The sequence below is a fragment of the Pseudomonas sp. 2835 genome, from assembly GCF_050435905.1.
GTDB lineage: Bacteria > Pseudomonadota > Gammaproteobacteria > Pseudomonadales > Pseudomonadaceae > Aquipseudomonas.
Genome location: NZ_JBNDLE010000009.1, coordinates 110120 through 221911 on the forward strand (window position 1 = coordinate 110120; position 111792 = coordinate 221911).

Consider the following 111792-nt stretch of genomic DNA (forward strand, 5'->3'; position numbering starts at 1 on the left):
CCAGGGCTTTTTCGATGTCTTCGGCAGTCGAGCGGGGGAATTCGGCGATCAGTTGGCCGTTCACCGGCGAGGTGTTTTCGAAGTACTGGCCTTTGACTGGGGCAACGAACTCGCCACCGATGTAGTTCCCGTAACGGCTCTTGAAGGAAACCTTGGCGCCTTCGGTACCGGGATGTGCATAACGCATGATGTTTCTCCTGGCTATTGTGCTTGTTGGGGAGGATGTAAAGCATAGAGCAAGGGTTGGGCCAGTGTGGCCAGGCCCAGGTAAATCAAGGGCTTGGCGGTTTTTTGCGCAGGTGCAGGACGGGCGCTGTAGCGGCGCCGGTACAGCCTGGGTGACACTTTGTACCGTTGCTGACACAAAGCGTGACCCAGTGGTCAAGCCAGCATTGCATTGCGCCGACGGGTGGAGGATGCTGGGCTTATCTCGTCTGCGGAGAACAATAAAAAGTGCAGAGCAATCACCTCAGCCGGCATGCCCGGCAAGTCCTCACCGTGACCCAGGGCAAGGCCCTGGCACAGGGCCCCGGCAGCGATCCGTCGATTGCCCGCTCGTGGCTGCGTTGCCTTGAGGACTATCACCTTGATCCGGCCCAGAGCATGGCGCCGACCGTGCTCGAGCACGGCCGCGTGCTGGAAAGCCGCGAGCGCTTGCAGCAAGTACTGCAGATCGCCGGCAACGAGATGAACAGCCTGCACCAGCAGCTGTCCGGCGCCGGCCATGCGGTACTGCTCACCGACGCCCGCGGGGTAATCCTCAATTGCGTCACTGCGCCTACCGAGCGGCGCATCTTCGAGCGCGCCGGGCTGTGGCTGGGTGCCGACTGGAGCGAGGCGCGCGAAGGCACCAACGGCATCGGCACCTGCCTGGTCGAGCGCCAGGCGGTAACCATTCACCAGGATGAACACTTTCGCGGCCGCCATACCGGCCTGACCTGCTCGGCCAGCCCGGTGTTCGACCCGCACGGCGAGTTGCTGGCGGTGCTCGATGTGTCGTCGGCTCGCGCTGACGTCTCGCGGCAAAGCCAGTTCCACACCATGGCGCTGGTCAACCTCTCGGCGAAGATGATCGAGAGCAGCTACTTTTTGCGCTATTTCGATAACCAGTTTCTCCTGCGCTTCCATCTGCAGGCCGAATCGGTGGGGATGTTCAGTGAAGGGCTGCTGGCCTTTGATGGCGATGGGCGAATCTGCGCGGTCAACCAGAGCGCCTTGAACCTGCTGGGCACCATCCGTGGCGGCGTGCTCGGCAAGGCTGTGGATATGTTCTTCGATTGTGCCCAGGACGAGCTGTTCAGCCGCGCCACTGCCCAGGCCAACACCAGTTGGCCGTTACGCACCCGCGATGGCCGGGTATTGTTTGCCAGTTTGCGTGGGCAGGTGCGTTCGGCGCTGCCTGCAGCGGCGCCGTTTATTGCTCCGGCCAAAACTGCGCAGCCCGGTGGCATCTGCCTGGTCGATCCGGCCCTGCAGAACGATTTTCGCCGTGCCGTGCGGGTGTTCGAACGCGATGTGCCGTTGCTGCTGCGTGGCGAGACCGGTTGCGGCAAAGAAGCCTTCGCCAAGGCTGTGCACCAGGCCAGCCAACGCAGCAGCAAGGCGTTTGTCGCGCTTAACTGTGCGTCGATCCCCGAGAGCCTGATCGAGAGCGAACTGTTCGGCTATCGCGGCGGCAGCTTTACCGGGGCGCGCAAGGAGGGCATGCGCGGCAAGTTGCAGCAAGCCGATGGCGGCACGTTGCTGCTGGACGAAATCGGCGATATGCCCCTGGCCCTGCAGACCCGTTTGCTCCGGGTGCTGGAAGACCGCATGGTGGTACCCATCGGCGGCGAACCGCAGGCAGTCAACGTACGCATCATCAGCGCCAGCCACCGCAATCTGCTGGAACGGGTCGAGGATGGCAGCTTCCGGGAAGACCTTTATTACCGCCTCAACGGCCTGGAAATCGATCTGCCGGCCTTGCGCGAGCGCAGCGACAAATCGCAGTTGCTCGACTTTATCCTGGCCCAAGAGGCTGGTGAGCAGAGCGTAAGCCTGGACCCTGCCGCGCGCCGGGCGCTGCTCGACTTCGCCTGGCCGGGCAACGTGCGTCAGTTGCGCAACGTCCTGCGCACCTTGGTGGCGCTGAGCGAAGACGGTCGCATCGAGTTTGCCGAGTTGCCGGCGGTAGTGCGCCAGTCGCCGGCACTTATCAAAAGCCCTTCACCTGTGGATAACCCCGCGCCGCCGCTGGACAGCGCCGAGCGCAACGCCTTGCTGGCAGTGCTGGAGCAGCAACGCTGGCACATGACCCATGTCGCCGTGCAACTGGGGGTCAGCCGTAATACCTTGTATCGAAAACTTCGCAAACACGGCATCGCCCGGGACGCCTGAGCGAAACACAGGATGCGATTTGTCGCGCCCTAGGCTACCCTGCCTCGACGTTTTGCGAGGTCGATCATGCACATTCATATTCTCGGTATTTGCGGCACTTTCATGGGTTCGCTGGCCGTGCTGGCCAAAGAGCTGGGCCATCGGGTCACCGGTTCCGATGCCAACGTTTACCCACCGATGAGCACCCAGCTTGAGGCCCAGGGCATCGAACTGACCCAGGGCTATGACGCCGCCCAGCTGGACCCGGCGCCCGACCTGGTGGTGATCGGCAACGCCCTGTCGCGGGGCAACCCGGCAGTGGAGTACGTACTGAACAAGGGCCTGCCCTACGTGTCGGGCCCGCAGTGGCTGGCCGACCATGTGCTGCAGGGTCGCTGGGTGCTGGCGGTTGCCGGCACCCATGGCAAAACCACCACCAGCAGCATGCTCGCCTGGGTGCTGGAGCACGCCGGCATGAGCCCGGGCTTCCTGATCGGCGGCGTGCCGCAGAATTTCTCGGTCTCGGCGCGCCTGGGCGGCACGCCGTTCTTCGTGGTCGAGGCCGATGAATACGACAGCGCCTTTTTCGACAAGCGCTCGAAGTTCGTGCACTACCGCCCGCGCACCGCGATCCTCAACAACCTTGAGTTCGATCATGCGGATATCTTCCCGGACCTGGCCGCCATCGAGCGGCAGTTCCATCACTTGGTGCGGACCATTCCAAGCGAAGGCCTGGTGATTCACCCGACCACCGAGCCGGCCCTTGAGCGGGTCATCAAGATGGGCTGCTGGACGCCGGTGCAGACCACCGGTGAAGGCGGGCAGTGGCAGGTCAAGCTGCTCAGCGCTGACGGTTCGCGCTTTGAGGTCAGTTTCGAAGGTGAAACCCAGGGCGTGGTCGAGTGGGAGCTGACCGGTCAGCACAACGTCGCCAATGCCTTGGCCACCCTGGCGGCGGCGCGTCATGTCGGCGTGGTGCCAGCCATGGGCATCGCGGCACTGAGTGCGTTCAAGAGCGTCAAGCGCCGCATGGAAAAGGTTGCCGAAGTACAGGGCGTGACCATCTATGACGACTTCGCTCACCACCCGACCGCTATCGCCACCACCCTCGACGGCCTGCGCAAGCGCATTGGCGATGCACCGCTGATTGCCGTGATCGAGCCGCGTTCCAACTCGATGAAGCTTGGCGCCCACCGTGATGGCCTGCCTGAGAGCGTCAACGATGCCGACCAGGTGATCTGGTACGCGCCGCCGAACCTGGGCTGGGACCTTGCCGCCACCGCCGCCGAATGCAAGGTGCCGGCAGTGGTGGCCGACAGCCTTGAAGCGATCATCGAACGGGTCAAGAGCCAGGCCAAGCCCGGCACCCAGGTGGTGATCATGAGCAATGGCGGCTTCGGCGGCCTGCACGGCAAGCTCGCCGAGGCGCTGAAATGAACGGGCCGGAACGCATCACCCTGGCTATGACCGGGGCTTCGGGGGCGCAGTATGGGCTGCGCCTGCTCGATTGCCTGGTGCGCGAAGACCGCGAGGTGCATTTTCTGATCTCAAAGGCCGCGCAACTGGTGATGGCTACCGAGACTGATGTGTTGCTGCCGGCCAAACCGCAAGCCATGCAAGCCTTCCTCACCGAGTACACCGGCGCCGCGGCCGGGCAGATTCGCGTGTATGGCAAGGAAGACTGGATGTCGCCGGTGGCCTCGGGCTCCGGCGCACCCGCGGCGATGGTGGTGGTGCCGTGCTCGACCGGCACCTTGTCGGCGATTGCCACCGGCGCCTGCAACAACCTCATCGAGCGGGCTGCCGACGTCACCTTGAAGGAGCGTCGGCAGTTGATCCTGGTGCCACGTGAAGCGCCGTTCTCGACCATTCACCTGGAGAACATGCTCAAGCTGTCGAACATGGGCGCGGTGATCCTGCCGGCGGCGCCGGGTTTTTATCATCAGCCGCAGACCATCGACGACCTGATCGACTTCGTTGTCGCGCGCATTCTCAACCTGCTGAACATTCCTCAGGACATGCTGCCGCGTTGGGGCGAGCATCATCTGGGCGCGGATGAATGAGGCGCCTGCTGGGCGTGATGCTGCTGTGCTTGCTGGCTAGCGGTTGCGCCAGCGTGCGCACCCTGGATGCGGCCAAGCCTGGAGCGCCGGTGGTGTATGCCGGTACGCGCCTGGATTTGTATGCCATGCAAGGTGGTTGTTGCGCTGTGGACCGCTTTGGCGCCGAGGCGCCGAAGTATCCCGGGCTGGATCTGCCGGGCAGTGCCTTGCTCGATACCTTGTTGCTACCGCTGTCCGTGCTGACCGCGCTGGGGGTTGGGTTTCAGGCGACTGGCGGGTTGTAGCGGCTGGCTTGATCGCCGGCAACGCCGGCTCCACAGGGAGAATGTAGCTCCTTGTGGGAGCTGGCTTTGCCCGCGATGGGCTGCAAAGCAGCCCCAGGTTCTATTTGCCCAACCTGCGCAACTCATCAGACTCGACAATCCGGATCCCGTCCTGCTCTTCCAGCGCCAAACGCCACAGCGCCCGTGCCAGCTGGCAGGCCTCGATGCCGCGATACTTACCCGGAATCAGCTTCGACAGCGGCCCTGCCAGCCGTTCCGACAGTCGCGGCTCAATGCGGTCACCCAGCAGCAGCGAAGGCCGGGCAATAGTCAGCTGCGGCCAGTCCTGGGCCTTCAATGCGGCCTCCATTTCGCCTTTGACCCGGTTATAGAAGATCGGCGACCTGCGGTCGGCGCCCAGGGCGCTGACTACCAGCAGATGCCGCGCGCCCATCTCCCGGGCGCGTTTGCCGAAGGCGACGACCATGTCCAGGTCGACCGCGCGAAAGGCCGGCTCGGATCCGGCTTGCTTGATGGTGGTGCCCAGGCAGCAGAAGGCGATGTCGACACGGCCTGCCAGTTGTGGGAGGAACACCGCCGGGTCTCCCACCGGGTTTTCCAGGTGCGGGTGCTCGGCCAGTGGACGTCGGGTTGGGGCCAGTACGCGGCTGACAGTGGGCTCGTTGAGCAGCCGATCAAGTAAGTGTTCACCGGTAAGACCGGTGGCTCCGGCAAGCAGGATGTGCTGAGGCGTCAAGTACATGATGTCTCTCCCTTGATACAGTCAGCTTAGTGGTTGCCAGCATTTTTTGCATGCTCGGCCTGTTGCTTGCCCTCATTACTTTGCAGGGCTTTGCGCGCTTGTTGCTGGCGCAGGCGCTGCCAGTGATCGAGTACGCCCTTCGGCGCCCAGATCTGCGGTTCGGAGGCATCGAAGCCTTCTATCGCCTCGCGCTCAGAGACGCTGGCGCTGGCCCGGTCGAAGGCCTGCTGCAGGTCGTCGGTCTGGTTCAGGGCCTGGGCGAACAGGGCATCGCCAAAATAGGTGAAGTCGGCCTCTTCGGAGCAGCCGAACGAAACCCGGTCGGCGCGCGAGGCGGTGATGATCAGGGTCCGGTTGTCCTTGAGCGGGTCGATGTAACCCCCTGAATAACAGGCCGAGATGACAATGATCTTGTCGCGGTCTTTGAGTGGCGCCAGGGTCGTGGCCAGGGCATCTGCGGGCAGGTCGGCCAGTTGCAGGCGCGGCTGGTCGAGCACCAGTTCGTGCTCCTGGCTGCCGTGGCTGGTCAGGTAGATGAACACCAGATCCTCCGGGCCACTGCGTTCGGCCAGGGTGCGCACAGCGCGGGCGAGGTTCTCGCGGGTGGCCATGGGCCGGTCGGTGAGATGGTCGCGGTGGTTGACCAGGCTGATCTGGCCGACGGCGCCAAAGCGGCTCTTGAGCATGTTGTTGACGTAATCGGCTTCGCGCAGGAATACGCTCTGCTTGCCATCGCCACCCAGGGCCAGGCTGTAGAGTTCGATGTCCGCGGTTGAGGCCGGCACCTTGGCCAGCGCTTTTTCAAGCAGGCTGCCCTGGTTGAGCAGCGCCAGTTCCAGCGGGTCGGGCAACAATTTGCCGTGCTCGTCGCGTACGCGCTGGCCGTTGAGCCACAGGCCGCTTTCAATACGTCCGTCAACCAGGGTCAGACGGCCGTTGCCCTGGTAGGTGTCATTCTCGAAGCCACCGACGTAGACGCTGCCGTCGGGCAACTGCAGGCGACCGTTGCCGGAGAAGCGCCAGTCGCGAAAGTTGCCTTTGTAGTGGCTGCCGTCACTGCCGATCAGCTCGCCCTTACCGCTGAGCGAGCCGTCCTTGAACTGGCCGATCCATACGTCGCCGTCAGCGTTCTCGTAGCGGCCACGGCCTTCCAGGCGGTTATCGTGGAAGGCGCCGATGTACTGGTCGCCCTCGGCACTGTTGAACGTGCCGCTGCCTTCGAGTTGGCCGTTGACGAAATGGCCGCTGAACTGGTTGCCGCTGGCATCGCTGCGGATGCCTTCGCCATTGGGTTTGCCCCGGGCGAACAGGCCCTGGTACTGGCTGCCGTCCGCCAGTTCGAGATGGCCAGCGCCGCTGTACTGGTCGTCCTTGAACTGGCCGCGGTAGAGCAGGCCGGGCTCCTTGAGGGTGCCTTCACCGTCGCGGCGACCCAGTTTGAAGCCGCCGGTGTAACTGCTGCCTGGCGTTTTCAAGGTGCCCAGGCCGTGGAACAGGCCTTGCTGGAACTGACCGCGGTAGACTTCGCCATTGCTGCCGTGCCATTCGCCCTGGCCGTGCCACTGGCCATTGAAGAAGTTGCCCTGATACCAACTGCCGTTGGGGTAGTCGATTCGCCCGGCACCTTGCAGCAGACCATCGACCACTTCGCCACGGTAGCGACCGCCATCGGGCAGGCGCGCATCGGGGGGCGACAACGGTTCGCCGTCACCGCAAGCGGCCAGCAGCAGGGTCAGGGCAAGAGGAACGAGTGGGCGCATGGCGGGGTCCGGACAAGTGAGGCCCCGAGTATGCCGTAGAAAGCGGGGGGTGAAACAGTCGCCAGGACGGTTTCACCCAATGCCTGGCTCAGACGAAGCAGAGCGACAGTGGTTCGGCGATGTAGGCAGGTTTTTCCTGGCCTTCGATTTCCAGGGTGGCGGTGACCTTGAGCAGCCACTGCCCGGGCTTCTTCTCGGTTACCTCGGCCAGATCGACTTTAAGCCGCACCTTGCTGTCGACCTTTACCGGCTGGATGAAACGCACGCTGTCCAGGCCATAGTTGACGGCCATTTTCAGGCCTTCAGGCACAACCAGAATGCCCTCCATCAACTTGGGTATCAGCGACAGGGTGAGAAAACCGTGAGCAATGGTGCTGCCAAATGGCGTTTTTGCCGCCTTGGTAGGGTCGACATGGATGAACTGAAAGTCGCCGGTGGCTTCGGCAAACAGGTTGATGCGCTCTTGATCGATGGTCAGCCATTCGGAACGTCCAAGTTCCTTTCCAACGTACTGCGAAAGCTCTGCAACAGGTACATAGGGCATTGTGACTCTCCAGATTGTCTTTGGTTTTCTTATGACTTCGGCAGATTCGAAAGTCTAAGATCAGCACGCCTGCAGGAAGTGGTCAAGTCGGCGAAGATCGGCTTATAGCCCGGTCGTTAGCGTGCTTATAATGGCCGCCAGGCCTCAAGGAGATGCTTATGCTGTTGCGTGGTTTGACCTGGCTGGTGCTGTTCCAGTTGCTCGGAACGGCGATCAATCACCTGGTGGTACCGATCCTGCCCGGGCCGATCATCGGCCTGCTGTTGCTGCTGGTGTACCTGATGCTGCGTGGCGAGGTGGGCGCGCCCCTGAGCGAGGCGGCCAACAGCCTGCTGCGCTACCTGCCGCTGCTGCTGGTGCCGCCGGCGGTGGGGGTGATGGTCTACGCCGCGGATATCGCCGCCGACTTCTGGGCCATTGTCGGCGCCCTGGTGCTCTCGGCGCTGCTTACCCTGGTGTTCGTCGGCGTGCTGATGCACAAGCTGATGGCCCGCCAGGGCAGCCATGAGGAGCAGCCATGAGCCTGGACTGGAGCGGCGCCGTCAACGCCGTCATTCACCATCCGCTGTTCGGTATCGGTATCACCCTGGGGGCTTATCAGCTGGTGCTGGCTGCCTATGAGAAAACCCGCTGGATCTTCTTGCAGCCGGTGCTGGTGTCGATGCTGGTCGTTATTGGCGTACTGCTGACCTGTGGCCTGACTTACAGCGAGTACCGCAAAAGTACCGAAATCATGAACATCCTCCTGGGGCCAGCGACCGTGGCCCTGGCGGTGCCGCTTTACCTCAACCTGCGGCGCATCCGCCAGCTGTTCTGGCCGACCTTTACTACGCTGGTAATCGGAGGGGTGTTCGCCACTGGCGCCTGCCTGTTGCTGGGCTGGTGGTTTGGCGCCGAGCACATGATCCTGATGACCATGGCGCCCAAATCGGTGACCTCGCCGATTGCCATGCTGGTGGCCGAGCAAATTGGTGGCGTGGCTGCGCTGGCGGCGGTGTTCGTGCTGATCACCGGGGTGATCGGTGCGATTTTCGGTCCGGCGCTATTGTCGCGTTGTGGTGTGCACAGCCCCGAGGCGCGCGGCATGGCCCTGGGTATTACCGCCCACGCAGTGGGCACGTCGGTGGCCTTGCAGGAAAGTGAAGAATGCGGGGCCTTCGCGGCCCTGGCGATGAGCCTGATGGGGGTTGCCACAGCGGTATTCCTGCCACTGGCGGTTAGCCTGGTTGCTTGAGGAGTTGCAATGACGTTACCCCTGTTTCCGCTCAATACCGTGCTGTTTCCGGGCTGCTTTCTCGATCTGCAGATCTTCGAGGCGCGCTACCTGGACATGATCGGCCGCAGCATGAAGCAGGGCGGCGGATTTGGCGTGGTGTGCATCCTTGAAGGCGAGCAGGTTGGCGCCGCGCCCAGCGGCTTCTCGCAGGTTGGCTGCGAGGCGCTGATTCGTGACTTTCAGCAGCAGGACAACGGCCTGTTGGGGATACGTGTCGAGGGCACCCGGCGTTTTCGCGTCGGGCCGTTCGAGGTGCAGAAGGACCAGCTGCTGGTCGCGGATGTGTCGTGGCTGCCGGAGCTTGCCGACGAGCCCCTTGAAGATGACCATCACGACTTGCTGGCGCTGCTGCAGGCCCTGGGCGAGCACCCGATGGTCGAAGCCCTGGGCATGCCGGTCACGGTGGACGGCCAGGATTCGCTGGCCAACCAGCTCGCCTACCTGCTGCCTTTTGTCGAGGAAGACAAGCTCGACCTGCTGGCCATCGATTCACCGCACAAGCGCCTGGAGGCTATCCAGGCGCTGCTTGATCGGCTGCAGGGCGAGCTGTTCGCCTGAGGTCTCAGTACTGGTAGCGCAGCAAGGCGTGCGGTAGCGAGTGGAGGGCGAAGAATGCCAGCAGGGCGACGCAGGCCGGCAGGATCAGCCACCACACCCGCAACGGCAGGGCGGTAAGCGGTTGCCGGTACTGGGTCAGGGTCAGGCTGGTGGCGCACACGCAGCAGGCGAGCAGGGCGCCGGCGAGGATGTCGGTTGGCCAGTGCGCGCCCAGGTACACCCGTGACAGCGCGATCGACAGCGCCGGGATGCAGCCCAGCATGATCCAGGTCAGGCGCATGCGCGGTGGCTGCCCGCGCCCGGCCAGCACCGCCAGCACCAGAAAGAACGCAAACGACGCCGAGCTGTGGCCGCTGGGCATGCTGTAGGTGGTCAGCGGGTCGGTGAGCACCTCCGGGCGCGCCCGGGCAAACAGCCACTTGAGGCTGCCATTGGCCAGGGCCGTGCCGATCAGGGTGCTGCCGGCGAAAATCGCCGGGCGCCACTGGCGGGCCAGCAGCAACAGGCCGGTGAGCAGGCCGCCGAGGAAGAACTGGGTTCGGAAATCGCCGAGGCGGGTGATCAGCACCACGGTGCCGTCGATGGCGCGGCTACGGTTCTCCTGGATCAGGGTCATCAGGCCTTGGTCGAACTGGGTCAGGTATGGCCAGCCGAGAAACAGCCCGGTCAGGGCCAGCAGGCTCATTCCGGCAATCAGCCGGGTGCCGCGGCGCATGCTGCGCAGGCTGCTGTTGATGCTCAGGCCGACCAGCACCGCCAGACCGCCGACCACCACCCCCGCCTGTGGCCAGAAGCCTTCCGGCAGCGGCAGGCGCATGGCCGCGCCGGTTGCCCAGCCCGGCAGCAGGTAGGCCACTGCCCAACCGGCCCCGGCCAGCAGGCTGACGGCGATAAAGCGCGGCAGCGGCATGTCGAACATGCCGGCGACCATCGGCAGCATCGGCCGCAACGGGCCGATGAAGCGCCCGACCAACAGGCTGGCGATACCGTAGCGCTGGAAGTAGGTCTCGGCGCTGCCGATCCATTCCGGATGGTGGCGCAACAGCGGCAAGCGCCGGATGTTCTGGTGAAAGCGCCGGCCCAGGGTGTAGGAGATCGCATCACCGAGCAAACCACCGGCAAAGCCCAGCAACAGGGTTTCGCCCAGGCTCAACGCACCGCTGCCGGCCAGTACCGCGACGGCGAACAACAGGACGGTGCCGGGGACGATAATCCCGGCAATCGCCAGGCATTCCACGCAGGCCACCAGAAAAATCGCTAATCCCAACCACTGCGGGTTGGCGCTGAGCCAGGTGGTCAGGCTGTCGAGCCATGGGCCCATCGTGTCAGTTTCCTTGTGTCAGTAAAAAGTAGTCCCGGCCTTCGACTTGGCCCCGGCGCAGCGGGTTCCGTGTGCAATGGCGAGCAAAGTCGGCGTCGACGAAACGGTAGGGCAGATGTTCATCGCGGCCGTGGGGAATCCCCAAACGGGTGGTCTGGATAATTTGTTTCACTTTGATACCGCAGTCCTCGACAAACAGCTGTTCGGTATCGAAGCGTTTGCCGTCCCAATGTGGCACTTTCAGGCCCAGGGCCTTGCACAGCAGGGTCTGGCCGGCGCACAGGCGCTCGGGCGGGCGTGGCTGGCCGCTGGCGTCGGGGTTGTTCAATTGCATTTGCGCCAGGCTATTGGTGTCCGACAGGGCGTCGACGAAGGGATAGGCCGATTTGATCAGCACCGCATTACCCGGCCCGTGGGCGCTGAAGTTCAGCGAGTCGCCGCCGCGGGCGTAATACATGTAGATATGCCCGCCGTCGAGGAACAGCGCCCGGCGTTTTTCGGTGTAACCGAGCGAGGCGTGGCTGCCTTTGTCGGTGAGGTAGTAGGCTTCGGTCTCGATGATCCGGGCCGCCAACCAGTAAGGACCGTGGCGGTGGCGGATGACCTTGCCCAGCAGTGCCCTGGCCAATTCGCCAGCGTCGCGGTCGAAGAAACTGTCGGGCAGGGCCTTGGGCGGGCAGGGGGCGGAGTCTGGCATGCGGGCAGGTTCGCGGGTGAACAGGTGGGCGATAATAGCAATTTCTGCCTTAACCAACCCTGAATGGCCATTTTGAAGGGTGGGGCCGGCACTCTTTTCGACCATCCGCCTGTCACCGCTGGGCGTGGGACCACACGACAGTTATAATCATCCGATTTTCCCCTTCGCCAAGACCACTGAGCCCATGACTGAGTCCGTTCTTGACTACATGACCCGCCTGGGTCGCGCTGCCCGCGCGGCGTCACGCGTGATCGGCCGTGCCAGCACCGCGCAGAAGAACCGCGCCCTGCAAGCCGCCGCCAACGCCCTGGACGCTGCCCGTGCCGAGCTGACCGCCGCCAACGAGCTGGACCTCGCCGCTGGCCGCGCCAATGGCCTGGAACCGGCCATGCTCGAGCGCCTGGCGCTGACCCCGGCGCGCATCGACGGCATGATCGTCGGTCTGCGCCAGGTGGCCAGCCTGCCGGACCCGGTCGGCGCGATTCGCGACATGAGCTACCGGCCATCGGGTATCCAGGTCGGCAAGATGCGCGTCCCGCTGGGGGTGATCGGCATCATCTACGAGTCGCGTCCGAACGTGACCATCGACGCTGCCAGCCTGTGCCTGAAGTCGGGCAACGCCACCATCCTGCGCGGCGGCTCCGAAGCCATCCACTCCAACCGTGCCATTGCCGCCTGCATCCAGCGCGGCCTGGCCGAGGCCGGCTTGCCGGCGGCGGTGGTGCAAGTGGTCGAAACCACCGATCGCGAAGCGGTCGGTGCGCTGATCAGCATGCCGGAGTTCGTCGACGTCATCGTGCCGCGTGGCGGCAAGGGCCTGATCGAGCGTATCAGTCGCGACGCGCGGGTGCCGGTGATCAAGCACCTCGATGGCATCTGCCACGTCTATGTGGCCGAGCACGCCGAGCTGGACAAGGCCCGGCGCATCGCCTTCAACGCCAAGACCTACCGCTACGGCATTTGCGGGGCGATGGAAACACTGCTGGTCGATCAGTCGGTCGCGGCCGAGTTCTTGCCGGAAATGGCTCGCCAATTTCGGGAAAAAGGCGTCGAACTGCGCGGTTGTGAGCGCACTCTCGAAATTATCGAGGCGCTGCCGGCGACCGAAGCGGACTGGAACACCGAATACCTCGCGGCGATTCTGTCGATTCGCGTAGTAGACGGCCTGGACCAGGCCATCGAACACATCAATCGCTATGGCTCGCACCATACCGATTCCATCGTTACTGAACACCAGGCGCAGGCTCGCCAGTTCATGGCCGAGGTCGATTCGTCCTCGGTCATGATCAACACCCCGACCTGCTTTGCCGACGGTTTCGAGTACGGCCTGGGCGCTGAGATCGGGATTTCCACCGACAAGCTGCATGCCCGCGGCCCGGTCGGCCTGGAAGGCCTGACCTGCGAAAAATACGTGGTGATCGGCGACGGTCAGCTGCGCGGACAGGAGTCGCTCTGACTTGGCCGAGCGCAAACCGCTCGCCCCAGTCTCGACGATGTCGCCCGCCCGGCGCATCGGCGTGCTTGGCGGGACTTTCGACCCGGTGCATATCGGCCACCTGCGCAGTGCGCTGGAGGTAGCCGAAGTGCTGGCGCTGGACGAGCTGCGGCTGATGCCCAATGCCCGTCCGCCGCACCGCGACACGCCGCAGGTATCGGCTCAGGACCGGCTGGCGATGGTCCAGTGCGCGGTTCAGGGCGTGCCGACGCTGTCGGTCGATGCCCGCGAACTGGCCCGTGACAAGCCGTCGTACACCATCGAAACGCTGGAACTGATGCGTGCTGAAATGGCCGCCTCGCAGCAGCTGTTTCTGCTGCTGGGCTGGGACGCGTTTTGCGGCCTGCCCAGTTGGCACCGTTGGGAAGAATTGCTGCAACACTGTCACATCCTGGTGCTGCAACGCCCGGATGCCGACGTCGAGCCGCCGGATGCCTTGCGCAACCTGCTGGCCGCACGTTCGGTCAGTGATCCGCAGGCCCTGGAAGGGCCTGCCGGGAATATTGCATTCGTCTGGCAGACGCCGCTTGCGGTGTCAGCCACGCAGATCCGACAGCTGCTGGCCAGCGGCAAGTCGGTGCGGTTTCTGGTGCCGGACGCAGTACTGGCCTACATCGATGCGCACAACCTTTACCGTGCGCCGAACTGAGGGTGCTGAGAAGCGCCTCATACTATTGAGTTGAATGAGTTTTATATGACCAAGCAAAAACACAACGTCAGCGCCGAAGAGCTGGTCGAACTGACCAAGTCCGCCCTGGAAGACGTCAAGGCCCAGGACATCCAGGTCATCGACGTAAAAGAAAAGCACAGCCTGACCGATTACATGATCATCGCCACCGGTACCTCCAACCGCCAGATCAGCGCGATGCTGGAAAAGGTCCGTGAGCAGGTCAAGGCCAAGGGCGTGCAGCCGCTGGGCGAAGAAGGCAAGGGCGACAGCGACTGGGTCCTGCTCGACCTGAACGACGTCATCGTCCACATGATGACTGCCGCTGCCCGTCAGTTCTACGACCTCGAGCGCCTGTGGATGGGTGCCGAACAGAGCCGCGCCGCCGATGGCAAGCACCACAGCCCGGAAAACACCCACGACTTTTCAGACAAGCTGAAAGATCGAGAATAAGGAAGGCTCGTGCGTCTGCGTCTGATCGCGGTCGGCTCGCGCATGCCCAAGTGGGTCGAGGACGGTTGGCATGAATATGCCAAGCGCCTGCCCTCGGAGCTGTCGCTGGAGCTGGTGGAAATACCGCTCAATACCCGGGGCAAGAATGCCGACGTCGCCCGCCTGATTCGTCAGGAGGGGGAGGCCATGCTCGCCAAGGTCCAGCCAGGGGAACGGATTGTCACCCTGGAGGTCCATGGCAAGCCCTGGAGTACCGAGCAGCTGGCGGTCGAACTGGACCGCTGGCGCCTGGATTCGCGTACCGTCAACTTCATGGTCGGCGGCCCCGAAGGGCTGGCGCCTGAAGTCTGTGCGCGGGCCGAGCAGCGCTGGTCGCTGTCGCCGCTGACACTGCCCCACCCGTTGGTAAGGATACTGATCGGCGAACAGCTGTACCGCGCCTGGACCGTATTGTCCGGGCACCCCTACCATAAATAAGCCTTAAGCCTTTTCAATGTCGCAGCCGATTCGCCTCAAGGATCACGAGAAAGACGCCCGTCTGGTGCGTAGCCGCGTCGTGGTCGGTGCAGTGGCGATCGTCCTGCTGATCTGCGTGTTGATCGCCCGCCTGTATTACCTGCAGGTGATCCAGTACGACTATCATTCGACCCTGTCGGAAAACAACCGGGTGCATGTGCAGCCGATTCCGCCGACCCGCGGGCTGATTTTCGACCGCAACGGGGTGATCGTCGCCGATAACCGGCCAAGCTTCAGCCTGACCATGACCCGCGAGCGCTCCGGCGACTGGCAGCAGGTGCTCGACGTGATCGTCGAGGTGCTCGAGCTGACCCCGGATGACCGCACCCTGTTTGAGAAGCGCATGCGCCAGGGCCGCCGGCCGTTCGAGCCGGTGCCGATCCTCTTCGAGCTGACCGAAGAGCAGATCGCCCGGGTCGCGGTGAACCAGTTCCGCCTGCCCGGCGTCGAGGTGGTCGCCCAGCTGGTGCGCCATTACCCGCAGGGGGCACACTTTGCTCACTCGGTCGGTTATGTCGGGCGGATCAACGAGAAAGAGCTCAAGACCCTCGACCCGGTCAACTACAGCGGCACCCACCATATCGGCAAGACCGGCATCGAGCGTTTCTACGAGCCGGAGCTGCACGGCCAGGTGGGATACGAAGAGGTCGAGACCAACGCCCGTGGCCGGGTATTGCGGGTGCTCAAGCGCACCGATCCGATCCCCGGCAAGGACATCGTCCTGAGCCTCGACATCAAGCTGCAGGAAGCTGCCGAGGCCGCGCTGGGCGGGCGTCGCGGTGCTATCGTCGCGCTCGATCCGAACACCGGTGAGGTGCTGGCAATGGTCAGTCAGCCGAGCTTCGATCCCAACCCGTTCGTCACCGGCATCAGCTTCAAGGCCTATGCCGAGCTGCGCGATTCGATCGACCGGCCGTTGTTCAACCGCGTGCTGCGCGGCCTGTACCCGCCGGGTTCGACCATCAAGCCGGCAGTGGCCATCGCTGGCCTCGACAGTGGTGTGGTCACGGCCAGCAGCCGGGTGTTCGACCCGGGCTTTTACCAACTGCCCAACTATGACCACAAGTACCGCAACTGGAACCGCAGCGGTGACGGCTGGGTCGACCTGGACCTGGCGATCATGCGCTCCAACGACACCTACTTTTACGACCTGGCGCACAAGATGGGCATCGATCGCCTGTCCAGCTACATGAACAAGTTCGGCCTCGGGCAGAAAGTCTCCCTCGACATGTTCGAGGAGTCCGCCGGCCTCATGCCGACCCGCGAATGGAAGCGCGCCACCCGCCGCCAGGCCTGGTTCCCGGGCGAAACGCTGATCCTTGGTATCGGCCAGGGCTACATGCAGACCACGCCGCTGCAAATGGCCCAGGCCATTGCCCTGATCGCCAGCAAGGGCAAGTGGAACCGTCCGCACCTGGCCAAAACCATCGAAGGCCAGCCGCCGGTGGACGAGAACCCGATGGAAGACATCGTGTTGCGCGACAAGTCCGACTGGGCCAGGGTCACCCATGGCATGGAGCAGGTGATGCACAATGCCCGCGGTACTGCTCGCGCTGCCGCCGCCGGTGCCCAGTACCGTATCGCCGGCAAGAGTGGTACCGCCCAGGTGGTGGCAATCAAGCAGGGCGAGAAGTACGACCGCAACAAGGTTCAGGAGCGCCACCGTGACCACGCCCTGTTCGTTGGCTTCGCCCCGGCAGAGAACCCGAAGATCGTGGTCTCGGTGATGATCGAAAACGGCGAGGCCGGTGGCCGCGTCGCGGCGCCGGTGATGCGTCAGGTGATGGACGCCTGGTTGCTCGACGAGCATGGCCGGCTCAAATCCGAGTTCGCTCCCGCCACCGTTGTTCAGGAATCGGCCCAGTGAAGAACAATTTCGATCGCATGCTTTCCAGCGAGGACGTGATGCGTCGTCGCGCCAGCTTCCTGCAGCGTATCCATGTCGACGGCCCGTTGCTGATCCTGCTGCTGACCCTGGCTGCTGGCAGCCTGTTCGTGCTGTATTCGGCCAGCGGCAAGAACTGGGACCTGCTGCTCAAGCAGGCCAGCTCGTTCGGCATCGGCCTGGTGTCGATGTTCGTGATTGCCCAGCTCGAACCGCGTTTCATGGCCCGCTGGGTGCCGCTGGCCTACGTGGTCGGGGTGATCCTGCTGGTGGTGGTCGACGTCATGGGCCACAACGCCATGGGCGCCACGCGCTGGATCAACATACCCGGGGTGATCCGCTTCCAGCCCTCGGAATTCATGAAGATCATCATGCCAGCAACCATCGCCTGGTACCTGGCCAAGCGCTCGTTGCCGCCGCACCTGAAGCATGTGGTGATCAGCCTGATCCTTATTGGCCTGCCGTTCATCCTCATCGTCCGGCAGCCAGACCTGGGCACCGCCTTGCTGATTCTCGCTTCCGGCGCCTTCGTGCTGTTCATGGGCGGCCTGCGCTGGCGCTGGATCCTCAGCGTGGTGGCAGCAGCGGTACCGGTGGCGGTGGCGATGTGGTTCTTCGTCATGCACGACTACCAGAAGCAGCGGGTACTGACCTTTCTCGACCCGGAAAGCGACCCTCTGGGCACCGGCTGGAACATCATCCAGTCGAAAGCGGCGATCGGCTCGGGCGGGGTGTTCGGCAAGGGTTGGTTGTTGGGCACCCAGTCGCACCTGGACTTTCTCCCGGAAAGCCACACCGACTTCATTATCGCCGTGCTCGGCGAGGAGTTCGGCCTGGTCGGTATCTGCGCGCTGCTGCTGATCTACCTGCTGCTGATTGGCCGCGGCCTGGTGATTACCGCCCAGGCCCAGACGCTCTACGGCAAGTTGCTGGCCGGCAGCCTGACCATGACCTTCTTTGTTTATGTGTTCGTCAATATCGGTATGGTCAGCGGCTTGTTGCCCGTGGTGGGTGTGCCGCTGCCCTTCATTAGTTATGGCGGAACTTCGTTGGTGACGCTGCTGTCAGCGTTTGGGGTTTTAATGTCGATCCATACGCATCGCAAATGGATTGCGCAGGTTTGAATAAGGTGAAGAATTACATGCAAGCAATGCGTGGCTGGGCGGCTCGTTGCGCGCCTTGGGTCGGCTTTGTAGGTTTGCTCGGCGGCGCGCAAGGCGCTGTTGCCGGCGACTACGACGGCTCGCCCCAGGTGGCCGAGTTCGTCGGCGAAATGACCCGCGACTACGGTTTTGCCGGTGAGCAACTGATGGGGGTATTTCGCGAGGTTCAGCGCAAGCAGTCGATCCTTGACGCGATCTCGCGCCCGGCCGAGCGGGTAAAGCCCTGGAAAGACTACCGGCCGATGTTCCTCACCGACGCCCGGGTCGCCCGCGGTGTCGACTTCTGGCGCCAGCATGAGGCCACCCTGGCTCGCGCCGAGCAGGAATACGGCGTGCCGGCCCAGGTGATCGTCTCGATCATCGGCGTCGAGACCTTCTTCGGCCGCAACACCGGTAACTACCGGGTGATCGACGCGCTGTCGACCCTGGGCTTCGATTACCCGCCGCGCGCCGAGTTCTTCCGCAAAGAGCTGCGCGAATACCTGTTGCTGGCCCGTGAAGAGCAGGTCGACCCGCTGACCCTCAAGGGCTCCTACGCCGGGGCCATGGGGCTGCCGCAGTTCATGCCGAGCAGTTTTCGCGCCTACGCCGTGGACTTTGACGGCGACGGCCACATCAACATCTGGAACAACCCGGACGATGCCATCGGTAGTGTTGCCAGCTACTTCAAGCGCCACGGCTGGGTTGCCGGCGAGCAGGTGGTCAGTCGCGCCAGCGTGCGCGGCGAACGCGTCGACGAGGGCCTGAGCCCGGGTATCGACGCGGTCAAGACGGTCGGGGAGTTGCGGGCACTGGGCTGGTCGAGTCATGATGCGCTGCGCGATGATCTGCCGGTCACCGCCTTCCGGCTCGAAGGTGACAATGGCCCGGAATACTGGCTGGGCCTGAAAAACTTCTACGCGATCACTCGCTATAACCGCAGCGTGATGTATGCCATGGCAGTGCATCAGCTCTCGGACCTGCTGGTTCAAGCACGGGGCGCCAAGTAATGCGCGTAATGTTCTCCGCTACATCGCTGAAACTGCTTGGTTGCGCGGCCCTTGGCCTGGTGCTGGTGAGCTGTTCGAGCAGCCGCCCGAGCACCTCTACCCAGGGTAATGCCAATGTGGTGCGGGCCAAGCCCGGCCTGGACATCAACCGGGCCCACAAGGATGGCGCGCCGTGGTGGGATGTCGACGTCTCGAAGATCCCCGACGCGACCCCGACCGTGCACACCGGCAACTACAAGGCCAACCCCTACACCGTGCTGGGCAAGACTTACTTCCCGATCCCCGACTCGCGCAACTACCGCGCCGAGGGCACGGCGTCGTGGTACGGCACCAAATTTCACGGCCAGAACACCGCCAACGGCGAGGTCTATGACCTCTACGGCATGAGCGCGGCGCACAAGACCCTGCCGCTGCCGGCCTATGTCAAGGTCACCAATCTCGACAACCAGCGCAGCGTGATCCTGCGGGTCAACGACCGCGGCCCGTTCTACTCCGACCGTATCATCGACCTCTCGTACGCCGCGGCGAAAAAGCTCGGCTATGCCGAAACCGGTACCGCGCGGGTACGCGTCGAGGGCATCGACCCGAAACAATGGTGGGCCCAGCGGGGCCAGCCGGCGCCGATGGTTCTCGATCAGCCGCAAGTGGCCCAGACCCAGGCTTTGCCGGCCAGCACCGGCACGGTCGAGCAATGGACGCCACCGCCGCAGCAGCATGCCGCCGCGGTTGTTCCACTGCAGGTTGCCAGCAACAACAGCCAGGCCGGCGATGGTCTTTACTTGCAGGTCGGCGCCTTCGCCAACCCGGACGCCGCCGAACTGCTGCGTTCCAAGCTCAGCAGCATGGTCAGCGCGCCGGTCTTCATCAGTTCGATCGTGCGTAACCAGCAGACCCTGCACCGGGTGCGCCTGGGGCCGATCAACAGCCAGGGCGAAGCCCAGCAGATGCAGGACAGCGTGCGCCTGGCCAATCTGGGGCAGCCCAAAGTCGTCACGGCAGACTGATCGGGGGGACTGATCGGTTTGTCATGCAGCCGGGCGCAGCCGCCATGTACAATGGCGGTTTTGCTCGTCAGGCCATGCGCCTGTAAACGTTTTGCCCATGAGGGCATGAGCCCATTAGCCATTTCGAGAGACGGATGAACATAACCAGCTTTGCCAAACGCCTTTGCCTGCTTGTACCGCTGATGATTGCCCCTGCCGCCTTCGCGGCAGAGCAGATGATGCCGTCGCCGCCGCAACTGGCTGCCAAGTCCTACGTGCTCATGGAAGCCTCCAGCGGCAACATCCTGGTCGAGAACAATGGTGATCAGCGTCTGCCTCCGGCGAGCCTGACCAAGCTGATGACCGCCTACATCGCGACCCTGGATATCCGTCGCGGACAGATCGGCGAGAACGACCCGGTTACCGTCAGCGAGAACGCCTGGCGCACCGGCGGTTCGCGGATGTTCATCAAGGTCGGCACCCAGGTCAGCGTCAGCGACCTGCTGCACGGCATCATCATCCAGTCGGGTAACGACGCCAGCGTCGCCCTCGCCGAGCACATCGCCGGCAGCGAAGACGCCTTTGCCGACATGATGAACAAGACGGCCGGCGACCTGGGCATGAGCAACAGCCACTTCATGAACCCGACCGGCCTGCCGAACCCCGAGCACTACTCGTCGGCCCACGACATGGCAGTGCTGGCGCGCGCGATCATCCACGAAGACCCGGCTCACTACGCGATCTACTCGCAGAAGGAGTTCTTCTGGAACAACATCAAGCAGCCTAACCGCAACCTGCTGCTGTGGCGCGACAAGACCGTCGACGGCTTGAAAACCGGCCATACCGACGAAGCCGGCTACTGCATGGTGTCTTCGGCGGTACGTGACGGCATGCGCCTGATCGCCGTGGTCTTCGGTACCAACAGCGAGCAATCGCGTGCGGCCGAAACCCAGAAGCTGCTGACCTACGGCTTCCGCTTCTTCGAAACCCAGACCTTCTACCAGAAGGGCACCGAACTCGCCCAGGCTCCAGTCTGGAAGGGTGCAACCAGCCAGGTCAAAGCCGGTCTTGCCCAAGACCTGACCATGACTTTGCCTAAAGGCCAATTGAAAAAGCTGGCCGCAAGCATGACCATGAATCCGCAATTGATCGCTCCGATCAACAAAGGTGACGTGATCGGTAAAGTGGAAGTCAAACTGGATGACAAGGTTGTCCACAGTGCCGACCTGATCGCGCTGGATGGCGTTGAGGAAGGTGGTTTCTTCCGTCGTGTGTGGGATAGCATTCGGCTATTCTTCTACGGGTTGTTCAACTGATATCGTGACCTGCCACGCCCCCGCCACTCATGCGGGGGCGTTGTTGTTGCCACGGCTTACGAGGCCGTTACTGCCATGACCGAAGCTGACAAATCGCACAAAATCGAATTCCCCTGCGCCGATTACCCGATCAAGGTCATCGGTGACACCGTGGTCAATTTCAAGGACACGGTGATCGAGATCCTCAAGAAGTACGCCACGGTCGACATGAATACCCTGGCTGAACGTCAGAGCAAGGAAGGCAAGTACACCACGGTGCAACTGCACATCATCGCCACTGGCGAGGACCAGCTGCACGATATCAACAGCGCCCTGCGCGCGACCGGAATCGTGAAAATGGTGCTCTGATGCCCGCTTGCCTCGGCTTTCGCGACCTCGGCCTGCTGCCTTACGAGCCGGTGCTGGAGGCCATGCGTCGGTTCACCGACCAGCGTGGCCCGGGTACGGCGGATGAGGTATGGCTGGTTGAACACCCGGCGGTGTTCACCCAGGGCCAGGCCGGCAAGGCCGAGCATCTGCTGGTACCGGGTGACATTCCGGTGGTGCAGACCGATCGCGGCGGCCAGGTGACCTACCACGGCCCCGGCCAGCTGGTGGCGTACCTGCTCCTGGATGTGCGGCGCCTGGGCTTTGGCGTGCGCGATCTGGTCAGCCGCATCGAGCGCTGCCTGATCGAGTTGCTGGCAAGTTACAACGTCGAGGCGGCGGCCAAGGCCGATGCCCCAGGCGTTTATGTCGACGGGGCGAAGATCGCCTCCCTCGGCCTGCGGATTCGCAATGGCTGTTCGTTCCACGGCCTTGCCCTGAACGTGGACATGGACCTTGCGCCATTCCGCCGGATTAACCCCTGCGGGTATGCGGGGCTGGCCATGACCCAGCTGCGCGACCAGGCAGGCTCGATCGAACTCTCTGAGGTAAGGGCAAGGCTGCGCGGGCAGCTGGTCAAGCACCTCGACTATGCTGAGCAGACGACCCTTACGGGCGGAATCTTCTGAATATGACTACTGTTGTGCAAGAACCAGTGCAAAGCGTGACGCCAGCGCCACGGCCGAAGGTCGAGGCGGGTGTCAAACTGCGTGGCGCGGAAAAAGTCGCGCGTATCCCGGTGAAGATCATCCCCACCGACGAGCTGCCAAAGAAGCCTGACTGGATTCGCGTGCGTATCCCGGTTTCGCCGGAGGTCGACCGCATCAAGCAACTGCTGCGCAAGCACAAGCTGCACAGCGTCTGCGAAGAAGCCTCCTGCCCGAACCTGGGCGAGTGTTTCTCGGGCGGCACTGCGACCTTCATGATCATGGGTGACATCTGCACCCGTCGCTGCCCGTTCTGCGACGTCGGCCACGGCCGGCCGAAGCCTCTGGACGTCGACGAGCCGAAGAACCTCGCCGTGGCCATTGCCGACCTGCGCCTGAAGTACGTGGTGATCACCTCGGTGGACCGCGACGACCTGCGTGACGGTGGTGCCCAGCACTTTGCCGACTGTATCCGCGAAATCCGCGCGCTGTCGCCGGGCGTGCAGCTCGAGACCCTGGTGCCGGACTACCGCGGGCGCATGGACGTGGCCCTGGCGATCACCGCCGAGACCCCGCCGGATGTGTTCAACCACAACCTCGAAACCGTACCGCGCCTGTACAAGGCTGCGCGTCCGGGTTCGGACTACCAGTGGTCGCTGACCCTGCTGCAGAAGTTCAAGGAACTGGTGCCGCACGTACCGACCAAGTCCGGCCTGATGCTCGGCCTTGGCGAAACCGACGAAGAAGTGATCGAAGTGATGCACCGCATGCGCGAGCACAACATCGACATGCTGACCCTCGGCCAGTACCTGCAGCCGTCGCGCAGCCACTTGCCGGTGCAGCGTTTCGTGCACCCGGACACCTTCGCCTGGTTCGCCGAAGAAGGCTACAAGATGGGCTTCAAGAACGTTGCTTCCGGTCCGCTGGTGCGTTCGTCGTACCATGCTGACCAGCAGGCGCACGAGGCCAAGATCAAGCTCTGATTGACGCCGCTGTGTCTCAATGCCGATGCTCGCCGCAAAGCGACATCGGCATTTTTGTTTGCCGACCTGTCCACACAAGGAGTTGTCTGGATGAACCTACCTTTCATTCAAGAGGCTGGCGTGTTGGCGCATGCCTTGCCGCTGCCAAGCGCCTTGCCCGCGGGCGGGCTGATCGCAATCATTGCCCCGGCCGGTCCCGCCCAGCTCGATACGCTCAAGGTCAACCAGTGGTTCGAGGCGCGCGGGTATCGCTGCCGGATCTACCCGGGGGTAACCGCCGCCGAGGGCTATCTTGCCGGTAGCGATGCCCAGCGCCTGCAAGACCTGCACGATGCCTTCACTGCCAGGGATGTCGATGCCATCATCTGCCTGCGCGGTGGCTATGGCAGTATGCGCCTGCTGGAAAACATCGATTTCGACCTGCTGCGCCGCCATCCCAAGCCTCTGGTTGGCTACAGCGACATTACCGCGCTGCATACGGCGATTGCCCGTCATGCCGGGTTCGTGTCGTTCCATGGCGCCATGCTCAAGTCGGAGCTGTTGGGCAACAAGCAGGAACCGACGCTGTCATCGCTGTTCGAGCAGCTCAGTGGCCGCCTGGGCGCCGGTGACCGCCTTGAGCATCCCGAGGCCTGGCCGTTGACCACGATCCTGCCAGGCACTGCCAGCGGGCCCTTGCTGGGGGGTAATCTGTCGCTGCTGTGCGCAACCCAGGGCACCCCTGCAGAAATCCACTGTGGCGGCGGCATTCTGTTTATCGAAGACGTCAACGAGCCGTTGTACCGGGTTGACCGCCTACTGACGCAATTGCGTCTGGCGGGCAAGCTCGAAGGCGTTCGGGGTGTGCTGGTCGGAGATTTCGCCGGGATTGCCCTAGAGGCGCTAGCGCCTTTGCTGCGGCAGTTTTTCGCGCCGTTGCAGGTACCGGTGCTTGGCGGTTGGCGCAGTGGTCATTGCGACCCGAACCTGACCTTGCCGCTCGGGGCCAGGGTGCACCTGGATGCCGATGGCAAATCCTTGCGGCTGGAGCAGGATTTGTTTGAATGCCATCGCGGGGCGAGCCAGCGTCCGTAGATCCTGGCTGCCCCGCGATCGGGGTTTAACGCTGACGCAGGCTCTCCAGCAGCTTGTGCGTTGGATAGCCATCGGCAGGCCAGCCCAGCGCCTGCTGGGCATTGCGGATGGCCTTGCGGGTGTTGGCGCCGATGATGCCGTCGGCGGCACCGGCGTCGTAGCTGCGGGCACTAAGCAGGGTCTGCAGCTCAACACGCTCGCTGCGGCTCAGCGGCAGGTCATCCTTGGGCCATGATCCGGCGATGTAGCCCGAACCGTCGAAGCGCTGGCCCAGCAGGCCGACGGCCATGGCGTAGGACGAGGAGTTGTTGTACTTGAGGATGGCGCGGAAGTTGTCCAGCACCAGGAAGGCCGGGCCGCGATAACCGGCCGGCAGCAACAAGGCAGCGGACAATTGCTCGCTACCTGCAGGCAAACGCACGCCGGCCGGCAGCTTCAGGCCCATTTGCATCCATTCCGATACCGTCTTGCGCTGGCTGCCATCGGCCAGCCAGTAGTCGAAGCCAGGTGCCAGTTGCACTTCAAAACCCCAGGGCTCGCCGCGTTTCCAGCCGGAGCTTTGCAGGTAATGAGCGGTGGAGGCGAGGGCATCAGCGGAGCTGTTCCAGATATCCCGGCGACCGTCGCCGTCGAAGTCCACGGCATGGGTGTTGTAGGTGGTGGGGATGAACTGGGTCTGGCCCATGGCCCCAGCCCACGAGCCTTTCATGGCATCGGGCTGGACATCACCGTTTTGCAGGATCTGCAGCGCCGCGATCAGCTGTGCCTGGGCGAATGCCGGGCGGCGGCCTTCGTAGGCCAGGGTGGCCAGGGAACGGATCACCGATTTGTTGCCCTGGAACTGGCCGAAGTTGCTTTCCATGCCCCACACCGACACCAGCACATTGCGGTCGACGCCGTAGCGTTGTTCGATCTGGCTCAGCAACTCGGCATGTTTTTCCAGCAGGCCTTTGCCGTTGCGCACGCGCAGCGGCGACAGGGCGCCATCCAGGTACTCCCACACCGGCCGGGTAAATTCCGGCTGGCTGCGGTCGGCCTTGATCACGTCCATGTCGGGTGTGACGCCGAGGAACGCGCGGTCGAAGGTGCTGGCGTTGATGCCCGCTTGCAAGGCTTGCTGACGGAAACCCGCCTGCCATTGGGCAAAGGTTTGCAGCGGCTGGATTTCAGTGCTGGTGTCGACGACGGGATTGGGCAGGGTGACTACCGGAGCCGGCTGGGCAGGGGCCAGCGGCAGCGCATCGGCGGCGGTGGGTTTCTCCGCGCAGGCGACAAGCAGGATGAGGCTGGAGGCGGCAATCAGCTGACGAGGTTGCCAGCGACGGGAAAGACAAAGGGGCATGCACAGGTCCAGGTATTTCAGGTCAGGTGCCGACCATACCATGCCTGCCGGAATCTTGCCTTTATGCGGCCAAAAAGTAAGAAGCCTCCCAATCTCTCGATTGGAAGGCTTCGCGGCGGTAGCTGCCTTTGCCTTTGCCGGCGCGTTCCTGGCGACTGCGGAACAAGGGCTGGGCGACGATGGATTTGGCCTTGTTGGGCCCGGGCTTTGCGGGTTTTTTGCTCATGACAGGGAATCCTGCAGGGTGGGTGTGGGGCGCAATATAGGTGTGAAGTTATCGCGGGGCAAGCCCGCTCCCACACAAATCGGTAGGAGCGGGCTTGCCCCGCGATACATTTCACTCCGCCGGCAAAGCCAGGCGCTGCCCGGCCATCAGCAACGACAAGCGCGCCAGGCTGGTCCACGCCGAACCCTGGGCCTGGCCCTTGATCTGTGCATCGATGCGCTGGGCATCCTGCAGCAGCTGGCTCCAGCGCTGCGCCGAGTGGCGTTGCAGGGCCTTGCTCATCAAGGGTTTGCGTTTGTCCCAGACCGGCGGCCGGGCCTGGCTGAAGGCCTTGTCCAGCGGCACACCCTGGCTGAACTGCTGGGCAAGCCCGGCCAGCAGGCGCAGTTCCCGGGCCAGGGCCCAGAGAATCACCGGTGGCTCCACCCCTTCGCCGCGCAAGCCCTCAAGCATGCGCAAGGCGTGGGCCGCCTCGCCATTGAGGATCGCATCGACCAGGCCGAACACATCGAAACGGGCGCTGTCGGCCACGGCCGCCTGGACCGTTTCGACTGTGATCTGATTGCCCTCCGCCAGCAGCTTGAGCTTCTCGATCTCCTGGGCCGCTGCCAGCAGGTTGCCTTCGACTCGTGCAGCGATCAGGTCGACCGCGTCGCGCTGGGCACTCAGCCCGGCCTGGGACAGGCGCTGGCTGATCCATTGCGGCAGTTGGTGGCTGTCGACCGGCCAGATCTGAATGAACTGGACGTGCTGGCCGTCGATGAGCGCCTTGCCCCACTTGGTCTTCTGCGCACTGCCATCGAGCTTGGGCAGGCTGATCAACAGCAGGGTGTCTTCGGCAGGCCTGGCGCAGTACTCGATCAACGCTGCGGCGCCCTTGTCGCCTGGCTTGCCGGAGGGCAGGCGCAGCTCGAGCAGGCGGCGCTGGGCGAACAGCGACAGACTGGCCCCGGCCTGGAGCAGGGTGCCCCAGTCGAAGTTGGCGTCGGCGCTGAATACCTGGCGTTCATCGAAACCTTGCTGGCGAGCCGCGGCACGCACGGCGTCGGCCGCTTCCTGGCACAGCAGCGGGTCATCGCCGCTGATCACGTAGACCGGCGCGAGGCTGCCTTGCAGGTGCTTGTTGAGCTGGGCGGGAGTGAGTTTCATGATGGCAGACGGGGCACCGAAGTGCCCCGTTCAATCTCAGTTGACTGGCAGTTGCAGCGGCGACTGCTGAGGCGTTTCGTCCTGGGCACGGCGGGCGGCTTCCAGGGCGTCGGCTTCGGCTTGCGCACGTTCGTCAGCCTTTTGTTGCAGGCCTTCAAGCTGGCTTGGGGTCAGCAGTTGCAGGCGTACCAGCATGTTCTGCACCAGGTCGCGACGCATTTCCTTGCGGGTCTGGGTTGCTTCCTGGTCGGAACCGGTGATGTTGTTGCCGTCATGCACGTAGATCTTGCGCACTTCGAGCTTGTCGTTGAGCAGGTTGGTGTTGTTGCGACCCTCGATGCTGTAGCTCAGCACGGTGGTCAGCTCGTACTCGGCCGAGCGCCCGGAGCCTGCATAGGTCGCTGCGCGCTGGGACTCTTGTTCGTTGGTCAGCACCAGCTTGTAAGGCGCGCCGGCGTGGACGTTGACGCCGTTGCTCTGCAGCGCCTGGCGCAGTTGCACCACGGTATCGCCGTAAGCGTTGCGCGCGCTCAGGTCCAGTTCCTTGATCGCAAGTTCCGTGTTGCCGGTACCGCGCAGCTGGAAACCGCAGGCGCTGAGCATGACGGCCAGGCCCATTACCAGCAGATTGCGTTTGATCATGTTGTAGCTCCCTTGTGGGCCGATTCTGTGCGCCGGCCCGCACGCTGGCGGGCCGGCGTTTCCTGTCAGTTGGCGACGATGTTGACCAGCTTGCCCGGTACCACGATGACCTTGCGGATGCTCAGGCCTTCGGTGAAGCGCAGCACGTTCTCGTTGCTGCGCGCGGCGGCTTCGACTTCTTCGCGGCTGGCCGCGGCCGGCATTTCGATCTGGCCACGCAGCTTGCCGTTGACCTGGATGACCAGGACGATGCTGTCCTGGACCAGGGCGCTTTCGTCCAGTACCGGCCAAGCGGCATCGATCACCGCATCCTGATGACCCAGGCGCTGCCACAGCTCGTGGCTGATGTGCGGGGTGATCGGCGCCAGCAGCAAGGTCACGGCTTCCAGGCCCTCGTGCAGCAACGCACGGTCCTGTTCGCTGGCTTGCGGGGCTTTCTCCAGCACGTTCATCACGGTCATCACCTGGGCAATGGCGGTGTTGAACTTGTGGTGCTGGCCGACATCGGTGCTGGCCTGCTTGATGGCAGTGTGGATGGCGCGGCGGATCACTTTTTGCCCGTCATCGAGGCTGGCGACATCCAGCTTGCCCGGCAGGCCCTGGGCCACGTGGGCCTGAGCCAGGCGCCAGACGCGGCGCAGGAAGCGGTTGGCACCTTCGACGCCGGAGTCGGACCATTCCAGGCTCATGTCTGGTGGCGAGGCGAACATCATGAACAGGCGGCAAGTGTCGGCGCCGTAGGCTTCGATCATCGCCTGCGGGTCAACGCCGTTGTTCTTGGACTTGGACATCTTCTCGGTGCCGCCGATCTCGACCGGCAGGCCGTCGGTTTTCAGCGTGGCGCCGATGATCTTGGCCTTGGCATCGCGTTCGATTTCGACGTCGGCCGGGTTGAACCAGTCCTTGCCGCCATTGCTGGCAACGCGGTAGTAGGTTTCGGCGACGACCATGCCCTGGGTCAGCAGGTTCTTGAACGGCTCGTTGGAGGTGACCAGGCCTTCGTCGCGCATCAGCTTGTGGAAGAAGCGCGCGTACAGCAGGTGCAGGATCGCGTGTTCGATACCGCCGATGTACTGGTCGACCGGCAGCCAGTGGTTGGCCGCTTTCGGGTCGACCATGCCGCCTTCGTAGTTAGGCGAGGCGTAGCGGGCGAAGTACCACGACGACTCGACGAAGGTGTCCATGGTGTCGGTTTCGCGCTTGGCCGCGGTGCCGCATTTCGGGCAGATGCACTCGTAGAACTCGGGCATGCGCGCCAGCGGCGAGCCGGCGCCATCGGGCACGACGTCTTCTGGCAGGGTGACCGGCAGTTGGTCTTCCGGTACCGGCACATCGCCACAGGACGGGCAGTGGATGATCGGGATCGGGCAGCCCCAGTAACGCTGGCGGCTGATGCCCCAGTCGCGCAGGCGGAACTGGGTGCGGGATTTGCCCAGCTCTTTCTTGATCAGCGCCACTTCGATGGCGTCGAATGCGCCGGCGAAGTCCAGGCCGTCGAATTCGCCGGAATTGATCAGTTGGCCGTGCTCGCCGTAGGCGGCCAGCCACTCGTTGCCGACTTCATCGCCAGCGCTGGTGCGCACCACTGCCTTGACCGGCAGGTTGTACTTGTGGGCGAACTCGAAATCGCGCTCGTCGTGCGCCGGGACAGCCATGACCGCGCCATCGCCGTAGTGCATCAGCACGTAGTTGGCGACCCATACCGGCAGTTTCTCGCCGGTCAGCGGGTGCTCGACGAACAGCGAGGTGGCCAGGCCTTTTTTCTCCTGGGTGGCGATGTCGGCTTCGGCGACGCTGCCGCTCTTGCATTCATCGATGAAGGCTTGCAGCTCGGGGTTGCCCTGGGCGGCCTGGGTGGCCAGCGGGTGCTCGGCGGCAACGGCCACGTAGGTGGCGCCCATCAGGGTGTCCGGACGGGTGGTGAAGACTTTCAGGACCCCGGCGTGGCCGATGCTGGCCTGGTCGTAGGGGAACTGCACTTCCATGCCACGGGACTTGCCGATCCAGTTGCGCTGCATGGTCTTGACCTGCTCAGGCCAGCCCGGCAGCTCGTCGAGGCTTTCCAGCAGCTCGTCGGCGTAGTCGGTGATCTTGAAGTAGTACATCGGGATTTCGCGCTTCTCGATCAGCGCGCCCGAACGCCAGCCGCGGCCGTCGATGACCTGCTCGTTGGCCAGCACGGTCTGGTCGGCCGGGTCCCAGTTCACGGTACCGTTCTTGCGGTAGATCACGCCTTTTTCGAACAGGCGGGTGAACAGCCACTGTTCCCAGCGGTAGTAGTCCGGCTTGCAGGTGGTAACTTCACGCGACCAGTCGAACGCCAGGCCCAGGCTCTTGAGCTGGGTCTTCATGTAGTCGATGTTTTCGTAGGTCCACTTGGCCGGAGCGACGTTGTTCTTCATCGCGGCGTTTTCCGCCGGCATGCCGAAGGCGTCCCAGCCCATTGGCTGCAGGACGTTCTTGCCGAGCATGCGCTGGTAACGGGCGATCACGTCACCGATGGTGTAGTTGCGCACGTGGCCCATATGTAGCTTGCCGCTTGGGTACGGGAACATCGATAGGCAGTAGTACGTGTCCTTGCCTGGCTGTTCACTGACTTCAAAAGACTTTCGCTCATCCCAGTAAGACTGGGCGGCGGCTTCGATTTCGCGGGGCTGATAGAGTTCGTGCATGGCTACTTTGCGCTGAGAAATGGGAGACCTTATCCAGGCAGCGATCAATCCGCTGCATCGGCAATCCGGTGTCAAGTATGGTGAACGCCCTAGCATACATGACCCCTGTCCACCGAGGGAAACCCTGATTGCACCGCCTGCGGCGCGGCGGGCCGTTGGTCGCGGCGTCCGGCTGCTTTTACGAGTAACGCTAAGCTCATGTGTGGGGGAGATATATTTATCTTCAATGAGGTGAACGGATGGGAGAGTCGCAGCAACAAGCAACCAAACCGGAGCTTTACGAACGGCTGATCGATCGTCTGGGCCTGGCCCTCGAGGTCGCCAGAACCTCCGTTCGATTACGCGATGAAGTGCCTGCTGAATTGGAGTTGCGTGGTCTGAGCCGCGCTGAATTCGAAGTGATCAAGGCCTATCTGGAATCTCTTCCGGAGGGCGGGCATGGACGCGTCGGCGCATTGCCACAACCGGAGACGCCGCCTGCAGCCAGGGTTGTCTGGCTCAAGGACAAGCGCTCCGCTACCACAGCAAAGTCCAGGACGCTGCAATTCAAGTAGCCGTTCGGGTTTTTACGGCGCAAGGCGGAGTGCGCCACCGGTGTAAAAACTTCCCGGATCGGCACCTGACTATTGTTGCCAGGTGCCGATCCTCTTAGGCTGCGCACCTCCAAGGAGGTGTCCCATGCCGATTCGCTATCTCATCAAACAAATGATCATGCCGCCTGGCATTCTGTTTCTTTTGCTTATTGTTGCCTGGTGGCTGCGTAAGTCCTGGCCGCGTTTGTCGACCCTGTGCTTTGTCCTGGGCCTGGGCGGCTTGTGGCTGATGAGCCTGCCGATCGTGGTCGAGCAGGCCGCCCGGCAACTGGAAAGCGAGCCGGCACTGGCCAGCAGCCAGTGGGCCGGGCTTGCGCAGCATGCCGATGCCATCGTCATCCTCGGTTCCGGGCGCGAGCGCGGCGACCCTGCCTGGGACTCGCAGGACCAGCCCACCGGTGTGGCCATGGAGCGCATGCGTTACGCCGCGCAGTTGGCCAAGGCCTCGGGTTTGCCGGTGTTGACCAGCGGCGGCCTGCATTACGGCACCCCGCCCAGCGAAGCACAGTTGATGGCCGATTCCCTGCAACGTGACCTGGGCGTGAGCGTACGCTGGAAAGAAGAACGTAGCCGCACCACCTGGGAAAACGCGCAGATGAGCGCCGAGTTGTTGCAGCCCCTGGGGATCAAGCGCGTGGTGGTGGTGACCCAGGCCTGGCACATGCAGCGCTCGCGCTGGAGTTTCGAGCAGGCAGGTTTTGAAGTGGTGCCGGCACCGGTGGGCTTTCTTGGCCGCGATCATGCCCGGCCATTCGGTGGCTGGCTGCCGGAAGGCAAGTCGCTGTGGCAGAGCGGCCAACTGCTCAATGAGGCAGTCGGCCTGCTCGGCTACAAGCTGTTCTACTAGACGGTCTTGGCGATCCGGCTGGCCAGCAGGGCCCAGCCCAGCAGCAGCGCGCAGAGAATCACCAGTGGCCAGGAGCGCCATTGCAGGTACGGGGTAAGTTGCTGCATCGGCACCACCTCGCCATAGAGGATGCCGCGTTCGAACTGCGGGATCTGGGCGGTGATGCGCCCGAACGGGTCGATCAGGCCGGTGACGCCGTTGTTGGTGGCGCGGATCATCCAGCGTCCGGCCTCCAGCGCGCGCATCTGCGCCATCTGCAGGTGCTGCAGGGGGCCGATCGAGGTACCGAACCAGGTGTCGTTGCTGATGGTCAGGAGGATATCGCTGCGGGCCGCCAGGCTTGCGGCAAACTCCGGATAGACCACCTCATAGCAGATGTACGGCGCGATCTGATAGCCCTTGGCCTGCAACAGTGGCTGGTCGGCCGGGCCGCGGGCGAAGTCCGACATCGGCAGGTCGAAGAAGGCGATCAGGCCACGGAGCATGTCCTGCAGCGGCACGTATTCGCCGAATGGCACCAGTTTCTGCTTGAGGTAGGTGCCGTCGCCTTCGCCAGTCACGGTGATGCCGTTGTAATAGCGGCGTTGCTCGTGCACCACTTCACGCACCGGCACCCCGGTGATCAAGGCGGTATTACGCTCGGCGGCGAAGTTGCCCATCATGTCCAGGTAGCCCTGGGCCTGATCCTTGAGGATCGGCACCGCGGTTTCCGGCCAGACCAGCAGGTCGACCGGCTTGGAGCTGAAGCTCATGTCGCGGTACAGGGCCAGTTGAGCGTTGACGTGTTCGGGGTTCCACTTCGTTTCTTGCTCGACGTTGCCTTGCAGCGCGGCAACGGTCAGCGGCTTGCCCGCCGGGCTGGTCCAGGCGTGGTTCTTCAGTGCCAGGCCGATGGCCCAGGGTGCCAGCAGCAAGACCACCGCTACCGCCAGGAATGACTTGCGCGCGCGCAGGCGTGGCAGGTTGCACAGCAGCGCCGCGCACAGGGCCAGGCAGAACGAGATCAGCCACATGCCGCCCAGCGGCGCCAGGCCCGACAGCGGGCCGTCGAGCTGGCTGTAGCCGGAGTACAGCCAGGGGAAACCGGTAAGGAACCAGCCGCGGAATGCTTCCTGGCCAACCCACAGGGCGGCGAAGCACAGTGCATCGGCCAGCGGCGCCTCGTTGCGCCGTAGCCAGCGCGCCCAGAGCCAGGCGGGCAGGGCGAAGAACCAGGCAATGGCAGCAAAGAACGCCAGCAACAGCCCGGTGGCCAGCAGCGGCGTGGCGCCGCCATAGGTGTTGATGCTGACGTAGATCCAGCTGGTGCCGGCAGCGTACAGGCCAAAGCCGAAGCACCAGCCGCGGCCCAGGGCCTGGCGCGGGCTGAGCTCGCGCAGGCCGAGGTAGAACAGGCCGGCCGCGAGCAATGCCAACGGCCAGATGTCGAACGGCGCCAGGGCCAGGGTGGTGATTGCACCGGCCGCCACGGCCAGCAGGTTACCGGGCCAGCCGGGGCGGGTGATCCAGCGCATGGTTGTCCTTAACGGGTAATAGGGGTCAGACGCAGCAGGTGAATCCGGCGGCTGTCGGCGTTGAGAATACGGAAACGGTACGGGCCGATCTCGGTGGTCTCGTTACGCTTGGGCAGGTGGCCGAAGGCGCTCATGACCAGGCCGCCAACGGTGTCGAACTCGTCGTCGGAGAACTGGCTGTCGAAGAACTCGTTGAAGTTCTCGATCGGGGTCAGGGCCTTGATCAGGAAGTCGCCGCTGGGCAGTGGCTTGATGTAGCTGTCTTCTTCGACGTCATGCTCGTCTTCGATGTCGCCGACGATCTGCTCGAGCACGTCTTCGATGGTCACCAGGCCCGCCACGCCGCCGTATTCGTCGATGACGATGGCCATGTGATTGTGGTTGGCGCGAAACTCGCGCAGCAGCACGTTCAGGCGCTTGGACTCGGGCACGAAGGTGGCCGGGCGCAGCAGGTCCTTGATGTTGAAACTGTCGCCGTTCTCCTTGAGGATCAACGGCAACAGGTCCTTGGCCAGCAGTACGCCGAGCACGTCGTCGTGGCTTTCGCCGACCACCGGGTAGCGCGAGTGGGCGGCGTCGATCACCGCCGGCAGGAACTCACGCGGCGACTGGGTCGCCTTGATGCTCATCATCTGCGAACGCGGCACCATGATGTCGCGTACTTGCAGGTCGGCGACCTGGATGGCGCCTTCGACAATGGTCAGCGCCTCGCTGTCGAGCAGCTTGTTCTGATGGGCTTCGCGCAGCAGCTCAAGCAGCTCCTGACGGTTTTTCGGCTCGTGGGCAAAAGCCTGGGTCAGTTTGCCCAGCCAGGACTTTTGCCCGTTGCTCGATCGATCTTCGCTCATGGCGGTTACTCGTGATCCTTTGCAGATATCAGTGTTGAATTGTCGTCGTGTTCGTCGTCGGCGTACGGGTCCGGATGACCTAGTTCCGCTAGCAACGTTCGTTCCAGTGCTTCCATTTCCTCGGCCTCATCGTCGTCGATGTGGTCGTAGCCCAGCAGGTGCAGGCAACCGTGGATGACCAGGTGCGCCCAATGGGCTTCGAGCGCCTTGCCCTGTTCTACAGCCTCGCGCTCGACCACGGCGATGCAGATCACCAGGTCGCCGAGCAGCGGAATGTCGAGCAGTTCATCCGGAACGTCGGCCGGGAACGACAGTACGTTGGTGGCGTAGTCCTTGCCCCGCCAGGTGAGATTCAGTTCGCGGCCTTCGGCTTCATCGACCAGACGAATGGTCAGTTCCGAATCGGCCGTGCGCTGGCGCAGGGCCAGCTCGCACCATTGGCGAAATTGTGCTTCGGTCGGGCGGTTCGCATCGCTTGCCAGCTGCAGGTCGAGCTCAAGCATCGCGTTGTTTGCCTTCGGCCGGGTTCTGCTGCTGGCTGTCGAAGCGCTCGTAGGCTTCGACAATGCGCTGCACCAACGGGTGGCGGACCACGTCCTTGGGCTGGAAGTGCGTGAAACTGATGCCCGGCACGCCCTTGAGCACCTCGATGACGTGGGCCAGGCCCGACTTGGTGCCGCGCGGCAGGTCGACCTGGGTGATGTCCCCGGTGATCACCGCGGTGGAGCCGAAACCGATCCGGGTGAGAAACATCTTCATCTGCTCGACCGTGGTGTTCTGGCTTTCGTCGAGGATGATGAAGCTGTTGTTCAGGGTGCGGCCGCGCATGTAGGCCAGCGGCGCGATTTCGATCACCTGGCGTTCGATCAGCTTGGCTACGTGTTCAAAGCCGAGCATCTCGTACAGTGCGTCGTACAGCGGGCGCAGGTACGGGTCGATCTTCTGCGCCAGGTCGCCGGGCAGGAAGCCGAGTTTTTCACCCGCTTCAACCGCCGGGCGCACCAGCAGGATGCGCCGCACCTGTTCACGCTCCAGGGCATCAACCGCGCAGGCCACGGCCAGGTAGGTCTTGCCGGTACCGGCCGGGCCGATGCCGAAGTTGATGTCGTTACCGAGGATTTCCTTCACGTAGCGCTGCTGGTTCAGCCCGCGCGGACGAATCATGCCCTTGCGCGTGCGCAGGGAAACACTGACTTCGTTGACGGCCGGGTTCTCCAGCTCTTCGACGGCCGATTCCTGCAGGTACAGGTGGACCATTTCCGGCGACAGTTCGGTGGCCTTGGCCTCGCGATAGAGGCGGCGCAGCAGTTGCTCGGCAGAGGAGGTGTGTTTGGGTTCGCCGATCAGTTCGAACTGATTGCCGCGGTTGCGGATTTCGATGGCCAGGCGCTGTTCTATCAGGCGCAGATGCTCGTCGAACTGCCCGCACAGGTTGGCGAAGCGATGGGCCTCGAAGGGCTCGAGGATGAAACGATGTGGTTCGATAGGTGCGTTCAAGGTCGTTTTTCAGCCGCCCAACGGCAAAGGATATGGTCTCAAGGATAACCCTAGCCGCTGCAGGGCGAAAGCGCTGAAACGATCAAGGGTCGCCGGGCCTGTAACAAGGCCCGGCAGGACAGGTCAGTGGGCCAGCGAGCCGAACAGCGAGTGCGGGCGCGCGTCGTCGATGTGGATGTCGACGAACTGGCCGATCAGCTTCGGATTGTCGCAGCGGAAGTTGACGATACGGTTATTCTCGGTACGCCCCTGCAACTGGCCGGGGTCGCGGCGCGAGTAGTCGGTGACGAGAATGCGCTGAGTGGTACCGACCATTTGTCGGCTGATCTCGAACCCCTGGGTGTCGAGGCGATGCTGCAGGGCCTTGAGGCGCTCTTTTTTCACTTCTTCCGGGGTTTCGTCCGGCAGGTCCGAGGCCGGGGTGCCCGGGCGCTGGCTGTAAACGAACGAATAGGAGAAGTCGAAACCGACGTCGGCCACCAGCTTCATGGTCTGCTCGAAATCTTTCTCGGTTTCGCCAGGGAAACCGACGATGAAGTCCGAGCTGATGCAGATGCCCGGCACCGCAGCCTTGAGTTTGCGCAGCTTGGACTTGTATTCGAGGATGGTGTGGTTGCGTTTCATCGCTGCCAGCACCCGGTCGGAACCCGATTGCACCGGCAGGTGCAGGTGCTTGACCAGCTCCGGTACCTCGGCGTGGGCCTGGATCAGGCTATCGGAAAACTCCAGCGGGTGCGAAGTGGTGTAGCGGATGCGCTCGATGCCATCGACGGCGGCGACCACGCGGATCAGCTCGGCAAGGTCGGCCAGGCGCCCGTCGTGGGTCTGGCCGCGGTAGCCGTTGACGTTCTGCCCGAGCAGGGTGACTTCACGCACGCCGTTCTCGGCCAGGTGGATGACCTCGGCCAGCACATCGTCGAACGGCCGGCTGACTTCCTCGCCACGGGTGTAGGGCACCACGCAGAAGGTGCAGTACTTGCTGCAGCCTTCCATCACCGAGACATAGGCGGTCGGGCCGTCGATACGCGGCTCGGGCAGGTGGTCGAACTTTTCGATCTCCGGGAACGACACATCAACCTGGGGCAGGCGCGTGGTGCGTGCGGCGTCGATCATTTCCGGCAGGCGGTGCAGGGTTTGCGGGCCGAAGACCACGTCGACATAGGGCGCGCGCTTGCGGATCGACTCGCCTTCCTGGCTGGCCACGCAACCGCCGACGGCAATGACCATGTCTGGTTTCAGGTCCTTGAGTTCACGCCAGCGGCCCAGCTGGGAGTACACCCGGTCCTGGGCGCGCTCGCGGATCGAGCAGGTGTTGAGCAGGATGACGTCGGCGTCTTCGGCGCGGGCCGTGACTTCAAGGGCTTGATGTTCACCCAGTAGATCGACCATTCGCGAGCTGTCGTACTCGTTCATCTGGCAACCGTGGGTTTCGATGTAAAGCTTCTTGGCCATGGGAGATCATCTGGTGATTCGAAGAACCGCACATTATAGGGGCCAGGCGCCGTGGATCCTAGCGTTGTCGGCCCGGTGCCTATGTTATAGTTTGCGACTTATTTACCACCCTTAATTGCCCCCGCCCAAAATGACCAAACGCGAAGCTCCGATCTACAAAGTGATCTTTCTCAACCAGGGCCAGGTGTACGAGATGTACGCCAAACAGATCTACCAGAGCGATCTGTGGGGCTTTCTGGAAGTCGAGGAGTTTGTCTTTGGCGAGCGCACCCAGGTGGTGGTCGACCCGAGTGAAGAAAAGCTCAAGGCTCAGTTCGAAGGTGTGACCCGCAGCTTCGTGCCGATGCATTCGATCGTGCGCATCGATGAGGTCGAGCGCCTGGGCACGCCCAAGATCAGCGAGGCGCGCGGTACTGGCAATGTAATGCCGTTCCCGATGCCAATGCCGGAAAAGTAAGCGGGGGGGGTCAAGGCAGCGGTGCGAACGGAGTACGACCGTCGACGGTCTGCAGTTCCAGCAGGTACTTGCGGAAGATCTGCCCCAGCACCTGGGTGGCGACCTCCAGTTCGTCACGGGGCATCTTCGCAGACACCTCGTCGGCCATGTCCAGCGCATCTTCTGCGCCGTTGACCGCGGCCATCTTCAGCACAATGTAGGCCTGCACATTGTTGGCCGCCACACCTTCACCCTTGTAGAACATGGTGCCCAGGCGGTATTGCGCCTCGGCGTGGCCTTGCAGCGAGGCTTGCTCGAAGTAGCCAAGGGCCTGGTTGAGGTCGCGTGGGGTGTTGGTGCCTTCGTAGTAGAACTCACCTAACTCGTACTGGGCCTGTGCATCCCCGGATTTGGCCGCGTCCTGGCAGGCAGCGAGGGCTTGCGGCAGGTCTTCGGGCTGGGAATCGAGGGTGCAGCGGCCCGTTGCCGGAATCAGCAACGAGTTACCGCCTGCCGTGGCCAGCAGGGGCTGAAGAAGCAACAGGCAGCCCAGGGCGAGGGCGCGGCCGGTGCGGTTCATGGGGATCGACTTACCTCTGCAAAGCTGCGGCCAAAGTGTCTGGTGGCACATTATGGGATAAGCAGCGCCTACCTTACAAAGTCTTTACTCGATTTTCTGCTTTGCAAGGCCCCATCGCGGGGCAAGCGTGCTTCTGTAGGCGCACGCCTGCCCCGCGATGGTCCACTGAATTACAGCTTGGCAAACGCCTTCTCAGCCGCATCCAGGGTGATCTGCAGCTCGGTTTCACCGTGGGCAATCGAGGTAAAGCCGGCCTCGAAGGCGCTCGGCGCCAGGTACACGCCGCCTTCGAGCATCAGGTGGAAGAAGCGCTTGAAGCGCTCGGCATCGCTGGCCATGACGTCATCGAAAGTAACGATATCGTCAGCGCCACTGAAGTACAGGCCGAACATGCCGCCAGCCTGGGTGGTGACGAACGGGATGCCTGCGGCATCGGCGCGCTGTTGCAAGCCATCGAGCAGGCGGCTGGTGAAGGCGCTCAGCTCGTCATGAAAGCCCGGGCGGCTGATCAGCTTGAGGGTGGTCAAGCCGGCGGCCATGGCCAGCGGGTTGCCCGACAGGGTGCCGGCCTGGTAGACCGGGCCCAGCGGTGCAATCTGTTCCATGATCTTGCGCTTGCCGCCGAAGCAGCCGACCGGCATGCCGCCGCCGACGATCTTGCCGAAAGTCGACAGGTCCGGGGTAACGCCGTAGTGGGCCTGGGCGCCACCGAGGGCGACACGGAAACCGGTCATCACTTCGTCGAAAATCAGCACTACGCCATGCTTGTCGCACAGCGTGCGCAGGCCTTCGAGAAAACCGGGTGCCGGTGGCACGCAGTTCATGTTGCCGGCCACCGGCTCGACGATGATGCAGGCGACCTCCTGGCCGACTTCGGCGAGCATCTTCTCGACCGCGTCGATGTCGTTGAACGGCAGGGTCAGGGTGTGTTTGGCAAAGGCTGCCGGCACACCGGCCGAGCTTGGCACGCCCTGGGTCAGCAGACCGGAACCGGCTTTTACCAGCAGGCTGTCGGAATGGCCGTGGTAGCAGCCTTCGAACTTGATGATGCTGTCGCGGCCGGTGTAGCCACGGGCCAGGCGGATGGCGCTCATGGTCGCCTCGGTGCCGGAGCTGACCATGCGGACCATCTCCATCGACGGCACGATCGAGCAGACCAGGTCGGCCATTTCGGTTTCCATGGCGGTTGGCGCGCCATAAGACAGACCGTGTTCCAGCTGCTTGCGTACCGACTCAAGTACGTCCGGGTGGCTGTGGCCGAGGATCATCGGGCCCCAGGAGCCGACGTAGTCGACGTAGCGCTTGTCATCTTCGTCAGTGACATAGGCACCGGCGGCATGTTTGAAGAACAGTGGCGTGCCGCCAACGCTCTTGAACGCCCGCACCGGCGAGTTGACGCCACCGGGGATGTGTTTCTGGGCGTTGGCAAACAGGGTTTCGGAACGAGACATGATGGGCTCTCTCAATCAGGCAGATGCGAACAGGGCGTTGAAGGCGCGGGCACGGCGGGTAACTTCCTGCGTGCTTTCGGCGCCGAACAGGCCGTGAATCACCGCGAGCAGGCTGGCGCCGTGGGCGACCAGCGGGGCGGCGTTGTCGAGGGTGATACCGCCGATCACGCAGATCGGCAGGTGGATGCGACTGCGCGCCTGCTCCAGCAGGGCAATGTCGGCGGCGGGCGCCCCCGGTTTGGTTACCGAGTTGAAGAAGCGGCCGAAGGCGACGTAGCTGGCGCCTTCATGGGCGGCCTGCTCGGCCAGGTCAATTTGCGCGTGGCAGGTGGAGCCGATGATGGCGTTGCGCCCGAGCAGTGCTCGCGCGGGGGTCAGCGGCCCGTCGGTCTGCCCCAGGTGCACGCCGACGCCCAGGCGCGCGGCCAGTTCGGCGTCATCATTGATGATCAGCTGGGTCTTGTAGCGCGAGCACAGGTCGGCCAGCGCTTCGGCTTCGCGCAGCCGGCGGGATTCGTCCTGGCTCTTGTCACGGTACTGCAGCAAGGTCACACCGCCTTCCAGGGCCGCTTCGACATAGGGCAGGAGCTTGCCGGCCAGCAACTGGCTGTCAGTGATGGCATACAGGCCGCGTAACTTCATGGTGTAGACCTCAAGCGAAGATCAGGAACAGAAATCCAGGGGCAAACGGCGTGGAACATACTGGCCTTTGCCCAGTTGCTCGGCGTCGCGCAGGGTCCGCCAGGTGTAGTCCAGGGCCGAACGCACCGCGCTTTGCAGTTGCTCGCCAAGGGCCAGGCGGCCGGCCAGGGCGCTGGCCAGGGTGCAGCCGGAACCATGGTAGCTGCCGGGCAGGCGCTGGCAGGTCCAGGTGTGGCGCTGGCCATCGCGGCTGTACAGGCGGTTATGGATTTCGTGTTCGTCACCGTGACCGCCGGTGATCAGCAGGTGTCTGACAAAAGGCAGGAGCTTTTCTGCGCATTCATCGGCACTGCCTTCGGGCAGTTCGGCCAGGATGCGCGCTTCGGGAAGGTTAGGGGTAGCGATGGTTGCCAGAGGCAGCAGGCGTTCGCGCATGGCGTAGCCGACTTCATCCTTACCCAGGCGGCCACCGCCGCCCGCACGCAGGACCGGGTCGCAGACCAGCGGCAGATGCGGGTGGGCACTGAGCAGTTCGACCACGGTGTCGACCATTTCGGTCGAGCCGAGCATGCCCAGCTTGACCGCCGCTACGGTCGAATCGGCGAGCACGGCATTGGCCTGGGCCAGTACCCACTCGCGGTCGAGGACGCGAAAGTCGCTGACATTGACGGTATCCTGAACGGTCAGGGCGGTCACGGCCGGAGCGGCATGACAGCCTTGCGCAATCAGGGCTTCGATATCTGCCTGCAAGCCGGCACCGCCACTGGGGTCGTGGCCGGAGAGACAGAGGACAACGGGGCGGGAGCTGTAGGTATTCATGGTGCGCGAGCTTATCACCAAACGCTTTTGCTGGGTCCGCCCGGGCGCCGGGGATTTTTCAACGGGCGTTTGAACTGCAGCTTAAAAATCGCTGAAAGTGCCGTTCTAGAGCCTTTGGCGCAAAGTTTTCAGTAGCGTCTGGCAGGCTCGGAAAGCTATGCTAGAGTGCTCGAATAAACCGATAACGGTTACTGCCGGATTGCGTCGCCTCAAACGGACAGGAGGCTACGCGACGCGACCGGGACAGACCATGCTGGGGCTGTATGCGCTATTTGCTGATTGTTGTGCTGGGCTGGTTGCCGTTACTGGCCACGGCGGTCGATTTCGACGACTCCACCCGCAGCTTGCCCTTGGGGCAGGTGATGCAGGTGTTCGAAGACCGCGATGGCAATGCCAGCATTGCGCAGGTCAGTGCGCCGTCGTTCAGCGAGCATTTTCGCCCGCACCGCGCCGAAGTCCTCAACGCCGGCTATTCCACCTCGGTGTTCTGGCTGAAAATCCAGCTGCGCTACACTGCCTTGCCCTCGGCCGCGCCCCGCGCCTGGTTGCTTGAGCTGGCTTACCCGCCACTCGATCACCTTGAGCTCTACCTGCCCGACGCCAGCGGCACCTTCCACCTGGCCCAGCGCACCGGCGACGCCCTGCCTTATGCCAGCCGGCAGATCAAACAGAACAACTACCTGTTTGAACTGCCCTTTACCCCCGGCCAGACCACCACTGCTTATTTGCGCCTGCACAGCGAAGGTTCAGTGCAAGCGCCGCTGACCCTGTGGTCGGCCCAGGCCTACCTGGAAGCGCAGCCCACCCGCCTGTATGTGCTCGGCCTGATCTACGGCGTGTTGCTGGGAATGCTGGTGTACAACCTGTTCATCTATCTGAGCGTGCGCGACACCAGTTACCTGTACTACATCCTCTATATCGCCTCGTTCGGCCTGTACCAGGTGTCGGTCAACGGCGCCGGCGTGGCCTATTTCTGGCCGGACAGCCCCTGGTGGGCGAACGCCGCCACGCCGATGTTCATCGGCGCGGCAGGTTTGTTCGGTTGCCAGTTTGCCCGCAGCTTCCTGCAACTGAGCAATCACAGCCGTGCCTTCGATGCGCTGCTCAAGCTGCTGATGGGCTGCGGCGCGCTGGTCATGCTGTTGTCGCTGACCAGCAGCTACGGCGTTGCCCTGCGTCTGGCCACCGCCCTGGCCCTGCTGTTTACCGTGTGCATCTTCGCCGCCGGGATTTTCGCCTGGCGCCGCGGTTTGCGCGTGGCCCGCTACTTCATCATCGCCTGGTCGGCGTTTTTGCTCGGTGGCCTGGTCAACACCTTGATGGTGCTGGGTTACCTGCCGAACGTGTTCCTGACCATGTACGCCAGCCAGATCGGTTCGGCGCTGGAGGTCGGCCTGTTGTCCCTGGCGCTGGCCGACCGCATCAACAGCATGCGCGACGAGCAGGCCCGAACCCTGCGCGAAACTGGCCGCACCCTGGAACAGCTCAACATCGAGCTGGCCAACAGCAACCGCCTAAAGGACCAGTTCCTGGCCACTGTCACCCATGAGTTGCGCACGCCGATGAACGGTGTGATCGGCTCGCTGGAACTGATGCAGACCATGCCGCTGGACGGCGAGCTGGCCCAGTACCAGCACACCGCAAGCTCCGCGGCCCAGGACATGATGGGCATGGTCGATGACATCCTCATCCTCACCGAGCTGCAGGCTGGGCGCTTGAGCGCCCAGAATGCGCCGTTCAGCCTGCGTTCGCTGCTCCAGGAAGTGCGTGCCGAATACGCCGCGCCGGCTATGGCCAAGGGCCTGTACCTGAGCCTGGATACCCCGGCGGAGCTGCCCGATGTGCTGATCGGTGATCGGCACAAGCTGGCCATGTGCTTGGGCTACCTGATGGACAATGGAATCAAGTTCACTCACCAGGGTGGGGTCATGTTGCAGGCCCGCGGTTCGCGCCTGGGGCCGGACTTGCTGGGGCTGAGCATCAGTGTCAGCGACAGCGGCATCGGTTTCGACTGCCTCGATGAGACCACGCCGTATCAGCGCTTCTTCCAGGTCGATGGGTCGATGACCCGTGGATACGGCGGCCTGGGCATCGGCCTGGCGATCTGCCGGCAACTGGCCGAGCTGATTGGCGCCCGCCTGCAGCATGAGTCAAACCCGGGGCTGGGTAGCCGCTTCGAGTTGAGCCTGAGCGTGCCCTTGAGCCCTCCCCAGGCGCAGTTGGGCGTGGCCCGGCCAGGGTTAAACCACGGCTAGTTAGGCGTTTTTGTCACTTTGACAGGGGGGCAGGGCGTGATTCACTGAAAATTCAGTCACGCCAGGATCCAGGAGGCCCCTCGATGAACCTGCACCAGTACGCTGAAACCCATGAGGTCACCAACCAGCCGCCGTCCCTGGACGGGGCCAACCTGTACCGCATCGACCTGCCACTGCAGGAATGGTCGCGGCGCTACGGGGCGGGTTGGGCGCAGGAGCGCATCGACGCGTACGGCGCCCTGGCCGGCGGGCCGCTGATGGCCGCAGGCTTTCTGGCCAACCAGAACAAGCCGCAGTTCAGCAGCCATGACCGTTATGGCCATCGCATCGATCTGGTGGAGTTTCATCCGGCCTATCATGAGCTGATGCGCACGGCCATCGAGCATGGCCTGCCGTCCTTGCCGTGGACCGACCCGCGTGAAGGCGCGCATGTCGCCCGCGCCTCGATGACCTACCTGCACAGCCAGGCCGAAGCTGGCAGTGGCTGCCCGTTGACCATGACCTTCGCCGCCGTGCCGGCGCTCAAGCTGCAGCCGGAGCTGGCCGGGTACTGGCTGCCGAAAGTGCTGGCCACCGAATACGACCCGCGCAACGTTGGCGACCGCCACAAGGTCGGCGTGACCCTGGGCATGGCCATGACCGAGAAGCAGGGCGGCACCGATGTACGCGCCAACACCACCCGTGCCTATCCGGTGTGTGCGCCCGGCCCGGGCCAGGCCTATGAGCTGGTCGGGCATAAATGGTTCTGTTCGGCGCCGATGTGCGATGCCTTCCTGACCCTGGCGCAGACCGACAAGGGCTTGAGCTGCTTCCTGCTGCCGCGCCACCGCCCGGATGACAGCCGCAACCAATTCTATATCCAGCGCCTGAAGAACAAGCTCGGCAACTGCTCCAACGCCTCCAGCGAGGTCGAGTTCCGTGGTGCCCTGGCCTGGATGATCGGCGAAGAAGGCCGCGGTGTGCCGACCATCATCGAAATGGTGGCCATGACCCGCTTCGACTGCATGGTCGGCTCCAGCGCCCTGATGCGTCAGGCCCTGACCCAGGCGGCCCATCACTGCGCCCATCGCCAGGTCGGTGGCCGGCTGCTGGCCGAGCAGCCTTTAATGCAGAACGTGCTTGCCGATCTGGCCCTGGAAAGCGAAGCGGCGCTGGCCTTGAGCCTGCGCATGGGCAGCGCCCTCGACCAGCCGGATGATCCGCACCAGGCGCGCTTTGCCCGGTTGATCACTGCCGTGGGCAAGTACTGGATCTGCAAGCGGGCACCGGCAATGATCAACGAAGCGGCCGAATGCATGGGCGGCGCCGGCTATGTCGAAGACAGCATCCTGCCGCGTCTGTACCGCGAAGCGCCGGTCAACTCGACCTGGGAAGGCTCGGGTAACGTCCAGTGCCTGGACGTGTTGCGCGCACTGTCCAAGGAGCCGGGTGTGCTCGACACGCTGTTCGCCGAACTCGGTGATGGCCACGGCGACCCGCGCCTGGCCGCGCATATCGGCAACCTCAAGGCGGCATTCGCCGACACCAGCGACATCCAGTACCGCGCCCGCCAGCTCACCGAAGACATCGCCGTGGGCCTGCAGGCCAAGCTGCTGCTCGAAGCCGGTAATACAGCGGTCAGCGACGCCTTTATCGCCAGCCGCCTGGGTGGCAGCGGCCGGGTATACGGCGTGCTGCCCCGTGGTGTCGACGTTGCCGCGCTGGTGCAGCGCTCGACCCCGAACTGGCCGCTCTAACGTGCGTGCCTTTGCCGCCGGATATAGGCAAGATGGGCGCATGCATGTCAGACAGGAAGTACATTGTGAGCCGTACTGATGAAGCCTTCGTTGTCGTAGAAACCGCCGAGCAGGCCGTCGATCGCCTCGCCGCCCTGCACGAACAAGCCACTGCGGCCCTGAGCCAGGCGCTCAAGCGCTACCTCAAGGACCGCACCGAGCCGGACGCCGAGGAGCGCGCGCTGTTTCGCTACCCCGAGCTGCGCCTGACCTACCAGTACCATGGCGAAGTGCCGGCAATCACTCGCGCCTACGCCAAGGTGCAGCTGCCGGGCACCTACAGCGTGACCGTGACCCAGCCGGCGTCGTTCCGGGGCTATCTGCTGGAGCAATTGAAGCCACTGATGCGCGACTTTACCGTCACGGTTGAAGTGGGCGTCAGCCAGCAGAACATTCCTTACCCTTATGTGGTCGAGCAGGGCGACGAGCTGGCCGGCACTGGCATTACTGCCGCCGCGCTGGCGCGGGTTTTCCCCAGTACCGATCTTTCCGCCGCCACAGACGGCATCGCTGACGGCCTGTACGACTGGGCCAACGTTGACCCGCTGCCGCTGGCGCTGTTCGACGCCGCGCGGGTGGATTTCTCCCTGCGCCGCCTGGTGCACTACACCGGAAGCGACTGGCGCCATGTGCAGCCGTGGATTTTGCTGACCAACTACCATCGTTATGTCGACCAGTTCATCAGCCATGGCCTTGAACAGCTGCGTGACGACCCGCGTTTCGTGCGTATGGTCCTGCCCGGTAATGTGATCATTGAGAAGGCCATGGACAACGGCGAAGCCCAGGCCCTGGTCGCCGGGGTGGTCTGGCACCGTTACCAGATGCCGGCCTACCACCTGATTGCCGCCGATGGTGATGGCATCACCTTGGTCAATATTGGCGTCGGCCCCTCCAACGCCAAGAACATTACCGACCACCTGGCGGTACTGCGTCCGCATTGCTGGCTGATGATCGGCCACTGCGGCGGCCTGCGCCAATCGCAGACTATCGGCGACTACGTGCTGGCCCACGCCTACATGCGCCGCGACGGGATTCTCGACCGGGTAGTGCCGCCGAACATTCCGATTCCGGCCCTGGCCGAAGTGCAACTGGCCCTGCAGGAAGCGGCGGCGCAGGTGACCGGCGAGCGTGGCGACGAGCTGAAAAAGCGCCTGCGCACCGGTACCGTACTGACGTATGACGATCGCAACTGGGAGCTGCGCTGGGCTCAGGAACGGCCGTTGATCAACCTGTCGCGGGCCGTGGCAGTAGACATGGAAAGCGGCACCATCGCCGCCCAGGGCTATCGCCTGCGGGTACCGTACGGCACATTGCTGTGCGTTTCCGACAAGCCACTGCACAGCGAGATCAAACTGCCGGGGGCGGCCAACGCCTTCTACAACCGGGCGGTCAGCCAGCACCTGAAGATCGGCATCGCCGCCCTCGACCTGCTGCGTACCGAGCTCAACTCGCTGCACTCGCGTAAACTGCGCAGTTTTGACGAGCCGCCGTTCCGCTGAGGCCCCATGTCGCTACCCCCACGCTCCAAGCCGCGGCGTCCCGCGGCCAAACCCGCCGGCCCGCGTCGCCAAGCCAAGGCGCCGCCGGCCGAGCCGCGGTTGATCCTCTTCAACAAGCCCTTTGACGTACTGACCCAGTTCAGCGACGGCGAAGGGCGCGCAACCCTCAAGGACTTCATCGCCATCCCCGGCATCTACCCGGCCGGGCGCCTGGATCGTGACAGCGAGGGCTTGCTGCTGTTGACCAACGACGGCCAGTTGCAGGCGCGGATAGCCGACCCCAGGCACAAGCTGGCGAAGACCTACTGGGTTCAGGTGGAGGGTGAGCCGAGCGAGGAGCAGTTGCAGCGTTTGCGCGATGGCGTCGAGCTTAACGACGGCCCGACCCTGCCGGCCCAAGCCCGTCAGCTCGACGAGCCCGAACTGTGGCCACGCAACCCGCCAGTACGCTTTCGCAAAAGCGTACCGACAAGCTGGCTGGAGCTGATCATCAAGGAAGGGCGCAACCGTCAGGTACGGCGCATGACCGCTGCCGTCGGTTTGCCGACCCTGCGCCTGGTGCGCGTGCGGATCGGCGACTGGAGCCTGGATGGCCTCGATCAGGGCCAGTGGCGAGAAGTCCCGGCCAGGCTTTAAACGCCTTCGATAAAGCCGATCACCACGCTTTTGATGATGAAGGCGAGGATGCCCAGGCCCAGCACGAAAAACAGGATGAAGGTGCCGAACTTGCCGGCCTTGGATTTTTTCGCCAGGTCCCAGACGATAAAACCCATGAAACCAATCAGGATGGTGACCAGGATGGTCATCATCCATTCTTCGAACAACGCAGGATCCATCGATACTCTCCGGCAGGTTGAGGCGCGTGATTATACGCCCCGCATGCCAGCCTGACTAACGCAGGTGCGTGAGTGGCAGTTCGGTGCTGGCCAGCACCTGGTTGAGAACGAAGCTGGAGCGCACGCTGGTGACGCCTTCGATGCGCGTCAGATGACCCAGCAGCAACTGCTGGTAATGGTCCATGTCGGGTACCACGACTTTCAGCTGGTAGTCAGCATCCATCCCGGTCACCAGGCTGCATTCGAGCACTTGCGGCAGGCTGCGGATCGCCGCTTCGAAGGTCTCGAAGCGCTCGGGGGTGTGCCGGTCCATGCCGATCAGCACATAGGCGGTCAGGCTCAGGCCTAGCTTCTTGCGGTCAAGCAGGGCGACCTGGCGGGCAATATAACCGTCGTCTTCCAGTTGCTTGACCCGACGCGAGCAGGGCGAAGGTGACAGGCCGATGCGCTCGGCCAGTTCCTGGTTGGAGATGCGCGCATCGCGCTGCAATTCGGCAAGAATGCTCAGGTCATAGCGGTCGAGCTTGCTCATGGGATTGGCCTTTTCTGTTTCGATTGCGTTGAATTATCAATCTGTAGGCAAAAATTGCGCAAGTGATATTTAAATGAGCAATCTTCGCAATCCTCTGCCGCTGCCTTCGCCGTATTCTTATCACCAGAATCACTGCCCGGACATCAGTCCAGTGCGGCGGGCCGAATCAGGCCAGCTGCGGCCAGCAACCCCACCAGGTTGTGCTCGGCCCCCGGGCTACACACTGTCCACAAGACGGCGTGAGGTGAGCCGGTGTCACAAGCGCCGAGCACGGACAAAATTCTCAAAGGGAGACCCCAGGGTCTCCCTTTTTTATTACTTAAATTTCATCTGGCGGCCGATAACCCGTGGCAGACGGCCTGATAGAGTAATCCCAGGCCCCTTGTTATCGGTCCGAGAGGAAAGTATGAAAGCGCGTGTCAGGCGTATGGCGGGTGTGGGTGTGCTGTGCATGAGTGTCAGTCTGCCGTTGCTGGCTGAGGGGCAGGGAGCTTCACCCTTGCAGTCGCGGCCCGATGAAGTGCGCCAGACCCAGGAGCCACGCACCGGCTATTACCAGGATATTCCGCGGCGCAACGACAACCGCTATTACCATGCCGGTGGTGGCGGGCATGCGGATGGCCACGGCAATGGCTGGGGGCCGGGGCCGCAGTACCGTCCGGGGCACACCATCGAGCGCTTCCCCGATCAGTACTGGAAAGTGCCCTATCGTGGGCATGACTACTTCTATTCCGGCGGCTACTGGTATCGCCCGCAAGGCCCGCGCTATGTGGTGGTGACTCCGCCCTATGGCGTGCGAGTGAATTACCTGCCGGATTATGCCCGGCAAGTGTGGATTGGCAGTGCGCTGTTCTTTGTTGCGGCGGGGACGTATTACCAGTACCTGGAAGCCAGCCGCGAGTACATGGTGGTCAACCCGCCGGCGGCCAGTGCTGAAGATCAGGATCTGCAGCACAATCGTGACCGATATGAGTGTTATCGCTGGGCAGTGCAACAGACCGGTTTTGACCCGGCTGCGGCCAGCTACGCGCCGTCGGCGCAGGTGGCCGATAACTATCGGCGGGCGCAGGCTGCTTGCTTGAGTGGGCGGGGTTATAGCGTCAATTGAACCGCGGCATGCAGTTCCAGTGTGGCCGGCCTTACCGGCGATGCAAGGCGCAGCCTTGCCAACTGCCTCACATCACCGGATCAGCATGCACCAGCACTTCAGCCTTGGGGTATTTGCTGTTGATCGCCGCCGCTGCCTGGTCACACAAGGCATGGGCCTGGGTCAGCGGCAGGTCCCCGGGCAACTCCAGGTGCACCTGCACGAACCAGTGGCTACCCGAAACTCGCGTGCGCAAATCATGAGCGCCGCGCACCCCCGGCACACTGCAAGCCAGCGCGAGCATCTGCTCGCTGATGTCGCCCGGCAGCTCCTGGTCCATCAGGATCGAGCTGCTCTCGCGGGCAATCTGCAGGGCACTCCAGAGGATGTACAGGGCAATGCCCAGGCCAAAAATTGCGTCCAGCTGTGGCCAGCCAAAGCGCGCCAGCACCAGCGCCACCAGGATGCTGCCGTTGAGCAGCAGGTCGGAGCGGTAATGCAGTGAATCGGCGCGTACTGCGGTCGAGCCGGTGATACGGATCACCTTGCCTTGCAGCATCAGCAAGGCAATGGTCAGCACCAGCGACAACAGCATCACGGCAATGCCGACGCCGGTGTCTCCCAGAGGCTGCGGATTCTGCAGCCGCTCCACCGCCTGCACGCCGATCAGTACCGCACTGACGCCGATGAACAGCGCCTGGGCCATGCCGGCCATGGCTTCGGCTTTGCCGTGACCATAGCGGTGGTCGTCATCGGCCGGGCGCAGGGCGTAGTGCACTGCCAGCAGGTTGAGGAACGAGGCCACGCCATCAAGGGCCGAGTCGGTCAACCCGGCCAGCAGGCTGACCGAACCGCTGAGCCACCAGGCCACTGCCTTGGTCAGGATCAGGATACTGGCCACCGCCAAGGATGCGCGAGTGGCCAGGCGCAGCAGGCGTTGGTGTTCAGCCGAGGGAGTCATGCCTAAAGTGGCTTCCTGTCAGAGATCAAGCAGCGGGCTTGAGGCCGTACATCGCCAGTTGCTCGACGCTGCCCTTGTGCTGGATCAGGCGCGGGTCGTTGAGCGGCAGGCGCTGGCCCAGTTCGCTTTCGAGAATAGCCTGCAGCTTGCTGTTGTCGACCTTGCCGTCTGCGCTGATGGCTTCATTGAGTTTTTCAGGTGCGACCTGGGCAGTGGTACCGCCGGGCAGGTAGATGGCGCCTGTGGCGAAGTCGATGCCGAAGGCGATCAGGCCCGGGATCACATAGAAAAGGATGCCGATGGCGTCGAGGGCGGCGACCACCGGGTCGATCTTGCCTTCGATCTGGCCGCGTCGGTCGGGGAAGAACAAGGTGCCGCAGGCGGTCAGTTGGCTCAACAGGGTGGCGATTACGACGCCGCCAATGACACGGGAGGGAATACGCATGGAAATCTCCGGAATGAAGGCGACAAAGATACAGGCAAAGAGCCTGCATCTACAGCTAAGACCATGATAAGGCGGGCTCGGTTCGCCGTTATACTCGGCGGATTGTTTGAGGGCCACCATGAAATCATTACCGATCGATGCCGTACTGCCAGCCTTGCGCGCTGCCTTGAGCCAGCGCCACGAAGCGGTGCTCGAAGCGCCCCCCGGCGCCGGCAAGACCACCCGCGTGCCGCTGGCGCTGCTCAATGAGCCGTGGCTGGCCGGGCAGCGCATCCTCATGCTCGAACCACGGCGCCTGGCGGCGCGGGCGGCGGCGGAACGGCTGGCCAGCGAGCTGGGTGAGCAGGTAGGGCAAACGGTCGGTTACCGCATTCGCCTGGACAGCAAGGTCGGGCCGAACACGCGCATTGAGGTGGTCACCGAGGGGATTCTCACCCGTCGCTTGCAGGCCGACCCGGCGCTGGACGGTGTGGGCCTGTTGATCTTCGATGAATTCCACGAGCGTAGCCTCGACGCCGACCTTGCCCTGGCCCTGAGCCTTAATGGTCGCGAATTGTTGCGTGACGATCCGCCGCTGAAAATCCTGCTGATGTCGGCCACTCTTGAGGGCGAGCGTCTGTCTGGCTTGCTCGACGATGCCCCGGTGGTCAGCAGCGAAGGGCGCATGTTCCCGGTCGATGTTCGGTGGGGCCGGCCGTTCCAGCCGGGTGAGTTCATCGAGCCGCGGGTGGTCGATACGGTGCTGCAGGCCATCGCTGACGAGTCGGGCAGTGTCCTGGTGTTTCTGCCGGGGCAGGCGGAGATTCGCCGGGTGCATCAATCCTTGCAGGATGCCCTCGGTGATCGCCGCGATATATTGCTGTGCCCGCTGCATGGCGAGCTTGATCTCAACGCCCAGCGCGCCGCCATCGATACCCCGCCAGCCGGCCTGCGCAAGGTGGTGCTGGCGACCAACATCGCCGAGACCAGCCTGACCATCGATGGCGTGCGCGTGGTGGTCGATGCGGGCCTGGCGCGGGTGCCGCGTTTTGATCCTGGCAGCGGTATGACCCGTCTGGACACCCAGCGCATCTCCCGCGCGAGCGCCACCCAGCGTGCTGGCCGCGCCGGGCGCCTGGAGCCCGGCGTCTGCTACCGCTTGTGGTCCGAAGCCCAGCACGAGCAACTGGCGGCCTATGGCGCGGCCGAAATTCTCCAGGCTGACCTGGCTGGATTGGCTCTGCAACTGTCGCGCTGGGGCGTTACCCCCGAACAACTGCGCTGGCTCGACCAACCGCCTGCGGCCGCCTATGGCCAGGCGCTGGACCTGTTGCAGCGCCTGGGCGCGTTCAAGGCCGACAGCCCGGACAGCCTCAGCGCCCACGGCCAGGCCATGGCCGAACTGCCGGCGCACCCGCGCATCGCCCACTTGCTGCTGCGCGGCCAGGACCTGGGCCTGGCCGACATGGCCTGCGACGTCGCCGCCTTGCTCGGTGAACGCGACATTTTGCGTGGCGGCGGTGCCGACCTGCACAGCCGCCTGGCCCTGCTCAGCGGCGAAACCCGAGCAGCCAAAGGCGCGCAGGGCGGTGTGCAACGTGCCCGGCAACTGGCCCGCCAGTACCGTGGCTACCTGCGTGACAAAGCTACTTCAGCCGTCGCCGACCCTGATCACTCGCGCTGGCTCGGCGCCTTGCTGGCGCTGGCTTATCCGGACCGCGTCGCGCAGCAGCGGCGTGCCGGCGGTGCGGAATATCGCCTGGCCAACGGTCGCGCCGCGCTGTTCGGCGAAGCCGATGCCTTGATGAAACATTCGTGGCTGGTGATCGCCGATCTGGGCAGCCGCCAGGGCCAGCGCGAGGAGCGTATTTATCTGGCTGCCGATTTCGACCCGGCGCTGTTCGACGGGGTGCTGGCCGAACAGGTGCGCAGCCTGGATATCCTCGACTGGGACGAACGCGATAACGTTTTGCGTGCCGAGCGTCAGCGCAAGGTCGGCGAGCTGGTGCTTAGCCGCGAACCGCTGACGGGCCTGGATGAAGACGCCCGCGCCAAGGCACTGCTGGAACTGGTGCGGCGCAAGGGTCTGGAGTTGCTGTCGTGGACGCCCGAGCTGCGCCAGTGGCAGGCGCGGGTGGCGCTGTTGCGCCATCTCGACCTGGCGAGCCGTGGTGAAAGCGAGTGGCCGGACCTGAGTGATGCCGCGCTGCTGGCCAGCCTGGGCGACTGGCTGCAACCCTACCTGGGCAAGGTCACCCGTCTGAGCCACTTCGCCCAGCTCGACCTCTCGTCGATCCTGCGCAACCTGCTGCCCTGGCCACTGCCTCAGCGCCTGGATGAACAGGCGCCGGTTCACCTGAGCGTGCCCTCGGGTTCGAACATCCGCCTGGACTACAGCGAAACCCCGCCGATACTCGCCGTGCGCTTGCAGGAACTGTTCGGCCTGGCCGAAACCCCGCGCATCGCCCAGGGCCGTCAGCAGGTATTGCTGCACCTGCTGTCGCCGGCGCGGCGGCCCGTGCAGGTGACCCAGGACCTGGCCAACTTCTGGCGCAGTACCTACACGGAGGTGAAAAAGGATTTGAAGGGTCGCTACCCCAAGCACTACTGGCCGGATGACCCGCTGGTGGCCGAGGCCACGGCGCGGGCCAAACCGCGTAAATAGTCAGGGCTGCGCAGGCAACAGCAAGCGCGCCGTGACCGGCAGGTGATCGGAGATCTCCAGGGTATCCTGCTGAATCACCCGGGCCCCCAAGCGCTGCAGTTTCGGGCTGTGGAACAGGTAATCGAGGGTGCGGTCCGGCCCTTGCAGGTTGCGGTCGTTGGGGTAATGGGTCAGCCAGGCCGCGCGCTCGGCGCCGCTGGCTTCGGCGTTGCTGGGGATCATCGGGTATTTGTCCCAGAGCAGATGCAGGTCGCTGTCGGCGCTGTACTGGCCACGCAGTTCGGCCGGCAGGCGGCGGTACTGGCCGAGCGGTAGCAGGTTGAAGTCGCCACCGATCAACCACGGCGTGCCCTGGCTTTCCAGCTTGTCGAGCAGTTGGGTTACCTGCTGCACCTGCTGGCGCTGAATGTCGCTGCCCGCTGAAAAAGCCGCCAGGCGGGTGTTGAGCACTGCCAATTGGCCGCCATCGCGCAGCGGCAGGTAGCTGGCAAGAATTGCCTGCTGAGGTTGCAGCAAGCGCTGCCAGGCATTGCTGGCGTCGACCGGCAATTGCAGGCGCTCGGCCTGCTTGATCGGGTAGCGGCTCAGGGTTGCAAGGCTGCGGCCGACGCTGCCGAAGATGTGCCGGTCGGGAACGAAATCGGCTTTCCAGTCGTAGGCCTGCACCGCGCAGGGGTAGATATCCACCAGCCGTTCGCGCAGCAGTGTCAGTTGATCCTGGTAGTCGCTGGCCTTGGCGTTGTTGTCCAGTTCCTGGAGCAGGACGATGTCTGGCTGCTCGGCGCGGATCACCCGCGCCACTTCATCGAGGTTGAAGGCGAGGTCTTGCGGGGTAGGGCGGGTGTCGTCACCACGGCCCTGGTCGTACCAGAACACGTAGCGCTTGCCGGCCAGGTACTGCACGTTCCAGGTCATCACCTTGAGCACCTGGCCGGGTACCAGCGCCGCCGTGCTGGCCCGGCAACTGACCGCCAGGTTCTCGCGTGGTTCGGGTTGCCAGCTCAGCTGGCTGGCCAGCAGCCACAGCAGGGCGAACAGAACAAGCAGGGTCAGCAGGGCGTTGCGCAGTAGTCGGGTCATTGGCTAACCAGTCAGGACAGCGGTGGCTCTGTCGCCGGTTCGCTGACCAGCATGTACAGGCGAAACATCACTACAGTGCTGAACAGCTGCAAAAAGCCGTTGCCGCTGTCCAGGGCCAGTTGCGCCAGCGGCGAAGGCTCGGGCACCAGCATCATGCTCAGGCCGTCGATCAGCCACAGCACTGCCATTACCCCGAGGACGCAACTGAAGATGCGCCAGAAGTTGCCGGTGGTCATCTGGAAACTGGAACGCATGGCCTCGATCGGCGGCTGGCCGCGCAATACCAGGGCGTATTCGGCAAACACCAGGTGGATCATCACCCAGATGCCGGGAATGATGAACAGCGCGGCGCCGGCCATGATCAGCAGCGAGCTGAGCATCACCATCAGCGCAAACGACGGCCACAGGCGCACGGCCATGGCCAGCAGGTTGCGCTTGAGCGGGGTGTAGCCGTTGCTGCGGGTGTCGAGGTAGAGGATCAGCGCGGCGCTGTACAGCGGGTAGAACAGCAGGCTGACCAGCATGCCGTAGCCAGGAGAGGCGTCCTCGCCCAGTTGCTGGTACAGCAATTGGGAGCACAGGGCTTCGAGCACTACAAGCGGCAGGCACAGCTGGGCAATGCTCAGCAGGTGACGGCGGAAGAAATACAGGGAGTCGCGCAGAACACTAAGCGGATTCATCAGTCGATATCGCAATTGAAAGAAAAGCAGGGCGTCACTTTAGCCCAGGCGCAGGCCAACCTGAAGAAAGTTTAATCCCGGCTTGTGTTGAATCTGGCGCCCCGGCACCCCATTTTACCGGTACTCGATTTTCCGCTTTTGCAGTGAGGTTGCCCATGAACAGTGAAGAACAAACCCTGATCGACGGCCTGTTCGGTCGGCTCAAGCAAGCCGAAGACCCGGCCGTGCCGCGTGATGCCCAGGCCCAGGCGCGCATTGGCGAACACCTGCAGCAGCAACCGGCAGCGCCTTACTACATGGCCCAGGCGATCCTGGTGCAGGAAGCGGCGCTCAAACGCCTGGATGAACAAAACAAGCAGTTGCAGGCCGAGCTCAAACAAGCCAAGGCCCAGGTGGCCGCCACAGCGCCGAGCAGCAGCGGCGGCTTCTTGTCGAGCATCTTCGGCAGCGGCACCCGCGATTCACAGCCAGTGCAAAATCAGCCAGCAGCCAGCGCCCCCGCAAGTGGTGGCGGCTGGCGCGAACCGTCGCGTCCGTCGTTCAACCCGCCTGCCCAGCAGCAGGGTTTCAACGCAGCTCCCGCCCAGGCCCCGGCCCGCGGCGGTGCCAGCAGCTTCCTCGGCGGCGCCCTGCAAACTGCCGCTGGCGTGGCCGGCGGGGTGATGCTGGCGCAGGGCATCAGCAGCCTGTTCAACCATCACTCGCAACCTGAAGAGGTGGTCGAGGTGATCAAGGAAGAACCGGCGCCCGCCAGCGATACCGGCGGCTGGGGCAGCAACGACGAGCAACGGCTGACTGCCGACAACGGCGGCTATGGCAATGACCAGGGCGGCTTCATGGACACCGACTACGGCAGCGATGACGGCGGCTTCTTCGGCGGTGATGACGACAGCTTCGTCTGACTGCGCTTACCCGCATGGGCCGAGGGCTGGCATACTGGGCGCCGAAACGGCCCCGGTGTGCGGCGGCCGGCAACAGCGCCGTGGCGCCATGAGGAAAAGCGGTGAAGAAGATCGCGGTATTCGCCGATGTGCAGAACCTCTACTACACCGTGCGCCAGGCCTACGGCTGCCACTTCAACTATGCCGCGCTGTGGGCCGACATCAGCCAGCACGGGCAGATTGTCGAAGCGGTGGCTTACGCCATTGACCGCGGCGACAGCAAGCAGCAGCAGTTTCAGCAGATCCTGCGCAACCTCGGTTTCACGGTCAAACTCAAACCCTATATCCAGCGCAGCGACGGCTCGGCCAAGGGCGACTGGGACGTGGGCATCACCCTCGATGTGATCGACGCCGCCGCGCGGGTCGATGAGGTCGTGCTGGCCTCCGGCGACGGCGATTTCGACTTGCTGCTCGAGCGCGTCATCAGCCGTCACGGCATTCAGGCTGTCGCCTATGGCGTGCCGGGGCTGACTGCCAATTCACTGATTCGCGCTGCCAGCCGTTACGTGCCCATCGAGGGCAGCCTGCTGCTCAAGCATTAAGATTTTTGAGGTTGTCGTTTTGGAACGTATCGCTGTCATCGACTTTGAAACCACCGGTATTTCACCCGGCGCCGGTTGCCGGGCCACCGAAGTGGCGGTGGTCATGCTGGAGCGCGGGCGCATTGTCGAGCGCTATCAAAGCCTGATGAATGCCGGGGTGCCGGTACCGGCGTTCGTTGCCGGCCTGACCGGCATCACCACCGCCATGCTGCGCAGCGCGCCGCCGATTGCCCGGGTGATGAACGAAGTGGCCGAGTTTGTCGGCGCTACGCCGATGCTCGCCCACAACGCCTCGTTCGACCAGAAGTTCTGGGACTACGAGCTTGCGCAGATCGGTCGCAGCCGCAGCCAGCGCTTCGCCTGTTCAATGCTGCTGGCGCGGCGCCTGATGCCATCGGCGCCGAACCACAAGCTGGGCACCCTGACCCGCTGGGCTGGCTTGCCTGACACCGGCACCGCGCACCGGGCCATGGCCGATGCCGAAATGGCCGCCAACCTCGCCCAGCACCTGGCCGGGCAGTTGCGCCAGCAGGGCGTCAACGGCGTCTCCCACCAGTTGTTCTGCAGCCTGCAGAAAGTCCCCGCGGCGAAGATCGGCGAAGCGCTGAAAACCTATCGCTAGGCCTTCTTGCCGTTGTGCTCCAGGTGGCCCAGCGGCAGGCGCCGCTCCACGGCGCTGGAGAGAATGATCGAGGTTTTACTGAAGCCGAACTGGGCGACCCGGTTGATCAGCTCTTCGAGCTCCGGCATCGAACCCACTGCCGCCTGCATGATCACGCGAGGGTCGCCGGTTACCCGGTGGCACTCGGTCAGTTGTGGGATCTGCGTGAGCTCTTCGTAAGTCTGCTGATTGCCATGGCTGGCCAGGCGCAGCTCGATCACGCACTGGATCGGCAGGCCGATCTTCTCCAGGTCGACTTTGGCCTGATACCCGGTAATCACCCCGCTGGCCTCAAGCTTGGCCACCCTCTCGGCCACCGCCGGAGCGGATAGATTGACCTTGCGCGCGAGCTCGGCGAAGGAGGCGCGGCCGTTGTCCAGCAGGGCGCTGAGGAGCATGCGATCGTATTTGTCCATGGGTTTCCAGGGGGTGATTGTTGATTCCAAGGCGCAAGGCCAAAAGATCCGTTGTTTCAAAAGTGTACGGTTCGTTTAAACAGGTTTTGTAACTTATGTTTACCGCGCTGCCTTTCTAAACTAACTGCCCGACACCCATAATTCGAGCCCCCCATGCCTGCCTCCCGTCGCTTCCCGTTAGTCTTGATCGGCGCCTTTCTCGCCTTGTACCTGGTCTGGGGCTCGACTTACCTGGTGATTCGCATCGGCGTCGAGTCCTGGCCGCCGTTGCTGATGGCCGGGGTGCGTTTCGTCATTGCCGGGTCCTTGCTCTACGGCTTCCTGCGCTGGCGCGGCGTACCGGCCCCGACCTGGCCGCAATGGCGGGCGGCGGGCGTCATCGGTGTGTTGCTGCTCAGTTGCGGCAACGGCGGCGTGACCCTGGCCGAGCACGCGGGCGTGGCCTCGGGCGTTGCGGCGCTGGCGGTGGCCACGGTGCCGCTGTTCACCTTGATGTTCGGCCTGCTCTGGGGCCATCGCAATACCCGCCTGGAATGGGCCGGGATTGTCCTCGGCCTGGTCGGCATCGGCTTGCTCAACCTGGGCTCCAACCTGCAGGCCAGCCCGGTCGGCGCCGCCCTGATCCTGTTTGCCGCTGCCTCCTGGGCCTTCGGCTCGGTCTGGAGCAAAAGCCTGCCGCTGCCTGCGGGGCCGATGGCCAGCGCCGCAGAAATGCTTGTCGGTGGCGTGGTCTTGCTGCTCGGCAGCGTCCTGAGCGGCGAACGCATGACCCAGATGCCAACCGCCGCTGGCTGGGGTGCGCTGGCCTACCTGGTGTTCTTCGGCTCGATCCTGGCCTTCAGCGCCTACATGTACCTGCTCAAGCATGTGCGCCCGGCTGCGGCCACCAGCTATGCCTACGTCAACCCGGCGGTGGCGGTGTTGCTGGGGATTGTTTTTGCCGGTGAGCAAATTGGTTTCGAGGAATGCGTGGCAATGGCGGTTATCATTGGCGCCGTTGTGCTGATCGGTGTGCCGCAGTGGCGCCGGCCAGCAGTGGAAAAAGCCAAACTTGTTGGCGAAGTGGAAGGTGAACTTTGTAAATGAAAGGACGTGTTGCCAGGAAGGCAGTGAAGATCTTTGCTTGTGTGGCGTTGCTGGTGATGGCTGTGGTCATGCTGTACGACGGTAAGCAAACCTTCATGACCTTGTATTTCCAGGAACCCATCTCTCTGAAAAACGGTTTCGAAATCGAGCCCGTCTATTTACAGGCCGTGCAGCAGGCCATGGCCCCCTGGAAAATCCCTGCAGGCAAGCTCGAGCTGCGCCTTGAGCCCGGCAGCCGGCAGGCGCTGCAGGTGCGTTTTGCCAAAGATCTTCTGGACGCCAAACAGCGTCAGCAACTGCGAGCGCTGTTCGAGTCATTCGAGCCCGCTCGGGAAGAGGTCCGGCTCAGTGGCCGGTTGCTGGTCGACATGCGCCAGGCGCGTCAGGTGGGCCTGGGTGTTTACGATTTTGGCCCGGCATCCGATGAGATCGTCGCACTCGGCGAGATGTCGTTGCCGCTGCACTTCAGCTTTCCTTCGCAAATCGATGTGCAGCTACGGCGCAATGATCAGGCGACTGCGCAAAAGCCGCAGGCCGATATGATCTGCGAGGCCAGCGCCAGGCTACATGGCGCCTTGCCCTTCGAGGTCACTGACTTCAATGTCAGTGGCGCCGATCTGCGCGGCGAGATGAAACTGCGCATGCCCAGCGGTGCACAACTGCGGGCGCCGGCGCAGCTGTCGTTCGATGAGCAGCGATTGCTCGAGCGCCTGGAAATGGGCGACATGCGGGTGCGCATACAGCGCCCGGAGACTATCGACCGGCTGGTGTTCGAGTTCGGTAAGATTGGCACGGTCAGGGATCAGCCTTACCTGTTTTTCATCCGTAGCGATCCCGAAGCATTCGCTGCATGTCGGGCGATTGCCTACCAGAGCGGCAGGCCCTTTTCGTTCTACCTGGGTGAAGGGCTCGATCGCCTGCTCAAGGTGCGCTTTGCACCGCAAGGCTGATAGCGATGGCGGCACGCGCCGGGCCTGAACAAGGTAAACTGCCGCCATTGCTGAATTCCCCTGACGGTATTGCCATGACTTTCGCCAAACTCGGCCTGATCGAACCCTTGCTGCGCGCGCTCGAGCGCCTGGACTACAACACCCCGACGCCGGTCCAGGCCCAGGCCATCCCTGCCGTGCTGGCCGGTCGCGACCTGATGGCCGCCGCCCAGACCGGCACCGGCAAGACCGCAGGTTTTGCCCTGCCGCTGCTGCAACGCCTGACCCTGGAAGGGGCCAAGGTCGCCAGCAACTCGGTGCGCGCGCTGGTGCTGGTGCCGACCCGTGAGCTGGCTGAGCAGGTTCACGCCAACATCCGCGAATACGCCGAACACCTGCCGCTGAGCACCTATGCGGTGTACGGCGGCGTCAGCATCAACCCGCAGATGATGAAGCTGCGCAAGGGTATCGACCTGCTGGTGGCCACCCCGGGGCGGCTGCTCGACCTGTTCCGCCAGAACGCGGTGAAGTTCAACCAGTTGCAGGCGCTGGTGCTCGATGAAGCCGACCGCATGCTCGACCTGGGTTTTGCCGAAGAGCTGCGCGCGGTGTACGCCGCTTTGCCGGCGCGCCGGCAAACCCTGCTGTTCTCGGCGACTTTCTCCGACGAGATCCGCCAACTGGCCGCGCAGACCCTCAACGACCCGCTGAGCATCGAAGTCAGCCCGCGCAACGTCACCGCCAGCACCGTCAAACAGTGGATCGTGCCGGTGGACAAGAAGCGCAAGCCGGAGCTGTTCAGCCACCTGATGCGCAAGCAGCGCTGGAAGCAGGTGCTGGTGTTTGCCAAGACCCGTAATGGCGTTGACCAATTGGTCGAGCGCCTGCGTGGCCAGGGCGTCAATGCCGACGGTATTCACGGTGACAAGCCCCAGGCAACCCGTCAGCGTGCCCTGGACAGCTTCAAGGCCCGCGAGATCCAGATCCTCGTCGCCACCGACGTGGCGGCGCGCGGGCTGGATATCGACGACCTGCCGCTGGTGGTCAACTTCGACTTGCCGATCGTTGCCGAGGACTACATTCACCGCATCGGCCGTACCGGGCGCAAGGGCAATTCCGGTGAGGCGATTTCGCTGGTGTGCGCCGACGAAGTGCAGCTGCTGTCGGCGATTGAAACCCTGACCCGCAAGACCTTGCCGCGCCACGAAGAGCCGGATTTCATTCCGGACCACAAGGTGCCGATGACCGATGCCAGCGGCCAGGTGCTGAAAAAGCCGAAAAAGCCGAAGAAGCCCAAGGAAAGCAGCAACAAACGCAGCCTCGGGCGCTGGATGGACAGCGCCGAAACGCCAGCGGCAGCGCCGCAGGCCAAGCCGGTGCGCAAGGTGCCGGCCTTCAATACCGGGCCGCGCAAGCGCAAGCCTTGAGGACGCCATCGCGGGTCAAGCCCGCTCCCACAGAGGGCGCGATCGCCTGTGGGAGCCGGCCTTGCCGGCGATGGAAGGCGAAGCCTTCCCCTAAATCTTCAGCCACTCCAGCAGCCCCAGCCCGGCTTTGCGCCCACTGGCAAAACAGGCTGTCAGCAGATAGCCACCGGTCGGCGCCTCCCAGTCGAGCATTTCACCGGCGCAGAACACGGCGGGCACCTGCTTGAGCATCAAGCGTTGATCCAGTGCTTCGAAGGTCACCCCACCGGCGCTGCTGATTGCTTCATCCAGCGGGCGAGGGCGCACCAGGGTGATCGGCAAGGCCTTGATCGCCTGGGCCAGCAAGACCGGGTCAGCAAAGGTTGGCTGATCGGTCTGTTCACGCAACAACGCCGCCTTGACCCCGTCCAGCCCCAGTTGACTGTGCAGGTGCTTGGCCATCGAGCGCGAACCCCGTGGCTTGGCCAGGGCCTGCTGGATTTTATCCACAGACCGGTTGGGCAGCAGGTCGACCAGCACCCTGGCGCTGCCATCGCGGTTGATCGCTTCACGGATCTGCGCCGACCAGGCGTACACCAGGCTGCCTTCCAGCCCTTGCGCGGTCAGCACGCATTCGCCCAGGCGCGGCGCCTGGCCGGCAAGGCTCAGGGCGATGTTCTTCAGCGGTGCGCCGGCGAACTTGTCCTTGAGTACTGTGCTCCAGCCCTCGACCTCAAAGCCGCTGTTGGCCGCCTGCAATGGCGCGATCTGTACGCCTTGCGCTTGCAGCCAAGGCAGCCAGGCCGCATCGGAACCCAAGCGTGCCCAGCTGCCGCCGCCCAGCGCCAGCACGGTGGCCGTCGGCTTGAGCGCCAGCTCACCCTGTGGATAAGCGATTCGCAAGCTGCCATCGGCGTTCCAGCCCTGCCAGCGATGGCGGGTGTGGATAACGACCCCGGCGTCGCGCAGGCGCTTGAGCCAGGCGCGCAGCAGCGGCGCGGCTTTCATGTCGCGGGGGAAGACCCGGCCGGAGCTGCCGACGAAGGTTTCGATGCCCAGGTCGTGAATCCACTGGCGCAGCACATCGGCATCGAAGCCTTGGAGCAGGCGAGCAATGTCATTGCTCCGCTCGGCATAGCGGGCGATGAACGCCGGGTAAGGCTCGGAATGGGTGATGTTCATGCCACCGACCCCAGCCAGGAGGAATTTGCGCCCCACCGAGGGCATGGCGTCAAACAGTTCGACGGCGACCCCGGCCTGGCTCAGCACTTCGGCGGCCATCAACCCGGCCGGCCCGCCTCCGATAATGGCAACGTGTGGGCGGTCGGTGGTGCGGGTGTCGGTCATGGTCGGCTGCAAGCTGGGAAAAAGAGCCGGCATTCTACCTTAGCGGGACACCGGTAATCACTGGTCAAAAAACGTACAGTGTTCTCCAGGCCCGATGTTTAAAGGCCTTGAAGGGCTTTCCCGCAGGTTATCCACAGGCGGTTCCACAGTCATTGTGAGTAACCCAGCACACGGCTGGCGCTGTGGTGCAGGATCCCGTGACGGCGGGCGAGGGCTTCGCGGTCCTTGCTGTAGCCGCCACCAATTACCCCGACCACTGGAATGTCCCGGCCCAGGCAGTGGCGCAGCACGCTTTGATCACGGGCGGCGACGCCTTCATCGGTGAGTTGCAGGTAACCCAGGGCGTCGTCCTTGTGCACATCGACCCCGGCGTCATACAGCACCAGGTCCGGGCGATACAAAGGCAACAGGTAGTTGAGCGCGTCATCCACCACTTTCAGGTACGCCTGGTCACCCATGCCGCGCGGCAGGGGAATGTCCCAGTCGCTTTCGGCCTTGCGCGCGGGGAAGTTCTGCTCGCAATGCAGCGATACGGTGATGGCGTCCGGGGTGTCATGGAGGATGCGCGCGGTACCGTCGCCCTGGTGCACGTCGCAATCGAAGATCAGCACCTTGTGCACACGTCCGGCTGCGAGCAGGTAATGGCTGATCACCGCCAGGTCATTGAAGATGCAGAAACCGGCCGGGTGATCGTAATGGGCGTGATGGGTGCCGCCGGCCAGGTGACAGGCGATGCCGTGTTCCAGCGCCTGCTCGGCAGCCAGCAGCGAGCCGCCGACCGCGCGTACGGTGCGCCGGGCCAGGGCCTCGCTCCAGGGCAGGCCAAGACGGCGCTGGTCTTCGCGCGACAGCTCGCCGTTCATGTAGCGCTCGATGTAGGCGCGATCATGGGCCAGGGCGAGGATGTCGTTGGGGCAAATCTCGGGCCGTAGCAACGCCGCGTCGGTGGTCAGGCCGCTGGCGACCAGGTGATCGCGCAACAGGCGGAACTTGTCCATCGGAAAGCGGTGCTCGGCGGGAAACTCCGGGCTGTAGTCGTCGTGGTAGATCAGCGGCAGCGGCATGGCAGGGTCTTGAGCGAGACAGAAGCTGATCTTGCCAGTTATCCGGGCGATAGCGCCAGCTTCTACAATGAGGGCATTCCCTGGCACAGGCGTATTCATGGTGTTGGCTTCATGGACTTTCTGGGCGGTGTTGTCCGCCGTGTTCGCCGCGTTGACCGCGATCTTCGCCAAGGTCGGCATCAGCGGCATCAACTCCGACTTCGCCACCTTGCTGCGCACGGTGGTGGTGTTGATCAGCCTGGCGCTGATTCTCTACGCCACCGGCCAGTACCAGTCGCTGAATTCGATCCCGGCCCGCAGCTACCTGTTCCTGGTGTTGTCGGGGCTGGCCACCGGCGCCTCGTGGATCTGTTACTTCCGAGCCCTGCAACTGGGCCAGGCGTCACAGGTGGCACCTGTGGATAAACTCAGCGTGGTGCTGGTGGCGGTGCTTGGCGTAACCCTGCTGGGTGAACGGCTGGACCTGCGCCAGTGGGCCGGTATCAGCCTGGTCACTCTGGGCGTAGTGATGCTGGCCTGGCGTTGATCAACGCCAGCGTGCGTGCCCTGGTCGCCACCCGCGCGGGAGCCTGTAATGCCAGCCGGCCGTAAAAGAACAGCGCTGTCAGCCAGGTCGTCAGCCAGACGAAAATCCCTGCCCAGAAGGTGTGCGACATATAGTGCCAGCCCTGCAGGACACGCGTGGTGCCAAACACCAGCCCCAGCAACAACACCGCCACCAGCAGTTTGCGCGCATGCGCCCAGCGATGGCGCTGGGCGACGAAGTGACCGTGGTGCTCAGGGCGAAGGCCACCACCACGAACAGCAAGTCGCGACGGTAGCGGGTGGGTAAGCGCAGCACTGGAGCGATACGCCAGGTGTTCAGCATGCGGCTGGCAGTGACGGCAGCCAGCAGCAGCGGCAAACCCAGGTTGGTCAGATAGAAGTCGCGGCGAGAGGCACCCGGCATGCTTTACATTCCTGCGCTGGCGACAAGTTTGCGCCATTCATTGGCGTTCATCTGCCCGAGAATCCGCGCCTTGCCGTTGCTGCCCATGGACACGAACAGGGCACTGGCATAGGCGCTGGAGCGTTCACCACCGGGCACATTCAACTGCCGCTCAAGATGATCGATGCAACCACTGTGGGTGACCAGCACCAGGTTATGGTCGGCGCGCTTGTGCTTGAAGGCGGCATCGGCAAAACCCTTGTCGCATTGCTTGAGCCAGTCCTCGCTGGCGATCGCCTTGCCGAACATGAAGTGCGCGGTTTGCTGGGTGCGCACCTGCGGGCTGCTCAGGACCTGAGCGTTGTTCAGGCCCAGGCGCTGGAGGCCGTTACCGACGTCGCTGGCCGCCTGGCTACCCTCGAGGGTAATGCCGCTGGGGTCGCCCAGGCAGCGGTTGTGCGAACGGTCGCAACGTTCGGCATGGCGGATCAGGACGATGACCGCGCCCTTGGCCCATTCGCTGTAAACACCACTGTTGTGCATCTGATTGTCGCTGCCCAGGTCCACGATCGGTGTCCTCGATGTCCACCACAGTGCAAGGATGACCAGGGCGAGCAGGAGGCCCAGCCCGGTCAGCGGTTGGCGCCAGGGAGCGCCGCGTCGTCGCTGGGTGGCAATGCTGGCGGTAAGCGCAGGCGTCAGGTGGGAAGATGACATAGGACCACTTCAGGCAGGTTCAAGAGTGAACGCACTGTAGAAAAGGTCAGGTTCAGAACCAGTGAAAGGGATGTGAAAAATAGCTTGGAGCCGAGGTTGTTACCTACGCTATAAACAGCAGGCTGTGGATAAGGAGCCGAGCATGACCCCGGTATTGCAACTGGAAAGCGCACGGTTGCTGTTGCGCCAATGGCAGGACGACGACCTCAGGGAGTTCGCCGCGATGTGCGCCGACCCGCAGGTCATGCGTTACTTTCCTGCACCCTTGACCCGGGTCGAGAGCGCTGCACTGATCGGCCGGATTCGCGGCCACTTCAATGAGTACGGCTTTGGCCTGTGGGCCCTGCAGCGCAAGGACACCGGCGCCTTTATCGGCATGACCGGCCTGCTCAACGTGAGTTTTGCCGCCGATTTTACCCCGGCGGTGGAGATCGGCTGGCGCCTGGCCCGGCGCCACTGGGGGCTGGGTTTTGCCAGTGAGGCGGCCTGGACCAGCCTGCGTTGCGCCTTCGCTCAACTGGGCCTGGAGCAGGTGGTGTCGTTCACCACCGAGAGCAACCTGCCATCGCAAAAAGTCATGCAGGCCATCGGCATGCAGCAGGATCTGGCTGGCAGCTTCGAACACCCCAGGCTAGAGCCTGGCCACCCTTTGCGAGCGCACGTGTTGTACCGCATCGACCGCGCCCAGTGGCAGGCCACCCTGCGCGGCTGAATTGCACAACATACGGGCTGGCAATGACAAACCCTGTATTATTTGCCGCAGTTGCGCATTGCCTTGGAGAATCTTGAATGAGCCACGTGTTGGACGATCTGGTTGACCTGTTGAGCCTGGAATCGATCGAGGAAAACCTGTTCCGCGGGCGAAGCCAGGACCTGGGCTTTCGTCAGCTCTACGGTGGGCAGGTACTGGGTCAGTCGCTGTCGGCGGCCAGCCAGACGGTCGAGGAGGCGCGTCACGTGCACTCGCTGCACGGCTACTTCCTGCGCCCGGGCGATGCCAGCATGCCGGTGGTCTATTCGGTCGACCGCGTCCGCGATGGCGGCAGTTTCAGCACCCGGCGGGTGACGGCGATCCAGAAGGGCAAGACCATCTTTACCTGCAGCGCCTCGTTCCAGTACGACGAGGAAGGCTTCGAACACCAGAGCCAGATGCCCCAGGTGGTCGGCCCGGAGAACCTGCCGTCCGAAGTCGAGCTGGCCAAGCGCATGGCCGATCGCCTGCCTGAAGCCATTCGCGACAAGATGCTCTGCGCCAAGCCGATCGAAATGCGCCCGGTGACCGCCGAAGACCCGTTCAACCCAAAGCCCGGCGAGCCGGTGAAGTACGTCTGGTTCCGCGCCGACGGCAACCTGCCGGACGTGCCGGCGCTGCATAAGTACATGCTCGCTTATGCCTCGGATTTCGGCCTGTTGACCACCTCGCTGCTGCCTCATGGCAAATCGGTGTGGCAGAAGGATATGCAGATCGCCAGCCTGGATCACGCGCTGTGGTTCCACGGCAACCTGCGCGCCGACCAGTGGTTGCTGTACGCCATGGACAGCCCGTGGGCCGGAAATGCCCGTGGTTTTGCCCGCGGCAACATCTACAACCAGGCCGGGCAACTGGTGGCTTCGTCGTGCCAGGAAGGCCTGATTCGTCATCGTCAGGATTGGCAATGAGCCTGCAGCAGATTCGCCACTGGGTGTTCGACATGGACGGCACCCTGACCGTCGCCGTGCATGATTTTGTCGCGATCAAGGTGGCCCTGGAAATTCCCCAGAGCCACGACATCCTCACCCACCTGGCAGCCCTGCCGGCCGATGAAGCCGCAGCCAAGCACGCCTGGCTGCTGGAGCATGAACGTGAGCTGGCGATTGGTTCGCGCCCGGCCACCGGTGCCGTGGAGCTGGTCCGCGACCTGGCGGCGCGCGGTTGCCAGCTGGGCATCCTTACCCGAAATGCCCGGGAGCTTGCGCAGATCACCCTTGAGGCAATCGGCCTGGCCGACTGCTTTGCCGTCGAGCACGTGGTCGGGCGCGATGAAGCACCGCCCAAGCCGCACCCTGGCGGCTTGTTGCAGCTGGCCGAATCCTGGGGCGTGGCACCAGGCGAGATGGTCATGGTCGGCGACTACCGCTTTGACCTGGACTGCGGCCGGGCGGCGGGGGCGAGGACGATTCTGGTGAACCTGCCGGACAACCCGTGGCCGGAGCTGACCGACTGGCATGCGGCGGATTGCCGGGCGCTGCAGGTGATGCTCGACCATTGAGTTGAATTCATCGCGGGGCAAGTCGGACCGCCGCGATGAGGCCTCAGAACTCCCAGCGCGTCGTCAGCATCACATTGCGCGGATCACCGTAGTAGGTGGTGTCGAAGTTGCCCAATCCGGTCAGGTAACGCTTGTCGAACACGTTGTTGGCATTGACCGTGAAACTCAGCTGCTCGTTGTACTGGTAACGGGTCATCAGGTCGACCAGGGTGTAGCCGCCTTGCTTGATGAAGGTGTAGTCGTTCACCGAGCGGTTGTAGATCTTGCCGTAGAACGCGCTCTGCCAGTTGATCCCACCGCCCACGGTGAATTTGTCCAGCACCCCCGGCAGACGGTAGGTGGTGAACATCCGCACCAGGTGCTCAGGCTTGCTGGTGCTCATCGGGAAGCCATAGATGCGCTGCTCATCGGCATCGCGCGAACGCGCGTAGGTGTAGCCGGCCGAGAGATTCCAGCCTTCCTGCAGTTCACCGGCCACTTCCAGCTCGATGCCCTGGGTGGTGGCGCCGCTGGTGGCCTTGTAGATGCCTTCGTTGGTCGCAGGATTGGTGCCGATCGACTCGGCAACGTTGTCCTGCTCGATGCGAAACAGCGCCAGGCTGGCGTTGAGCTTGCCGTCGAAGTACGCCGCTTTCAGGCCGGTTTCGTAGCTGTCGCCTTCGACCGGATCGAGGGTGGCGCCGTTGCTGTCCTTGTTGCTCTGTGGCTGGTAGATCGAGGTGTAACTGGCGTACACCGAGTAGGTGTCGTCGAGGTCATAGACAATACCGGCGTAGGGTGTGACCACGCCGTGTTGCTTGTAGCTGGCCTGGCTGTCGGCAAAGTTCGGGTTCAGCCCGTCGTAGTCGTAGTTGTCGCTGTACTTGAAGGTGCTGACCCGGGTGCCGAGGATGACTGAAAGGTCATCGGCCGGGTGCAGGCGGGTGGCGATGTAGGCACCGTTCTGGCTCTTCTTCTGTTCGTACTTGCCGTTTTTCGGGAAGTCCGGCACGCCGATGTGGCCGTCCCAGTCAAAGATGCTACCGGGCACCGTGCCGAATTCGCCGGTGTCCCAGGTGGCGCCGGTCTGGCGTGAATGGTTGGTGTCCAGGCCAACGACCAGGTCGTGCTGGCGGCCAAACAGGGTGAACGGGCCGGAGAGGTTCAGGTCGGCACTGTTCTGCACCCGGTGGCCTTCCCAGCGGCCCCAGAAAAAGTACATGCCGTCACCATTGCGATCCGGCGCGCCACCGCTGGCCGAGGCCAGGCGGGTGTCGTGATCGCTTTGTAGCTGGTTTACGCTGACCTTGAGCGACCAGTCGTTGGCCAAAACCTGTTCCAGCGAGGCGAAGTAGGTGCGGTTCTGGAAGTCGCGACGGCTCCAGTCGGCGCCCGGGTTGAACGAGCGGGAGAAATCGGTGCGGCCGCCATCGGTGTAGTACACCGGGTTGCCGGTCCAGGAGCTGCCGCGCGGGGTGGTGGTCTGCTGGTCGATGCCGACGGTCAGCAGGGTATCCGGGGTGATGTCGGCCTCGAGGATGCCGTAGTACACCTCTTTGCTCTGCTGGTAATGGTCCTGGTAGCCCTTCTTGTCCTGCTGGGCGCTGACGAAGCGACCGCGTACGCTGGCGCTGCTGTTGATCGGACCGGAGACATCGACCTCACCGCGGTAGTTGTCCCAACTGCCGGCGCTGCCGGTGAGTGAGCCCTGGAACTGCGCGGTCGGTTTCTTGCGGATCAGGTTGACCGTGGCCGACGGATCGCCGGAACCGGTCATCAGGCCGGTGGCGCCCTTGAGCACCTCAACCCGGTCATAGATCGACATGTCGACATGCGCCGTACCTTCGCCGTACACCCCGTCATACACGGTGTTGACGCCGTCGTACTGGTAGTTGGTGATTACCAGGCCACGGCTGGTGAACTCGGTGCGGTCGCTGTCATAGGTTTGCGCCGACACACCCGGGGTATTGCGCAGCACATCGGAAATACTCTGGGCACCCTGGTCGTCCATCTGCTGGCGGGTAACCACAGTGATGGTTTGCGGCGTCTCGCGGATCGACAGCGGCAACTTGGTCGCGGTGCGGGTCGCCGCCGTGGTGTAGGAATGGGTGCCCTCGGTGGTTTCACCCAGGCCCTGGGCGTTGATGCTGGTGGCGCCCAGCTCCATCGCCGCGCCGCTGCTGGCCGGTACCAGCACGTAGCCGCCGTTGGATTGGCGCTGGGCCTGCAGGCCGGTGCCGCTGAGCAGGCGCGCCAGGCCTTCTTCCACCGAGTAGTTACCTTGCAATCCGGCCGATTGCTGGCCTTGGGTTTGCCGGGCATCGAACGACAGGGTGATGTTGGCGCGGGTGGCGAACAAGCTCAGGGTAGTGCCCAGCGGGCCCGGGGCGATCTGGAACTGGGTGCTGGCGCTTTGTGCCATGGCCTGGGCCGGCAGCAGCGCGAGCAGCGGCAACGGTGCCAGGGTCAGGCCGAACAGCGCCAGGTGGACAGCGCGAACCAGCGGGCGAGGGGCGCGCGGACAAGTCGGGGTCATGCAGGATTTCCTTCGATTGGCTGGGCAGAGGGGCGGTCGAAATTTGCCGCTTTAACTGCGTAGCCGAATGAGAATGAAAATCGGCAACCCTTTGTGCGAAATTTCTTCAGACAGCTTCAATGCTGACCCAGTAGCGAGTCATGTAACGCACCCTGACCGGCAATGACACGCCGAGGTTTTCCAGGATGGTGTCGGTGTCGTCAATGCGAAAGGCACCCGACAGGCGCAAGTCGGCGATGCCTTCGGCGCAGCGCAGCACGCCGGGGCGGTAGCGGCGCAGTTCGCTGACGAAGTCGCCCAGGCGCCATTCGATCACGGTCAGCATGCCCTGGGTCCAGGCGCCGGTGCCGGGCAGGGCGGTGCTGGCGGCCGCAATCTGCGTGCGGTCGAAACTGACGCTTTGCCCAGCCTCCAGGCGCAGCATCAATAGCGGCTGGTCGAGCGGGCGTACTTCAACCGCATGCTCGAGCACGCTGACCCGGCTCAGGCCGTTGTCGCTACGTACGTTGAAGCGCGTGCCGAGGGCGCGCACCCGGCCTTCAGCGGTTTCGGCAATGAATGGGCGCGCCGCGCTGTCACGAGCGGTCTGCACCATTATTTCACCGCTGTACAGGCGCAGCAGGCGTTGCTGCCCGTCGTAGCGGATATCCACCGCGCTGTCGGTGTTCAGTTCAAGCTGGCTGCCATCGTCCAGGCGCACCTGGCGACGCTGGCCCTTGCCGGTGCGCAGCTCCGCCATCCACGCCTGGCCCGGTGTACTTTGCCGTACAGCCCAGCCGGTTGCGCCAACGGCCATGAGCAGCGCCAGGGTCTTGAGCACGGCGCGACGCCGGGCGCGCACACCGGCCAGAGTCGGCAGGGCGACATCGGAAGGCAGCCGGCCCAGCTGGCGCTGCAGCTTTTCGACCCGCGCCCAGGCCTGGGCATGGGACTGGTTTTTGCCCAGCCAGTCTTGCCAGGCCTGCAACTGGGCGTCGCTGGGCGGCGCGGCATTAAGTTGCACGTACCAGGTGGCGGCAGCTTCGAGGGTGCGATAGTCCAGCGGCTGGGCCATGTCAGTCGTCCGTGAGCAGCAGGCAATGGGTCATGGCGCGGATCAGGTGTTTTTTCACCGTCGTCACCGACACCCCCAGGCGTTCTGCGGTAGCCACATAGCTCAGGCCTTCGAGTTGCACGGCCAGGAAGATAGAGCGCGTGCGCTCGCCCAGGCCATCGAGCATCTGGTCTACCGCCAGCAGGGTTTCGAGGATCAGCAAGCGGCTTTCCGGCGATTCGGCGACCCGCTCCGGACGCAGCGCCAGTTCGTCCAGGTAGGCCTGTTCGAGTGCCTTGCGGCGAAACTTGTCGATCATCAGCGCATGGGCAATGGCGCCCAGGTAGCTGCGCGGCTCGCGAATGGTGTCTGCATTGCGCGCGTTCAAAACCCGGATAAAGGTGTCCTGGGCCAGGTCGGCGGCATCGCTGGCATTGCCCAGGCGGGCGCGCAGCCAGTTCTTCAACCAACCGTTATGTTCGCTGTAGAGCGCGTGCAGGGCAGCATGATCGGGAGCGGGCATGGTGAGGCAATATCGAGTAATTGATAATTAGTCGCATTATTGTGGTTTGCTGGCGCACTATGCAAGCGCTCGTGCTTGACCTGGGGCAGGGGCAGGCAAAGACTGGTCAGCTATTTGCCCAATCGACTCAGGAGGTTTCCATGACCAGCAGGGCCATTATCGTCCAGACCGGCGGTGGTTACGACAAGGTGCAGGTAGGCACCCGTGGGGCTGCCGCCCCACAGGCCGGTGAAATCAGCGTGCGCCTGCACGCCAACTCGCTCAATTATCACGACTTCGCCGTGGTCAGCGGTATGTGGGGGCCTACGGCGCCGCGTATTCCCATGGCCGATGGCGCTGGCGTGGTGACCGCGGTGGGCGCTGGTGTGAGCGAGTTCGCGGTCGGTGATTCGGTGGTCAGCACGTTCTTCCCTGACTGGCTGGACGGCCAGCCGTTGGTCGAGGGTTTCGCCAGCGTTCCGGGCGACGGTATCGATGGTTACGCCCGCGAACAGGTTACGGCCCGCGCGACCTCGTTCACCCATGCGCCCAAAGGCTACAGCCACGCGCAAGCGGCGACCCTGACGACCGCCGGCCTTACTGCCTGGCGTGCACTGATGGCCGACGACTCGCTCAAGCCGGGCGATACCGTGCTGGTGCAAGGCACCGGTGGCGTGTCGATATTTGCTCTGCAGTTCGCCAAGCTGGCGGGCGCCACGGTAATTGCCACCTCCTCCAGCGACGACAAGCTCGAACGCCTCAAGGCTCTCGGCGCCGACCACCTGATCAACTACCGTAAAACCCCGGCCTGGGGCGAGAAGGTGCGCCAGCTCACCGCCAACCGTGGTGTCGATCATGTGATCGAGGTCGGTGGTCCGGCGACCCTGGAGCAGTCGATGATCGCTGCGCGTATCGGCGGGCATGTGTCACTGATCGGCATTCTTACCGGCGTGGCGGGCAACCTGCCGCTGGTCCAGGCGCTGGTGCGGCAGATCCGCCTGCAGGGTGTGCTGGTCGGCAGCCGCGCCCAGCAGCAGGCGATGGTTCGCGCCATCGATGCCAATGGCCTGCGCCCGGTGATCGACAAGACCTTCGAGCTGGAGCAGATCGTCGAAGCCTTCCGCTACCAGGAAAGCAATCAGCACTTCGGCAAGATCTGCCTGAGCATCTGAGCCAGCGCCTCAGATCTGCCCCAGCAACCAGCCGCGAAATGCCGTCAGCGACGGCAGCGACTGGTTGCGTGGTGGGTAGATCAGGTAATAGCTGCGCTGGCTGGCAAAGGGTGCACCGACACTGACCAGTTCACCACTGGTCAGCTCGTCGGCCACCAGAATGCGCGGCACCAGGCCGATGCCGATGCCCGCGCGCACAGCCTGGATCAGGTGCGACGTCAGCTCGAAGCTTGGCCCCAGGCGCATGCTGCGGTGCGCCAGGCCATGATGGGAAAACCACTCGCCCCAGGCATTGGGGTTGTTGGCCACGTTGAGCAGCAATTGCTCAGGCAGGCGCGCCGGTGACCAGTCGGCCTGGCGGGCGGCGGTGTCCGGCGAGAGGATCACCAGCAACTCTTCGGCATGCAGGCGATGACAGACCAGCCCCGGCACGTCGGCATTGCCGACGACGATGGCGGCATCGATGCCGCTGGTTTCGAAATCGATGGCTTCGATGCGCGAATTGATGTGCACCAGCATGCCTGGGTGCAGTTTGTAGAATTCATGCAGGCGCGGCAGCAGCCACTTGGAGCCGAAGGTCGGCAGGGTGGCAAGGCGCAGGCTGCCTTCGCCGGACTGATAGGCGATGGCCTGCAAGGTGGCGCTGCGAATGCGCCCGAGGGCTTCGCTCATCTCCCTTTGATATAACCGGCCGACATCGGTCAGGCGCACCTGGCGGCCTTCGCGGCGGAACAGGGTCAGGCCCAGTTGCTGCTCAAGTGCCTGCACCTGGCGGCTCACCGCGCTCTGGGTCAATGACAGCTCGGTGGCGGCGCGGGTGTAGCTTTCATGCCGGGCGGCGGCTTCGAACGCCAGCAGCAATGACATGGAGGGTGTGAGATGGCGGTAATTCATTCGTAAAAGTCATCGATAGCGGCAGAAATATCCAGTTGTCCGCAGCGGCACGCTCCGGGATCATTGGCATATCAGTGTCTTGAGGCTGACCTAATTATGCTCAGCCAGCAAGTGTTCCGATATTCCCGTGATTAGCCAAATTAAAGAGGCCATCCTTTGATGATCGCCCAGTTGCCGACCAGCACCCCTGCTGCCGACTATTCCGATTTTCTCGCCGCCTTGCGCGCCAGCGGTTTCCGTGGTCAGTCCAGCGCCGACTACGCTACCCGCACGGTGCTTGCCACCGACAACTCGATTTACCAGCGCCTGCCGCAAGCGGCGGTGTTTCCGCTGGATGCCGAGGACGTCGCCCGCGTCGCCGCGCTGATGGCCGAGCCGCGCTTTCGCCAGATCAAGCTCACCCCGCGTGGTGGCGGCACCGGCACCAACGGCCAGTCGCTGACCGACGGCATCGTCGTCGACCTGTCGCGGCACATGAACAACATCCTCGAGATCAACGTCGAGGAGCGCTGGGTGCGGGTGCAGGCCGGGGTGGTCAAGGACCAGCTCAACGCCGCGCTCAAGCCCCACGGGCTGTTCTTCGCCCCGGAGCTGTCGACCTCCAACCGCGCCACCGTCGGCGGCATGATCAACACCGATGCCAGCGGCCAGGGCAGTTGCACCTACGGCAAGACCCGCGACCACGTGCTCGAACTGCACAGCGTGCTGCTCGGCGGTGAGCGTCTGCACAGCCTGCCGATCGACGACCAGGCGCTGGAGCAGGCTTGCGCCCAGCCCGGGCGCAGCGGTGAGGTGTACCGCATGGCCCGGCAGATCCAGGAAACCCAGGCCGCACTGATCGAGACCATCTTCCCCAAGCTCAACCGCTGCCTGACCGGCTACGACCTCGCGCACCTGCGCGACGAGCAGGGCCGCTTCAACCTAAACAGCGTGCTGTGCGGCGCCGAAGGTTCGCTGGGGTACCTGGTCGAGGCCAAGCTCAACGTACTGCCGATTCCCAAATACGCGGTGCTGGTCAACGTGCGCTACAGCAGCTTCATGGATGCCCTGCGCGACGCCAATGCGCTGATGGCGCACAAGCCGCTGTCGATCGAGACGGTGGACTCCAAGGTGCTGATGCTGGCGATGAAGGACATCGTCTGGCACAGCGTTGCCGAGTACTTCCCCGCCGAAGCCGAGCGCCCGACCCTGGGCATCAACCTGGTGGAATTCTGCGGTGACGATCCGGCCGAAGTGAACGCGCGGGTGCAAGCCTTCGTCGCCCACCTGCAGGCTGATACCGGCGTCGAGCGCCTGGGCCACACCCTGGCCGAAGGCGCCGAGGCGGTGACCCGCGTCTACACCATGCGCAAGCGCTCGGTGGGCCTGCTTGGCAACGTTGAAGGCGAAGTGCGCCCGCAGCCGTTCGTGGAAGACACCGCTGTACCGCCAGAGCAACTGGCTGACTACATTGCTGATTTCCGTGCCTTGCTCGACAGCTACGGCCTGGCCTACGGCATGTTCGGCCACGTCGATGCCGGCGTACTTCACGTGCGCCCGGCCCTGGACATGAAAGACCCGGCCCAGGCGGCGCTGGTCAAGCCGATTTCCGATGCCGTGGCGGCGCTGACCCATCGCTATGGCGGCCTGCTCTGGGGCGAACACGGCAAGGGCCTGCGTTCGGAATACGTGCCGGACTTCTTCGGTGCCCTGTATCCGGCACTGCAGTCGCTCAAGGGCGCCTTTGACCCCTACAACCAGCTCAACCCCGGCAAGATCTGCACTCCGCCGGACAGCAAGCAGGGCCTGATCAAGGTCAACGAAGCACCGATGCGCGGCGACTTTGACCGGCAGATCGATGAGCGGGTGTGGCAGAGCTTCGGCAGCGCCGTGCACTGCAACGGCAACGGCGCCTGCTACAACTTCGACCCCAACGACGCCATGTGCCCGTCGTGGAAGGCCACCCGCGAACGCCAGCACTCGCCCAAGGGCCGTGCCTCGTTGATCCGCGAATGGTTGCGTCTGCAGGGCGCGGCCAGTATCGATGTATTGGCGGCGGCGAAGAACAAGAGCTCGTGGCTCAAGGAGCTGCCAAAACGCCTGCGCAACAACCAGGCGCGTTCCCGTGGCGAGGCTGACTTTTCCCACGAAGTCTATGAAGCCATGGCTGGCTGCCTGGCGTGCAAATCCTGCGCGGGGCAGTGCCCGATCAAGGTCAACGTGCCGGAGTTTCGCTCGCGCTTCCTGGAGCTGTACCACGGCCGCTATCAGCGTCCGCTGCGTGACTACCTGATCGGCTCTCTGGAGTTCAGTATCCCCTACATGGCTTATGCGCCAGGGCTGTACAACGCGGTGATGGGTTCGAAATGGGTCAGCCGCCTGCTCGAGCGCCATGTCGGCATGCTCGACAGCCCGCTGATCAGCCGCTACAACCTGCAGAACACCCTGACCCGTTGCAACGTGCGCGCGGCCAGCGTGCCGGCGCTGCGCGAGCTGACCCCGGCCCAGCGCGAGCGCAGCATCGTGCTGGTCCAGGATGCCTTCACCCGTTACTTCGAAACGCCATTGCTGGCGTCGTTTATCGAATTGGCCCACCGTCTGGGTCACAAGGTGTTCCTCGCGCCCTACAGTGCCAACGGCAAACCCCTGCATGTACAGGGTTTCCTTGGTGCCTTTGGCAAAGCGGCGATTCGCAACGCCACCCAGCTCAAGGCCCTGGCCGATTGCGGTGTGCCGTTGGTCGGCCTCGATCCGGCCATGACCCTGGTGTACCGCCAGGAGTACCAGAAGGTCGAAGGCCTGAGCGATTGCCCGAAGGTGCTGCTGCCGCAGGAATGGTTGATCGACGTGCTGCCTGAACAGGCCACGGGCGCCAGCGAAACCTTCCGTCTGCTGGCCCACTGCACCGAGAAAACCAACGTGCCGGCCAGCACTCGTCAGTGGGAACAGGTGTTCGCCCGCCTGGGGCTGAAGCTCGTTACTGAGGCTACCGGATGCTGCGGCATGTCCGGTACCTATGGCCACGAAGCGCGCAACCAGGACACCTCGCGGACCATCTTCGAGCAGTCCTGGGCCGGCAAGCTGGATAAACCGGGTGAAGCATTGGCCACCGGTTATTCCTGCCGTAGCCAGGTCAAGCGCATGGCGGACCGCCAGTTGCGTCACCCGCTGGAGGTGCTGCTGCAGTACGCCAAGGGCTGATGGCCGGTCAGGGCTCGAGGGTATCGACGCTGATCGTGATGTAGAAGAACTCGATCTGCGCCCACTGCGAGCGCTGGTTGGCCAGTGTTTCTTCGGAGGCCATGAGGACTTGGTATTTGATGCCGCTGTGTGGGTCGCGGTGGAAGTGGCGCAGCGAATCCCACATGCAGCAGAAAAACTGCAGGCGGCCCATGCCATAGCTTTGCTGCAGGTAAGCCTCGGCCACCGCTGCTTCGGTGCCCTTGACCTTGTAGGTCGCGATCAAGGGCGCCGTCTGCCCTTCGATTTCCTGATGGCAGCCCTGGTACTGGATGCCCTTGGGATACGCGCCCAATGTGCCGAGGAAGTCCTCGCACTTAGGCGCGGCCTGCAGCGACCCGCACAGCAGGAGCAGGGTCAGGATAATCAATGGGCGCAATGGTTTCGTCCTTGAATCACGCCGGATCAGGCAAAGCTGATGTTGGTGCGTTGCTTGCCGTAAACAACCCGTGCGGCGGACATCAGCTGGTGAGGGATCTCGACGAATGGGATATCCGAGTTGGTGATGGCGATGTCCACAAGTTGCAGCATCATCGAGTTCTTTTTGACCAGGATGACATCCGACCAGTCGGTGTTGGTCACGGCCACAGGCACGAAGTCGGAACGCTTGAGGAAGCTGCTAAGGGCCTCCAGTACACCCAGGTTCTGTTTGGTGCCCTGCAGGCTGTGGCAGCAGTCGTTGAGAAGCATGAAGCCATCATCGGCCAGTAGGTCCTGGTAGTACATCATGTCGCGCAGGATGTACTCGTATTGATGGTTGGCATCAATGTAGATCAGGTCGAATTTCTCGATACCGGTTCTTGGCTGGATCTCAGGAATGGCGTCGATCGTCTCGGCGCGAATGAGGGTGACGTTGGGCTTGTCGGCGAACTTGCCCTGACATTCCTCATACAGGTTGTCCCAGGTGGCCATGTCATACAGCGAGCCGCCATAGTAGTAATCATAGCTATCTACAGGGTCAACCCAAGGTGGCAACTGGTCGAACGGGCTGTAGGCTTCGGTGGCCGAGGGGCTCCAGCTGTCGATCAAGACCATTTGTTCAGGGCTGAGGGCGTTATAGAGGTTCAGCGCATTTTGCCCGCGCAGGACGCCAAGCTCGGCAATGACCGGCTTTTTATTGCAGGCGTCAAACACTGCCTTGAGAACGTGGTAGAAGGTCTCGCGGTGGGTCATACAGACTTTCATGCCTGCTCCTGTTCTGTGGTGGTTGCGACCCCCCGGAGTCGACAAGGATACGAGACGGGGCGGTCCTTCCAGGTGTTTATCGACCGCTGCGCCAATAGGATGAGTACGGTTTTGTCCGCAGCGTGTCGATGGCCGACAGGCGGGGTCAGTCAGGGTTCTGCAGGCAACAAAAAAGGCATCGGCGCAAGCGCCAGATGCCTTTTTCGTTTTGCGTATTTGGTGGAACCGGGGGGATTTGAACCCCCGTCCGCCAGTGATCCGCTGTCGGTACTACATGCTTAGCCGTGTCTATTGAGTTAATCCGCAGCCGCCCGACGGGCAGGGTGCTTTGGACGAGTTGTGTAAGTTTTAGCCGCTTCGTCCACAACGTACTGCACGGCGATCCTGTTCTGTATGACAATCACTTCGGGTTTACAGGCATCCCCTAGTGATTGCTGGAGCCGAAGCTACCAGGAGAGCGGGCTCAGCTGCTTACGCAGCGAGAGCGTAACCCTCGTAGTTTTCGTCATTGGCAACTATAGAAAGTTGCAACAGTGGATTTACGAGTTCTGTTACCAACTCGGCATGCACCTAGAGTTTCACTACCGGCGTCGAATCCTAATCGGCCCCATGTCTTGCGCTCTAGCTGTAAGCGTTTTTCAACGCTCGAGGTCCAGTATACGCCATCGGTCGGGCGACGTCGACTGCTGGTCTGACATCGCCCGGCAGACGGGTTACTGGCCGTTGCTGCCTTTCTCGGTTTTCTCCAGGCGCTCCAGTGTCTTGCTGGTAATAGAAATGCAGTCTTTCGTGTTACCCGCTGCCTGGGCAGCCTTGGCGTCCTTGACATGCTCGGCCACGGCGTTGTCCATACCTTCGGAGGTAGCTCCGGCGGTAGCCGTGGCATCTTCAATCTTCTGCAGGTTTAGGGCGCACAGGTCTTCTTCCGCAAACACAGGTGAGGCAAGCAGTGCGGCGGCAATGAACAGTCCGGAAATCGCAGTACGCTTCATGTGAATCTCCTTGGCTGGGAAGGCCTCGGGAAAGGGGGGCCTAATTTGATGGACTGCCCCGCTCTCACAAAGGTTCAGATAGCCCGCGCCCGGGTGACTCGGTCCACCAGGTACACCAGCCCGTGATAATCGATGCCGCCATGGTTGGACAGGCCGATCTCGCAGGTGCGACTGGTGGAGATTCCTTCGCTGCAATACTGCACCGCATCCTTGAGGCTGCGCAGCGAATGGGCATTGAGCTGCGGAGTGGTGAAGCCCTTGTCACCAGCAAAACCGCAGCAATGGATGGCTTCGGGAATCACCACCTGCTTGCTGCAACGCCGCGCCAGGTCGATCAGCGCCTGGCTTTCGCCCAGGTGCTGGGTGCTGCAGGTCACGTGTACGGCGATCGGCTCGTCCTGAGGGTTGAACTCCAGCTTGTCGACCAGGTGGGTGCGGATAAAGCGCACTGGGTCATACAGGTCCAGGCGGGTTTCGGCCAGGTCCTGGACCAGGCGCAAGGTGCACGGGCTGGTATCGCAATAGATCGGGTCGAGGCCGCCGCGGCTGGCATGCAGCAGGGCGTTGATCAGTTCCTGGCGCTTGTGCTCGGCCTGCTCGGCGTAGCCCTTGGAGGCAAACGGCTGACCGCAGCACAGGTTGTCCTGGTTGTCCGGGAACACCACTTGATAGCCGGCCTTTTCCAGCAGGGCGCGGGTCTTGTCCAGCAGCGAGGTTTGCTCGCGATCCGCCGCCGCCGGGCCCATCACCCGTGAAACGCAGGCTGCCAGGTACACCACCCGCGGCCGAGCGTCGTTACTGGCCGGGGTCAACTGCACCGCCTTGAGCGGTTGTGGCATGGCCGGCGTCCACTGTGGTACTCGGCCATGGCTGAGCTTGCTGAGGCTGGCGCTCAGGCGACTCAGGCGCGGCGCGCCAAGCAAGCGACGGGCACCGTTGGCGGCCTGCAGGGTAAATCGTGCCCCCCTGAGGGCTGTGTGGAAATTGTCCGCCAGCCAGTCCGCGGTCTTCATGTGACCGGCGGCCTGGCCGCGCAGCTTTTTCACCAGCTCACCGGTGTTGATACCCACCGGGCAGCGTTGGGCGCATAAACCGGTGGCGGCGCAGGTGTCGATGCCCTGGTACTGGTAGTTGCGTTCCAGTTCGCGGGTATCGCTGCCAGCGCGTTTTTTCGCCTGGATATCGCGCCACATGACGATGCGCTGGCGCGGGCTCAGGGTCAGCCCCTTGGACGGGCAGACCGGCTCGCAGAAACCGCATTCGATGCACTTGTCGACGATCTCGTCGGCAGCCGGTAGCGGCTTGAGGTTCTTCAGGTGGATCTGCGGGTCTTCGCTGAGCACCACATCCGGGTTGAGGATGCCATTGGGGTCGAGCAGGCGCTTGAGCTGCCACATCAACTGGTAGGCATCGCTGCCCCATTCCAGCTCGACAAAGGGCGCCATGTTGCGCCCGGTGCCGTGTTCGGCCTTGAGCGAACCGCCGAATTCCACCGCCACCAGTTGCGCCACGTCATCCATGAAGGCCTGGTAACGCGCGACCTCTTCGGCGCTGTTGAAGCCCTGGGTGAAGACGAAGTGCAGGTTGCCTTCCAGGGCATGGCCGAACAGGATCGCCTCGTCATAGTGATGTTTGTCGAACAGCGCAATCAGGCGATTGACGCCGATGGCCAGTTGCTCGACCGGAAAGGTCACGTCTTCGATGATCACTGTGGTGCCGGTCTTGCGCACCGCGCCGACGGCGGGGAAGGTGTCTTTGCGGATGGCCCAGAGCCTGGCGTTCTCCTTGGCATCCTCGGTGAAGTCGACCTGCTTCTCCACCGGAAAGCTCGCCAGCGAGGCCATGATCTGCGCCAGTTGCTCGTGCAGCAGCGCCTGGGTTGCTGCACGGGATTCGATCAGCAGGGCGCAGGCGCCGTCGGACAGTTGCTGGACAAAGGCCGGCATCCCGGGCTTGTCCTGCACCGAGCGCAGGCTGCGTCGGTCGAGCAGCTCCACCGCCGATACCGGCTGGCTTTTGAGCACGCTCACGGCGTTGCAACAGGTTTCTACATCCGGGAAGACGATCAGTGCCGACGCTTTGTTCGGGTGATCGATTACCGTGTCGTACGTTACTGCGCTGATAAAGCCCAGGGTGCCCTCGGAGCCGACCAGCAGGTGGCTGAGGATATCCAGCGGCTGGTCGTAGTCGATCAGGGCATTGAGCGACAGGCCGGTGGTGTTCTTCAGGCGGTACTTGTGGCGAATTTTGGCGGCTAGCTCAGTGTTGGCGCGGGTTTCCCGAGCCAGGCGCGCGAGCTCACCAAGCAGGTCGGCGTGGCTCTGTTCGAACGCGGCGACGCTGGCCGGGTCTTCGCTGTCCAGGCGCGTGCCGTCGGCCAGCACCAGGCGCATGCCGGCCAGGGTGTGGTAGGTATTCTGGGCGGTGCCGCAGCACATACCGCTGGCATTGTTGGCGACGATACCGCCGATCTTGCAGGCATTGATCGAGGCAGGGTCCGGGCCGATCTTGCGCCCGAACGGGGCCAGCCAAGCGTTGGCCTGGGCACCGATCACCCCGGGTTGCAGGCGGATCTGCTGGCCCTGATCGCGAATCTCGCGACCGTTCCAGTTATCGCCAAGCACGATCATCACCGAATCGCTGATGGCCTGGCCGGACAAGCTGGTGCCAGCGGCGCGGAAGGTGACCGGCACGCGCTCGCGCTGGGCCAGCTTGAGCAGGGCGACCACTTCATCTTCGGATTCGACCCGTACCACCAGCTTGGGAATCAGCCGGTAGAAGCTGGCATCGGTGCCGAAAGCCAGGGTCGATAGCGGATCGTCGAAACGGCGCTCGGCGGGTATCAGGCGTGCTACCGAGTCGAGGAACGCGGCGGGCAGACTCATGCAATCTCCTCGTGGGGCCGTGGCGTCTGGTGCGCCGTGTGCCCCGGTCAATCAGGTGGTGATTCGAAGGCGCGGCAATCAGGCACCCAGTTCGCGGACCAGCGAGTCGCGGGTGATTTCGCTGATCGATTTGGCACCTGTCAGCACCATGGCCACGCGCATTTCTTTTTCGAACAGGTCCAGCAGGTTTTTCACCCCGGCTTCGCCGGCGGTAGCCAGGGCATAGAGGAATGCACGGCCGATCAACACGGTGTCGGCGCCCAGGGCGATCATGCGCACCACGTCCAGGCCGCTGCGGATGCCGGAGTCGGCGAGAATCTTAAGATCGCCCTTGACCGCGTCGGCAATCGCCGGCAAGGCGCGTGCGCTGGACAGCACGCCGTCGAGTTGGCGGCCGCCGTGGTTGGAAACGACGATGCCGTCGGCGCCGAATTTCACTGCGTCCTTGGCATCCTGCGGGTCAAGGATGCCCTTGATCACCATCGGGCCTTCCCAGAATTCACGGATCCACTCCAGGTCTTTCCAGGAAATCGATGGGTCGAAGTTGGCGCCCAGCCAGCCGATGTAGTCGGCCAGGCCCGTAGGGCTGCCGCGGTAGGCGGAGATATTGCCCAGGTCGTGCGGCTTGCCCAGCAGGCCGACATCCAGGGCCCACTGTGGATGGGTCATGGCTTGCCAGATACGGCGCAGCGGCGCATTCGGGCCGCTCATGCCGGAGTGGGCATCGCGGTAGCGCGCGCCGGGCACCGGCATGTCCACGGTAAAGACCAGGGTGGTGACGCCAGCAGCCTTGGCGCGCTCCAGAGCGTTGCGCATGAAGCCGCGGTCCTTGAGCACGTAGAGCTGGAACCACATCGGCCGGTCAATGGCCGGCGCCACTTCTTCGATCGGGCACACCGAGACTGTCGACAGGGTGAACGGAATGCCTTTGGCTGCCGCTGCCCGCGCCGCCTGGACTTCGCCGCGGCGTGCGTACATGCCAGTCAGGCCGACCGGGGCCAGGGCCACTGGCATGCTCAGGGTTTCGTTGAACAGTTGGGTCTCGAGGCTCAGCTCGGACATGTTCTTCAATACGCGCTGGCGCAGGGCGATGCCGGCCAGGTCTTCGACGTTGTGGCGCAGCGTATGCTCGGCGTAGGCACCGCCGTCGGCGTAGTGGAACAGGAAAGGCGGCAGCTTGCGTTGGGCTGCTGCGCGGTAATCGGTAGAAGCAGAAATGATCATGGGGTCTCGCAGCGTTGATTAAAGGGGAGCTGCCGGGCGCGCCACAACGCGCCCGGCCCCTGACACTTTAGTGAACCAGCATGCCGGTCAGCCAATAAGCCTGGATCAAGGTGATCAGGCCAACGATGGTGGCGAAGAACAAGCTGTGCTTGAGGGTGAAGCGGAACAGGTCCGACTCTTTGCCGACCAGGCCGGTGGCGGCGCAGGCCACGGCGATCGATTGCGGCGAGATCATCTTGCCGGTCACGCCGCCGCTGGTGTTGGCGGCTACCAGCAGGGTGTCGTTGACCCCGATCTGGTGCGCGGTGGTGGCCTGCAGCGAGCTGAACAGGGCGTTGGACGAAGTATCGGAACCGGTCAGGAACACGCCCAGCCAGCCGAGGAACGGCGAGAAGAACGGGAACGCCGCGCCAGTGCCGGCCAGCACCAGGGCCATGGTCGATGACATGCCCGAATAGTTGGTGACGAAGGCGAAGGCCAGGACCATGCCGATCGACAGGATTGGCCAGCGCAGTTCGAAGAAGGTCTCTTTCAAAGTGGTCAGACCAGTTTTGAAATTGATCTTCAGGACCAGCATCGAGATCAATGCCGAGAAGAAAATCGCGGTACCGGTGGCAGAAATCGGATCGAGCTTGAACACTGCCGGGATCGCCGTCGGGGCAGCGACGATCGGTGCGGTCTTGATCACCAGCTGGTCGAGGTGCGGTATGGCGAAGTTGAACACCCAGCTGTACATCGAACCGCCGGCGGCAAAAGCGGCCTTGAACGGCTTGAGGGTCCAGATGGTGACCAGCACGGTGAGGATCAGGAACGGCGACCAGGCCTTGAAGATCTCGCCAAAACTGTACGGCGAAGGCTGGCTGCCACCGCTCTGCACCACGGCGGCGCCAACGCTGCCGGGGGCTGCGGCGAACGAGCGCTTGGGCTGCCAGACCTTGAGGAACAGGGTCAGGGAAATCAGGCTGGCCAGGGCCGAGGTGATGTCCGGCAGTTCCGGGCCGATGAAGTTCGAGGTGAAGTACTGGGTCACGGCGAAGCTCAGGCCGGCCACCAGGGCAGCTGGCCAGGTCTCTTTGACGCCGCGCAGGCCGTCCATCATGAACACCAGCCAGAACGGCACGAACAGCGACAGCAGTGGCAGCTGGCGGCCGGTCATGGCGCCGATCTTGAACGCATCGATCCCGGTCACCTGGCCGGCGACGATGATCGGGATGCCCAGCGCGCCGAAGGCCACAGGCGCGGTGTTGGCGATCAGGCACAGGCCGGCGGCGTACAGCGGGTTGAAGCCCAGGCCCACGAGCAGGGCAGCGGTGATCGCCACCGGGGCGCCGAAACCTGCCGCACCTTCAAGAAAAGCGCCGAAGCAGAAACCGATCAACAGCACCTGCAGGCGCTGGTCATCGGTGATCGACAGCACCGAGCTGCGGATCACTTCGAACTGGCCACTCTTGACCGTCAATTTGTACAGGAATACCGCAGCGACAATGATCCAGGCAATCGGCCACAGGCCATAGGCAAAGCCGTATCCGGCGGCGGCAATTGCCATGTCGGCAGGCATCTGGAAAGCAAAGATCGCCACCAGGATCGACAGGCCCAGCGTGATGCTGCCAGCCACATGACCCTTGAGGCGGAACACCGCCAGCGCGAGGAAGAAAAACACGATCGGGATGACTGCCGCGAGCGCGGACAGGCCAAGACTACCAAGCGGACTGTAAAGCTGTTGCCAGGTTTGCATATGGGGTGGCCCCTAATTGTTGTTGGTCAGGCACTGGCATTGGATAATTGGTAAGACCAATTTACAATGTCGAGGCGCTAGGTTAAAAGCCTCGAAGTGGCTGTGTCAATTTGTCCCAGGAAACTTTTCTTGGGGTGGGTGAAGGGGAGGGGGCCTGAACGGCAGGGAAATTTGCCAACTGATTAGTGTCGGCGGGACGCGGATGCGCCAGAATAGACAGCCCCGAACGCACTCGGGATTGTGGAGAGCATGTGATGGTTTTTGATCAGGTCCGCCAACGCCGTTTGTCCGACGATATCGTCGAACGGCTGGAAGGGATGATTCTCGAAGGCACCTTGACGGCCGGTCAGCGCCTGCCCGCCGAGCGCGCGCTGGCTGAACAGTTCGGTGTTTCTCGACCGTCGCTGCGCGAAGCGATTCAGAAGCTGGTGGCCAAGGGCTTGCTGGTCAGTCGCCAGGGCGGTGGCAACTATGTGGCCGAATCACTCGGCTCGACCTTCAGCGACCCACTGCTGCAGTTGCTCGAAAGCAACCCGGAAGCGCAGCGCGACTTGCTGGAATTCCGGCATACCCTGGAGGCATCCTGCGCCTATTACGCAGCGATCCGCGCTACCGAGCCTGACCGCCTGCGACTCAAGGCGGCGTTCGATACCTTGCAGGATTGCTACGCCCGCGCAGATGAAGTGGACCGGGCCGAGGAGGGCGCAGCCGATGCGCGCTTTCACCTGGCGATCGCCGAGGCCAGCCACAACGCGGTGTTGCTGCACACCATTCGCGGCCTGTTCGACCTGCTCAAGCGCAACGTGGTGACCAACATCGGCGGCATGTACAAACAGCGCAGCGAAACCCGCGACATGCTCATCAGTCAGCACCGTGAGCTGTACCTGGCGATTGTCGAGGGGCGTGCGGAGGATGCGCGTGAAGTCTCCAGCCGGCACATCACCTACGTGCAGGAAGTGCTCGATGAAGTGCGTCAGGAAGTCCAGCGGGTGGCGCGGGCAGAACGGCGTAGCGGGCGCTAGCGGTCACGGGGCAGCGCCGCTCCTGCAGGAGCGGGCTTGCCCCGCGATGAGGGCGCTTCAGGCTGGAATCAGTCTTCTTTGCCCTTGTTGCGCACCGCGCGCTGCAACTCGCGGTCGGAATCGCGCTCGCGCTGGGTATCGCGCTTGTCGTATTCCTTCTTACCCTTGCCCAGTGCAATTTCGCACTTGATCAAGTGCTTGCTCCAATAGATCGACAAGGCCACGCAGGTGTAGCCCTTCTGCTGGACGGCCGCATGCAGGCGTTCCAGCTCTCGACGGTTGAGCAGCAGTTTGCGGGTACGTGTCGGGTCGGCGATGACGTGAGTACTGGCAGCTGTCAGCGGCGTGATGTGGCTGCCCATCAGCCAGGCCTCGCCATCCTTGAGCACCACGTAACTGTCGGTCAGGTGCGCCTTGCCGGCACGCAGACTTTTTACTTCCCAACCGGACAGGACCAATCCGGCCTCGAACTTGTGCTCGATGAAGTAATCGTGACGCGCCTTTTTATTCTGCGCGATAGTCCCTGTCGGATGTTTCTTTTGTTTAGCCATAGGGGCGGCATTATAGGCAGTCGTTGCGCTGTCGGCTACGGGGTAGCGGTGCGCTTGAGCCATTGCTGTGAATCCCGGACAATGCGCGCACTTGATGCGCTGTATTGCGCCCATCGGCATTCGGGTTGCGTTTGCCGCTCAGCTTTGGAATCGACCCCTGGATGACTACCCATATTCAACGTTCGGCACTGCTGCCATATCCCGCCCAGGCCCTGTATGACCTGGTCAATGATGTCGCGCGCTACCCGGAGTTTCTGCCCTGGTGTTCGTCCAGCACCGTGATGGAACAAAGCGACACGCACATGCGCGCGCGCCTTGAGGTGGCCAAGGGCGGGATGAGCCAGCAGTTTGTAACCAGCAATGTGTTAGTGCCGGGCCAGTCCATTGAAATGAACCTTGAAGAGGGGCCTTTTACCCAGTTGCACGGCGTCTGGGTATTCAAGCCGTTGGGCGAGAAAGCCTGCAAGATCAGCCTCGACCTGTCATTCGATTACGCCGGGCCGCTGGTGCGTGCCACTTTGGGGCCGTTGTTCAATCAGGCCGCCAACACCTTGGTCGATGCCTTCTGCCAGCGTGCCAAGCAGCTCCATGTCTGAAGCCTTGCTCACGGTCGAGGTGGTGTATGCCGTGGCCGGGCGGCAGGTGCTGCTCAGTGTTGAGGTGCCGGCGGGGACGACTATCAATGAAACGGTAAAACTGTCGGGGATCGCCGGGCACTTTCCCGAGGCCGATATTCAGGCCTGCCCGGTCGGGGTCTTTGGCCGGGTGATCGCCCATCCAGAAGAATATGAAGTCGAGGCAGGTGATCGCATCGAACTTTACCGGCCGTTGCTGGCAGACCCGAAAGAGGTGCGCAAACAGCGCGCGGCCAAGGTTGCCAGGGTCTTCAAGAAGGCCAAGCGTTAAGCAATCTTGTGCTATAGGATTTCGATTCGGGTCCAGCTTACTCTCTCCTGGCGTCGAGTTGACCTAGCATTTTTACCAGTAGCCGGTGATTTCTTATTGAGGTTAGCTGTGACGCGAAAGGCTGGAGGTATGGCCTTGAGTAGTCACATACACTTGAATGGGACTTCACCATGTCCGCATCAATAAAACTTGAACCGGTCGTTGAACTTGTCGGCGCCGAAGGCACAACCTATTACCCGATGAAACATCAGCAGGGTAATGCCGCGACGATCAAAGTTTGTTATGAGGGGCTAACTGCTGATGACATTATTCGTGTCTATTGGCAGACAGTTGATGATGAATATCAATCTATCGAGGTGTGGGTAGAGGAGCAGGGATGTGCATTGTTCCAGGTGTCGCATTATCTTCTTGGCTTGCGAATTACTGTTGCAGCACGTATTTATTGTGAAGTTGTTCGTGATGGCGAGACGTTCACTTCGCCGGTCAGCGAATACACAATCAGCCTGCGGCCCGAAGATCTGCCGGAAACCACAGTGCTGCAAATGACTGCGGAAGGGAAGCTGGACCTTTCGTTGTTGTGCTGTGAAGACCCCGATGTTTATATTGAGCCTTGGCCTTTTATCAAGGAGGGCCAGCGAGTGACTCGCTTGGCGCTAATGGGGCGTTCTGCGCAGTTCATGCTGTATGAGGGGGATCTCATTACAGTCGCTGATGTGGCGGGTGGCTGGATGAGGAAGTTGCCGCTGGATAAACTTCGGCAATTTGCTCATGGCGAGTTGGTATTTTTGCAATTAATGATTCAACTTAATCCTGACGTGTCCAGTGCGCATCAGCTCTTCCCGCTTAAAACCGTTACCCTCCTGACGGAGCCGCATCTAAGCCTCTCGCCTCCAACTGTTGTCGAAGCAACAGACTGTGGTTCAGGTGATTTTGTTCTCAACCCCGCCAATGCCGTCGAGGGTGCGACTCTCCAGGTGGCCTATGAAAACATGTGCTGCAATGACCGGGTGTGTGCCACCTGGCAGGGGACGCCGGGTGCGGGGACGCCAGAGCTTGAGTGCCAGATTGCCGGTGATTCGCAGGTTGTCAATTTTCGGATTCCCCCTCAAGCAATAAGCGCAAACTTCAACGGTAAGGTCTTCGCTGGCTACACAGTCTGGCGTGAAGGTGGAGCTTGGGAGGCGCCGCCGCTTGAGGTCCGGGTACTCGATATTGATGTATTGCCGACCCCGCGCGTGGAGCAGGCTACGGAGCAGCGGCTGGACCTGAATACGTTCTCCGGCGATGCAGATGTAGTCGTTGAACTCTGGGATTTTGCCGAGGTTGGCCAGGCCTGCTGGTTGACTGTGACGGGACAGCTTGAGAATGGCGATGAATTTATCTCCGAAGTGCTGGAGGGTGTGCCATTGACGGCGGAATGGCTAGCGAATGGCGTCAGTACACTACTGGCGCGAGATAAGCTTGAGCAACTGGCGGACTATAGTGATTTAGAGTTGCACTTCGCGGTCAATTTTGATGGAAAAGTCGACAGATCCACTGCCAGGGAGTTTCCGCTGCTGTCACTGCAAGTTGTACAGGCCGATTTGCAGCTACCCGCGCCCCAGATTGTGCAAGCGGTTGACAACACCCTGACGGTGTACAACGGTCGGGATGGCGTGACGTTGCGGGTTCGCTACGACCGTATGAGTTCGCATCACAGTATCCAGCCGTGCTGGCGGCGCGGGGACGGAAGTTGTTTGCCGATCACTGCCAAGCCTGGCAATCCTGGATCGGGTTACGTCGACTTTTTTGTGCCGCGTGAAGCGGTGATTGTGGCTAGCGGTAAAACTGTGAAGATCAGCTACACAGTTTCTCGTGATCAAAAGATACAGGTTTCAGGGGTCCTGAACTTGTTCGTCAATTGGCCTGTGCGTTTTCCGTTAATGTCTGTACGCCAGGCGACTCAAGGTTCTTTAGAATTACGCAATTTTTACGGGCATGCAGAATTAAATCTGGCGGCATGGTGGTTTATTTTGCCTGGGCAAAGAGTTTGGCTGCGTGGGCACGGCACGAGGCAGGATGGTACAAATTACAATTTTGACGTACTTTTGAATCACTCAGTAACACAGGCGCAGGTTTCTCAAGGGTTAAAAATTGTATTGCGACGGCAGCACTTGGTCGTACTGAAGTCTCTGAGTAACTTGAGATTCACCTGCAGGGTTACTCTGGATCGGAGTTCGCAAGAAAGTGCAGCTTTGGAGTTTCCATCTTTAACATTGGTGCTGCGCTCGCAGTACGAAAATATTACTACCTTTGACGGTGGAAGCTGGAATGGATGGGTGAAAGGGCCGGCTGCACAAGCGAATGACATGAGTATTAGGTATGAGGGGAGTAATGCGACGCTGTACAATAATACCCACTCGCTCTACTTGACGGGGATATTTTTGCAGAAAGAGTTCCACGGCTTGGAAGTTGGTAGGGTATATACGTTTATGATGGATATTCGACAATATGACAATATTGCACCTATTCCACAGATTTCGGTTACTGCCGATAATATGCAGGTTATTTCTCGGAGGACAGTTGCTGGTATGACTTGGCGGCAATTGAAGGGTAACTTCACTGCAACTAGGGATTATATGCACGTCCAGCTTCATTGCCATTTGGCTTCAGCGACAGGAAATGATTTTTCGATGGATAATTTGAGGTTAACTGAGCTCTAGCGCGACAAGTCTGCGTACTGAAACCACTGTAGGGCGTATGGCAAGAGAGCTGGAAGACACCTTCCAGCTCTCTCAATCTTTCATCACTGCGGCGAAGTATCCAGCGGCTCTGGCACTGGCACCGGGATGACCTCGATGGTATCGACGTCTTTCTGGATGGTGTCTTCCAGCGAGCCTGGCTTGGCAGGTTTTTCCTGCGTAGCGGGTTCGGTAGTGCCAGTCGGGCTGACGGTGGTATCGCCGCTGCCACCGAGGATTTCCTGGTCGCGGCTGACCCCCGGCATGAAGTCGCCGGACAGGCTGCTGAGCTGATCGTTCTCGTTAAAGAAAATGCTCATGCGTTCCTGCTGGCGCTCACCGCCGCCAGGCTGCAGGCTGTACAGGTAATCCCAGCGATTGGTGTGGAACGTATCCTGGATCAGCGGGTTGCCCATGATAAACCGTACTTGCCGACGGGTCATTCCGGGGCGCAATTGGTCTATCATGTCTTGCGTGACGACATTGCCCTGCTGGATGTCGATTTTGTAAACCCCGGGGAACGAGCAACCGGCGAGTGCGAGCAGTCCCACGAAGGTGAGGCTGGTTAGCAAGAGCTTGGTGTTTTGCATCGGTGGGCGACTTCCACTATCTTGGCTGGACAACGTAAACCCCGATCATACCCGTATTCAGAGAAGCTGCGAAGCAGCATCGGCGAGAAAGCTGACCATGGTTGAAAATAGCGAACTGCGCAAAGCCGGTCTCAAGGTGACACTGCCTCGAGTGAAAATTCTACAGATGCTCGACTCTACCGAGCAGCGTCACATGAGTGCTGAGGATGTCTACAAGGCGCTGATGGAGGCAGGCGAGGACGTCGGTCTGGCCACGGTTTACCGTGTTCTGACCCAGTTCGAAGCCGCAGGCCTGGTCGTGCGCCACAACTTCGATGGCGGCCACGCCGTGTTCGAGCTGGCTGACGGTGGTCACCACGACCACATGGTCAACGTCGACTCCGGCGAAGTCATCGAGTTCTTCGACAGTGAAATCGAGAAGCGCCAGAAGCAAATCGTGGAAGAGCACGGTTTCGAGCTGGTGGACCACAATCTGGTCCTGTACGTACGCAAGAAAAAGTAAGCAATTATTACATTGCTGCATATGTACTGAAGGCGACCCTGGGGTCGCCTTCGTGCTTTCTGGCTGGCAGCTTTTTATAGCTGCGCGTTTCAGGCCTTGCTGGTGACCACCATCTTACGGGCGTGGGCCAGGGATTCTTTGGTCAGGTCGATGCCGCCGAGCATGCGTGCAACCTCTTCAACGCGCTCGCGCTTGCCCAGGTTGGCCACTGCGGTGTGGGTGGCATCGCTGTCGCGCACCTTGTGCACGAACAGGTGGTGATGGCCCTGGGCTGCTACTTGAGGCAAGTGAGTGACGGTCAGCACCTGGCCGCGTTCACCCAGGCGGCGGAGCAACTGGCCGACGATCTCTGCCGTTGGCCCACCGATGCCGACGTCGACTTCGTCGAACACCAGGGTCGGGATGCGCGAGGTCTGTGCAGTAATCACCTGGATCGCCAGGCTGATCCGCGACAGCTCGCCACCGGAAGCCACCCTGGCCAGGGCCTTGAGCGGCTGCCCGGGGTTGGCGCTGACCAGCAGCTCGACCTGCTCCAGGCCCTGGGGTTGCAGTTCGTCGCTGCTGTTGGGTCGCAGCTCGATGCTGAAGCGCCCGCCCGGCATCCCCAGGCGCTGGATTTCCTGCTCCACCGCACTGGCCAGCTGGCAGGCGGCTTGCTGGCGCAGGGTGCTCAGTTCGCCGGCCTTGTCCTGGTAGTGGCGGGCATAGGCGGCCAGCTTCTCACCCAGGCGCTCGATCGATTCGTCGTTGGCGTTGAGGTTTTCCAGCTCTTCCATCAGGCGCTGCTGCAGGCCAGCCAGCTCGGTCGGGTGCACCCGGTGTTTGCGGGCGAGGGTATAGATGGTGTCGAGGCGCTCTTCGAGCTGTTGCAGGCGCGCCGGGTCGGCATCGAAGTTGTCGAGGAAGCGGTTCAGTTCGCCAACCGCTTCTTCTACCTGGATCTGCGCACTGGCGATCATGCTGGCTGCCTCGCCCAGGGCCTTGGGTGCGTTGTGCACGGCGGTCAGGCGGTTGAGGCTGGCGGTCAGGGCATTGAGCACGTTGCCCGAGTCGTTCTCGCTGCAGTGGTCGATGACCTGCCGGCAAATGCCGAACAGCGCTTCGGCGTTGGTCAGGTTCTTGTGTTCCTGTTCCAACAGTTCCAGTTCGTTCTCGCCCAGGCCAAGGTTGTCGAGTTCTTCGAGCTGGTAGCTAAGCAACTGGTGTTGCGCGCGCTGCTCGTCGCCGGAATTGGACAGGCGCTCCAGCTCCTGGCGGGTCTGGCGCCAGCGCTGGGCGGCAAGCTGGACCTGGCGGGCAAGGTCGGTGGCGCCGGCGTATTCGTCGAGCAGGCGCCGATGCGTGTCGGTTTTCAGCAGTGACTGGTGTTCGTGCTGGCTGTGGATATCGATCAGCAGCTCGCCCAGGGCCTTGAGGTCGCCGAGCGGGCAGGGCGTGCCGTTGATATAGCCGCGGCTGCGGCCTTCGGCGGTGATCACCCGGCGCAGGATGCACGGGCCGTCGCTGTCGAGGTCGCGTTCGGCCAGCCAGGTGCGCGCTTCAGGGATGTCGACCAGGTCGAAGGTGGCAAGGATATCGGCTTTGTCAGCCCCCGGGCGCACCACGCCACTGTCGGCGCGATCGCCCAGGGTCAGGCCCAGGGCGTCGAGCATGATCGATTTGCCGGCCCCGGTTTCACCGGTGATGACGCTCATCCCCCGGGCGAGCTCGAGGTCCAGGTGTTCGACGATGGCGTAATTGTGTACGGACAGGTGCACCAGCATTGGGGCGGCTCCCAGGCGTTAGGTCTGGTTATTTATACAGTGTTTTCAAATCTGCTGACAATGCTGATGTTTAGTTCAATTTGGTTATCAGGGCGCTGTTCTGATTGCGATGGGTTATGAACGAATGTATGCAACCTGGCGTGCCGGCCCTTGAACCTGGGTTTTGCGACCCCATATAGCCGGCAGACGCGCGAGTAATGCTCGCAGACCTTATTCGAGAGGAGAGATTTTATGGCTGACGAACAGCTGGATGAACAGAATCTGAACGCCGAAGCGACTGGCGAGCAAGAGCTGAACGCCCGCGTGCAGGTGCTCGAAGAGCAGCTGGCGGCGGCCCAGGATCAATCCCTGCGCACCGCCGCCGACCTGCAGAACGTGCGCCGCCGCGCCGAGCAGGACGTAGAAAAGGCGCACAAGTTTGCCCTGGAAAAATTCGCCGGTGACCTGCTGCCGGTCATCGACAGCCTTGAGCGCGGCCTGGAACTGTCCAGCCCGGACGACGAAAGCATTCGTCCGATGCGCGAAGGCATCGAGCTGACCCTGAAAATGTTCCACGACACCCTCAAGCGCTACAACCTCGAGGCCATCGACCCGCACGGCGAGCCGTTCAATGCCGAGCACCATCAGGCGATGGCCATGCAGGAAAGCGCCGAGGTCGAGCCCAACAGCGTGCTCAAGGTGTTCCAGAAGGGCTACCAGCTCAACGGTCGCCTGCTGCGCCCGGCCATGGTCGTGGTCAGCAAGGCCCCGGCAGCGGTTTCGCCGTCGATTGACGAGCAGGCTTGAAATCGTTTTCGGCGCCCCCATCTAGGTGTCAAGCATTCAAGTATTACCGCAGTTAGCCACCACTGCTGCGGCAACCAAATTCAAGTTTCGGGAGAGTTAACATGGGTAAAATCATCGGTATCGACCTGGGGACCACCAACTCCTGTGTCTCCATTCTGGAAAACGGCAACGTCAAGGTTATCGAGAACGCCGAAGGCGCTCGTACCACGCCGTCGATCATCGCCTACGCCAACGATGGCGAAATCCTGGTTGGCCAGTCGGCCAAGCGCCAGGCGGTCACCAACCCGCACAACACCCTGTACGCGGTAAAACGTCTGATCGGCCGTCGCTTCGAAGAAGAAGTGGTGCAGAAAGACATCCAGATGGTTCCGTACAAAATTGTCAAAGCTGACAACAACGACGCCTGGGTTGAAGTGAACGGCCAGAAAATGGCTCCGCCACAAATCTCGGCTGAAATCCTGAAAAAGATGAAGAAGACCGCCGAAGACTACCTCGGCGAGCCAGTGACCGAAGCGGTGATCACCGTTCCGGCCTACTTCAACGACAGCCAGCGCCAGGCCACCAAAGACGCCGGTCGTATCGCCGGTCTGGACGTCAAGCGGATCATCAACGAACCGACTGCGGCTGCGCTGGCTTACGGCATGGACAAGGCCAAGGGCGATCACACTGTGATCGTTTATGACCTGGGTGGTGGTACCTTCGACGTTTCGGTTATCGAAATCGCCGAAGTCGATGGCGAGCACCAGTTCGAAGTACTGGCTACCAACGGTGACACTTTCCTCGGTGGTGAAGACTTCGACATCCGCCTGATCGACTACCTCGTCGACGAGTTCAAGAAAGAAAGCGGCATGAACCTCAAAGGTGACCCGCTGGCCATGCAGCGCCTGAAAGAAGCCGCTGAAAAGGCCAAGATCGAGCTGTCTTCGAGCCAGATGACCGACGTCAACCTGCCGTACATCACTGCAGACGCCACCGGTCCTAAGCACCTGAACGTGAAGATCTCCCGCGCCAAGCTGGAATCGCTGGTAGAAGACCTGGTTCAGCGCACCATCGAGCCATGCCGCATCGCCATGAAAGACGCCGGTATCGACGTCAGCAAGATCGACGACGTGATCCTGGTCGGCGGTCAGACCCGTATGCCGCTGGTGCAAAAAGCTGTTACCGACTTCTTCGGCAAAGAAGCCCGTAAAGACGTCAACCCGGACGAAGCGGTTGCCATGGGTGCTGCCATCCAGGGTGCGGTACTGGCCGGTGATGTCAAGGACGTACTGCTGCTGGACGTCAGCCCGCTGACCCTGGGTATCGAAACCATGGGCGGCGTGATGACCGCGCTGATCGAGAAGAACACCACTATTCCGACCAAGAAGTCGCAAGTGTTCTCGACTGCCGATGACAACCAGGGCGCCGTGACCATTCACGTGCTGCAAGGTGAGCGTAAGCAGGCTGCGCAGAACAAATCCCTGGGCAAGTTCGACCTGGCCGACATTCCACCAGCACCACGTGGCGTGCCACAGATCGAAGTGACCTTCGACATCGACGCCAACGGCATCCTGCACGTCGGCGCCAAAGACAAGGCCACTGGCAAGACCCAGTCGATCGTGATCAAGGCCAACTCCGGCCTGTCTGATGAAGAAATTCAGCAGATGATCCGCGACGCCGAAGCGAACTCGGAAGAAGACCGCAAGTTCGAAGAGCTGGCCGCTGCCCGTAACCAGGGTGATGCACTGGTTCACTCGACTCGCAAGATGGTCGTTGATGCGGGTGACAAGGTCACTGCCGACGAGAAGACCGCGATCGAAGCTGCCGTGGTTGCCCTGGAAGCTGCCATCAAGGGCGACGACAAGGCTGCCATCGACGCTAAAGTCGAAGAGCTGTCGAAAGTATCGGCTCCGGTTGCCCAGAAGATGTACGCCGAACAGTCGGCCGAACAGCCTCAGGGCGGCGCTCAGCAAGCTGAGCCGGAAACCAAGCACGACGACGTCGTCGATGCCGAGTTTGAAGAAGTCAAAGACAACAAGTAATTGCTACAGGTTGTCGGCCAGTTGACTGTTTTTTGATGGTTGGCTGGTAGGATGTCGCCGCGCGGGGGCTTGCTCCCGCGTTGGCGTGTCTGCAATACCCGAATTTTTACAGCATCTGTCAGCCGCCCATGGGGCAGGTGAGGCGGGTGCTGGCGGCACAGCGCGGAATGCGCAGAGGTTTGCCGAACGTCCTCAAGAGTGCAAAGACTTATGGCAAAGCGTGACTATTACGAAGTTCTGGGAGTTGAGCGCGGCTCCAGTGAAGCGGACCTGAAGAAGGCCTATCGCCGTCTGGCGATGAAGCATCACCCGGACCGTAATCCTGATGACAAGGACTCGGAAGAGAAATTCAAGGAGGCCAACGAGGCTTACGAAGTGCTCTCCGATGCCAGCAAGCGTGCGGCCTATGACCAGTATGGTCATGCCGGCGTGGATCCGAGCATGGGTGGCGGCGGTGCCGGTTTCGGCGGCGCGAACTTCTCGGATATCTTTGGCGATGTGTTCAGCGATTTCTTCGGCGGCGGCCGTGGTGGTTCGCGTGGTGGCGCCCAGCGTGGCAGCGACCTGCGTTACACCCTGGAGCTGAACCTGGAAGAAGCCGTGCGCGGTACCACGGTCAACATCCGTGTGCCGACGCTGGTCAACTGCAAGCCATGTGACGGTTCCGGGGCCAAGAAAGGCTCGTCGCCGTCGACCTGCCCGACCTGTGGCGGCATTGGTCAGGTGCGCATGCAGCAGGGCTTCTTCTCGGTCCAGCAGACCTGCCCGCGCTGCCATGGCCAGGGCAAGATCATCACCGACCCGTGCGATTCGTGCCACGGGGAAGGGCGCATCGAAGAGTACAAGACCCTGTCGGTCAAGGTCCCGGCGGGCGTTGATACCGGAGACCGTATTCGTCTGTCCGGTGAAGGTGAAGCCGGTTCGCAAGGTGGCCCGACTGGCGACCTGTACGTTGTCATCAACGTGCGTGAGCACCCGATTTTCCAGCGTGATGGCAAACATCTGTACTGCGAAGTGCCGATCAGCTACACCGACGCCGCCCTGGGTGGCGAGCTGGAAGTGCCGACCCTCGATGGCCGGGTCAAGCTGAAGATTCCGGAAGGTACCCAGACCGGCAAGCAGTTCCGTCTGCGCGGCAAGGGTGTGGCGCCGGTTCGCGGTGGTGGTGCCGGTGACCTGATGTGCCGGGTTGCGGTCGAAACCCCGGTCAACCTCAGCCGTCGCCAGCGTGAGCTGCTCGAAGAGCTGCGTGATTCGCTGGAAGGCGACAGTTCCCATTCGCCGAAAGCCAATGGCTGGTTTGAAGGTGTGAAACGCTTCTTCGGCGATCTGTAAGAAGGAATAGGGCATGCGACGTATAGCGGTAATGGGCGCGGCAGGGCGCATGGGCAAGACCCTGATCGAAGCGGTGCAGCAAACCCCGGGTGCCGGGCTGACCGCGGCGATCGATCGCCCGGACAGCTCGCTGGTCGGCGCTGATGCCGGTGAGCTGGCGGCGCTGGGCCGCATTGGCGTACTGCTGTCGGACGACCTGGCCAAGGTTGCTGACGAGTTCGACGTGTTGATCGACTTCACTCACCCTTCGGTGACCCTGAAGAACCTGGCGTTCTGCCGCAAGGCAGGCAAGGCGATGATCATCGGCACCACCGGTTTCACTGCCGAAGAAAAGCAGCTGCTGGCCGAGGCGGGCAAGGACATTGCGATCGTCTTCGCCGCCAACTTCAGCGTTGGCGTCAACCTCAGCCTCAAGCTGCTGGACATGGCGGCGCGGGTGCTGGGCGATGATGTCGATATCGAGATCATCGAGGCGCACCACCGGCACAAGGTCGATGCACCGTCGGGCACCGCGCTGCGCATGGGTGAAGTGGTTGCCAATGCGCTGGGTCGAGACCTGCAGGAAGTGGCGGTGTATGGTCGTGAAGGCCAGACCGGCGCGCGTGATCGCAAGACCATTGGTTTTGCCACCGTGCGTGCTGGCGATGTGGTCGGTGATCACACCGTGCTGTTCGCTGCCGAAGGTGAGCGCCTGGAGATCACCCACAAGGCCTCCAGCCGCATGACCTTCGCCAAGGGTGCGGTACGTGCCGCGCTGTGGCTGGACGGGCGCGAGCCTGGCTTGTACGACATGCAGGACGTGCTCGACCTGCGTTGACCTGCGCTGTATCCCCTGTGGGAGCGGGCTTGACCCGCGACTGCGGTTTGTCTGTCACGCCGCAATCGCGGGTCAAGCCCGCTCCCACAAGACCCTCCCAGTGCGCCCTGTCGCATTCCTGAGCCTTTCAGGCACATCAGTGGTAGACCAAAAAAGCGTTTTTCTGTAAGCTACAGCTTTAGTGTGTCCACTAAAAGCGCGCAGATAATTCGACGAAGAAAGCGGGGTGACGTGTCTATACGTCATTCCGCTTTTTTGCAACCTGCGATCGCCCCTTCAGGCTTGATTTACGGGAGGTCTTCTTGACTAAGCCAGCCATACTCGCCCTTGCCGATGGCAGCATTTTTCGCGGTGAAGCCATTGGAGCCGACGGACAAACCGTTGGTGAGGTGGTGTTTAACACCGCAATGACCGGCTATCAGGAAATCCTGACTGACCCTTCCTATGCGCAGCAAATCGTTACCCTGACTTACCCGCACATCGGCAACACCGGCACCACGCCGGAAGACGCCGAATCCGACCGCGTCTGGTCGGCGGGCCTGGTGATTCGCGACCTGCCTCTGATTGCGAGCAACTGGCGCAACAAGCAATCCCTGCCTGATTACCTCAAGGCCAACAACGTGGTGGCGATTGCTGGTATCGATACCCGTCGCCTGACCCGCATCCTGCGTGAGAAGGGCGCGCAGAACGGCTGCATCCTCGCCGGCGACAACATCAGCGAAGAGGCTGCAATCGCCGCCGCTCGCGGTTTCCCGGGCCTGAAGGGCATGGACCTGGCGAAAGTCGTCAGCACCAAGAGCAGCTACGAATGGCGCTCCAGCGTCTGGGAGCTGAAGACCGACAGCCACGCCACAATCGAGGCGTCCGAGCTGTCTTACCACGTGGTTGCCTACGACTTCGGCGTCAAGCTGAACATCCTGCGCATGCTGGTTGCCCGCGGTTGCCGCCTGACCGTCGTGCCGGCGCAAACCCCGGCCAGCGAAGTCCTGGCGCTCAACCCTGATGGCGTGTTCCTGTCCAACGGTCCTGGCGATCCGGAGCCTTGCGACTACGCGATCCAGGCGATCAAGGACATCCTCGAAACCGAGATCCCGGTGTTCGGCATTTGCCTGGGCCACCAGTTGCTGGCCCTGGCTTCCGGTGCCAAGACCGTGAAAATGGGTCATGGTCACCACGGCGCCAACCACCCGGTCCAGGACCTGGACACCGGCGTGGTCATGATCACCAGCCAGAACCACGGCTTTGCGGTTGACGAAGCGACCCTGCCGGGCAACGTGCGCGCCATCCACAAGTCGCTGTTCGACGGTACCCTGCAGGGTATCGAGCGCACCGACAAGAGCGCGTTCAGCTTCCAGGGTCACCCTGAAGCCAGCCCGGGCCCGACCGACGTCGCGCCACTGTTCGACCGTTTCATCGATGCCATGGCCAAGCGCCGCTGAGCATCTGGCGAGAAGGCCCTGGACCGGTGCAAGCCGCGTTCAGGTGCCGCCCCCAAGATTGTTCAATGCGGCTTGCCGACTGACCTGCGGAATTGAGTGACAACCCATGCCAAAACGTACAGACATCAAAAGCATCCTGATTCTCGGCGCTGGCCCGATCGTGATCGGCCAGGCCTGCGAATTCGACTACTCCGGCGCCCAGGCCTGTAAAGCCCTGCGCGAAGAGGGCTACCGCGTCATCCTGGTGAACTCCAACCCGGCCACCATCATGACCGACCCGGCCATGGCCGACGCCACCTACATCGAGCCGATCAAGTGGCAGACCGTTGCCAAGATCATCGAGAAGGAGCGTCCTGACGCGCTGCTGCCGACCATGGGTGGCCAGACTGCCCTGAACTGCGCCCTGGACCTGGAGCGCGAAGGCGTTCTGGAAAAGTTCGGCGTAGAGATGATCGGCGCCAACGCCGACACCATCGACAAGGCTGAAGACCGTTCGCGCTTCGACACCGCCATGAAGGCCATCGGCCTTGAGTGCCCGCGTTCCGGCATCGCCCACAGCATGGAAGAGGCCAATGCGGTGCTCGAGAAGCTCGGCTTCCCGTGCATCATCCGTCCGTCCTTCACCATGGGCGGCACCGGTGGCGGCATCGCCTACAACCGTGAAGAATTCGAAGAAATCTGCGCCCGTGGTCTGGACCTGTCGCCGACCAAAGAGCTGCTGATCGACGAATCGCTGATCGGCTGGAAAGAGTACGAGATGGAAGTGGTCCGCGACAAAAAGGACAACTGCATCATCGTCTGCTCGATCGAGAACTTCGACCCGATGGGCGTGCACACCGGTGACTCGATCACCGTGGCGCCAGCACAGACCCTGACCGACAAGGAATACCAGATCATGCGCAACGCCTCGCTGGCGGTGCTGCGTGAAATCGGTGTCGAGACCGGCGGTTCCAACGTGCAGTTCGGTATCTGCCCAGACACCGGCCGCATGGTCGTGATCGAGATGAACCCGCGGGTTTCGCGTTCTTCGGCACTGGCCTCGAAAGCCACCGGCTTCCCGATCGCCAAGATCGCTGCCAAGCTGGCCGTTGGTTACACCCTCGACGAGCTGCAGAACGACATCACCGGCGGTCGTACCCCGGCGTCCTTCGAGCCGTCGATCGACTACGTCGTCACCAAGCTGCCGCGTTTCGCCTTCGAGAAATTCCCCAAGGCCGACGCCCGCCTGACCACCCAGATGAAATCCGTGGGTGAAGTCATGGCCATCGGCCGGACTTTCCAGGAGTCGCTGCAGAAAGCCCTGCGCGGTCTGGAAGTTGGCGTTTGCGGCCTGGACCCGAAAGTCGACCTGGCCAGCCCTGACGCTGCCAGCATCCTCAAGCGCGAACTGACCGTGCCGGGCGCCGAGCGTATCTGGTACGTCGCTGACGCCATGCGTTCGGGCATGACCTGCGACGAAATCTTCGCCCTGACCGGTATCGACCACTGGTTCCTGGTGCAGATGGAAGACCTGATCAAGGAAGAAGAGAAGGTCAAGACCCTGGCCCTGTCGGCGATCGACAAGGACCTGATGCTGCGTCTGAAGCGCAAGGGCTTCTCTGACCAGCGTCTGGCCAAGCTGTTGGGTATCACCGACAAAAACCTGCGCCGTCACCGCCACAAGCTGGAAGTCTTCCCGGTCTACAAGCGCGTCGACACCTGCGCCGCCGAGTTCGCCACCGACACCGCCTACCTGTACTCGACCTACGAGGAAGAGTGCGAGGCCAACCCGTCGACTCGCGACAAGATCATGATCCTGGGCGGCGGTCCTAACCGTATCGGCCAGGGTATCGAATTCGACTACTGCTGCGTGCACGCGGCACTGGCCCTGCGTGAAGACGGTTACGAGACCATCATGGTCAACTGCAACCCGGAAACCGTCTCCACCGACTACGACACCTCCGATCGCCTTTACTTCGAACCGTTGACCCTGGAAGACGTGCTGGAAGTGGTTCGCGTCGAGAAGCCCAAAGGCGTGATCGTCCATTACGGCGGCCAGACCCCGCTGAAACTGGCTCGCGCCCTGGAAGAAGCCGGCGTACCGATCATCGGTACCAGCCCGGACGCCATCGACCGCGCCGAAGACCGCGAGCGTTTCCAGCAGATGGTGCAGCGCCTGAACCTGCTGCAGCCGCCAAACGCCACTGTGCGCAGCGAAGACGAAGCCATCCGTGCTGCCGGCGTGATCGGCTACCCGCTGGTTGTGCGTCCGTCCTACGTACTGGGCGGCCGCGCCATGGAGATCGTCTACGAGCTGGACGAGCTCAAGCGCTACCTGCGTGAAGCGGTGCAAGTGTCCAACGACAGCCCGGTGCTGCTTGACCACTTCCTCAACTGCGCCATCGAGATGGACGTGGATGCGGTCTGCGACGGCACTGACGTGGTGATCGGCGCGATCATGCAGCACATCGAACAGGCCGGGGTTCACTCCGGTGACTCGGCGTGCTCGCTGCCACCGTACTCGCTGCCAGCCCATGTGCAGGACGAAGTCCGCGAACAGGTCAAGAAAATGGCCCTGGAGCTGGGCGTTGTAGGCCTGATGAACGTGCAGCTGGCCCTGCAGGGCGACAAGATCTACGTGATCGAAGTCAACCCGCGCGCCTCGCGTACCGTGCCGTTCGTCTCCAAGTGCATCGGCACCTCGCTGGCGATGATTGCCGCGCGCGTCATGGCTGGTAAATCGCTGAAGGAAATCGGTTTCACCAAGGAAATCATTCCTAACTTCTACAGCGTCAAGGAAGCGGTGTTCCCGTTCGCCAAGTTCCCGGGTGTTGACCCGATCCTCGGCCCTGAGATGAAATCCACCGGCGAAGTCATGGGTGTCGGCGACAGCTTCGGTGAAGCCTTCGCCAAGGCCCAGATGGGTGCCAGCGAAGTGCTGCCGACTGGCGGTACCGCGTTCATCAGCGTGCGTGACGACGACAAGCCACAAGTGGCTGGTGTTGCCCGCGACCTGATCGCCCTGGGTTTCGAAGTGGTTGCCACCGTCGGTACCGCCAAGGTTATCGAAGCGGCTGGCCTGAAAGTGCGTCGCGTGAACAAGGTGACCGAAGGTCGTCCGCACGTGGTCGACATGATCAAGAACGACGAAGTGTCGCTGATCATCAACACCACCGAAGGCCGTCAGTCGATCGCCGACTCCTACTCGATTCGTCGCAATGCGTTGCAGCACAAGATCTACTGCACCACCACCATTGCGGCCGGTGAAGCCATCTGCGAAGCGCTGAAATTTGGTCCGGAAAAGACCGTTCGCCGCTTGCAGGATCTGCATGCAGGACTCAAAGCATGAGCATTACCAAGTACCCGATGACCGTCCAGGGTGCTCGCGCCCTGGAGGAAGAGCACCTGTTCCTGAGCAAGACCGAGCGTCCGCGCCTGAGCCAGGCTATTGGCGAAGCCCGTGAGCTGGGCGACCTCAAGGAAAACGCCGAGTACCACGCTGCCCGTGAAGAGCAGGGTATGGTCGAGGCACGTATCCGCGATATCGAAGGCCGTCTGCAGAACTCGGTCGTGATCGACGTCACCACCATTGCCCACACCGGCAAGGTGATCTTCGGCACCACCGTGGACCTGGAAAACACCGAGACCGGTGAGCAAGTGAGCTACCAGATCGTTGGTGAGGACGAAGCCGACGTGAAGAAGGGCAAACTCTCGGTCGGTGCACCTATCGCCCGCGCCATCATTGGCAAGGAAGAGGGTGACACCGTGGTGATCAAGACGCCAAGCGGTACGGTCGAGTACGAGATTGTCGAAGTCAAACACATCTGACCGGCGCCGCGGCTTTGCCGCGGCCGCGGTGATCTGGCAACTGACCCAGGTGTTCTGGGTTGGTGGCCTGTGGATGTTGCATTTCGGGTTGCTGCCGGCGTTGGGCAAGATTGGCCTGGCGCCGCTGTTGATCGAAGATATCGGCAGCCTGATGGCATCCTTGCTGGTAGCGTTTGCGGCGTTTTGCGCAGGCGTGCAGGCACTGGTGCTGATGCAGGCTCAGGGTCTGGCCAGTTTGTGGCGGGATATGCGAGGGCAGTTGCTGTCGATGGCGATGCTGGCGTGCGTGGTGTATTTCGCCTTGCGCGTGGGCATGCCGGAAGAATTGCGCTGGCAGCTGTTCTGCTACCTGGTGCTGGGCCTGACCGGCTTGCTGCTGGTCATGCAACCCGTGCCGGGCAGGGCGCGCAAGGCGCGCCACTGACCGCGGCGAACATCACTTGTAGCGGTGGATGTTCGACAGCTGCTTGTTCGGCTGTGGGTTCTTGCGATAGATCAGCGCCTTCTTGCCGATGGTCTGTACCAGTTCGGCGCGGCCGGCCTTGCACAGGGCGGCGATTGCGGCGGCGCGTTCTTCGCGGTCTTCGGAGCGAATTTCGACCTTGATCAGTTCGTGATCGACCAGGGCGCGTTCGAGTTCGGCGATAACCCCTTCAGTCAGCCCATTGCCTGCCACAATCAGAACTGGTTTCAGATCGTGGCCAATGGATTTGTACTGTTTCTTCTGCTCGTTATTGAGCGGCATAATCTGACCCTTTGTCTGATTCTGTAAAAATGGCGGCCATTTTACCCGAGGGCCCGTGGATCCGCCCAGTTAATCACGACCCTTATCATCGAGGTGCCCAATGGCGCGTTCCAAGACAAGCCTTGGCTGGCTGAAAGAACACTTCAACGATCCTTACGTTAAAAAAGCGCAAAAGGATGGTTATCGCTCGCGTGCGAGCTATAAATTGCTGGAAATTCAGGAAAAGTACCGGATTATCCGCCCGGGCATGAGCGTCGTTGACCTCGGCGCGGCGCCCGGTGGCTGGTCGCAGGTGACCAGTCGTCTGATCGGCGGCCAGGGCCGTTTGATTGCCTCCGACATCCTCGAAATGGACAGCATTCCCGACGTTACCTTCATCCAGGGCGACTTTACCCAGGACGAAGTGCTGGCGCAGATCCTTGAGGCGGTGGGTAATTCGCACGTAGACCTTGTGATTTCCGATATGGCCCCCAATATGAGTGGTACGCCTGCCGTGGATATTCCCAAGGCCATGTTTCTCTGTGAGCTGGCCCTTGATCTGGCGACCCGGGTACTCAAGCCGGGTGGCGATTTCCTGATCAAGATTTTCCAGGGCGAAGGGTTTGACGTATACCTCAAGGACGCTCGTCAGAAATTCGACAAGGTCCAGATGCTCAAGCCTGATTCTTCGCGGGACCGCTCCCGCGAGCAGTACTTGCTGGCGCGGGGTTATCGCGGCGAGTAAGGCGTCAGGCCGGCGGCTTCCAGGGTATCCGATAGTTTTTTCCAATCGGCTCTCCTGCCTGACCTGGATGTACTTCGTGTAGTCTAGGTTTCACAAAGGGTTACAGACGGCGCCTGCAGATGTGTAGGTTATGTAGTAAGTTAAGCCGGTGAATATCATGCGAGGCACGGCTGCGCCGTCAGCCGGCTTCAGAGGGTAGCTAATTGAACGATATGGCAAAGAACTTGATCCTGTGGTTGATCATCGCAGCTGTCCTGGTGACGGTGATGAACAACTTCTCCAGCCCGAATGAGCCGCAGACCCTCAACTATTCCGACTTCATTCAGCAGGTCAAGGATGGCAAGGTCGAGCGCGTTGCGGTCGACGGCTACGTCATTACCGGTAAACGAACCGATGGCGACAGCTTCAAGACCATCCGTCCGGCCATTCAGGATAACGGCCTGATCGGCGACCTGGTCGACAACCACGTCGTGGTCGAAGGCAAGCAGCCAGAGCAACAGAGCATCTGGACCCAACTGCTGGTCGCCAGCTTCCCGATCCTGGTCATCATTGCCGTATTCATGTTCTTCATGCGCCAGATGCAGGGCGGCGCCGGTGGCAAGGGCGGGCCGATGAGCTTCGGCAAGAGCAAGGCGCGCCTGCTCTCCGAAGACCAGGTGAAAACCACCCTGGCCGACGTTGCCGGTTGCGATGAAGCCAAGGAAGAAGTGGGCGAGCTGGTCGAATTCCTGCGTGACCCGGGCAAGTTCCAGCGCCTGGGCGGCCGTATTCCGCGCGGCGTGTTGATGGTCGGCCCGCCAGGTACCGGTAAGACCCTGCTGGCCAAGGCTATCGCCGGCGAAGCCAAGGTGCCGTTCTTCACCATCTCCGGTTCCGACTTCGTCGAAATGTTCGTCGGTGTTGGTGCCAGCCGTGTTCGCGACATGTTCGAGCAAGCCAAGAAGCATGCACCGTGCATCATCTTCATCGACGAGATCGACGCCGTCGGTCGCCATCGTGGCGCCGGCATGGGTGGCGGTCACGACGAGCGCGAGCAGACCCTCAACCAGTTGCTGGTTGAAATGGACGGCTTCGAAATGAACGACGGTATCATCGTCATCGCCGCGACCAACCGTCCGGATGTACTCGACCCGGCGCTGCTGCGCCCAGGCCGTTTCGACCGTCAGGTTGTCGTTGGCCTGCCGGATATCCGTGGCCGTGAGCAGATCCTCAAGGTGCATATGCGCAAGGTGCCGATTGGCGACAACGTCAATCCAGCAGTCATTGCCCGTGGTACCCCGGGCTTCTCCGGTGCAGACCTTGCCAACCTGGTCAACGAAGCATCGCTGTTCGCTGCCCGTGGCGGCAAGCGCGTCGTCGAGATGAAAGAGTTCGAGCTGGCCAAAGACAAGATCATGATGGGCGCCGAGCGCAAGACCATGGTCATGTCCGAGAAAGAGAAGCAGAACACCGCTTATCACGAAGCTGGCCATGCCATCGTCGGTCGCGTCGTGCCTGAGCACGACCCGGTCTACAAGGTGTCGATCATTCCTCGCGGCCGGGCACTGGGTGTGACCATGTTCCTGCCTGAGGAAGACCGTTACAGCCTGTCCAAGCGCGCGCTGATCAGCCAGATCTGCTCGCTGTACGGTGGCCGTATTGCCGAAGAGATGACCCTGGGCTTTGATGGTGTAACCACCGGTGCTTCCAACGACATCATGCGTGCCAGCCAGATTGCCCGAAACATGGTCACCAAGTGGGGCCTGTCGGAAAAACTCGGTCCACTGATGTATGCCGAGGAAGAGGGCGAGGTGTTCCTGGGTCGCAGTGCTGGTTCCCAGCACGCCAGCGTCTCTGGTGAAACTGCCAAGCTGATCGATTCCGAAGTACGCAGCATCATTGACCAGTGCTATGCCACGGCCAAGCAGATCCTCACCGAAAACCGCGACAAGCTCGATGCCATGGCCGATGCGCTGATGAAGTACGAGACTATCGATGCCGATCAGATCGACGACATCATGGCCGGTCGCGAGCCTCGCGAGCCGCGTGACTGGGAGGGCGGGTCGGGCACTCCGGATGCCTCCGCTCCACGCCCAGAGTCGCCGATCGGCGGTCCAGCGGCGCAAGTCTAAGGGCATATATGACCTCAGAGCAGTACCCGACCCGGTTGCCTTGCGGCAACCGGGTTCTTGATTTGTCCCGTACCCATGTCATGGGTATCCTCAATATCACCCCTGATTCCTTCTCCGATGGTGGTCGCTTCACCCAGCGTGACGCGGCCTTGCGCCACGCGGAGGCGATGGTGGCTGCCGGCGCGACCCTGGTCGATGTCGGCGGCGAGTCCACCCGCCCTGGTGCTCGCGCAGTGTCGGCGCTTGAAGAACTGGAGCGTGTCGCCCCCATCGTTGAAGCGATCAATCGCGAACTCGATGTGATCATCTCGGTCGATACCTCTACGCCAGCGGTCATCCGTGAGTCGGCCAGGCTCGGTGCCGGGTTGATCAACGATGTGCGCTCGCTCAATCGTGATGGCGCCCTGGATGCCGCCGCAGCGACTGGTTTGCCGGTGTGCCTGATGCACATGCGCGGTGAGCCCGGCGACATGCAGGACAATCCCCACTACCAGGATGTCACCGTCGAGGTGGCGAGCTATCTTGAAGAGCGTATGGCGGCGTGTGCGGCCGTGGGCATCGAGGCCGAACGGATCATCCTTGATCCGGGTTTCGGCTTCGCCAAGACCCTCGGGCACAACCTCAGCCTGTTCAAGCACATGGAAGCGCTTTATCGGCTCGGGCGTCCTTTGCTGGTGGGCGTTTCACGCAAGAGCATGATCGGCCTGGCCCTGGGCCGTCCGGTCGGTGAACGGCTCTATGGCAGCCTGGCCCTGGCTGCGCTGGCGATGACCAAGGGCGCGAGCATACTGCGCGTTCACGATGTCGCCGAAACCGCCGATGTAGTGCGGATGATTGCTGCGGTGCAAGCCGCCGAATAAGAGTGATGGAGCATCTATGAGCAGAAAATATTTTGGTACCGACGGTATTCGTGGCCGTGTCGGCGAGTTCCCGATTACCCCTGATTTCATGCTCAAGCTTGGTTGGGCGGCGGGCATGGCTTTTCGCAAGCAGGGTGCCTGCCGCGTACTGGTGGGTAAAGACACGCGAATTTCCGGCTACATGTTCGAATCGGCTCTGGAGGCAGGTCTTTCCGCCGCCGGCGCCGATGTGATGTTGCTGGGGCCTATGCCGACGCCGGCCATCGCCTACCTGACCCGCACCTTCCATGCCGAAGCAGGCATCGTCATCAGTGCCTCGCACAATCCCCATGACGACAACGGCATCAAGTTCTTCTCAGGTCAGGGCACCAAGCTGCCGGACGAAGTCGAGTTGATGATCGAAGAGTTGCTTGACCAGCCGATGACAGTGGTCGAATCGAGCAAGCTGGGCAAGGTTTCGCGCATCAACGATGCGGCCGGGCGCTACATCGAATTCTGCAAGAGCAGTGTGCCGAGCAGCACCGATTTTGCCGGCCTCAAGCTGGTGGTCGACTGCGCCCACGGTGCTACCTACAAGGTCGCGCCAAGTGTGTTCCGCGAGCTCGGTGCCGACGTCACCGTGCTGTCGGCGCAGCCTGATGGCCTGAACATCAACGAGAACTGCGGCTCGACCCATATAGAATCGCTGCAGGCAGCGGTGCTGGTTGGTCATGCGGACCTCGGTATCGCCTTCGATGGCGACGGCGACCGCGTGCTAATGGTCGACCATACCGGTGCTATCGTCGATGGCGACGAGTTGCTGTTCATCATCGCCCGTGACCTGCACGAGCGCGGCAAGCTGCAGGGTGGGGTGGTAGGCACCCTGATGAGCAACCTGGGGCTGGAGCTGGCCCTGAAGGAGCTGGACATCCCGTTCGTGCGCGCCAAGGTCGGTGACCGCTACGTGATGGCCGAGCTGCTGGAGCGCGACTGGGTGATCGGTGGCGAGAACTCCGGGCATGTAGTGTGCTGCAACCACACCACCACCGGTGATGCGATCATTGCCGCGCTGCAGGTGCTGATGGCCCTCAAACGTCGCGACGAAACCCTGGCCCAGGCCCGTCAGGCTCTGCGCAAATGCCCGCAGGTGCTGATCAATGTGCGCTTCGGTGCGAGCAAGGTCGACCCGCTGGAGCATCCGGCCGTCCAGGAGGCCAGCGCCAAGGTTACCGAGGCCCTGGCTGGTCGTGGTCGCGTGCTGCTGCGCAAGTCCGGGACAGAGCCTCTGGTGCGGGTAATGGTCGAAGGCGAGGACGAAAGCCAGGTCCGTAGCCATGCCGAAGCCCTGGCAAAACTGGTAAGTGAAGTTTGCGTTTGAAATACGCTTGCCAGAGGTGATTGGGTTGGGTAACATCTGCGCCCTCTTTGACCGACGAGGTACAGCATGCGTCGCCCTATGGTAGCTGGTAACTGGAAGATGCACGGTACCCGCGCCAGCGTCGCTGAGCTGATCAAGGGCTTGAGTAATCTCGCCCTGCCAAGCGGTGTCGAGGTCGCGGTGTTTCCCCCCGCCCTGTACATCAATCAGGTAATTGATGGCGTACAAGGCAAGGCGATCGCCGTCGGCGCTCAGAATTCTGCGGTACAGCCTGAGCAAGGCGCACTGACCGGTGAAATTGCACCGAGTCAACTGGTCGAGGCAGGTTGCGAGCTGGTACTGATTGGGCACTCCGAACGCCGCCAGATCATTGGCGAGAACGACGAAGTCCTCAATCGCAAGTTCGCTGCGGCACAGGCTTGCGGTTTGAAGCCGGTGCTCTGTGTAGGGGAAACCCTCGAAGAGCGCGAAGCGGGTAAAACGCTTGAGATTGTCGGGCGTCAGCTGGACAGCGTCATCGAAGCGTTCGGTGTCGAAGTCTTCGCCAGTGCGGTGATTGCCTATGAGCCTGTATGGGCCATTGGTACAGGGCTGACGGCCTCGCCACAGCAGGCTCAGGATGTGCATAAGGCCATTCGCGAGCAGCTGGCGGCAAAGAACCCGGAAGTCGCAGCGAGTGTGCGGCTTCTATACGGCGGCAGCGTGAAGGCGGCCAATGCGGCTGAACTGTTCGGCATGCCGGATATCGATGGGGGCCTGATTGGTGGGGCTTCCCTGAACGCAGACGAATTCGGTGCAATTTGTCGCGCCGCAGGAAACTGAAAAATGCTGGAAACAGTGATCGTTGTTTTGCATCTGTTGGGCGCGCTGGGTTTGGTAGTGCTGGTGTTGCTGCAACAGGGTAAAGGTGCGGAAGCGGGTGCATCTTTCGGCGCAGGTGCTTCAAATACTGTGTTCGGAAGCCAAGGTTCTGCTACCTTTCTGAGTAAGTTTACTGCTATACTAGCTGCCTCTTTCTTCTTAACTGCTCTTGGGTTAGGATACTTTGCTAAGGAGAAAGCTCACGAGCTGACTCAAGTAGGGTTGCCAGATCCAGCGGTCTTGGAAGTGAAGCAGCAAAAACCGGCAACAGATGATGTACCGGTGCTCCAGGAGCAGAAGAGCGAAGCCACTAACACTGGCGATGTTCCTCCCGCTCAAGAGCAGAAGTAACGGGTTTCAAAGTAGTATTGCCGAGGTGGTGGAATTGGTAGACACGCAACCTTGAGGTGGTTGTGCCCATAGGGTGTAGGGGTTCGAGTCCCCTTCTCGGTACCAATTGAAACAAGACAGCCCGCTACAGCGGGCTTTCTTGTAGGTGGAGGTTAGATTGACCCCCTTGGGGTTCGGTCGTATACTTTCGCCCCAGCTTTGTCGCGGGGTGGAGCAGTCTGGTAGCTCGTCGGGCTCATAACCCGAAGGTCGTTGGTTCAAATCCAGCCCCCGCAACCAGTTTCAGCGGAGCCCCTTTTGCAGGGGCTTTTTCATGGCTGAACAGTCATAGCGCCGGTATTCAACGGCGTATCAGGGATGGGCGCTTTGCCCATTTTTTATTTGCATAGCATGCACGAGGGGGTTCAGGTGTCGAGCAAGCTAGAACAGTTGCAGGCCTTGTTGGCCCCGGTGGTCGAGGCTCTTGGCTATCAATGCTGGGGGATCGAATTCATCTCTCAAGGCAAACATTCGGTACTGCGTATCTATATCGATAAAGAGGATGGAATCCTGGTTGATGACTGCGCGATTGTCAGTCGTCAAATCAGCGGTGTTCTCGATGTCGAAGATCCGATCAGTTCCGAGTACACCCTTGAAGTGTCCTCTCCTGGCATGGAACGCCCACTGTTCACCTTGGAACAGTTCGCTTCGCATGCCGGTGAACAAGTGAAGATCAAGCTGCGTACGCCCTTTGAAGGTCGTCGTAACTTTCAGGGCCTTCTCCGTGGCGTGGAGGAGCAGGATGTTGTGGTCCAGGTGGATAACAACGAATTCCTGTTGCCGATCGACTCGATCGACAAGGCCAACATTATTCCCAGTTTTGACTGAGACGTGCCGGATCCCGCGGACCGCGCGGATCCAATGGCTTGCGAAAGGCGAGGCGTACGATGAGCAAAGAAGTACTGCTGGTTGTTGAGTCGGTATCCAACGAAAAGGGCGTACCGGCCGGCGTAATTTTTGAAGCGCTGGAAGTGGCCCTGGCCACTGCAACCAAAAAACGTTTTGACGACGAAGTCGACCTGCGTGTGGAAATCAACCGCCACACTGGTAGCTACGAAACCTTCCGTCGCTGGACTGTCGTCGAAGAAAAGGATCTGGACGATCCGGCGATCGAAGTGTGGCCAGCGAAGATTCAGGAAACCCATCCTGATGCTAAAGTCGGTGACGTGATCGAAGAGAAGATCGAGTCGATCGAGTTCGGCCGCATTGCCGCCCAGACCGCCAAGCAAGTCATCGTCCAGAAGGTCCGTGAAGCCGAGCGCGCTCAAGTGGTAGATGCCTACCGCGAGCGTCTGGGCGAGATCATCTCCGGTACCGTCAAGAAGGTCACCCGTGACAATGTCATCGTTGACCTGGGCAACAACGCCGAAGCGTTGCTGGCCCGTGAAGACATCATCTCCCGCGAGACTTTCCGTGTTGGTGTGCGCCTGCGTGCACTGCTCAAGGAAATCCGCACCGAGAACCGCGGCCCGCAGTTGATCCTGTCGCGTACCGCGCCACAGATGCTGATCGAACTGTTCCGCATCGAAGTGCCGGAAATCGCCGAGGGCCTGATCGAAGTCATGGCCGCTTCCCGTGATCCGGGTTCGCGCGCCAAGATCGCTGTGCGCTCCAAGGACAAACGCATTGACCCGCAAGGTGCCTGTATCGGCATGCGCGGTTCGCGTGTCCAGGCAGTGTCCGGCGAACTGGGTGGCGAGCGTGTGGATATCGTCCTCTGGGACGACAACCCTGCACAGTTCGTCATCAACGCCATGTCGCCGGCTGAAGTCGCGGCGATCATCGTCGATGAAGACGCCCACGCCATGGACATCGCCGTGGGTGCCGACAACCTGGCCCAGGCGATTGGCCGTGGTGGCCAAAACGTGCGCCTGGCCAGTCAGTTGACCGGCTGGACCCTGAACGTGATGACCGAATCGGACATCCAGGCCAAGCAGCAAGCTGAAACCGGTGACATCCTGCGCAACTTCATCGACGAGCTGGAAGTCGACGAAGAGCTGGCACAGGTGCTGGTCGATGAAGGCTTCACCAGCCTGGAAGAGATTGCCTACGTACCGCTGGAAGAAATGCTCAACATCGACGGCTTTGACGAAGACATCGTCAACGAGCTTCGTGCTCGTGCCAAGGATCGCTTGTTGACCAAAGCCATCGCTACTGAGGAAAAGCTGGCAGACGCCCATCCGGCCGAAGACCTGCTCTCGC

Annotated in this window: 106 protein-coding genes, 2 tRNA genes, 1 other RNA gene and 1 pseudogene (2 of these 110 only partly in view); 64 read left to right on the forward strand and 46 right to left on the reverse strand. The window is 62.4% G+C overall.

What is annotated here, in order from left to right:
- Positions 1-187, reverse strand: partial view of an acetaldehyde dehydrogenase ExaC gene (gene exaC / locus ABIE20_RS15340; protein ID WP_429505748.1) — the 5' end (the start) only. The gene continues 1334 nt to the left of window position 1, outside the view; the window shows 187 of its 1521 coding nt (coding positions 1-187); the start codon lies at positions 185-187; its stop codon lies off the left edge, out of view.
- 266 nt (positions 188-453) lie between these two features.
- Between exaC and ABIE20_RS15345 the strand changes: the two genes are divergently transcribed.
- The 4 genes from ABIE20_RS15345 to ABIE20_RS15360 all read left to right on the forward strand — a co-directional run bounded on the left by ABIE20_RS15345 (position 454) and on the right by ABIE20_RS15360 (position 4702).
- Complete coding sequence (locus ABIE20_RS15345) at positions 454-2376, forward strand: sigma-54-dependent Fis family transcriptional regulator (protein WP_429505749.1); 1923 nt, start codon at positions 454-456, stop codon at positions 2374-2376.
- 66 nt (positions 2377-2442) lie between these two features.
- Positions 2443-3792, forward strand: a complete 1350-nt coding sequence (gene mpl / locus ABIE20_RS15350; RefSeq protein ID WP_045199905.1) for a UDP-N-acetylmuramate:L-alanyl-gamma-D-glutamyl-meso-diaminopimelate ligase — start codon at positions 2443-2445, stop codon at positions 3790-3792.
- Entirely contained in the window at positions 3789-4418 is a 630-nt protein-coding gene (ubiX, locus tag ABIE20_RS15355) for a flavin prenyltransferase UbiX (RefSeq protein ID WP_429505750.1), read from the forward strand. The genes mpl and ubiX overlap by 4 nt, the downstream gene beginning before the upstream one ends.
- Complete coding sequence (locus ABIE20_RS15360; RefSeq protein WP_429505751.1) at positions 4415-4702, forward strand: YceK/YidQ family lipoprotein; 288 nt, start codon at positions 4415-4417, stop codon at positions 4700-4702. The genes ubiX and ABIE20_RS15360 overlap by 4 nt, the downstream gene beginning before the upstream one ends.
- 100 nt (positions 4703-4802) lie before the next feature.
- Here ABIE20_RS15360 and ABIE20_RS15365 read toward each other — a convergent pair whose 3' ends face one another.
- From ABIE20_RS15365 to ABIE20_RS15375, 3 genes are all read right to left on the reverse strand, one after another.
- Entirely contained in the window at positions 4803-5444 is a 642-nt protein-coding gene (locus ABIE20_RS15365) for an oxidoreductase (protein WP_429505752.1), read from the reverse strand.
- 26 nt (positions 5445-5470) lie between these two features.
- Positions 5471-7204 (reverse strand): C13 family peptidase, encoded by a 1734-nt coding sequence (locus ABIE20_RS15370; RefSeq protein WP_429505753.1) that lies wholly within the window; start codon positions 7202-7204, stop codon positions 5471-5473.
- A gap of 88 nt (positions 7205-7292) precedes the next feature.
- Positions 7293-7748 (reverse strand): MaoC family dehydratase, encoded by a 456-nt coding sequence (locus ABIE20_RS15375; protein ID WP_429505754.1) that lies wholly within the window; start codon positions 7746-7748, stop codon positions 7293-7295.
- A 158-nt stretch (positions 7749-7906) separates the two neighbouring features.
- Here ABIE20_RS15375 and ABIE20_RS15380 point away from each other — a divergent pair, with 158 nt between their 5' ends.
- The 3 genes from ABIE20_RS15380 to ABIE20_RS15390 are packed head-to-tail and all read left to right on the forward strand — an operon-like array spanning position 7907 to position 9582.
- Positions 7907-8269, forward strand: coding sequence for a CidA/LrgA family protein (locus tag ABIE20_RS15380; RefSeq protein WP_045199889.1), 363 nt, complete (start codon positions 7907-7909; stop codon positions 8267-8269).
- Positions 8266-8982: an LrgB family protein gene (locus tag ABIE20_RS15385; protein ID WP_429505755.1), complete on the forward strand. Its 717-nt coding sequence runs from the start codon at positions 8266-8268 to the stop codon at positions 8980-8982. The genes ABIE20_RS15380 and ABIE20_RS15385 overlap by 4 nt, the downstream gene beginning before the upstream one ends.
- Before the next feature lie 9 nt (positions 8983-8991).
- Positions 8992-9582: an LON peptidase substrate-binding domain-containing protein gene (locus ABIE20_RS15390; RefSeq protein WP_429505756.1), complete on the forward strand. Its 591-nt coding sequence runs from the start codon at positions 8992-8994 to the stop codon at positions 9580-9582.
- Between the two features lie 4 nt (positions 9583-9586).
- On the opposite strand, the gene ABIE20_RS15395 is transcribed toward ABIE20_RS15390, so the two are convergent.
- Together ABIE20_RS15395 and ABIE20_RS15400 are read right to left on the reverse strand one after the other, a co-directional pair.
- On the reverse strand, positions 9587-10903 hold the full coding sequence (locus ABIE20_RS15395) for a bifunctional DedA family/phosphatase PAP2 family protein (RefSeq protein ID WP_429505757.1): 1317 nt from the start codon (positions 10901-10903) through the stop codon (positions 9587-9589).
- 4 nt (positions 10904-10907) lie between these two features.
- Positions 10908-11600 carry a DNA-3-methyladenine glycosylase gene (locus ABIE20_RS15400; RefSeq protein ID WP_429505758.1) on the reverse strand — a complete coding sequence of 231 codons (693 nt, stop codon included), beginning with the start codon at positions 11598-11600 and terminating at the stop codon, positions 10908-10910.
- 184 nt (positions 11601-11784) lie between these two features.
- On the opposite strand from ABIE20_RS15400, the gene ABIE20_RS15405 reads away from it, so the two are divergent.
- The 13 genes from ABIE20_RS15405 (at position 11785) to ABIE20_RS15465 (ending at position 24137) form a co-directional block, all read left to right on the forward strand.
- Positions 11785-13056, forward strand: coding sequence for a glutamate-5-semialdehyde dehydrogenase (locus ABIE20_RS15405; RefSeq protein WP_429505759.1), 1272 nt, complete (start codon positions 11785-11787; stop codon positions 13054-13056).
- Positions 13057-13093: 37 nt separating this feature from the next.
- Entirely contained in the window at positions 13094-13744 is a 651-nt protein-coding gene (gene nadD / locus ABIE20_RS15410; protein WP_429505874.1) for a nicotinate-nucleotide adenylyltransferase, read from the forward strand.
- A 45-nt stretch (positions 13745-13789) separates the two neighbouring features.
- Positions 13790-14215, forward strand: a complete 426-nt coding sequence (gene rsfS / locus ABIE20_RS15415) for a ribosome silencing factor (protein ID WP_428559549.1) — start codon at positions 13790-13792, stop codon at positions 14213-14215.
- A gap of 9 nt (positions 14216-14224) precedes the next feature.
- On the forward strand, positions 14225-14692 hold the full coding sequence (gene rlmH / locus ABIE20_RS15420) for a 23S rRNA (pseudouridine(1915)-N(3))-methyltransferase RlmH (protein WP_010222895.1): 468 nt from the start codon (positions 14225-14227) through the stop codon (positions 14690-14692).
- Positions 14693-14708: 16 nt separating this feature from the next.
- Complete coding sequence (gene mrdA / locus ABIE20_RS15425) at positions 14709-16598, forward strand: penicillin-binding protein 2 (protein WP_045199872.1); 1890 nt, start codon at positions 14709-14711, stop codon at positions 16596-16598.
- Between the two features lie 38 nt (positions 16599-16636).
- Complete coding sequence (gene rodA, locus ABIE20_RS15430) at positions 16637-17740, forward strand: rod shape-determining protein RodA (protein ID WP_045200058.1); 1104 nt, start codon at positions 16637-16639, stop codon at positions 17738-17740.
- 17 nt (positions 17741-17757) lie between these two features.
- Positions 17758-18768 (forward strand): lytic murein transglycosylase B, encoded by a 1011-nt coding sequence (gene mltB / locus ABIE20_RS15435; RefSeq protein WP_429505760.1) that lies wholly within the window; start codon positions 17758-17760, stop codon positions 18766-18768.
- A complete protein-coding gene (locus ABIE20_RS15440; RefSeq protein ID WP_429505761.1) occupies positions 18768-19772 on the forward strand; it encodes a septal ring lytic transglycosylase RlpA family protein in 1005 nt (334 codons plus the stop codon). Before mltB ends, ABIE20_RS15440 begins: the two co-directional genes overlap by 1 nt.
- A gap of 134 nt (positions 19773-19906) precedes the next feature.
- Complete coding sequence (locus tag ABIE20_RS15445) at positions 19907-21067, forward strand: D-alanyl-D-alanine carboxypeptidase family protein (protein ID WP_429505762.1); 1161 nt, start codon at positions 19907-19909, stop codon at positions 21065-21067.
- Positions 21068-21142: 75 nt separating this feature from the next.
- Positions 21143-21415, forward strand: coding sequence for a DUF493 domain-containing protein (locus tag ABIE20_RS15450; protein WP_429505763.1), 273 nt, complete (start codon positions 21143-21145; stop codon positions 21413-21415).
- A complete protein-coding gene (lipB, locus tag ABIE20_RS15455) occupies positions 21415-22062 on the forward strand; it encodes a lipoyl(octanoyl) transferase LipB (RefSeq protein WP_045199863.1) in 648 nt (215 codons plus the stop codon). Before ABIE20_RS15450 ends, lipB begins: the two co-directional genes overlap by 1 nt.
- A 2-nt stretch (positions 22063-22064) precedes the next feature.
- Positions 22065-23063: a lipoyl synthase gene (gene lipA, locus ABIE20_RS15460; protein ID WP_010222903.1), complete on the forward strand. Its 999-nt coding sequence runs from the start codon at positions 22065-22067 to the stop codon at positions 23061-23063.
- A 90-nt stretch (positions 23064-23153) separates the two neighbouring features.
- Positions 23154-24137: a S66 peptidase family protein gene (locus ABIE20_RS15465; RefSeq protein ID WP_429505764.1), complete on the forward strand. Its 984-nt coding sequence runs from the start codon at positions 23154-23156 to the stop codon at positions 24135-24137.
- A 25-nt stretch (positions 24138-24162) separates the two neighbouring features.
- Here the strand turns inward: ABIE20_RS15465 and ABIE20_RS15470 are convergent, their stop codons facing one another.
- The 5 genes from ABIE20_RS15470 to leuS all read right to left on the reverse strand — a co-directional run bounded on the left by ABIE20_RS15470 (position 24163) and on the right by leuS (position 30168).
- Positions 24163-25479, reverse strand: a complete 1317-nt coding sequence (locus ABIE20_RS15470; RefSeq protein ID WP_429505765.1) for a lytic murein transglycosylase — start codon at positions 25477-25479, stop codon at positions 24163-24165.
- Positions 25480-25540: 61 nt separating this feature from the next.
- Entirely contained in the window at positions 25541-25705 is a 165-nt protein-coding gene (gene arfA / locus ABIE20_RS15475) for an alternative ribosome rescue factor ArfA (RefSeq protein ID WP_045199858.1), read from the reverse strand.
- 111 nt (positions 25706-25816) lie between these two features.
- Entirely contained in the window at positions 25817-26854 is a 1038-nt protein-coding gene (gene holA / locus ABIE20_RS15480; RefSeq protein WP_429505766.1) for a DNA polymerase III subunit delta, read from the reverse strand.
- A 36-nt stretch (positions 26855-26890) separates the two neighbouring features.
- The gene (gene lptE / locus ABIE20_RS15485) at positions 26891-27496 is read right to left on the reverse strand and encodes an LPS assembly lipoprotein LptE (protein ID WP_429505767.1); all 606 of its coding nucleotides are present in this window, start codon (positions 27494-27496) and stop codon (positions 26891-26893) included.
- Positions 27497-27561: 65 nt separating this feature from the next.
- The gene (gene leuS, locus ABIE20_RS15490; RefSeq protein ID WP_429505768.1) at positions 27562-30168 is read right to left on the reverse strand and encodes a leucine--tRNA ligase; all 2607 of its coding nucleotides are present in this window, start codon (positions 30166-30168) and stop codon (positions 27562-27564) included.
- A gap of 239 nt (positions 30169-30407) precedes the next feature.
- On the opposite strand from leuS, the gene ABIE20_RS15495 reads away from it, so the two are divergent.
- Positions 30408-30722, forward strand: a complete 315-nt coding sequence (locus ABIE20_RS15495) for a hypothetical protein (RefSeq protein ID WP_429505769.1) — start codon at positions 30408-30410, stop codon at positions 30720-30722.
- Positions 30723-30846: 124 nt separating this feature from the next.
- Positions 30847-31608, forward strand: a complete 762-nt coding sequence (locus ABIE20_RS15500; protein ID WP_429505770.1) for a YdcF family protein — start codon at positions 30847-30849, stop codon at positions 31606-31608.
- Here ABIE20_RS15500 and lnt read toward each other — a convergent pair.
- From lnt to miaB, 5 genes are all read right to left on the reverse strand, one after another.
- On the reverse strand, positions 31605-33122 hold the full coding sequence (lnt, locus tag ABIE20_RS15505) for an apolipoprotein N-acyltransferase (protein ID WP_429505771.1): 1518 nt from the start codon (positions 33120-33122) through the stop codon (positions 31605-31607). The two genes, ABIE20_RS15500 and lnt, sit on opposite strands and share 4 nt — an antisense overlap.
- 8 nt (positions 33123-33130) lie before the next feature.
- Positions 33131-33970, reverse strand: a complete 840-nt coding sequence (locus tag ABIE20_RS15510; RefSeq protein ID WP_010222913.1) for an HlyC/CorC family transporter — start codon at positions 33968-33970, stop codon at positions 33131-33133.
- Between the two features lie 5 nt (positions 33971-33975).
- Positions 33976-34473, reverse strand: a complete 498-nt coding sequence (gene ybeY, locus ABIE20_RS15515; RefSeq protein WP_429505772.1) for an rRNA maturation RNase YbeY — start codon at positions 34471-34473, stop codon at positions 33976-33978.
- A complete protein-coding gene (locus tag ABIE20_RS15520) occupies positions 34466-35467 on the reverse strand; it encodes a PhoH family protein (RefSeq protein ID WP_429505773.1) in 1002 nt (333 codons plus the stop codon). Before ABIE20_RS15520 ends, ybeY begins: the two co-directional genes overlap by 8 nt.
- A gap of 123 nt (positions 35468-35590) precedes the next feature.
- On the reverse strand, positions 35591-36919 hold the full coding sequence (gene miaB / locus ABIE20_RS15525; protein WP_429505774.1) for a tRNA (N6-isopentenyl adenosine(37)-C2)-methylthiotransferase MiaB: 1329 nt from the start codon (positions 36917-36919) through the stop codon (positions 35591-35593).
- A 130-nt stretch (positions 36920-37049) separates the two neighbouring features.
- On the opposite strand from miaB, the gene ABIE20_RS15530 reads away from it, so the two are divergent.
- Positions 37050-37376, forward strand: coding sequence for a DUF1820 family protein (locus tag ABIE20_RS15530; RefSeq protein WP_038998603.1), 327 nt, complete (start codon positions 37050-37052; stop codon positions 37374-37376).
- A gap of 10 nt (positions 37377-37386) precedes the next feature.
- Here ABIE20_RS15530 and ABIE20_RS15535 read toward each other — a convergent pair whose 3' ends face one another.
- The 4 genes from ABIE20_RS15535 to ABIE20_RS15550 form a co-directional block, all read right to left on the reverse strand.
- Positions 37387-37935: a tetratricopeptide repeat protein gene (locus ABIE20_RS15535; protein ID WP_429505775.1), complete on the reverse strand. Its 549-nt coding sequence runs from the start codon at positions 37933-37935 to the stop codon at positions 37387-37389.
- Between the two features lie 170 nt (positions 37936-38105).
- On the reverse strand, positions 38106-39386 hold the full coding sequence (hemL, locus tag ABIE20_RS15540; RefSeq protein ID WP_429505776.1) for a glutamate-1-semialdehyde 2,1-aminomutase: 1281 nt from the start codon (positions 39384-39386) through the stop codon (positions 38106-38108).
- Positions 39387-39401: 15 nt separating this feature from the next.
- Positions 39402-40028 (reverse strand): thiamine phosphate synthase, encoded by a 627-nt coding sequence (gene thiE, locus ABIE20_RS15545; protein ID WP_429505777.1) that lies wholly within the window; start codon positions 40026-40028, stop codon positions 39402-39404.
- A 21-nt stretch (positions 40029-40049) separates the two neighbouring features.
- Complete coding sequence (locus ABIE20_RS15550) at positions 40050-40847, reverse strand: hydroxymethylpyrimidine/phosphomethylpyrimidine kinase (RefSeq protein ID WP_429505778.1); 798 nt, start codon at positions 40845-40847, stop codon at positions 40050-40052.
- 263 nt (positions 40848-41110) lie between these two features.
- Here ABIE20_RS15550 and ABIE20_RS15555 point away from each other — a divergent pair, with 263 nt between their 5' ends.
- From ABIE20_RS15555 to ABIE20_RS15570, 4 genes are all read left to right on the forward strand, one after another.
- On the forward strand, positions 41111-43102 hold the full coding sequence (locus ABIE20_RS15555) for a sensor histidine kinase (protein WP_429505779.1): 1992 nt from the start codon (positions 41111-41113) through the stop codon (positions 43100-43102).
- 83 nt (positions 43103-43185) lie between these two features.
- Entirely contained in the window at positions 43186-44838 is a 1653-nt protein-coding gene (locus tag ABIE20_RS15560; RefSeq protein WP_429505780.1) for an acyl-CoA dehydrogenase family protein, read from the forward strand.
- A gap of 32 nt (positions 44839-44870) precedes the next feature.
- Positions 44871-46376: an AMP nucleosidase gene (amn, locus tag ABIE20_RS15565; RefSeq protein ID WP_429505781.1), complete on the forward strand. Its 1506-nt coding sequence runs from the start codon at positions 44871-44873 to the stop codon at positions 46374-46376.
- Between the two features lie 6 nt (positions 46377-46382).
- Positions 46383-47012 carry a pseudouridine synthase gene (locus tag ABIE20_RS15570; RefSeq protein WP_429505782.1) on the forward strand — a complete coding sequence of 210 codons (630 nt, stop codon included), beginning with the start codon at positions 46383-46385 and terminating at the stop codon, positions 47010-47012.
- Here the strand turns inward: ABIE20_RS15570 and ABIE20_RS15575 are convergent.
- Both ABIE20_RS15575 and ABIE20_RS15580 read right to left on the reverse strand, forming a co-directional pair.
- Positions 47009-47212: a DUF2788 domain-containing protein gene (locus ABIE20_RS15575; RefSeq protein WP_010222926.1), complete on the reverse strand. Its 204-nt coding sequence runs from the start codon at positions 47210-47212 to the stop codon at positions 47009-47011. The two genes, ABIE20_RS15570 and ABIE20_RS15575, sit on opposite strands and share 4 nt — an antisense overlap.
- Before the next feature lie 55 nt (positions 47213-47267).
- On the reverse strand, positions 47268-47744 hold the full coding sequence (locus ABIE20_RS15580; protein ID WP_010222927.1) for an Lrp/AsnC family transcriptional regulator: 477 nt from the start codon (positions 47742-47744) through the stop codon (positions 47268-47270).
- Between the two features lie 406 nt (positions 47745-48150).
- Here ABIE20_RS15580 and ABIE20_RS15585 point away from each other — a divergent pair, with 406 nt between their 5' ends.
- The gene (locus tag ABIE20_RS15585; RefSeq protein ID WP_429505783.1) at positions 48151-48852 is read left to right on the forward strand and encodes a DUF6515 family protein; all 702 of its coding nucleotides are present in this window, start codon (positions 48151-48153) and stop codon (positions 48850-48852) included.
- Positions 48853-48919: 67 nt separating this feature from the next.
- Here the strand turns inward: ABIE20_RS15585 and ABIE20_RS15590 are convergent, their stop codons facing one another.
- Positions 48920-49792, reverse strand: coding sequence for a cation diffusion facilitator family transporter (locus ABIE20_RS15590; RefSeq protein WP_429505784.1), 873 nt, complete (start codon positions 49790-49792; stop codon positions 48920-48922).
- 25 nt (positions 49793-49817) lie between these two features.
- Positions 49818-50237: a polyribonucleotide nucleotidyltransferase gene (locus tag ABIE20_RS15595; protein WP_093379221.1), complete on the reverse strand. Its 420-nt coding sequence runs from the start codon at positions 50235-50237 to the stop codon at positions 49818-49820.
- Between the two features lie 118 nt (positions 50238-50355).
- Here ABIE20_RS15595 and hrpB point away from each other — a divergent pair, with 118 nt between their 5' ends.
- Positions 50356-52881: an ATP-dependent helicase HrpB gene (hrpB, locus tag ABIE20_RS15600; protein WP_429505785.1), complete on the forward strand. Its 2526-nt coding sequence runs from the start codon at positions 50356-50358 to the stop codon at positions 52879-52881.
- On the opposite strand, the gene ABIE20_RS15605 is transcribed toward hrpB, so the two are convergent.
- Positions 52882-53961: an endonuclease/exonuclease/phosphatase family protein gene (locus ABIE20_RS15605; RefSeq protein ID WP_429505786.1), complete on the reverse strand. Its 1080-nt coding sequence runs from the start codon at positions 53959-53961 to the stop codon at positions 52882-52884.
- An 11-nt stretch (positions 53962-53972) separates the two neighbouring features.
- Positions 53973-54641, reverse strand: a complete 669-nt coding sequence (locus tag ABIE20_RS15610; protein ID WP_429505787.1) for a hypothetical protein — start codon at positions 54639-54641, stop codon at positions 53973-53975.
- 155 nt (positions 54642-54796) lie between these two features.
- On the opposite strand from ABIE20_RS15610, the gene ABIE20_RS15615 reads away from it, so the two are divergent.
- From ABIE20_RS15615 to ABIE20_RS15625, 3 genes are all read left to right on the forward strand, one after another.
- Entirely contained in the window at positions 54797-55543 is a 747-nt protein-coding gene (locus ABIE20_RS15615; RefSeq protein ID WP_429505788.1) for a DUF2076 domain-containing protein, read from the forward strand.
- Positions 55544-55644: 101 nt separating this feature from the next.
- The gene (locus tag ABIE20_RS15620; protein ID WP_036996945.1) at positions 55645-56124 is read left to right on the forward strand and encodes an NYN domain-containing protein; all 480 of its coding nucleotides are present in this window, start codon (positions 55645-55647) and stop codon (positions 56122-56124) included.
- Positions 56125-56143: 19 nt separating this feature from the next.
- Entirely contained in the window at positions 56144-56746 is a 603-nt protein-coding gene (locus tag ABIE20_RS15625) for a 3'-5' exonuclease (RefSeq protein WP_429505789.1), read from the forward strand.
- Here ABIE20_RS15625 and ABIE20_RS15630 read toward each other — a convergent pair.
- Complete coding sequence (locus ABIE20_RS15630; RefSeq protein WP_429505790.1) at positions 56743-57201, reverse strand: Lrp/AsnC family transcriptional regulator; 459 nt, start codon at positions 57199-57201, stop codon at positions 56743-56745. The genes ABIE20_RS15625 and ABIE20_RS15630 overlap by 4 nt on opposite strands.
- Positions 57202-57354: 153 nt before the next feature.
- Here ABIE20_RS15630 and yedA point away from each other — a divergent pair, with 153 nt between their 5' ends.
- The 3 genes from yedA (at position 57355) to ABIE20_RS15645 (ending at position 60643) form a co-directional block, all read left to right on the forward strand.
- The gene (gene yedA, locus ABIE20_RS15635; protein WP_429505791.1) at positions 57355-58287 is read left to right on the forward strand and encodes a drug/metabolite exporter YedA; all 933 of its coding nucleotides are present in this window, start codon (positions 57355-57357) and stop codon (positions 58285-58287) included.
- Positions 58284-59237 carry a hypothetical protein gene (locus ABIE20_RS15640; protein ID WP_429505792.1) on the forward strand — a complete coding sequence of 318 codons (954 nt, stop codon included), beginning with the start codon at positions 58284-58286 and terminating at the stop codon, positions 59235-59237. The genes yedA and ABIE20_RS15640 overlap by 4 nt, the downstream gene beginning before the upstream one ends.
- Positions 59238-59311: 74 nt before the next feature.
- Entirely contained in the window at positions 59312-60643 is a 1332-nt protein-coding gene (locus ABIE20_RS15645) for a DEAD/DEAH box helicase (protein WP_429505793.1), read from the forward strand.
- 90 nt (positions 60644-60733) lie between these two features.
- Here the strand turns inward: ABIE20_RS15645 and ABIE20_RS15650 are convergent, their stop codons facing one another.
- Together ABIE20_RS15650 and ABIE20_RS15655 are read right to left on the reverse strand one after the other, a co-directional pair.
- Positions 60734-61969: a TIGR03862 family flavoprotein gene (locus tag ABIE20_RS15650; protein WP_429505794.1), complete on the reverse strand. Its 1236-nt coding sequence runs from the start codon at positions 61967-61969 to the stop codon at positions 60734-60736.
- Between the two features lie 149 nt (positions 61970-62118).
- Positions 62119-63033 (reverse strand): histone deacetylase family protein, encoded by a 915-nt coding sequence (locus ABIE20_RS15655; RefSeq protein ID WP_429505795.1) that lies wholly within the window; start codon positions 63031-63033, stop codon positions 62119-62121.
- Positions 63034-63130: 97 nt separating this feature from the next.
- Between ABIE20_RS15655 and ABIE20_RS15660 the strand changes: the two genes are divergently transcribed.
- Positions 63131-63559: an EamA family transporter gene (locus ABIE20_RS15660; protein ID WP_429505796.1), complete on the forward strand. Its 429-nt coding sequence runs from the start codon at positions 63131-63133 to the stop codon at positions 63557-63559.
- Here the strand turns inward: ABIE20_RS15660 and ABIE20_RS15665 are convergent.
- Positions 63525-63907 (reverse strand): annotated as a pseudogene (locus ABIE20_RS15665) (hypothetical protein); the annotation flags it as partial. The gene ABIE20_RS15660 and the pseudogene ABIE20_RS15665 overlap by 35 nt on opposite strands.
- A gap of 78 nt (positions 63908-63985) precedes the next feature.
- The gene (locus ABIE20_RS15670; protein ID WP_429505797.1) at positions 63986-64678 is read right to left on the reverse strand and encodes a histidine phosphatase family protein; all 693 of its coding nucleotides are present in this window, start codon (positions 64676-64678) and stop codon (positions 63986-63988) included.
- Between the two features lie 142 nt (positions 64679-64820).
- Here ABIE20_RS15670 and ABIE20_RS15675 point away from each other — a divergent pair, with 142 nt between their 5' ends.
- The 3 genes from ABIE20_RS15675 (at position 64821) to ABIE20_RS15685 (ending at position 66927) form a co-directional block, all read left to right on the forward strand.
- Positions 64821-65390, forward strand: coding sequence for a GNAT family N-acetyltransferase (locus ABIE20_RS15675; RefSeq protein ID WP_429505798.1), 570 nt, complete (start codon positions 64821-64823; stop codon positions 65388-65390).
- Between the two features lie 77 nt (positions 65391-65467).
- Positions 65468-66337: an acyl-CoA thioesterase II gene (gene tesB, locus ABIE20_RS15680; RefSeq protein ID WP_429505799.1), complete on the forward strand. Its 870-nt coding sequence runs from the start codon at positions 65468-65470 to the stop codon at positions 66335-66337.
- Entirely contained in the window at positions 66334-66927 is a 594-nt protein-coding gene (locus ABIE20_RS15685) for an HAD family hydrolase (protein WP_429505800.1), read from the forward strand. The genes tesB and ABIE20_RS15685 overlap by 4 nt, the downstream gene beginning before the upstream one ends.
- A 43-nt stretch (positions 66928-66970) precedes the next feature.
- Here ABIE20_RS15685 and ABIE20_RS15690 read toward each other — a convergent pair whose 3' ends face one another.
- From ABIE20_RS15690 to ABIE20_RS15700, 3 genes are all read right to left on the reverse strand, one after another.
- Positions 66971-69442, reverse strand: a complete 2472-nt coding sequence (locus ABIE20_RS15690) for a TonB-dependent siderophore receptor (protein ID WP_429505801.1) — start codon at positions 69440-69442, stop codon at positions 66971-66973.
- Positions 69443-69548: 106 nt separating this feature from the next.
- Positions 69549-70496, reverse strand: coding sequence for a FecR domain-containing protein (locus ABIE20_RS15695; RefSeq protein ID WP_429505802.1), 948 nt, complete (start codon positions 70494-70496; stop codon positions 69549-69551).
- A 1-nt stretch (position 70497) separates the two neighbouring features.
- The gene (locus ABIE20_RS15700; RefSeq protein ID WP_429505803.1) at positions 70498-70998 is read right to left on the reverse strand and encodes a sigma-70 family RNA polymerase sigma factor; all 501 of its coding nucleotides are present in this window, start codon (positions 70996-70998) and stop codon (positions 70498-70500) included.
- A gap of 140 nt (positions 70999-71138) precedes the next feature.
- Here ABIE20_RS15700 and ABIE20_RS15705 point away from each other — a divergent pair, with 140 nt between their 5' ends.
- A complete protein-coding gene (locus tag ABIE20_RS15705) occupies positions 71139-72149 on the forward strand; it encodes a zinc-dependent alcohol dehydrogenase family protein (protein WP_429505804.1) in 1011 nt (336 codons plus the stop codon).
- A 9-nt stretch (positions 72150-72158) separates the two neighbouring features.
- Here ABIE20_RS15705 and ABIE20_RS15710 read toward each other — a convergent pair whose 3' ends face one another.
- Positions 72159-73043 (reverse strand): LysR substrate-binding domain-containing protein, encoded by an 885-nt coding sequence (locus ABIE20_RS15710; RefSeq protein WP_429505805.1) that lies wholly within the window; start codon positions 73041-73043, stop codon positions 72159-72161.
- Between the two features lie 159 nt (positions 73044-73202).
- Here ABIE20_RS15710 and ydiJ point away from each other — a divergent pair, with 159 nt between their 5' ends.
- On the forward strand, positions 73203-76223 hold the full coding sequence (gene ydiJ, locus ABIE20_RS15715) for a D-2-hydroxyglutarate dehydrogenase YdiJ (RefSeq protein WP_429505806.1): 3021 nt from the start codon (positions 73203-73205) through the stop codon (positions 76221-76223).
- Positions 76224-76230: 7 nt separating this feature from the next.
- Here the strand turns inward: ydiJ and ABIE20_RS15720 are convergent, their stop codons facing one another.
- From ABIE20_RS15720 to ABIE20_RS15750, 7 genes are all read right to left on the reverse strand, one after another.
- Entirely contained in the window at positions 76231-76641 is a 411-nt protein-coding gene (locus tag ABIE20_RS15720) for a DUF4952 domain-containing protein (protein ID WP_429505807.1), read from the reverse strand.
- A gap of 26 nt (positions 76642-76667) precedes the next feature.
- On the reverse strand, positions 76668-77447 hold the full coding sequence (locus ABIE20_RS15725; protein ID WP_045199772.1) for a class I SAM-dependent methyltransferase: 780 nt from the start codon (positions 77445-77447) through the stop codon (positions 76668-76670).
- A 217-nt stretch (positions 77448-77664) separates the two neighbouring features.
- Positions 77665-78056: a transfer-messenger RNA gene (gene ssrA, locus ABIE20_RS15730) on the reverse strand.
- A 104-nt stretch (positions 78057-78160) separates the two neighbouring features.
- Positions 78161-78439 (reverse strand): hypothetical protein, encoded by a 279-nt coding sequence (locus tag ABIE20_RS15735; RefSeq protein WP_429505808.1) that lies wholly within the window; start codon positions 78437-78439, stop codon positions 78161-78163.
- 74 nt (positions 78440-78513) lie between these two features.
- Positions 78514-81324: an FAD-binding and (Fe-S)-binding domain-containing protein gene (locus tag ABIE20_RS15740; protein WP_429505809.1), complete on the reverse strand. Its 2811-nt coding sequence runs from the start codon at positions 81322-81324 to the stop codon at positions 78514-78516.
- Between the two features lie 78 nt (positions 81325-81402).
- Positions 81403-82548: an FMN-dependent L-lactate dehydrogenase LldD gene (gene lldD / locus ABIE20_RS15745; protein WP_429505810.1), complete on the reverse strand. Its 1146-nt coding sequence runs from the start codon at positions 82546-82548 to the stop codon at positions 81403-81405.
- 67 nt (positions 82549-82615) lie between these two features.
- Entirely contained in the window at positions 82616-84283 is a 1668-nt protein-coding gene (locus tag ABIE20_RS15750; RefSeq protein WP_429505811.1) for a lactate permease LctP family transporter, read from the reverse strand.
- Between the two features lie 254 nt (positions 84284-84537).
- Here ABIE20_RS15750 and ABIE20_RS15755 point away from each other — a divergent pair, with 254 nt between their 5' ends.
- On the forward strand, positions 84538-85305 hold the full coding sequence (locus ABIE20_RS15755; RefSeq protein WP_045199761.1) for a GntR family transcriptional regulator: 768 nt from the start codon (positions 84538-84540) through the stop codon (positions 85303-85305).
- Positions 85306-85373: 68 nt separating this feature from the next.
- Here the strand turns inward: ABIE20_RS15755 and smpB are convergent, their stop codons facing one another.
- Positions 85374-85856, reverse strand: a complete 483-nt coding sequence (gene smpB, locus ABIE20_RS15760; RefSeq protein WP_028944546.1) for an SsrA-binding protein SmpB — start codon at positions 85854-85856, stop codon at positions 85374-85376.
- A 161-nt stretch (positions 85857-86017) separates the two neighbouring features.
- On the opposite strand from smpB, the gene ABIE20_RS15765 reads away from it, so the two are divergent.
- From ABIE20_RS15765 to ABIE20_RS15775, 3 genes are all read left to right on the forward strand, one after another.
- Positions 86018-86452 carry a type II toxin-antitoxin system RatA family toxin gene (locus ABIE20_RS15765; RefSeq protein ID WP_429505812.1) on the forward strand — a complete coding sequence of 145 codons (435 nt, stop codon included), beginning with the start codon at positions 86018-86020 and terminating at the stop codon, positions 86450-86452.
- Entirely contained in the window at positions 86445-86762 is a 318-nt protein-coding gene (locus ABIE20_RS15770) for an RnfH family protein (RefSeq protein WP_429505813.1), read from the forward strand. Before ABIE20_RS15765 ends, ABIE20_RS15770 begins: the two co-directional genes overlap by 8 nt.
- Positions 86763-86932: 170 nt before the next feature.
- Entirely contained in the window at positions 86933-89464 is a 2532-nt protein-coding gene (locus ABIE20_RS15775; protein WP_429505814.1) for a hypothetical protein, read from the forward strand.
- Positions 89465-89547: 83 nt separating this feature from the next.
- Here the strand turns inward: ABIE20_RS15775 and ABIE20_RS15780 are convergent, their stop codons facing one another.
- Positions 89548-90072: an outer membrane protein assembly factor BamE gene (locus ABIE20_RS15780; protein WP_429505815.1), complete on the reverse strand. Its 525-nt coding sequence runs from the start codon at positions 90070-90072 to the stop codon at positions 89548-89550.
- Positions 90073-90169: 97 nt separating this feature from the next.
- Here ABIE20_RS15780 and fur point away from each other — a divergent pair, with 97 nt between their 5' ends.
- Positions 90170-90574 carry a ferric iron uptake transcriptional regulator gene (gene fur / locus ABIE20_RS15785; RefSeq protein WP_045199750.1) on the forward strand — a complete coding sequence of 135 codons (405 nt, stop codon included), beginning with the start codon at positions 90170-90172 and terminating at the stop codon, positions 90572-90574.
- An 89-nt stretch (positions 90575-90663) separates the two neighbouring features.
- Here fur and recN read toward each other — a convergent pair whose 3' ends face one another.
- Positions 90664-92337, reverse strand: a complete 1674-nt coding sequence (gene recN, locus ABIE20_RS15790; protein ID WP_429505816.1) for a DNA repair protein RecN — start codon at positions 92335-92337, stop codon at positions 90664-90666.
- A gap of 231 nt (positions 92338-92568) precedes the next feature.
- Here recN and grpE point away from each other — a divergent pair, with 231 nt between their 5' ends.
- From grpE to ABIE20_RS15830, 8 genes are all read left to right on the forward strand, one after another.
- The gene (gene grpE / locus ABIE20_RS15795) at positions 92569-93123 is read left to right on the forward strand and encodes a nucleotide exchange factor GrpE (protein ID WP_429505817.1); all 555 of its coding nucleotides are present in this window, start codon (positions 92569-92571) and stop codon (positions 93121-93123) included.
- A gap of 101 nt (positions 93124-93224) precedes the next feature.
- Complete coding sequence (gene dnaK / locus ABIE20_RS15800) at positions 93225-95144, forward strand: molecular chaperone DnaK (protein ID WP_429505818.1); 1920 nt, start codon at positions 93225-93227, stop codon at positions 95142-95144.
- A gap of 210 nt (positions 95145-95354) precedes the next feature.
- Positions 95355-96479 carry a molecular chaperone DnaJ gene (gene dnaJ, locus ABIE20_RS15805; protein WP_429505819.1) on the forward strand — a complete coding sequence of 375 codons (1125 nt, stop codon included), beginning with the start codon at positions 95355-95357 and terminating at the stop codon, positions 96477-96479.
- 13 nt (positions 96480-96492) lie between these two features.
- Positions 96493-97296: a 4-hydroxy-tetrahydrodipicolinate reductase gene (gene dapB / locus ABIE20_RS15810; RefSeq protein WP_429505820.1), complete on the forward strand. Its 804-nt coding sequence runs from the start codon at positions 96493-96495 to the stop codon at positions 97294-97296.
- Between the two features lie 302 nt (positions 97297-97598).
- The gene (gene carA / locus ABIE20_RS15815) at positions 97599-98735 is read left to right on the forward strand and encodes a glutamine-hydrolyzing carbamoyl-phosphate synthase small subunit (RefSeq protein WP_429505821.1); all 1137 of its coding nucleotides are present in this window, start codon (positions 97599-97601) and stop codon (positions 98733-98735) included.
- 106 nt (positions 98736-98841) lie between these two features.
- Positions 98842-102063 (forward strand): carbamoyl-phosphate synthase large subunit, encoded by a 3222-nt coding sequence (gene carB / locus ABIE20_RS15820; protein WP_429505822.1) that lies wholly within the window; start codon positions 98842-98844, stop codon positions 102061-102063.
- On the forward strand, positions 102060-102542 hold the full coding sequence (gene greA, locus ABIE20_RS15825; RefSeq protein ID WP_429505823.1) for a transcription elongation factor GreA: 483 nt from the start codon (positions 102060-102062) through the stop codon (positions 102540-102542). Before carB ends, greA begins: the two co-directional genes overlap by 4 nt.
- A 28-nt stretch (positions 102543-102570) precedes the next feature.
- Complete coding sequence (locus tag ABIE20_RS15830) at positions 102571-102966, forward strand: hypothetical protein (protein ID WP_045199737.1); 396 nt, start codon at positions 102571-102573, stop codon at positions 102964-102966.
- Between the two features lie 12 nt (positions 102967-102978).
- On the opposite strand, the gene yhbY is transcribed toward ABIE20_RS15830, so the two are convergent.
- A complete protein-coding gene (yhbY, locus tag ABIE20_RS15835) occupies positions 102979-103287 on the reverse strand; it encodes a ribosome assembly RNA-binding protein YhbY (RefSeq protein ID WP_038998657.1) in 309 nt (102 codons plus the stop codon).
- 100 nt (positions 103288-103387) lie between these two features.
- On the opposite strand from yhbY, the gene rlmE reads away from it, so the two are divergent.
- From rlmE to nusA, 10 genes are all read left to right on the forward strand, one after another.
- The gene (gene rlmE / locus ABIE20_RS15840; RefSeq protein WP_010222974.1) at positions 103388-104011 is read left to right on the forward strand and encodes a 23S rRNA (uridine(2552)-2'-O)-methyltransferase RlmE; all 624 of its coding nucleotides are present in this window, start codon (positions 103388-103390) and stop codon (positions 104009-104011) included.
- 212 nt (positions 104012-104223) lie between these two features.
- On the forward strand, positions 104224-106122 hold the full coding sequence (gene ftsH, locus ABIE20_RS15845) for an ATP-dependent zinc metalloprotease FtsH (RefSeq protein WP_038998658.1): 1899 nt from the start codon (positions 104224-104226) through the stop codon (positions 106120-106122).
- Between the two features lie 8 nt (positions 106123-106130).
- Positions 106131-106982: a dihydropteroate synthase gene (gene folP / locus ABIE20_RS15850; protein ID WP_429505824.1), complete on the forward strand. Its 852-nt coding sequence runs from the start codon at positions 106131-106133 to the stop codon at positions 106980-106982.
- 16 nt (positions 106983-106998) lie between these two features.
- Entirely contained in the window at positions 106999-108339 is a 1341-nt protein-coding gene (gene glmM, locus ABIE20_RS15855; RefSeq protein ID WP_429505825.1) for a phosphoglucosamine mutase, read from the forward strand.
- Positions 108340-108405: 66 nt separating this feature from the next.
- Positions 108406-109161, forward strand: a complete 756-nt coding sequence (gene tpiA / locus ABIE20_RS15860) for a triose-phosphate isomerase (protein WP_254285105.1) — start codon at positions 108406-108408, stop codon at positions 109159-109161.
- Positions 109162-109164: 3 nt separating this feature from the next.
- A complete protein-coding gene (secG, locus tag ABIE20_RS15865; RefSeq protein ID WP_038998663.1) occupies positions 109165-109551 on the forward strand; it encodes a preprotein translocase subunit SecG in 387 nt (128 codons plus the stop codon).
- Between the two features lie 19 nt (positions 109552-109570).
- A tRNA-Leu gene (locus ABIE20_RS15870) sits at positions 109571-109656 on the forward strand.
- Between the two features lie 97 nt (positions 109657-109753).
- Positions 109754-109830, forward strand: a tRNA-Met gene (locus tag ABIE20_RS15875).
- A gap of 129 nt (positions 109831-109959) precedes the next feature.
- On the forward strand, positions 109960-110418 hold the full coding sequence (gene rimP, locus ABIE20_RS15880) for a ribosome maturation factor RimP (protein WP_045200046.1): 459 nt from the start codon (positions 109960-109962) through the stop codon (positions 110416-110418).
- A gap of 59 nt (positions 110419-110477) precedes the next feature.
- Positions 110478-111792 carry the 5' portion of a transcription termination factor NusA gene (gene nusA / locus ABIE20_RS15885; protein WP_429505826.1) on the forward strand. It continues 167 nt past the right edge of the window, so the window shows 1315 of its 1482 coding nt (coding positions 1-1315); its start codon is at positions 110478-110480; its stop codon lies off the right edge, out of view.

Excerpts from the sequence above, each read along its gene's own strand:
- mpl (WP_045199905.1), top strand. The coding sequence starts at position 2,443 with ATGCACATTCATATTCTCGGTATTTGCGGCACTTTCATGGGTTCGCTG.
- ubiX (WP_429505750.1), top strand. The coding sequence starts at position 3,789 with ATGAACGGGCCGGAACGCATCACCCTGGCTATGACCGGGGCTTCGGGG.
- ABIE20_RS15360 (WP_429505751.1), top strand. The coding sequence starts at position 4,415 with ATGAGGCGCCTGCTGGGCGTGATGCTGCTGTGCTTGCTGGCTAGCGGT.
- ABIE20_RS15365 (WP_429505752.1), bottom strand. The coding sequence starts at position 5,444 with ATGTACTTGACGCCTCAGCACATCCTGCTTGCCGGAGCCACCGGTCTT.
- ABIE20_RS15370 (WP_429505753.1), bottom strand. The coding sequence starts at position 7,204 with ATGCGCCCACTCGTTCCTCTTGCCCTGACCCTGCTGCTGGCCGCTTGC.
- ABIE20_RS15375 (WP_429505754.1), bottom strand. The coding sequence starts at position 7,748 with ATGCCCTATGTACCTGTTGCAGAGCTTTCGCAGTACGTTGGAAAGGAA.
- ABIE20_RS15380 (WP_045199889.1), top strand. The coding sequence starts at position 7,907 with ATGCTGTTGCGTGGTTTGACCTGGCTGGTGCTGTTCCAGTTGCTCGGA.
- ABIE20_RS15385 (WP_429505755.1), top strand. The coding sequence starts at position 8,266 with ATGAGCCTGGACTGGAGCGGCGCCGTCAACGCCGTCATTCACCATCCG.
- ABIE20_RS15390 (WP_429505756.1), top strand. The coding sequence starts at position 8,992 with ATGACGTTACCCCTGTTTCCGCTCAATACCGTGCTGTTTCCGGGCTGC.
- ABIE20_RS15395 (WP_429505757.1), bottom strand. The coding sequence starts at position 10,903 with ATGGGCCCATGGCTCGACAGCCTGACCACCTGGCTCAGCGCCAACCCG.
- ABIE20_RS15400 (WP_429505758.1), bottom strand. The coding sequence starts at position 11,600 with ATGCCAGACTCCGCCCCCTGCCCGCCCAAGGCCCTGCCCGACAGTTTC.
- ABIE20_RS15405 (WP_429505759.1), top strand. The coding sequence starts at position 11,785 with ATGACTGAGTCCGTTCTTGACTACATGACCCGCCTGGGTCGCGCTGCC.
- nadD (WP_429505874.1), top strand. The coding sequence starts at position 13,094 with ATGTCGCCCGCCCGGCGCATCGGCGTGCTTGGCGGGACTTTCGACCCG.
- rsfS (WP_428559549.1), top strand. The coding sequence starts at position 13,790 with ATGACCAAGCAAAAACACAACGTCAGCGCCGAAGAGCTGGTCGAACTG.
- mrdA (WP_045199872.1), top strand. The coding sequence starts at position 14,709 with ATGTCGCAGCCGATTCGCCTCAAGGATCACGAGAAAGACGCCCGTCTG.
- rodA (WP_045200058.1), top strand. The coding sequence starts at position 16,637 with ATGCGTCGTCGCGCCAGCTTCCTGCAGCGTATCCATGTCGACGGCCCG.
- mltB (WP_429505760.1), top strand. The coding sequence starts at position 17,758 with ATGCAAGCAATGCGTGGCTGGGCGGCTCGTTGCGCGCCTTGGGTCGGC.
- ABIE20_RS15440 (WP_429505761.1), top strand. The coding sequence starts at position 18,768 with ATGCGCGTAATGTTCTCCGCTACATCGCTGAAACTGCTTGGTTGCGCG.
- ABIE20_RS15445 (WP_429505762.1), top strand. The coding sequence starts at position 19,907 with ATGAACATAACCAGCTTTGCCAAACGCCTTTGCCTGCTTGTACCGCTG.
- ABIE20_RS15450 (WP_429505763.1), top strand. The coding sequence starts at position 21,143 with ATGACCGAAGCTGACAAATCGCACAAAATCGAATTCCCCTGCGCCGAT.
- lipB (WP_045199863.1), top strand. The coding sequence starts at position 21,415 with ATGCCCGCTTGCCTCGGCTTTCGCGACCTCGGCCTGCTGCCTTACGAG.
- lipA (WP_010222903.1), top strand. The coding sequence starts at position 22,065 with ATGACTACTGTTGTGCAAGAACCAGTGCAAAGCGTGACGCCAGCGCCA.
- ABIE20_RS15465 (WP_429505764.1), top strand. The coding sequence starts at position 23,154 with ATGAACCTACCTTTCATTCAAGAGGCTGGCGTGTTGGCGCATGCCTTG.
- ABIE20_RS15470 (WP_429505765.1), bottom strand. The coding sequence starts at position 25,479 with ATGCCCCTTTGTCTTTCCCGTCGCTGGCAACCTCGTCAGCTGATTGCC.
- arfA (WP_045199858.1), bottom strand. The coding sequence starts at position 25,705 with ATGAGCAAAAAACCCGCAAAGCCCGGGCCCAACAAGGCCAAATCCATC.
- holA (WP_429505766.1), bottom strand. The coding sequence starts at position 26,854 with ATGAAACTCACTCCCGCCCAGCTCAACAAGCACCTGCAAGGCAGCCTC.
- lptE (WP_429505767.1), bottom strand. The coding sequence starts at position 27,496 with ATGATCAAACGCAATCTGCTGGTAATGGGCCTGGCCGTCATGCTCAGC.
- leuS (WP_429505768.1), bottom strand. The coding sequence starts at position 30,168 with ATGCACGAACTCTATCAGCCCCGCGAAATCGAAGCCGCCGCCCAGTCT.
- ABIE20_RS15495 (WP_429505769.1), top strand. The coding sequence starts at position 30,408 with ATGGGAGAGTCGCAGCAACAAGCAACCAAACCGGAGCTTTACGAACGG.
- ABIE20_RS15500 (WP_429505770.1), top strand. The coding sequence starts at position 30,847 with ATGCCGATTCGCTATCTCATCAAACAAATGATCATGCCGCCTGGCATT.
- lnt (WP_429505771.1), bottom strand. The coding sequence starts at position 33,122 with ATGCGCTGGATCACCCGCCCCGGCTGGCCCGGTAACCTGCTGGCCGTG.
- ABIE20_RS15510 (WP_010222913.1), bottom strand. The coding sequence starts at position 33,970 with ATGAGCGAAGATCGATCGAGCAACGGGCAAAAGTCCTGGCTGGGCAAA.
- ybeY (WP_429505772.1), bottom strand. The coding sequence starts at position 34,473 with ATGCTTGAGCTCGACCTGCAGCTGGCAAGCGATGCGAACCGCCCGACC.
- miaB (WP_429505774.1), bottom strand. The coding sequence starts at position 36,919 with ATGGCCAAGAAGCTTTACATCGAAACCCACGGTTGCCAGATGAACGAG.
- ABIE20_RS15530 (WP_038998603.1), top strand. The coding sequence starts at position 37,050 with ATGACCAAACGCGAAGCTCCGATCTACAAAGTGATCTTTCTCAACCAG.
- ABIE20_RS15535 (WP_429505775.1), bottom strand. The coding sequence starts at position 37,935 with ATGAACCGCACCGGCCGCGCCCTCGCCCTGGGCTGCCTGTTGCTTCTT.
- hemL (WP_429505776.1), bottom strand. The coding sequence starts at position 39,386 with ATGTCTCGTTCCGAAACCCTGTTTGCCAACGCCCAGAAACACATCCCC.
- thiE (WP_429505777.1), bottom strand. The coding sequence starts at position 40,028 with ATGAAGTTACGCGGCCTGTATGCCATCACTGACAGCCAGTTGCTGGCC.
- ABIE20_RS15550 (WP_429505778.1), bottom strand. The coding sequence starts at position 40,847 with ATGAATACCTACAGCTCCCGCCCCGTTGTCCTCTGTCTCTCCGGCCAC.
- ABIE20_RS15555 (WP_429505779.1), top strand. The coding sequence starts at position 41,111 with ATGCGCTATTTGCTGATTGTTGTGCTGGGCTGGTTGCCGTTACTGGCC.
- ABIE20_RS15560 (WP_429505780.1), top strand. The coding sequence starts at position 43,186 with ATGAACCTGCACCAGTACGCTGAAACCCATGAGGTCACCAACCAGCCG.
- amn (WP_429505781.1), top strand. The coding sequence starts at position 44,871 with ATGGGCGCATGCATGTCAGACAGGAAGTACATTGTGAGCCGTACTGAT.
- ABIE20_RS15570 (WP_429505782.1), top strand. The coding sequence starts at position 46,383 with ATGTCGCTACCCCCACGCTCCAAGCCGCGGCGTCCCGCGGCCAAACCC.
- ABIE20_RS15575 (WP_010222926.1), bottom strand. The coding sequence starts at position 47,212 with ATGGATCCTGCGTTGTTCGAAGAATGGATGATGACCATCCTGGTCACC.
- ABIE20_RS15580 (WP_010222927.1), bottom strand. The coding sequence starts at position 47,744 with ATGAGCAAGCTCGACCGCTATGACCTGAGCATTCTTGCCGAATTGCAG.
- ABIE20_RS15585 (WP_429505783.1), top strand. The coding sequence starts at position 48,151 with ATGAAAGCGCGTGTCAGGCGTATGGCGGGTGTGGGTGTGCTGTGCATG.
- ABIE20_RS15590 (WP_429505784.1), bottom strand. The coding sequence starts at position 49,792 with ATGACTCCCTCGGCTGAACACCAACGCCTGCTGCGCCTGGCCACTCGC.
- ABIE20_RS15595 (WP_093379221.1), bottom strand. The coding sequence starts at position 50,237 with ATGCGTATTCCCTCCCGTGTCATTGGCGGCGTCGTAATCGCCACCCTG.
- hrpB (WP_429505785.1), top strand. The coding sequence starts at position 50,356 with ATGAAATCATTACCGATCGATGCCGTACTGCCAGCCTTGCGCGCTGCC.
- ABIE20_RS15605 (WP_429505786.1), bottom strand. The coding sequence starts at position 53,961 with ATGACCCGACTACTGCGCAACGCCCTGCTGACCCTGCTTGTTCTGTTC.
- ABIE20_RS15610 (WP_429505787.1), bottom strand. The coding sequence starts at position 54,641 with ATGAATCCGCTTAGTGTTCTGCGCGACTCCCTGTATTTCTTCCGCCGT.
- ABIE20_RS15615 (WP_429505788.1), top strand. The coding sequence starts at position 54,797 with ATGAACAGTGAAGAACAAACCCTGATCGACGGCCTGTTCGGTCGGCTC.
- ABIE20_RS15630 (WP_429505790.1), bottom strand. The coding sequence starts at position 57,201 with ATGGACAAATACGATCGCATGCTCCTCAGCGCCCTGCTGGACAACGGC.
- yedA (WP_429505791.1), top strand. The coding sequence starts at position 57,355 with ATGCCTGCCTCCCGTCGCTTCCCGTTAGTCTTGATCGGCGCCTTTCTC.
- ABIE20_RS15640 (WP_429505792.1), top strand. The coding sequence starts at position 58,284 with ATGAAAGGACGTGTTGCCAGGAAGGCAGTGAAGATCTTTGCTTGTGTG.
- ABIE20_RS15645 (WP_429505793.1), top strand. The coding sequence starts at position 59,312 with ATGACTTTCGCCAAACTCGGCCTGATCGAACCCTTGCTGCGCGCGCTC.
- ABIE20_RS15650 (WP_429505794.1), bottom strand. The coding sequence starts at position 61,969 with ATGACCGACACCCGCACCACCGACCGCCCACACGTTGCCATTATCGGA.
- ABIE20_RS15655 (WP_429505795.1), bottom strand. The coding sequence starts at position 63,033 with ATGCCGCTGCCGCTGATCTACCACGACGACTACAGCCCGGAGTTTCCC.
- ABIE20_RS15660 (WP_429505796.1), top strand. The coding sequence starts at position 63,131 with ATGGTGTTGGCTTCATGGACTTTCTGGGCGGTGTTGTCCGCCGTGTTC.
- ABIE20_RS15670 (WP_429505797.1), bottom strand. The coding sequence starts at position 64,678 with ATGTCATCTTCCCACCTGACGCCTGCGCTTACCGCCAGCATTGCCACC.
- ABIE20_RS15675 (WP_429505798.1), top strand. The coding sequence starts at position 64,821 with ATGACCCCGGTATTGCAACTGGAAAGCGCACGGTTGCTGTTGCGCCAA.
- tesB (WP_429505799.1), top strand. The coding sequence starts at position 65,468 with ATGAGCCACGTGTTGGACGATCTGGTTGACCTGTTGAGCCTGGAATCG.
- ABIE20_RS15685 (WP_429505800.1), top strand. The coding sequence starts at position 66,334 with ATGAGCCTGCAGCAGATTCGCCACTGGGTGTTCGACATGGACGGCACC.
- ABIE20_RS15690 (WP_429505801.1), bottom strand. The coding sequence starts at position 69,442 with ATGACCCCGACTTGTCCGCGCGCCCCTCGCCCGCTGGTTCGCGCTGTC.
- ABIE20_RS15695 (WP_429505802.1), bottom strand. The coding sequence starts at position 70,496 with ATGGCCCAGCCGCTGGACTATCGCACCCTCGAAGCTGCCGCCACCTGG.
- ABIE20_RS15700 (WP_429505803.1), bottom strand. The coding sequence starts at position 70,998 with ATGCCCGCTCCCGATCATGCTGCCCTGCACGCGCTCTACAGCGAACAT.
- ABIE20_RS15705 (WP_429505804.1), top strand. The coding sequence starts at position 71,139 with ATGACCAGCAGGGCCATTATCGTCCAGACCGGCGGTGGTTACGACAAG.
- ABIE20_RS15710 (WP_429505805.1), bottom strand. The coding sequence starts at position 73,043 with ATGAATTACCGCCATCTCACACCCTCCATGTCATTGCTGCTGGCGTTC.
- ydiJ (WP_429505806.1), top strand. The coding sequence starts at position 73,203 with ATGATCGCCCAGTTGCCGACCAGCACCCCTGCTGCCGACTATTCCGAT.
- ABIE20_RS15725 (WP_045199772.1), bottom strand. The coding sequence starts at position 77,447 with ATGAAAGTCTGTATGACCCACCGCGAGACCTTCTACCACGTTCTCAAG.
- ABIE20_RS15735 (WP_429505808.1), bottom strand. The coding sequence starts at position 78,439 with ATGAAGCGTACTGCGATTTCCGGACTGTTCATTGCCGCCGCACTGCTT.
- ABIE20_RS15740 (WP_429505809.1), bottom strand. The coding sequence starts at position 81,324 with ATGAGTCTGCCCGCCGCGTTCCTCGACTCGGTAGCACGCCTGATACCC.
- lldD (WP_429505810.1), bottom strand. The coding sequence starts at position 82,548 with ATGATCATTTCTGCTTCTACCGATTACCGCGCAGCAGCCCAACGCAAG.
- ABIE20_RS15750 (WP_429505811.1), bottom strand. The coding sequence starts at position 84,283 with ATGCAAACCTGGCAACAGCTTTACAGTCCGCTTGGTAGTCTTGGCCTG.
- ABIE20_RS15755 (WP_045199761.1), top strand. The coding sequence starts at position 84,538 with ATGGTTTTTGATCAGGTCCGCCAACGCCGTTTGTCCGACGATATCGTC.
- smpB (WP_028944546.1), bottom strand. The coding sequence starts at position 85,856 with ATGGCTAAACAAAAGAAACATCCGACAGGGACTATCGCGCAGAATAAA.
- ABIE20_RS15765 (WP_429505812.1), top strand. The coding sequence starts at position 86,018 with ATGACTACCCATATTCAACGTTCGGCACTGCTGCCATATCCCGCCCAG.
- ABIE20_RS15770 (WP_429505813.1), top strand. The coding sequence starts at position 86,445 with ATGTCTGAAGCCTTGCTCACGGTCGAGGTGGTGTATGCCGTGGCCGGG.
- ABIE20_RS15775 (WP_429505814.1), top strand. The coding sequence starts at position 86,933 with ATGTCCGCATCAATAAAACTTGAACCGGTCGTTGAACTTGTCGGCGCC.
- ABIE20_RS15780 (WP_429505815.1), bottom strand. The coding sequence starts at position 90,072 with ATGCAAAACACCAAGCTCTTGCTAACCAGCCTCACCTTCGTGGGACTG.
- fur (WP_045199750.1), top strand. The coding sequence starts at position 90,170 with ATGGTTGAAAATAGCGAACTGCGCAAAGCCGGTCTCAAGGTGACACTG.
- recN (WP_429505816.1), bottom strand. The coding sequence starts at position 92,337 with ATGCTGGTGCACCTGTCCGTACACAATTACGCCATCGTCGAACACCTG.
- grpE (WP_429505817.1), top strand. The coding sequence starts at position 92,569 with ATGGCTGACGAACAGCTGGATGAACAGAATCTGAACGCCGAAGCGACT.
- dnaK (WP_429505818.1), top strand. The coding sequence starts at position 93,225 with ATGGGTAAAATCATCGGTATCGACCTGGGGACCACCAACTCCTGTGTC.
- dnaJ (WP_429505819.1), top strand. The coding sequence starts at position 95,355 with ATGGCAAAGCGTGACTATTACGAAGTTCTGGGAGTTGAGCGCGGCTCC.
- dapB (WP_429505820.1), top strand. The coding sequence starts at position 96,493 with ATGCGACGTATAGCGGTAATGGGCGCGGCAGGGCGCATGGGCAAGACC.
- carB (WP_429505822.1), top strand. The coding sequence starts at position 98,842 with ATGCCAAAACGTACAGACATCAAAAGCATCCTGATTCTCGGCGCTGGC.
- greA (WP_429505823.1), top strand. The coding sequence starts at position 102,060 with ATGAGCATTACCAAGTACCCGATGACCGTCCAGGGTGCTCGCGCCCTG.
- yhbY (WP_038998657.1), bottom strand. The coding sequence starts at position 103,287 with ATGCCGCTCAATAACGAGCAGAAGAAACAGTACAAATCCATTGGCCAC.
- rlmE (WP_010222974.1), top strand. The coding sequence starts at position 103,388 with ATGGCGCGTTCCAAGACAAGCCTTGGCTGGCTGAAAGAACACTTCAAC.
- ftsH (WP_038998658.1), top strand. The coding sequence starts at position 104,224 with ATGGCAAAGAACTTGATCCTGTGGTTGATCATCGCAGCTGTCCTGGTG.
- folP (WP_429505824.1), top strand. The coding sequence starts at position 106,131 with ATGACCTCAGAGCAGTACCCGACCCGGTTGCCTTGCGGCAACCGGGTT.
- glmM (WP_429505825.1), top strand. The coding sequence starts at position 106,999 with ATGAGCAGAAAATATTTTGGTACCGACGGTATTCGTGGCCGTGTCGGC.
- tpiA (WP_254285105.1), top strand. The coding sequence starts at position 108,406 with ATGCGTCGCCCTATGGTAGCTGGTAACTGGAAGATGCACGGTACCCGC.
- secG (WP_038998663.1), top strand. The coding sequence starts at position 109,165 with ATGCTGGAAACAGTGATCGTTGTTTTGCATCTGTTGGGCGCGCTGGGT.